The sequence below is a fragment of the Terribacillus jepli genome (assembly GCF_047228925.1).
Taxonomy (GTDB): Bacteria; Bacillota; Bacilli; order Bacillales; family Amphibacillaceae; genus Terribacillus.
The window spans coordinates 57,672-173,014 of sequence record NZ_JBFEGH010000003.1 but is presented as its reverse complement, the minus strand read 5'-3'; the positions used below and the strand labels follow the sequence as shown (position 1 = coordinate 173,014).

The 115,343-nt window shown below is 44.4% G+C and carries 109 protein-coding genes and 1 pseudogene (1 of these 110 only partly in view); 25 read left to right on the top strand and 85 right to left on the bottom strand.

The features are described 5' to 3' along the window. The 3 genes from hemH to AB1K91_RS04995 form a co-directional block, all read right to left on the bottom strand. Positions 1-583, bottom strand: partial view of a ferrochelatase gene (gene hemH / locus AB1K91_RS05005; RefSeq protein ID WP_413088665.1) — the 5' portion only. The gene continues 365 nt to the left of window position 1, outside the view; 583 of the gene's 948 nt are visible here — the first part of the coding sequence; it begins with the start codon at positions 581-583; its stop codon lies off the left edge, out of view. 15 nt (positions 584-598) lie between these two features. Next, on the bottom strand, positions 599-1,642 hold the full coding sequence (gene hemE, locus AB1K91_RS05000; RefSeq protein ID WP_413088663.1) for a uroporphyrinogen decarboxylase: 1,044 nt from the start codon (positions 1,640-1,642) through the stop codon (positions 599-601). Between the two features lie 124 nt (positions 1,643-1,766). Further along, positions 1,767-3,944: a transglycosylase domain-containing protein gene (locus AB1K91_RS04995; protein WP_413088662.1), complete on the bottom strand. Its 2,178-nt coding sequence runs from the start codon at positions 3,942-3,944 to the stop codon at positions 1,767-1,769. 167 nt (positions 3,945-4,111) lie between these two features. Between AB1K91_RS04995 and AB1K91_RS04990 the strand changes: the two genes are divergently transcribed. Then, positions 4,112-4,609: an antibiotic biosynthesis monooxygenase family protein gene (locus tag AB1K91_RS04990; RefSeq protein ID WP_413088660.1), complete on the top strand. Its 498-nt coding sequence runs from the start codon at positions 4,112-4,114 to the stop codon at positions 4,607-4,609. 38 nt (positions 4,610-4,647) lie between these two features. Here AB1K91_RS04990 and AB1K91_RS04985 read toward each other — a convergent pair whose 3' ends face one another. Further along, the gene (locus AB1K91_RS04985; protein ID WP_413088658.1) at positions 4,648-5,304 is read right to left on the bottom strand and encodes a phosphatase PAP2 family protein; all 657 of its coding nucleotides are present in this window, start codon (positions 5,302-5,304) and stop codon (positions 4,648-4,650) included. A 97-nt stretch (positions 5,305-5,401) separates the two neighbouring features. On the opposite strand from AB1K91_RS04985, the gene AB1K91_RS04980 reads away from it, so the two are divergent. Continuing rightward, entirely contained in the window at positions 5,402-5,863 is a 462-nt protein-coding gene (locus tag AB1K91_RS04980; RefSeq protein ID WP_093726874.1) for a ferritin-like domain-containing protein, read from the top strand. Between the two features lie 126 nt (positions 5,864-5,989). Beyond that, a complete protein-coding gene (locus AB1K91_RS04975; RefSeq protein ID WP_413088656.1) occupies positions 5,990-7,153 on the top strand; it encodes a M20 family metallopeptidase in 1,164 nt (387 codons plus the stop codon). Positions 7,154-7,191: 38 nt separating this feature from the next. On the opposite strand, the gene AB1K91_RS04970 is transcribed toward AB1K91_RS04975, so the two are convergent. The 3 genes from AB1K91_RS04970 to AB1K91_RS04960 are packed head-to-tail and all read right to left on the bottom strand — an operon-like array spanning position 7,192 to position 9,870. Beyond that, a complete protein-coding gene (locus AB1K91_RS04970; protein ID WP_413088654.1) occupies positions 7,192-7,905 on the bottom strand; it encodes an EcsC family protein in 714 nt (237 codons plus the stop codon). Between the two features lie 11 nt (positions 7,906-7,916). After that, positions 7,917-9,131, bottom strand: coding sequence for an ABC transporter permease (locus AB1K91_RS04965; protein ID WP_413088652.1), 1,215 nt, complete (start codon positions 9,129-9,131; stop codon positions 7,917-7,919). Next, positions 9,124-9,870, bottom strand: a complete 747-nt coding sequence (locus AB1K91_RS04960; protein ID WP_413088650.1) for an ABC transporter ATP-binding protein — start codon at positions 9,868-9,870, stop codon at positions 9,124-9,126. Before AB1K91_RS04960 ends, AB1K91_RS04965 begins: the two co-directional genes overlap by 8 nt. Positions 9,871-10,308: 438 nt before the next feature. Between AB1K91_RS04960 and AB1K91_RS04955 the strand changes: the two genes are divergently transcribed. Together AB1K91_RS04955 and AB1K91_RS04950 are read left to right on the top strand one after the other, a co-directional pair. Next, entirely contained in the window at positions 10,309-10,734 is a 426-nt protein-coding gene (locus tag AB1K91_RS04955; RefSeq protein WP_413088648.1) for an HIT family protein, read from the top strand. 65 nt (positions 10,735-10,799) lie between these two features. Beyond that, entirely contained in the window at positions 10,800-11,177 is a 378-nt protein-coding gene (locus tag AB1K91_RS04950) for a YtxH domain-containing protein (RefSeq protein WP_413088646.1), read from the top strand. Positions 11,178-11,266: 89 nt separating this feature from the next. Here AB1K91_RS04950 and AB1K91_RS04945 read toward each other — a convergent pair whose 3' ends face one another. The 3 genes from AB1K91_RS04945 to AB1K91_RS04935 are packed head-to-tail and all read right to left on the bottom strand — an operon-like array spanning position 11,267 to position 14,252. Further along, positions 11,267-12,154 (bottom strand): glycine betaine ABC transporter substrate-binding protein, encoded by an 888-nt coding sequence (locus tag AB1K91_RS04945; RefSeq protein ID WP_413088645.1) that lies wholly within the window; start codon positions 12,152-12,154, stop codon positions 11,267-11,269. A gap of 54 nt (positions 12,155-12,208) precedes the next feature. Further along, positions 12,209-13,063, bottom strand: coding sequence for an ABC transporter permease (locus AB1K91_RS04940; protein WP_413088643.1), 855 nt, complete (start codon positions 13,061-13,063; stop codon positions 12,209-12,211). After that, positions 13,056-14,252: a quaternary amine ABC transporter ATP-binding protein gene (locus AB1K91_RS04935; protein ID WP_093726865.1), complete on the bottom strand. Its 1,197-nt coding sequence runs from the start codon at positions 14,250-14,252 to the stop codon at positions 13,056-13,058. Before AB1K91_RS04935 ends, AB1K91_RS04940 begins: the two co-directional genes overlap by 8 nt. Positions 14,253-14,541: 289 nt before the next feature. Between AB1K91_RS04935 and AB1K91_RS04930 the strand changes: the two genes are divergently transcribed. Continuing rightward, the gene (locus tag AB1K91_RS04930) at positions 14,542-15,009 is read left to right on the top strand and encodes a GbsR/MarR family transcriptional regulator (protein ID WP_093726864.1); all 468 of its coding nucleotides are present in this window, start codon (positions 14,542-14,544) and stop codon (positions 15,007-15,009) included. Positions 15,010-15,120: 111 nt separating this feature from the next. Here AB1K91_RS04930 and AB1K91_RS04925 read toward each other — a convergent pair whose 3' ends face one another. From AB1K91_RS04925 to AB1K91_RS04910, 4 genes are all read right to left on the bottom strand, one after another. Beyond that, positions 15,121-16,008 carry a glycine betaine ABC transporter substrate-binding protein gene (locus tag AB1K91_RS04925; protein ID WP_093726863.1) on the bottom strand — a complete coding sequence of 296 codons (888 nt, stop codon included), beginning with the start codon at positions 16,006-16,008 and terminating at the stop codon, positions 15,121-15,123. A 56-nt stretch (positions 16,009-16,064) separates the two neighbouring features. Then, positions 16,065-16,919: an ABC transporter permease gene (locus AB1K91_RS04920; protein ID WP_413088639.1), complete on the bottom strand. Its 855-nt coding sequence runs from the start codon at positions 16,917-16,919 to the stop codon at positions 16,065-16,067. Further along, positions 16,912-18,108 carry a quaternary amine ABC transporter ATP-binding protein gene (locus AB1K91_RS04915; RefSeq protein ID WP_093726861.1) on the bottom strand — a complete coding sequence of 399 codons (1,197 nt, stop codon included), beginning with the start codon at positions 18,106-18,108 and terminating at the stop codon, positions 16,912-16,914. The genes AB1K91_RS04920 and AB1K91_RS04915 overlap by 8 nt, the downstream gene beginning before the upstream one ends. 648 nt (positions 18,109-18,756) lie before the next feature. Beyond that, entirely contained in the window at positions 18,757-19,104 is a 348-nt protein-coding gene (locus AB1K91_RS04910) for a DUF1878 family protein (RefSeq protein WP_093726860.1), read from the bottom strand. Between the two features lie 173 nt (positions 19,105-19,277). Here AB1K91_RS04910 and AB1K91_RS04905 point away from each other — a divergent pair, with 173 nt between their 5' ends. Further along, entirely contained in the window at positions 19,278-19,814 is a 537-nt protein-coding gene (locus tag AB1K91_RS04905) for a DUF3267 domain-containing protein (RefSeq protein WP_170829624.1), read from the top strand. 153 nt (positions 19,815-19,967) lie between these two features. Beyond that, complete coding sequence (locus AB1K91_RS04900) at positions 19,968-20,846, top strand: peptidylprolyl isomerase (protein ID WP_413088637.1); 879 nt, start codon at positions 19,968-19,970, stop codon at positions 20,844-20,846. A gap of 42 nt (positions 20,847-20,888) precedes the next feature. Here the strand turns inward: AB1K91_RS04900 and AB1K91_RS04895 are convergent, their stop codons facing one another. From AB1K91_RS04895 to AB1K91_RS04860, 8 genes are all read right to left on the bottom strand, one after another. Continuing rightward, positions 20,889-21,068 carry a sporulation YhaL family protein gene (locus tag AB1K91_RS04895; RefSeq protein WP_170829623.1) on the bottom strand — a complete coding sequence of 60 codons (180 nt, stop codon included), beginning with the start codon at positions 21,066-21,068 and terminating at the stop codon, positions 20,889-20,891. Positions 21,069-21,135: 67 nt separating this feature from the next. Continuing rightward, positions 21,136-22,401: an MDR family MFS transporter gene (locus AB1K91_RS04890; RefSeq protein ID WP_413088635.1), complete on the bottom strand. Its 1,266-nt coding sequence runs from the start codon at positions 22,399-22,401 to the stop codon at positions 21,136-21,138. Between the two features lie 40 nt (positions 22,402-22,441). Further along, a complete protein-coding gene (gene yhaM, locus AB1K91_RS04885; protein ID WP_413088633.1) occupies positions 22,442-23,389 on the bottom strand; it encodes a 3'-5' exoribonuclease YhaM in 948 nt (315 codons plus the stop codon). 67 nt (positions 23,390-23,456) lie between these two features. Then, positions 23,457-24,005, bottom strand: a complete 549-nt coding sequence (locus AB1K91_RS04880) for a GbsR/MarR family transcriptional regulator (protein WP_413088631.1) — start codon at positions 24,003-24,005, stop codon at positions 23,457-23,459. Positions 24,006-24,092: 87 nt separating this feature from the next. Continuing rightward, positions 24,093-26,900: an ATP-binding protein gene (locus AB1K91_RS04875; RefSeq protein ID WP_413088629.1), complete on the bottom strand. Its 2,808-nt coding sequence runs from the start codon at positions 26,898-26,900 to the stop codon at positions 24,093-24,095. Positions 26,901-26,902: 2 nt separating this feature from the next. Further along, on the bottom strand, positions 26,903-28,132 hold the full coding sequence (locus tag AB1K91_RS04870; protein WP_413088627.1) for a metallophosphoesterase family protein: 1,230 nt from the start codon (positions 28,130-28,132) through the stop codon (positions 26,903-26,905). 112 nt (positions 28,133-28,244) lie between these two features. Next, entirely contained in the window at positions 28,245-28,598 is a 354-nt protein-coding gene (locus AB1K91_RS04865; RefSeq protein ID WP_413088625.1) for a YlbF/YmcA family competence regulator, read from the bottom strand. A gap of 72 nt (positions 28,599-28,670) precedes the next feature. Next, a complete protein-coding gene (locus AB1K91_RS04860) occupies positions 28,671-29,798 on the bottom strand; it encodes a DUF445 domain-containing protein (RefSeq protein WP_413088624.1) in 1,128 nt (375 codons plus the stop codon). A 92-nt stretch (positions 29,799-29,890) separates the two neighbouring features. Here AB1K91_RS04860 and AB1K91_RS04855 point away from each other — a divergent pair, with 92 nt between their 5' ends. Next, complete coding sequence (locus tag AB1K91_RS04855) at positions 29,891-30,772, top strand: PucR family transcriptional regulator (RefSeq protein WP_413088622.1); 882 nt, start codon at positions 29,891-29,893, stop codon at positions 30,770-30,772. A gap of 48 nt (positions 30,773-30,820) precedes the next feature. On the opposite strand, the gene AB1K91_RS04850 is transcribed toward AB1K91_RS04855, so the two are convergent. From AB1K91_RS04850 to AB1K91_RS04825, 6 genes are all read right to left on the bottom strand, one after another. Then, positions 30,821-31,021: an alpha/beta-type small acid-soluble spore protein gene (locus AB1K91_RS04850; RefSeq protein ID WP_413088620.1), complete on the bottom strand. Its 201-nt coding sequence runs from the start codon at positions 31,019-31,021 to the stop codon at positions 30,821-30,823. Between the two features lie 87 nt (positions 31,022-31,108). Beyond that, positions 31,109-32,494 carry a class II fumarate hydratase gene (gene fumC, locus AB1K91_RS04845; RefSeq protein ID WP_413088618.1) on the bottom strand — a complete coding sequence of 462 codons (1,386 nt, stop codon included), beginning with the start codon at positions 32,492-32,494 and terminating at the stop codon, positions 31,109-31,111. Between the two features lie 314 nt (positions 32,495-32,808). Next, positions 32,809-33,648, bottom strand: a complete 840-nt coding sequence (locus tag AB1K91_RS04840; protein WP_413088616.1) for a M15 family metallopeptidase — start codon at positions 33,646-33,648, stop codon at positions 32,809-32,811. Positions 33,649-33,770: 122 nt separating this feature from the next. After that, positions 33,771-34,010, bottom strand: a complete 240-nt coding sequence (locus AB1K91_RS04835; protein ID WP_413088613.1) for an IDEAL domain-containing protein — start codon at positions 34,008-34,010, stop codon at positions 33,771-33,773. An 82-nt stretch (positions 34,011-34,092) separates the two neighbouring features. After that, positions 34,093-35,352 (bottom strand): MFS transporter, encoded by a 1,260-nt coding sequence (locus AB1K91_RS04830; protein WP_413088611.1) that lies wholly within the window; start codon positions 35,350-35,352, stop codon positions 34,093-34,095. 89 nt (positions 35,353-35,441) lie between these two features. Next, the gene (locus tag AB1K91_RS04825) at positions 35,442-35,666 is read right to left on the bottom strand and encodes a hypothetical protein (RefSeq protein WP_413088610.1); all 225 of its coding nucleotides are present in this window, start codon (positions 35,664-35,666) and stop codon (positions 35,442-35,444) included. A 118-nt stretch (positions 35,667-35,784) separates the two neighbouring features. Between AB1K91_RS04825 and AB1K91_RS04820 the strand changes: the two genes are divergently transcribed. Beyond that, positions 35,785-36,645, top strand: a complete 861-nt coding sequence (locus AB1K91_RS04820; protein WP_413088608.1) for a cation diffusion facilitator family transporter — start codon at positions 35,785-35,787, stop codon at positions 36,643-36,645. A gap of 38 nt (positions 36,646-36,683) precedes the next feature. Here the strand turns inward: AB1K91_RS04820 and map are convergent, their stop codons facing one another. Both map and psiE read right to left on the bottom strand, forming a co-directional pair. Then, entirely contained in the window at positions 36,684-37,439 is a 756-nt protein-coding gene (gene map, locus AB1K91_RS04815) for a type I methionyl aminopeptidase (RefSeq protein WP_413088606.1), read from the bottom strand. Between the two features lie 97 nt (positions 37,440-37,536). Further along, positions 37,537-37,959: a phosphate-starvation-inducible protein PsiE gene (psiE, locus tag AB1K91_RS04810; protein ID WP_093726841.1), complete on the bottom strand. Its 423-nt coding sequence runs from the start codon at positions 37,957-37,959 to the stop codon at positions 37,537-37,539. A gap of 145 nt (positions 37,960-38,104) precedes the next feature. Here psiE and AB1K91_RS04805 point away from each other — a divergent pair, with 145 nt between their 5' ends. Together AB1K91_RS04805 and AB1K91_RS04800 are read left to right on the top strand one after the other, a co-directional pair. Beyond that, complete coding sequence (locus AB1K91_RS04805) at positions 38,105-38,827, top strand: ABC transporter ATP-binding protein (protein WP_413088604.1); 723 nt, start codon at positions 38,105-38,107, stop codon at positions 38,825-38,827. Then, positions 38,820-40,454 (top strand): putative ABC transporter permease subunit, encoded by a 1,635-nt coding sequence (locus tag AB1K91_RS04800; RefSeq protein WP_413088602.1) that lies wholly within the window; start codon positions 38,820-38,822, stop codon positions 40,452-40,454. The genes AB1K91_RS04805 and AB1K91_RS04800 overlap by 8 nt, the downstream gene beginning before the upstream one ends. A gap of 45 nt (positions 40,455-40,499) precedes the next feature. Here the strand turns inward: AB1K91_RS04800 and AB1K91_RS04795 are convergent, their stop codons facing one another. The 4 genes from AB1K91_RS04795 to AB1K91_RS04780 all read right to left on the bottom strand — a co-directional run bounded on the left by AB1K91_RS04795 (position 40,500) and on the right by AB1K91_RS04780 (position 42,825). Next, a complete protein-coding gene (locus tag AB1K91_RS04795) occupies positions 40,500-40,634 on the bottom strand; it encodes a YjcZ family sporulation protein (protein WP_413088600.1) in 135 nt (44 codons plus the stop codon). 79 nt (positions 40,635-40,713) lie between these two features. Beyond that, on the bottom strand, positions 40,714-41,469 hold the full coding sequence (locus tag AB1K91_RS04790; protein ID WP_413088598.1) for a (S)-benzoin forming benzil reductase: 756 nt from the start codon (positions 41,467-41,469) through the stop codon (positions 40,714-40,716). Further along, positions 41,466-41,993 (bottom strand): mismatch-specific DNA-glycosylase, encoded by a 528-nt coding sequence (locus AB1K91_RS04785; RefSeq protein WP_413088597.1) that lies wholly within the window; start codon positions 41,991-41,993, stop codon positions 41,466-41,468. Before AB1K91_RS04785 ends, AB1K91_RS04790 begins: the two co-directional genes overlap by 4 nt. Before the next feature lie 79 nt (positions 41,994-42,072). Beyond that, positions 42,073-42,825 (bottom strand): C39 family peptidase, encoded by a 753-nt coding sequence (locus tag AB1K91_RS04780; RefSeq protein WP_413088596.1) that lies wholly within the window; start codon positions 42,823-42,825, stop codon positions 42,073-42,075. A 137-nt stretch (positions 42,826-42,962) separates the two neighbouring features. On the opposite strand from AB1K91_RS04780, the gene AB1K91_RS04775 reads away from it, so the two are divergent. Then, positions 42,963-43,097: a small, acid-soluble spore protein L gene (locus AB1K91_RS04775; RefSeq protein ID WP_413088594.1), complete on the top strand. Its 135-nt coding sequence runs from the start codon at positions 42,963-42,965 to the stop codon at positions 43,095-43,097. A 33-nt stretch (positions 43,098-43,130) separates the two neighbouring features. On the opposite strand, the gene AB1K91_RS04770 is transcribed toward AB1K91_RS04775, so the two are convergent. The 4 genes from AB1K91_RS04770 to AB1K91_RS04755 all read right to left on the bottom strand — a co-directional run bounded on the left by AB1K91_RS04770 (position 43,131) and on the right by AB1K91_RS04755 (position 45,588). Further along, positions 43,131-43,784: a class I SAM-dependent methyltransferase gene (locus tag AB1K91_RS04770; protein ID WP_413088832.1), complete on the bottom strand. Its 654-nt coding sequence runs from the start codon at positions 43,782-43,784 to the stop codon at positions 43,131-43,133. Positions 43,785-43,938: 154 nt separating this feature from the next. Further along, positions 43,939-44,469, bottom strand: coding sequence for a GNAT family N-acetyltransferase (locus AB1K91_RS04765; protein WP_413088592.1), 531 nt, complete (start codon positions 44,467-44,469; stop codon positions 43,939-43,941). Next, positions 44,466-45,035 (bottom strand): nucleotidyltransferase family protein, encoded by a 570-nt coding sequence (locus tag AB1K91_RS04760; protein WP_413088590.1) that lies wholly within the window; start codon positions 45,033-45,035, stop codon positions 44,466-44,468. The genes AB1K91_RS04765 and AB1K91_RS04760 overlap by 4 nt, the downstream gene beginning before the upstream one ends. Positions 45,036-45,282: 247 nt before the next feature. Beyond that, entirely contained in the window at positions 45,283-45,588 is a 306-nt protein-coding gene (locus AB1K91_RS04755; protein ID WP_413088588.1) for an MGMT family protein, read from the bottom strand. A 168-nt stretch (positions 45,589-45,756) separates the two neighbouring features. Here AB1K91_RS04755 and AB1K91_RS04750 point away from each other — a divergent pair, with 168 nt between their 5' ends. Further along, positions 45,757-46,122 carry a thiol-disulfide oxidoreductase DCC family protein gene (locus AB1K91_RS04750; protein ID WP_413088586.1) on the top strand — a complete coding sequence of 122 codons (366 nt, stop codon included), beginning with the start codon at positions 45,757-45,759 and terminating at the stop codon, positions 46,120-46,122. A gap of 23 nt (positions 46,123-46,145) precedes the next feature. On the opposite strand, the gene AB1K91_RS04745 is transcribed toward AB1K91_RS04750, so the two are convergent. From AB1K91_RS04745 to AB1K91_RS04715, 7 genes are all read right to left on the bottom strand, one after another. Next, a complete protein-coding gene (locus tag AB1K91_RS04745) occupies positions 46,146-47,555 on the bottom strand; it encodes a SpoVR family protein (protein WP_413088584.1) in 1,410 nt (469 codons plus the stop codon). A gap of 95 nt (positions 47,556-47,650) precedes the next feature. After that, the gene (locus AB1K91_RS04740; protein WP_413088583.1) at positions 47,651-48,583 is read right to left on the bottom strand and encodes a sensor histidine kinase; all 933 of its coding nucleotides are present in this window, start codon (positions 48,581-48,583) and stop codon (positions 47,651-47,653) included. 2 nt (positions 48,584-48,585) lie between these two features. Further along, a complete protein-coding gene (locus AB1K91_RS04735; protein WP_413088581.1) occupies positions 48,586-49,278 on the bottom strand; it encodes a response regulator transcription factor in 693 nt (230 codons plus the stop codon). A 170-nt stretch (positions 49,279-49,448) separates the two neighbouring features. Then, positions 49,449-50,153, bottom strand: coding sequence for a DUF2705 family protein (locus AB1K91_RS04730; RefSeq protein WP_413088580.1), 705 nt, complete (start codon positions 50,151-50,153; stop codon positions 49,449-49,451). A 44-nt stretch (positions 50,154-50,197) separates the two neighbouring features. After that, complete coding sequence (locus tag AB1K91_RS04725; RefSeq protein WP_413088578.1) at positions 50,198-51,124, bottom strand: ABC transporter ATP-binding protein; 927 nt, start codon at positions 51,122-51,124, stop codon at positions 50,198-50,200. A gap of 281 nt (positions 51,125-51,405) precedes the next feature. Then, positions 51,406-52,281: a DUF4097 family beta strand repeat-containing protein gene (locus tag AB1K91_RS04720; RefSeq protein ID WP_413088576.1), complete on the bottom strand. Its 876-nt coding sequence runs from the start codon at positions 52,279-52,281 to the stop codon at positions 51,406-51,408. A gap of 265 nt (positions 52,282-52,546) precedes the next feature. Then, positions 52,547-53,914, bottom strand: a complete 1,368-nt coding sequence (locus AB1K91_RS04715) for a dipeptidase (protein ID WP_093726824.1) — start codon at positions 53,912-53,914, stop codon at positions 52,547-52,549. Positions 53,915-54,030: 116 nt separating this feature from the next. Here AB1K91_RS04715 and AB1K91_RS04710 point away from each other — a divergent pair, with 116 nt between their 5' ends. Next, positions 54,031-54,801, top strand: coding sequence for a type 1 glutamine amidotransferase domain-containing protein (locus AB1K91_RS04710; protein ID WP_413088574.1), 771 nt, complete (start codon positions 54,031-54,033; stop codon positions 54,799-54,801). A gap of 17 nt (positions 54,802-54,818) precedes the next feature. On the opposite strand, the gene AB1K91_RS04705 is transcribed toward AB1K91_RS04710, so the two are convergent. From AB1K91_RS04705 to AB1K91_RS04690, 4 genes are read right to left on the bottom strand one after another with little or no spacing between them, the layout of a single operon-like run. Then, on the bottom strand, positions 54,819-55,955 hold the full coding sequence (locus AB1K91_RS04705; RefSeq protein WP_093726822.1) for a bifunctional cystathionine gamma-lyase/homocysteine desulfhydrase: 1,137 nt from the start codon (positions 55,953-55,955) through the stop codon (positions 54,819-54,821). Next, positions 55,952-56,878 (bottom strand): PLP-dependent cysteine synthase family protein, encoded by a 927-nt coding sequence (locus AB1K91_RS04700; protein ID WP_413088572.1) that lies wholly within the window; start codon positions 56,876-56,878, stop codon positions 55,952-55,954. The genes AB1K91_RS04705 and AB1K91_RS04700 overlap by 4 nt, the downstream gene beginning before the upstream one ends. Before the next feature lie 9 nt (positions 56,879-56,887). Further along, complete coding sequence (locus AB1K91_RS04695) at positions 56,888-57,352, bottom strand: S-ribosylhomocysteine lyase (RefSeq protein WP_093726820.1); 465 nt, start codon at positions 57,350-57,352, stop codon at positions 56,888-56,890. A 14-nt stretch (positions 57,353-57,366) separates the two neighbouring features. Further along, positions 57,367-58,005 (bottom strand): class I SAM-dependent DNA methyltransferase, encoded by a 639-nt coding sequence (locus AB1K91_RS04690; RefSeq protein ID WP_413088570.1) that lies wholly within the window; start codon positions 58,003-58,005, stop codon positions 57,367-57,369. A gap of 217 nt (positions 58,006-58,222) precedes the next feature. On the opposite strand from AB1K91_RS04690, the gene ltaE reads away from it, so the two are divergent. Further along, complete coding sequence (gene ltaE, locus AB1K91_RS04685) at positions 58,223-59,254, top strand: low-specificity L-threonine aldolase (RefSeq protein WP_413088568.1); 1,032 nt, start codon at positions 58,223-58,225, stop codon at positions 59,252-59,254. A 30-nt stretch (positions 59,255-59,284) separates the two neighbouring features. Here ltaE and AB1K91_RS04680 read toward each other — a convergent pair whose 3' ends face one another. Continuing rightward, positions 59,285-59,884: a YhcN/YlaJ family sporulation lipoprotein gene (locus AB1K91_RS04680; protein ID WP_413088566.1), complete on the bottom strand. Its 600-nt coding sequence runs from the start codon at positions 59,882-59,884 to the stop codon at positions 59,285-59,287. A 154-nt stretch (positions 59,885-60,038) separates the two neighbouring features. Between AB1K91_RS04680 and AB1K91_RS04675 the strand changes: the two genes are divergently transcribed. Next, the gene (locus AB1K91_RS04675; RefSeq protein ID WP_093726816.1) at positions 60,039-60,275 is read left to right on the top strand and encodes a YhdB family protein; all 237 of its coding nucleotides are present in this window, start codon (positions 60,039-60,041) and stop codon (positions 60,273-60,275) included. A 33-nt stretch (positions 60,276-60,308) separates the two neighbouring features. Here AB1K91_RS04675 and AB1K91_RS04670 read toward each other — a convergent pair whose 3' ends face one another. The 5 genes from AB1K91_RS04670 to AB1K91_RS04650 form a co-directional block, all read right to left on the bottom strand. Then, positions 60,309-61,871, bottom strand: coding sequence for a GNAT family N-acetyltransferase (locus AB1K91_RS04670; protein ID WP_413088564.1), 1,563 nt, complete (start codon positions 61,869-61,871; stop codon positions 60,309-60,311). Between the two features lie 95 nt (positions 61,872-61,966). After that, entirely contained in the window at positions 61,967-63,187 is a 1,221-nt protein-coding gene (locus tag AB1K91_RS04665; protein ID WP_413088562.1) for an anti-sigma factor domain-containing protein, read from the bottom strand. Then, complete coding sequence (sigI, locus tag AB1K91_RS04660; RefSeq protein WP_413088560.1) at positions 63,187-63,918, bottom strand: RNA polymerase sigma-I factor; 732 nt, start codon at positions 63,916-63,918, stop codon at positions 63,187-63,189. Before sigI ends, AB1K91_RS04665 begins: the two co-directional genes overlap by 1 nt. Positions 63,919-64,182: 264 nt before the next feature. Further along, positions 64,183-66,216: an ABC transporter ATP-binding protein gene (locus AB1K91_RS04655; protein ID WP_413088558.1), complete on the bottom strand. Its 2,034-nt coding sequence runs from the start codon at positions 66,214-66,216 to the stop codon at positions 64,183-64,185. Further along, positions 66,213-67,964: an ABC transporter ATP-binding protein gene (locus AB1K91_RS04650; protein WP_413088556.1), complete on the bottom strand. Its 1,752-nt coding sequence runs from the start codon at positions 67,962-67,964 to the stop codon at positions 66,213-66,215. Before AB1K91_RS04650 ends, AB1K91_RS04655 begins: the two co-directional genes overlap by 4 nt. Positions 67,965-68,470: 506 nt before the next feature. On the opposite strand from AB1K91_RS04650, the gene AB1K91_RS04645 reads away from it, so the two are divergent. Beyond that, entirely contained in the window at positions 68,471-69,037 is a 567-nt protein-coding gene (locus tag AB1K91_RS04645; protein WP_413088554.1) for a beta-class carbonic anhydrase, read from the top strand. Positions 69,038-69,044: 7 nt separating this feature from the next. Here the strand turns inward: AB1K91_RS04645 and murG are convergent, their stop codons facing one another. The 9 genes from murG to AB1K91_RS04600 form a co-directional block, all read right to left on the bottom strand. Next, positions 69,045-70,124: an undecaprenyldiphospho-muramoylpentapeptide beta-N-acetylglucosaminyltransferase gene (gene murG, locus AB1K91_RS04640; protein WP_413088552.1), complete on the bottom strand. Its 1,080-nt coding sequence runs from the start codon at positions 70,122-70,124 to the stop codon at positions 69,045-69,047. Positions 70,125-70,336: 212 nt separating this feature from the next. Continuing rightward, positions 70,337-71,500 (bottom strand): sporulation protein YhbH, encoded by a 1,164-nt coding sequence (gene yhbH / locus AB1K91_RS04635; protein ID WP_413088550.1) that lies wholly within the window; start codon positions 71,498-71,500, stop codon positions 70,337-70,339. An 82-nt stretch (positions 71,501-71,582) separates the two neighbouring features. Then, entirely contained in the window at positions 71,583-72,701 is a 1,119-nt protein-coding gene (locus AB1K91_RS04630; protein ID WP_413088549.1) for a Ger(x)C family spore germination protein, read from the bottom strand. After that, positions 72,698-73,807: a GerAB/ArcD/ProY family transporter gene (locus tag AB1K91_RS04625; protein ID WP_413088547.1), complete on the bottom strand. Its 1,110-nt coding sequence runs from the start codon at positions 73,805-73,807 to the stop codon at positions 72,698-72,700. Before AB1K91_RS04625 ends, AB1K91_RS04630 begins: the two co-directional genes overlap by 4 nt. Further along, positions 73,794-75,290, bottom strand: a complete 1,497-nt coding sequence (locus AB1K91_RS04620; protein WP_413088545.1) for a spore germination protein — start codon at positions 75,288-75,290, stop codon at positions 73,794-73,796. Before AB1K91_RS04620 ends, AB1K91_RS04625 begins: the two co-directional genes overlap by 14 nt. 113 nt (positions 75,291-75,403) lie before the next feature. Beyond that, complete coding sequence (gene odhB / locus AB1K91_RS04615) at positions 75,404-76,669, bottom strand: 2-oxoglutarate dehydrogenase complex dihydrolipoyllysine-residue succinyltransferase (RefSeq protein WP_413088543.1); 1,266 nt, start codon at positions 76,667-76,669, stop codon at positions 75,404-75,406. Then, positions 76,666-79,512 carry a 2-oxoglutarate dehydrogenase E1 component gene (locus AB1K91_RS04610; RefSeq protein WP_413088541.1) on the bottom strand — a complete coding sequence of 949 codons (2,847 nt, stop codon included), beginning with the start codon at positions 79,510-79,512 and terminating at the stop codon, positions 76,666-76,668. The genes odhB and AB1K91_RS04610 overlap by 4 nt, the downstream gene beginning before the upstream one ends. A 307-nt stretch (positions 79,513-79,819) precedes the next feature. Beyond that, positions 79,820-85,576, bottom strand: coding sequence for a lamin tail domain-containing protein (locus tag AB1K91_RS04605; protein ID WP_413088539.1), 5,757 nt, complete (start codon positions 85,574-85,576; stop codon positions 79,820-79,822). A 157-nt stretch (positions 85,577-85,733) separates the two neighbouring features. Beyond that, the gene (locus tag AB1K91_RS04600) at positions 85,734-86,630 is read right to left on the bottom strand and encodes a LysR family transcriptional regulator (RefSeq protein WP_413088537.1); all 897 of its coding nucleotides are present in this window, start codon (positions 86,628-86,630) and stop codon (positions 85,734-85,736) included. A 97-nt stretch (positions 86,631-86,727) separates the two neighbouring features. Here AB1K91_RS04600 and AB1K91_RS04595 point away from each other — a divergent pair, with 97 nt between their 5' ends. After that, positions 86,728-87,498, top strand: a complete 771-nt coding sequence (locus tag AB1K91_RS04595; RefSeq protein WP_413088535.1) for a sulfite exporter TauE/SafE family protein — start codon at positions 86,728-86,730, stop codon at positions 87,496-87,498. Positions 87,499-87,536: 38 nt separating this feature from the next. Here the strand turns inward: AB1K91_RS04595 and AB1K91_RS04590 are convergent, their stop codons facing one another. The 5 genes from AB1K91_RS04590 to AB1K91_RS04570 all read right to left on the bottom strand — a co-directional run bounded on the left by AB1K91_RS04590 (position 87,537) and on the right by AB1K91_RS04570 (position 92,503). Then, positions 87,537-89,432: a PrkA family serine protein kinase gene (locus AB1K91_RS04590; RefSeq protein WP_413088831.1), complete on the bottom strand. Its 1,896-nt coding sequence runs from the start codon at positions 89,430-89,432 to the stop codon at positions 87,537-87,539. Between the two features lie 94 nt (positions 89,433-89,526). Then, positions 89,527-90,549, bottom strand: coding sequence for an HD-GYP domain-containing protein (locus AB1K91_RS04585; RefSeq protein WP_413088533.1), 1,023 nt, complete (start codon positions 90,547-90,549; stop codon positions 89,527-89,529). A gap of 112 nt (positions 90,550-90,661) precedes the next feature. Beyond that, positions 90,662-90,967: a helix-turn-helix domain-containing protein gene (locus AB1K91_RS04580; protein WP_413088531.1), complete on the bottom strand. Its 306-nt coding sequence runs from the start codon at positions 90,965-90,967 to the stop codon at positions 90,662-90,664. 155 nt (positions 90,968-91,122) lie between these two features. Beyond that, positions 91,123-91,596: a tRNA (cytidine(34)-2'-O)-methyltransferase gene (locus AB1K91_RS04575; protein WP_413088529.1), complete on the bottom strand. Its 474-nt coding sequence runs from the start codon at positions 91,594-91,596 to the stop codon at positions 91,123-91,125. A gap of 55 nt (positions 91,597-91,651) precedes the next feature. Next, positions 91,652-92,503, bottom strand: coding sequence for an amidase domain-containing protein (locus AB1K91_RS04570; RefSeq protein ID WP_413088527.1), 852 nt, complete (start codon positions 92,501-92,503; stop codon positions 91,652-91,654). 245 nt (positions 92,504-92,748) lie between these two features. Between AB1K91_RS04570 and nfsA the strand changes: the two genes are divergently transcribed. After that, positions 92,749-93,498, top strand: a complete 750-nt coding sequence (gene nfsA / locus AB1K91_RS04565; protein ID WP_413088525.1) for an oxygen-insensitive NADPH nitroreductase — start codon at positions 92,749-92,751, stop codon at positions 93,496-93,498. Positions 93,499-93,569: 71 nt separating this feature from the next. On the opposite strand, the gene queG is transcribed toward nfsA, so the two are convergent. Further along, a complete protein-coding gene (queG, locus tag AB1K91_RS04560; RefSeq protein WP_413088523.1) occupies positions 93,570-94,718 on the bottom strand; it encodes a tRNA epoxyqueuosine(34) reductase QueG in 1,149 nt (382 codons plus the stop codon). Positions 94,719-94,993: 275 nt separating this feature from the next. On the opposite strand from queG, the gene dat reads away from it, so the two are divergent. Next, on the top strand, positions 94,994-95,857 hold the full coding sequence (gene dat, locus AB1K91_RS04555) for a D-amino-acid transaminase (protein ID WP_413088521.1): 864 nt from the start codon (positions 94,994-94,996) through the stop codon (positions 95,855-95,857). A 118-nt stretch (positions 95,858-95,975) separates the two neighbouring features. On the opposite strand, the gene AB1K91_RS04550 is transcribed toward dat, so the two are convergent. Next, entirely contained in the window at positions 95,976-96,617 is a 642-nt protein-coding gene (locus tag AB1K91_RS04550) for a TVP38/TMEM64 family protein (RefSeq protein ID WP_413088519.1), read from the bottom strand. A gap of 220 nt (positions 96,618-96,837) precedes the next feature. On the opposite strand from AB1K91_RS04550, the gene murA reads away from it, so the two are divergent. The 3 genes from murA (at position 96,838) to AB1K91_RS04535 (ending at position 99,557) form a co-directional block, all read left to right on the top strand. Beyond that, complete coding sequence (gene murA / locus AB1K91_RS04545; RefSeq protein WP_413088517.1) at positions 96,838-98,214, top strand: UDP-N-acetylglucosamine 1-carboxyvinyltransferase; 1,377 nt, start codon at positions 96,838-96,840, stop codon at positions 98,212-98,214. A 91-nt stretch (positions 98,215-98,305) separates the two neighbouring features. Next, positions 98,306-98,812, top strand: a complete 507-nt coding sequence (locus AB1K91_RS04540) for a metallophosphoesterase family protein (RefSeq protein WP_413088515.1) — start codon at positions 98,306-98,308, stop codon at positions 98,810-98,812. Positions 98,813-98,816: 4 nt separating this feature from the next. After that, entirely contained in the window at positions 98,817-99,557 is a 741-nt protein-coding gene (locus AB1K91_RS04535; RefSeq protein ID WP_413088513.1) for a glucose 1-dehydrogenase, read from the top strand. Between the two features lie 33 nt (positions 99,558-99,590). On the opposite strand, the gene gdh is transcribed toward AB1K91_RS04535, so the two are convergent. The 14 genes and pseudogenes from gdh to AB1K91_RS04465 form a co-directional block, all read right to left on the bottom strand. Beyond that, positions 99,591-100,376 (bottom strand): glucose 1-dehydrogenase, encoded by a 786-nt coding sequence (gene gdh, locus AB1K91_RS04530; protein WP_413088511.1) that lies wholly within the window; start codon positions 100,374-100,376, stop codon positions 99,591-99,593. Positions 100,377-100,392: 16 nt separating this feature from the next. Continuing rightward, entirely contained in the window at positions 100,393-101,253 is an 861-nt protein-coding gene (locus AB1K91_RS04525; RefSeq protein ID WP_413088510.1) for a GRP family sugar transporter, read from the bottom strand. A gap of 93 nt (positions 101,254-101,346) precedes the next feature. Then, positions 101,347-103,080: a thiol reductant ABC exporter subunit CydC gene (gene cydC / locus AB1K91_RS04520; protein WP_413088508.1), complete on the bottom strand. Its 1,734-nt coding sequence runs from the start codon at positions 103,078-103,080 to the stop codon at positions 101,347-101,349. Continuing rightward, positions 103,067-104,788 carry a thiol reductant ABC exporter subunit CydD gene (gene cydD / locus AB1K91_RS04515; RefSeq protein ID WP_413088506.1) on the bottom strand — a complete coding sequence of 574 codons (1,722 nt, stop codon included), beginning with the start codon at positions 104,786-104,788 and terminating at the stop codon, positions 103,067-103,069. The genes cydC and cydD overlap by 14 nt, the downstream gene beginning before the upstream one ends. Continuing rightward, positions 104,788-105,804 carry a cytochrome d ubiquinol oxidase subunit II gene (gene cydB / locus AB1K91_RS04510; RefSeq protein WP_413088504.1) on the bottom strand — a complete coding sequence of 339 codons (1,017 nt, stop codon included), beginning with the start codon at positions 105,802-105,804 and terminating at the stop codon, positions 104,788-104,790. Before cydB ends, cydD begins: the two co-directional genes overlap by 1 nt. Then, positions 105,791-107,191, bottom strand: a complete 1,401-nt coding sequence (locus tag AB1K91_RS04505; RefSeq protein ID WP_413088503.1) for a cytochrome ubiquinol oxidase subunit I — start codon at positions 107,189-107,191, stop codon at positions 105,791-105,793. Before AB1K91_RS04505 ends, cydB begins: the two co-directional genes overlap by 14 nt. Positions 107,192-107,406: 215 nt before the next feature. After that, positions 107,407-107,949: a nucleotidyltransferase family protein gene (locus AB1K91_RS04500; protein ID WP_413088501.1), complete on the bottom strand. Its 543-nt coding sequence runs from the start codon at positions 107,947-107,949 to the stop codon at positions 107,407-107,409. Positions 107,950-107,972: 23 nt separating this feature from the next. After that, positions 107,973-108,209: pseudogene (locus AB1K91_RS04495) on the bottom strand (GNAT family N-acetyltransferase); the annotation flags it as partial. A 57-nt stretch (positions 108,210-108,266) separates the two neighbouring features. Then, positions 108,267-108,596: a GNAT family N-acetyltransferase gene (locus AB1K91_RS04490; protein WP_413088830.1), complete on the bottom strand. Its 330-nt coding sequence runs from the start codon at positions 108,594-108,596 to the stop codon at positions 108,267-108,269. 265 nt (positions 108,597-108,861) lie between these two features. Next, a complete protein-coding gene (locus tag AB1K91_RS04485) occupies positions 108,862-109,635 on the bottom strand; it encodes a DeoR/GlpR family DNA-binding transcription regulator (protein ID WP_413088500.1) in 774 nt (257 codons plus the stop codon). A 60-nt stretch (positions 109,636-109,695) separates the two neighbouring features. Beyond that, the gene (locus tag AB1K91_RS04480) at positions 109,696-110,556 is read right to left on the bottom strand and encodes a ketose-bisphosphate aldolase (protein WP_413088498.1); all 861 of its coding nucleotides are present in this window, start codon (positions 110,554-110,556) and stop codon (positions 109,696-109,698) included. A 3-nt stretch (positions 110,557-110,559) separates the two neighbouring features. Further along, on the bottom strand, positions 110,560-111,975 hold the full coding sequence (locus AB1K91_RS04475; RefSeq protein ID WP_413088496.1) for a PTS fructose transporter subunit IIC: 1,416 nt from the start codon (positions 111,973-111,975) through the stop codon (positions 110,560-110,562). 4 nt (positions 111,976-111,979) lie between these two features. Further along, complete coding sequence (locus AB1K91_RS04470; protein ID WP_413088495.1) at positions 111,980-112,435, bottom strand: PTS sugar transporter subunit IIA; 456 nt, start codon at positions 112,433-112,435, stop codon at positions 111,980-111,982. 589 nt (positions 112,436-113,024) lie between these two features. Next, the gene (locus AB1K91_RS04465) at positions 113,025-114,023 is read right to left on the bottom strand and encodes an acrylyl-CoA reductase family protein (RefSeq protein ID WP_413088494.1); all 999 of its coding nucleotides are present in this window, start codon (positions 114,021-114,023) and stop codon (positions 113,025-113,027) included. 226 nt (positions 114,024-114,249) lie between these two features. Here AB1K91_RS04465 and AB1K91_RS04460 point away from each other — a divergent pair, with 226 nt between their 5' ends. Continuing rightward, on the top strand, positions 114,250-115,098 hold the full coding sequence (locus tag AB1K91_RS04460) for a YitT family protein (RefSeq protein WP_413088492.1): 849 nt from the start codon (positions 114,250-114,252) through the stop codon (positions 115,096-115,098). Positions 115,099-115,343: the final 245 nt, after the last annotated feature.

Genomic DNA, 115,343 nt, shown 5'->3' with positions numbered 1-115,343 from the left:
GATCGCCATGCTGAAGGATTTTCTCTGGAAGACTGTGAGCAGATACAATCAGTGCTGCCTTGGAACGCTCTTCTTCGTCCATGCCGCTGAAAATTTCAGAAATATTATCTGACCAGTATTTGATGAAGCCTGGTTCATCGTACCAGCTCTCCACAGAAGTGATTTGAAGGTTGCCAGCTTCTGCAGCAGCTTTATGTGCACGTTCGTTGTAGGATTTAACACTGAATGTGCTGTAATGAGGCGCCAATACGATAGATATTGCTTCCGTAATGCCATCTTTCGCCATTTCAGCAACCCCGTCTTCAATGGAAGGCTCGATATGCTTCAAGCCAAGATAAGCTTTGAATTCGATAGCATCCTGCGCTTTGTTCAAAGCCATTTCAAGTGCATCAGCTTGTTCCTGCGTGATACGGGCAAGCGGGGAAATACCGCCGATTGCTTTATAGCGGCTTGTCAGATCTTCCAGCATTTCCGGTGTCGGTTTATGTCCATGCCGGATGTCTGTATAGTAACGCTCGATATCCTCTTCTTTATAAGGCGTGCCATACGCCATTACGAGTAAACCAACTTTTTTCTTTGTCATGTCTTACACCTCGGGTTAAAGTATAGAATTTTGTTTTGCGGAATACGAATGGATGAAGGTAGTCAGCTTCTTCAGCACACTTGGCTGTATTTCCGGCGTCACGCCATGGCCAAGGTTGAATACATGCGGACCAGCCTCTCGGCCTTGATCCAGAATCGCTTTCGCCCGCTCCTCCAGCACCTTCCAATCGCTTGTCAGGAATGCTGGGTCGAGATTGCCTTGAAGTGTCTTCGTGATGCCCTTCTCTCTTGCTTCCCTGATGGACAGTCTCCAGTCAAGACCTATGACATCCACCGGCAGATCGTTCCATTCCAATATCAGATGGCTCGCTCCTACACCGAATAGGATAAGCGGGACATTGGTTTGGCGCAATTCACTGATAATGCGCTCCATTGTCGGTTTAATATACATACGGTAATCCGCAGCATTCAAAGCCCCTACCCAGGAATCGAAAATCTGGATGGCAGACGCACCTGCCTTCACTTGTGCTTTGGCATAAGTGATGGACACCTCCGCCAATTTATCCATCAAGGCGAACCATGCAGCAGGGTCACTATACATAAGCGTTTTCGTCTTATGATAGTTTTTTGACGGTCCTCCTTCGACCATGTAGCTCGCCAATGTAAACGGCGCACCGGAAAAACCGATCAACGGTACTTCCAGCTGTTCTTCTGTCAGGAGCTTGATCGTATCCAGTATGTAGGGGATGTCCCGTTCTGGATTCAAGGTGCCAAGTTTCTCCACATCTTGAATGCTGCGGATCGGATTGGCAATCACCGGACCGATGCCTGACTTGATATCGACATCCACGCCAATACCGGGCAGTGGTGTCATAATGTCCTTATATAAAATAGCCGCATCGACATCATACTGGTCGACTGGCAGCTTTGTAACATAAGCTGCCAGCTCGGGCTGATGCGTGATTTCAAACAAGGAATACTTCTCTTTAAGCTCGCGGTATTCTTTTTGCGATCTTCCTGCTTGACGCATGTACCATACTGGTGTGTAATCCGTTGCTTCCCCGCGGAATGCACGCAGTATTGTATCGTTTTTGATCATAATTGTTCTCCTTCGTCTACTCGTTATCCGTTTCCAACTATACGAAATTTCATGGGCGTTTGCATACCATTTGACTCATAAAAACGCTATTTTTTGATGATTTGTGTCAGAGTCGTGAAATTTGTCAGAATCCGAAACCAGAAAGGACCGTATGGTTGGATTCCGCCCCGCTTTCATCCGTCAGCGGATTGAATGGAACCACATAGTAGGAAGTGTCTTTCAGCAGATTGACTTTATCCACTGTAAAGGATCCCTTACCTTGTACTTCCCCGATTTTCTCTGCACCATCGTCTGTTTCTTTGTAAATATGATAGATGATCCGCTTGTCATCGCTTGCTGTCCACGTCAAGTCGGCATTGACGATTCTCAGACCCCCGAAACCATAAGAAATCGATGCATCCGTGATTGTCGGCAATTCGACCGGACCGCCGATATCCTCCGCATTTTCCGGTTTTTCAAAGCTTGTTGACATCGTCCGGTATTGGGAAACTTGGCGTAAAATCGCTTTTGTGAGTGCCGTCGGCATCGAACTGCCGCTCTCCAGATAGTTTTCTTTCGTTGTTTTGTCATAACCCATCCAGCTTACCGCGACATATTCAGGAGTGTAACCGGCAAACCAAGCATCCTTATCTGCACCATCCACTTTCGGGTGCTGCGTCGTACCTGTCTTCCCAGCCAGAGCACCATAATAAGTCCCTGCTGTTCCGGTACCGCCGGTGATGACTCCTTGCAGCATACGCGTCATATCCCAGGCCGTCTGTTCGGAAAATACATCCTCTGTTTGCGGTTCTGCTTTAAAGGCAGCTTCCCCGGTCCTGTCATAGATCGCATTGATGGACTGGGATTCGATCCACTGCCCTTCATGGGCGAATGTCCGGAATCCTTCCGCTATCTGCAGCGGTGTCAAGCCTTCCTCCAAGCCGCCAAGGGCAATTGACAGGCCTTTATCCGGCAGATCGATATGCATCTTTTCCAAGTAAGACTTGCTGGTTTTGATGCCGATCTGATCAAGCAGCCAAACAGCCGTCGTATTTTTGGATTCCTGCAGGGCTTCATACATCGTGATATCGCCTTCATATTGATCATCGTGGTTGGAGACCGTGTAATCATCGTCGTATGTCTTTTTCTCGTCGGGCAGCTCACTGTAAGCATTATAATCTCCTGTATCCAACGCTGGTCCATAGACTGCGAGAGGCTTCATGACCGATCCTGGCTGTCTCTGCACTGTCACACGGTTAATGTCGCCGTATTGGAACTCACGTGCTCCGACAGCTGCGACAATCTTACCGGAATTCTGATCGAGCATGACAAAGGCCCCTTCAATGCCATCAGTCGAGCCGTCAAAATACGTATCATCCTGCATTGTCTTATAGGCAGTACGCTGAATATCTTCATCCACATTCACGACAATCCGGTAACCACCAGTACGCAAGTCTTCCAAAGATAAATCATATTTTTCCTGCGCTTCATCGGCTACCAAATCAATATAGCTCTCGATCCAAGGCCGTTCTTTCTCTTCTTCAGGCTCCGTCACGCCAAGTTCCTCCGCTTGGGCAGCTTCTTTTTCTTCCTTTGAGATGTAACCCTGCTCCTCCATCTCATCCAGCACCAAATTGCGTCTTTCCTTCGCTAAATCAGGATTATTATTCGGCGAGTAGGTATTAGGCGCTTTGGACAAGGCTGCCAGCATCGCACTCTCCGAAAGAGTCAGGTCACTGGCGCTCTTATTGAAATAATAATTGGCAGCTGACTCGATCCCATAAAGACCGTGCGCAAAATAGATTTCATTCAGATAATACTCCAGAATCTGCTTCTTTGTGTAATGTCTCTCCAAGTAGATAGCCGCCATAGCTTCTTTTGCCTTACGAGTGAAGGTCTTATCATTTTTGAAGAAGAGGTTCTTCGCTGTCTGCTGTGTGATCGTACTTCCGCCTTCCACCTTGCTCATCGCTATGATATCGCGGTATAAGGCTCTGGCCGTCGCACGGAGATCGATACCATGATGCTTGTAGAACCTGGCATCTTCTATGGAAACAAAAGCATTTTTCACATGTTCGGAAATCTCATCGAATTTGACAGGCTCCCGGTTTTCTTCATAGAATTCCGCAATCACTTCCCCATCCTGATTCTCGACTGTCGAAGCAGCCTTCAACGTCAGATCGTCTTTATCAATAACGAGTCTTCCCCCGAAAAATAACAGGATATAGGCAGCAGTAATGCCCGCCAATATGATACCAGCTCCAAGAAGATATAAAGTCTTCCGTCGCATCCGTTTATGCTGCTTAAGTTCTGATCGTTTCATAACGTTCCTTTCACCTCTTACGTATCCCCATGATCAATCTATAACCTTTATTATACGACAAAAAATGCCATTTACCCATCTTTCCTATCGAATGGGGTCCCAGCTTGCATTACGCATTGTGAACTTGCTACACTGACTCTAACATACTGCCAGGAGGTTGAATACAAATGATTGTACACTTCACCAATGGTACGACTGAATTTCTTCGCCAGCTGAAGGAAAAAGAACAAGCCAAGATTTGGGTGTTCGAAGGCGCCGAGGGTGCTCTTGCCTATACCGAGGAACCAAACGCTGCAAAATTCACTACACCGCGTACATATGAGCTTGTAACAGGTACTGGAGACATCCCCGATGAAGGGTATATCGCGATCAACAACATCCCCGTCACAGACGAAGGGCGTCCGATATTTGAGGATGTATTCAAACGCAGAGCAGGCAAAATCGATCAAACACCTGGGTTTAAGGCACTCCGAGTACTCAGACCGAGATCAGGCAACACATATCTTGTACTCACAGCTTGGGAAGACAAACAGCACTTTGAAGATTGGAAGGAATCCGAATCGTTCCAGCATGCACATAAAAAAGATGCTGGACAGCCGAAAAGGCCGCCATTCAGTGCCGGCCCCGCTTATGTCACCACTTATTTTATCGACAATGGAGAATGACAAAAGCCTGTCCATTTAGTTGGACAGGCTTTTGCCATTCAATATGATCGAGCTTTTTCCCGTCTCCCAAGGTTATGCTGCAGCCATTTGTATAATAAAATCCAAATCAGCAGAAACACCATTCCATAAGCATACCCAGCGAGCACATCCGTCAAGTAATGCACACGGAGTACATACCGGCTGAAACCAACCAGCAAGACGATCAGTGCTGCCAGGAAAGCAGCGGTATACCGCTGGCTGTTTTTAAGAAAATGCCACAGGAAATAAAGGATGATGCCATATGTGATGAAAGACATCATCGAATGGCCTGATGGGAAACTGAAACCTTCACCATCAACTAATGCCAGAATAGCCGGGCGTTCCCTTTCCACAAGTCCTTTAATGAGAAAATTGAATTGATAGCCTAAAGCGGTAGCGGTAAATACAATACCTGCTCCGATTAAATCCCTCTTCTTCAAAGCTAAGAATAGACCGAATAACAAAGCAAGGATAGTTAAAACAGTACTGGAACCAAACTCTGTGATCCAGCGGGAGGCATCGAACCAAATTGTTCCCTGCAAGGATTGAGCAAACGGCGCTGTCCACTGATCCAGCAGCGGATCTGGATGAAACGCGACATCGATCGTAAATGCAGCAGCTATGATAATTGAAATCGTAAAGAGCAGTATATACCTTTTTTTGTGTGGAAGCTCCATCTCGTCACCTCTGATTGATTGTACTACGGTATTTGTTTAGAAAACAAATGCGTGGGGAATATATTCTACAGATAGCCAATCAGAAAGGATGATAAACATGGCAGACAATGTGAGAAAAATCAAGGAGAACTCCCAATTACAGGAACTTATCGATGGCTTGAACGTAGACTTGGCAAATGAATATGCCGCATCCATCATGTATACCACATACAGCTCAGCAGTTTCCGGTCTTTACCGTGCATTTTTGAAACCATTCTTCGAGGATGAAATCACAGATGAAATCGGCCACGCAAAATATTTGGCAGATAAGATCGTCACATTGGGTGGTACGCCTACTACTGTTCCGGCAGAAGTACCATATCACACAGATGTAACAAAAATGCTGACGGAAGCACGTGATTCGGAACAGGATACAATCGAGCGTTATGAGAAACGCAAACAGCAGGCTGAGGATCTTAACATGACAGAGCTTGTCACCAAGCTGGAAGATCTGATTGCCGACGAAACGAATCACCGTGACGAACTGAACCGGCTTTTGAAGGACTCTCATCTGTCCTGATATAACAACCCGTAACCAAATGGTTATGGGTTTTCTCATCCCTTTTTTCTGAATAAATCAATAATTTTTGATAATAAATGTGCTATACTGGTCTTATTTCATACAAACGAAGGAGGCTGGTGCAGCATGCTAGCGGATTTATTCAGCAAAATTGATGAGCTTTATGAGGATATGGTTGCCATAAGAAGATACCTTCATCAGCATCCGGAACTATCCTTTAAAGAAGAAAAGACAGCTGCCTATATTGCGAATACATACGAGGAGCTTGGCATCCCCTATGAAAAGAATGTGGGAGGAAATGGTGTAGTCGCCACCCTTAAAGGCGGTAAGCCTGGTAAAAAAATCGCTCTGCGGGCAGATTTCGATGCTTTGCCGATTCAGGAAGAAAACGATGTCCCTTATAAATCGACAGTACCAAATGTAATGCATGCGTGCGGTCACGATGGACATACAGCTACATTGCTGGGTATTGCCAAAGCAGCAAAATCCTTGCAGGATCAATTACCAGGTACACTGGTATTCGTTCACCAGCACGCAGAAGAATATGCACCAGGCGGAGCGAAACCAATCATTGAGACTGGTATCCTGGATGATGTAGATGCCGTCTTTGGAACACATCTATGGTCGGACACGCCGCTTGGCACAATCGAGACGGCGGATAAAGAATTCATGGCCGGAGCAGATCGCTTTGAAATCGAGATCATCGGCAAAGGCGGACATGGTGCCCAACCGCATCAGACCAAAGATGCCGTCTTGATTGGTTCTCAAGTGGTAACAGCTCTGCAGCAAATTATCAGCCGCCGCTTGGATCCACTACATACAGCTGTCATCACTGTCGGTACATTCGAAGCAGGAGCCGCCTTTAACGTCATTGCCGACTCCGCCAAGCTGACCGGTACCGTCCGCACTTTCGACACTGCTGTACAGGAACAGATCAAAATGGAAATAGAAAATGTGCTGAAGGGTATTACAACAGCTAACGGCGCAAGCTATACGTATGAATATATCAAAGGATACCCGCCTGTCATCAACCACCCTGCCGAAGCTCAGTTGGTTCTGGATGCTTCCAAAGAAGTGGCAGAGGTGCAAGAAGCCAATAAGGTGCTGCCAACCATGACTGGCGAGGATTTCTCTTATTATTTGCACGACAAGCCAGGTGCATTCTTCTTCACAGGAGCTAAGAAAGAAGATCATTATTACCCGCATCACCATCCGAAATTCGATTTCGACGAACGAGCGATGGTCATCGCTGCCAAAACCTTGCTTAGCACTTGTCTTGCATACCAATAAACAAAAAGGATCAGCGTGACATTCACGCTGATCCTTTCTTATGTTAACATGCGTATTCGAAAAGCATGCATGGCTGCTGTGCCTAATTGTTCAAGGAATTTGCCATTGATGACGGCGCCGACGAAAGCTCCGACTCCAGGCAAAAGCTGTATCATCTTGATTAAATCGATATGATCCCGATATTCCTGCTGCAGCACTCGCCAATTGACGTCCTCGATTGCACCGGACACTTCATTCCAATGACGGATAGCTTCCCAAAGCTTTACCCTTGTTTCACCACTTGAGAACGTGGCACTGAATATTTGCAGGAGAAATACTCTTTCACTGAATGCTGTCACATCGAAGCCATAAATCCTGCCAATATCGAATAGACATTTCATCTTGATGCTGAGCAGTAGCGGGAAATCAACCATTCCCAACAGGATGCCTCCAGCCCCGGTGCCGGCTCCTTCCAACCTTGCTGTCGTTTTATAACGATTGATCACTTTCCGGACTTCTTTTTCCCTTTGTTCGAAACTCCAGTTCTTTTCGACTTGAATTGGATAAATATAATTGGAAGACGTCAGGCTCAGCTCGATCATCTGGCGGATTGCTGTCGTGATTGCGCTGTGCACTGCTGCTGGAATCTTATCGGTGATCGTATCCTGGGCACCTTTGGAAAACCGCTGGAACCTGCCACCGCGCCTTTGCAGCGAATGATAATAGAACATGGCTTCCTTCAGTTTTCTTTCCTTATAATAATCTTCCACCATCTGACTCCTTCCTATTTCAACCGTTTTGGCACATACATGCGGACGAATCCAACTCCGAAGACCAGTCCGGCAACGAGTGCCAATCCAAAACCTAGTACATCGGCTCGGAGCAGGAACACCAGGCTCAGCAATACCGCCTGTATGATGGCCAATTGCTGCAGGAGAGCTAACAAAGCATGTTTCCGGCTGTCGTCTGGAACCGGATAAAGATCCATCCAAGCTATGGTTCGATGATGCTTCCATAAACCGATCAGTTGGAAACCGGTCAAATAAAGGAACAACAAAGCAAATGCCAGCTGGACCCAAAGATTGGGAATAAAGTAGATGATGACTCCAGCCAGGACCGTCAACCGTAAAAAGAGCCCGAAATAGTCCCCCCCTCTGACAAAGGTAACTCGGAACAGATAATCATATGTATGTTTCTGCTCGAAAGGAACACGTCGAGTAAACAGATTGACAACAGATTGCCGATTATGGACTTTCGTCTTCAAATGCGGTACATCGGCAAATTGGTTCGCAATCCGGTAAAACGCCTGCATTCGCGCCTGATCCTTTTCAATCAGTAAGTCCCATGCAAGTCCCCCTTGTTTTCTGCTGATGCTGAAGTCTGTAATAAGCAGCACAACAAATAAAACTGTCAAAACTGCCGCAGCCACCAGATCACCGCGTAAAAAGAACCAAAAACATCCGATATTCAAAACTACACGCAGAGTCTGCTCGCCTCTTCTTATATTGACATTCCGAATCTTCAGCATCCACCAATTCATGTGAAGATTCCACAGCTTAAATACAAGCAAGACGAAAAAGACAAGCAAGTAGGAAATAAAGTCCTCCCCAAGTCCCGCTGCGAAAAACAAAGGTGCAAGTGCCGCTGCAGCCAAGACCAGCAAGTAAAGCTGTGTAAAGAAGCTATAACCGATCGTCAACTTGAAATAACGATGCAGCTTTGGCTCAAGCGGAAGCAGGAACACGATATCCGCTTCTTTCAATAAAGTCCGGACTGGGCTGTAGCTTGCCAAAAGACCAAATACGACACCGATTAAAAACGGTGCAGGAAAACCCGGTGATAATGTCTCAAGCCACTGCTGATAATAATAGGCAAGCCCCGAAATCAAAAACAGCATGGCTATCATAAGATGCTGATTGAATATATAACGCAGATAGCGGTTCATTTCCTTCATATGCTCGGAAAGCCGCTGCTTGAAAAATGCTTCCGCATTAAACATGGCTGTCTTCTTCCTTCGTCAACTGAACATACAAATCATCCAGTGTAGCATCTCGCATGTCGAATTCATTGCGCAACTCTTCCATCGTACCAGCCGCCCGCAGCTTTCCGTCATGTAAGATGATGATGCGATCACAAAAACGTTCGGCAGTAGCGAGGATATGCGTGGACATCAGTACGCCAGCTCCATTCTCCTTGGCTTGATTCATCAGCTGCAAATAGGACTGAATACCAAGTGGATCTAGCCCTACGAATGGTTCATCCACGATATATAGGTCTGGTTCCACCAGGAATGAACACATAATCATCACTTTTTGGCGCATCCCCTTTGAAAAATGGACAGGGAACATCTTCAGTTTCTTTTCAAGTCGGAATTCCTTCAGCAAAGGTGGCAGCCGCTTATCAAATTCCTCCTTCGACAAATCATAAGCTTGAGCCGTTAACCGTAAATGATCGTATAACGTCAGTTCATCATATAGCACCGGCATTTCCGGTATGTACGAAAAATTGCTCCGATACGTCTCAGGTGAAGCAGCAAACGTGCTGCCATTAATCTGGATACTGCCGCCCTTGGGCTGCATGAGTCCGATGATATGCTTGATTGTCGTACTCTTACCAGCTCCGTTCAGGCCAATGAGCCCGACGATTTCCCCAGCACCGACTTGGAATGATACATCATGCAGGATATTTTTATGTGTATATCCACCTGTGAGTGAATCTATATGTAATAAAGGCTGCATTACCTTTTCCCCTTTCTAAGGCACTCTTGCTAAAAGTTTACCAAAGCACGGCGGATTTGCCAAAATAAAACGGTTATAACCTTATACAACCTGCACATACTAATTTCGAAGCAAAGAAGTTGCCAAGAGGTTTCCGAAAGCAGGACCCATTCATTTGAAAATGAGGTGTTGGTAGGAGATACAAACCGCTACGTCCGAAAGTAAGCTGATTTACAACTGTAAGCAAGCTGAAAGTGTACTGGCGCAAACTCCGTAAGCCGCTGTACAGTTCGAAATGGTTTTACTCTTGGCAACCTTGCTTCTGAGGCAGACACTCCCAAAACGCGAAGAATTCCAACATTCCGGCCGTTACGGGATGTCTGCCTATTTTATTCGACATACTTTACAAGCATGTCCATTCCTTTATACAATATGTATACATGTCAAAGGAGTGATCGTATGCACGAAAAGGATTGTATCTTCTGTAAAATCGCCGCTGGTGAACTGCCTTCAGCAAAAGTTTATGAAGATGACCAAGTACTAGCTTTTATGGATATCGGCCAGGTGACAAAGGGACATACCCTCATCATCCCGAAAACCCATACGAAGAATATATACGAAACACCGCCTGAAGTGGCACAGGAAGTATTTGCACGTGTGCCACAGATTGCGAATGCGATCAAAGAAGCTTTTCAGCCGGCTGGACTGAACGTCTTGAGCAACACAGAAGCTGCCGCAGGACAGACGGTTTTCCATCTGCATGTGCATCTGATACCTAGGTATGGAAAAGATGATGGCTTCCACGCCACTTTCGACCAGCATGATAATGTTGCCAGCGAACATCTTGGTGAATTGGCGGAAGCAATCAGCAGAAAAATCAAATAAGCTCACTACAAAGGTTTCACTGCTACATAAGAAGAGAAAATAGTATAATGAAGTAGGAAGGAGTGATGATGATGGCTAGTGGCAAATCAATCGCTTTAGGTATACTCGTAGGCAGTACAGTCAGTGCTGCAATCACTTTGCTGACAGCACCATCTTCCGGCAAAGAACTGCGCGCAGACGCAAAACAGCGCAGTGATGAATGGAAGGTAACGTTCAACAATTTGAAAAATGAAGGAACACAGCTGAAAGAACAAATCGCCAGAACTTCCAAAGAAGGCGCTGCTATGTTCAAAGAATTATCAGCTGATGTCAAAACTTCCATCGACAGCTGGAAACGCACGGTTGAACCACATCAGAAAAACATCCAAAAAAGCTTGGCTCAAATCGAGAAAAGCTTGAAAGACCTGGAAGAAAAAGCGAATCAGAAAAACAGTAACGAATGAAAAAATGCTCTCCTTTATGGAGAGCATTTTTTCATTGACTGCAAATCAAAAGAGCCTCTTTTTTAAGAAGAGGCTCTTTGTGACAACCATTATTTCGCTTCCAAATCCTCAATGGAATCAGCATCTACATAACTAGGTACAACCAGACCAGTTTTCGCACCTTCCAAGTTTGGTCCTAAGTCGACTAATTGATCTTTATATTCTTCATACAAATCACCGTGTGTCGTCGGCAGCCAAGCTGCTACCATGGCATCTGCTTCCCCATTGGCAACTGACTGCCACATAACTGCGTTATCAAGTGGTGTAATCTTTGTATTGTATCCCAAGTCATCGAGTACAACTTTCACAACATTCGTAGAAGCAACTTCGGAATCCCACTCGACATAAGTCAGGCTGACTTCCTGACCGTTACCTTCCTCGGCACCTTTCGTCCACTCAGCTACTTGATCCTCGTGGCTGTCCACCCAGTTGCGTGCAGCTTCGGCTGGGTCTGCACCTTCACTTACTTCCAACATGACTTCTCCCATATCGTCTGTAGTCCAGTTGAATTGATCAAGTACTTTATTAGCACCCGGTACATCGTCAGCAAACCCTTGGCGAGTCATGGTATTAATCGTTTCTTCTTCTCCAAATGAACCTTTTGGATCTTCCAGATACTTCAGATCATATTTACTGAACATCCAATGAGGTGTCCAGCCTGTGATGATGATTGGCTCTTCGTCTTTGATCGCTTCACCTAGAGTTGTCGCCATTGCACCGCTGGAAGACGGTTGCAATGTCCAGCCGTTCAGCTGATCATAATCTTCAATTGCCTTTTCGGCGGCGCTCATGACACCAGCACCAGCTTCGATACCAGTAATCTTGTAATCCACTTGCTCACTGAAGCTGTCAGAGCTGGAGCTGTCATTCCCGCACCCTGCTGCTACCAATGTCATTGCCAGGCCAGCTGCCACACCTAATGTTTTCCACTTTTTCATGTAATCGAACTCCCCTTCTATTTATTGAAAGCGCCTATTTCAGGCTGCATTCATTTACTTGGATTTATCTTTGTAAATATTTTGGGTAAAACGGTCAATGATGATTGCAAGTACTACAATGCTGAGACCAGCAACGAAACCAGGGCCGACCTGTGCTCGCTGCAAGGAAGACAATACTTCACGGCCAAGACCAGGCGCACCGATCATGGATGCAATGACGACCATGGAAAGCGCGAGCATGACTGTTTGGTTAATACCTGCCATTATAGTGTACTTCGCCATTGGCAACTCCACTTTGAATAGCTTTTGTGCTCCAGTAGAACCGAAGGCATCTGCCGCTTCCACCAGTTCCTCAGAAACTTGGCGGATACCCAGATTCGTAAAACGTACAGTAGGCGGTGTCGCAAAAATCAATGATGCGAAAATACCTGGCACCACGCCGATACTGAAGAAAGCAACTGCCGGAATCAAATAAACGAAGGCAGGCATCGTCTGCATAAAATCAAGAATGGGCGTGATGATGGATTGTGCAATTTTACTTTTGGACATCAGAATACCGATAGGGACACCGATGATAATACACAAAATACTGGAAGTCAGCACCAGTGTGAACGTATCAATCAGCTGGTCCCATAAACCTTGGTTCCAAATGAACAGTAAACCAATAATACTGAATACTGCCAAACCGAATTTCTTGCCTGTCATGAAGAAAGCTAATATAGCAACCAGCAAAATAAAAATGACAGGAGGAATAGCATCAAGACCTGATGTAATCAAGTCCATCAAATCACCTAAACCATCCTTGATCGGATCGAATAAGAACGCGAATGTATCTGTCAGCATATCGACGAAATTAGATGTCCAATCTGCGACTGGCAGTGCTTCTATGTTTTCCATGAAATTAAGCATGTTCGTTCACCTCACCCTCACCAGCAAGTGCACCAATAACCGCACCTCTGACGATAATCCCCAATAGTTTTCCGTTTTCTGTAACTGCCAACGGAACCGGCGAATCATGGATGACAGCGAACAAGTCATGGAGCGGTGTATCTTTTTCCACTGTCGGTACATCACGCTGTATGATTTCCGATAGATTCTTCACTTCATTTTTTCGAGCTTCATTCGCTTCATCTGCCGTTACGATACCTTGGAGTACACGTTTGCTGTCTACAACCAGGATACTGGACAGACCCGCTTCCCGCATACGTTCCAATGCCACACGAGGACCGTGCTTATCTATGTTGATTGTTTCCGGTCGTTTCATAATCTGCTGAGCAGTAAGTACTTTTGCTCGATCGACATCCTCAACGAATTTCTCGACATAACTATTGGCCGGATTCATGAGGATTTCCTCAGGCGTACCGATTTGAACGATATTCCCGTCTTTCATCAAAGCGATACGGTCACCGATTCGCAATGCTTCGTCCAAATCATGGGTGATGAACAAGATTGTTTTCTTCATCGTTTCCTGTAGGTCCAACAATTCATCCTGCATATCTTTCCGGATAAGCGGATCGAGTGCTGAAAAAGCTTCATCCATGAGCATGACTTCCGGATCGTTTGCAAGAGCCCTTGCCAAACCGACACGCTGCTGCATACCACCAGACAATTGCCCTGGATATTGATCTAAATAACTGCCCAAACCAACAAGTTCCAACGATTTCGTTGCTTTCTTCGTTCTTTCCTCTTTGCTGATTCCTTGTACTTCCAGTCCATATTCCGCGTTTTGCAGAATCGTCCTGTTCGGGAACAGCCCGAATCGCTGGAAAACCATACTCAGTTTTTCCCTGCGTACTCGGCGAAGCTCCTTCTTATCCATCTTTGCCAAGTTTTCTCCATCGATGTAAACATCGCCAGTCGTTGGTTCGATCAAGCGGTTGATCAGACGTACCAATGTGGATTTACCACTTCCTGAGAGACCCATGATAACGAATATCTCACCTGGTTCTACTTCAAACGATGCACGATTGACACCAACTGTGCTTCCTGTTTCTTTCAGAATCTCTTCCTTCGTTTTACCAGCTTCCGCTAATTCCAGCGCAGCTTTCGTATTCTTACCAAACACTTTGGAGAGATTTTCCACTTTTATAATTGGCACAGCATTCACCTCTTTTTCTGTAACATTATTGTCATCTTCAGGATAACTTCCCGTAACAATGGTTCGACTCAATTCATGTTAAACAAAAAGTTCATACAACACAAACCTCATAAAATGTTGTTTCTGTACATAAAGTTTGTACAGAATATACTGTACACGACATAACGCCTCTTTTCCTCCTATTTCCTTCTAAATGCTCTCGAATACTGTACTATACCGAAGTTCCTTTACCCCTTCGTTTCATGTAAGCTTGAAACAGAAGCATAGATAAGGGGAGGTCGAAAATATAGTGAATGAAAGGATGTCATCATACGAAGCGCTTATAGCGGAACTGACGAGGACAGGTGAGATGTTCCGTTTGTCCGCAACAGAAGCTCGGCTTCTCGCCGTGCTATATGTAGAAAAGCATTCACTCACCCTGGATCAAATGGCAAAATCGATTGGAAAAAGCAAAACTGCTGTCAATATAGCTATCCGTAATCTATCCCATCTGGAACTTGTTGATCGTGTATGGGTAAAAGGATCAAGAAAGGATTTCTATACGAATGTCAGCTCCGTATATAAAAAGCTGATGGCGCTCCAAGTTAAACAATGGCATTCGCAGACAATCCGGCAAATCGAGGCAATGGAGCAATTAAAACAAGCCATCTCGGAAGATGATCCAGAATGGCAGCCCATGGAGGAGAAATTATCCAGCAGTCTGCAGATTCACGAAGAAGCAGCTGCCATACTCAAAAAAATAACCGCTATCAGCTAGAGTTGATAGCGGTTTTGATTCGTTCCTTTTCCTCTCGGACAGCACTTTTCATTCATTCAGCAGAATTAATCCAAAAGAAAAAACCCCTTCCCCCAGGAAGAGGTTTTCCTATTAGCCTTTAGGCTCCAAATCTTCGATGGAATCTGCATCTACATAACTAGGTACGACCATACCTGTCCTAGCACCTTCCAGGCTTGCTCCCAAATCGACAACTTGATCCTTGTATCGCTCATATAGATCCCCGTGTGTCGTCGGCAGCCATGCTGATGCTGTTGCATCTGCTTCTCCTTGCGCGACAGCTTGCCACATGATGGCATTATCAAGCGGGGTGATTTCGGTTTTATAACCAAGATCATCTAGAACGACTTTCAAGACATTTGTAGACGCCACTTCCGAATCCCATTCCACGTAAACGAGACTGACTTCCTGTCCATTACCCTTTTGGGCACCATTTGTCCATTCAGCAACTTGATCTGCGTGCTCATCGACCCACGTGCGGGCTGCTTCAGCTGGTTCAGCGCCCTTATTAATTTCGAGCATGACTTTCTCCATGTCTTCTACTTGCCAGTTAAACTGATCAAGGACTTTATTCGCACCAGGAACATCATCTGCGAAACCTTCGCGAGTGAGCGTATGAAGGGATTCAGCTTCGCCATATGATTTTTTCGGATCATCCAGATATTTAAGATCATACTTGGCAAACATCCAATGCGGGGTCCAGCCTGTGATGACGATCGGCTCTTTGTCCTCGATGGCATCTTCCAAAGCAATCGCCATTACACCGCTTGAGGACGGCGTGATTGACCAGCCATCAAGCTGATAGTCTTGAAAAGCTTTTTCCGTCGCTTTCATGACACCGGCACCTGCTTCGATACCTGTTACCGTGTAATCCACTTGTTCACTTACACTGTCTGAGCTGGAACTGTCATTGCTGCAGCCTGCTGCAACAAGTGACAATACCAGACCCGCAGTCATACCCACTGTTTTCCATTTTTTCATGCAAACAAACTCTCCTTTTCCGCATGATACGGAAAGCCTGTTACAGGCTTTATCAATTACTTGGACTTATCTTTGTAAATGTTTTGTGTAAAACGGTCAATAATGATGGCCAGTACAAAGATACAGAGCCCGGCAACGAAACCTGGGCCAACTTGTGCACGCTGCAAGGAAGCCAATACTTCACGGCCAAGACCAGGCGCACCAATCATGGATGCAATGACGACCATTGACAGAGCCAGCATGACGGTTTGATTGACACCAGCCATGATTGTGTATTTCGCCATTGGCAATTCCACTTTGAAGAGCTTCTGCGGTCCTGTCGATCCAAATGCATCAGCTGCTTCCACCAACTCATCAGATACTTGACGAATACCAAGATTCGTAAAGCGGACTGTTGGCGGTGTAGCAAATATAAGGGATGCAAAGATACCTGGAACCACACCGATACTGAAGAAGGCAACCGCCGGAATCAAATAAACGAATGCAGGCATCGTTTGCATAAAGTCTAGAATTGGGGTAATGATCGTTTCAGCAACTTTGCTTTTCGCCATCAAGATACCAATCGGGATACCGATAATGATACAAATGATGCTCGCTATCAGCACGAGTGTGAATGTCTCGATCAAATGATCCCAAAGTCCTTGGTTCCAGATAAATAGTAACCCGATTATGCTGAATACCGCTAAACCGAATTTCTTCCCTGTCATGAAAAAGGCCAATATAGCGACTAGTAAAATGAAAATGACAGGAGGTATGGCAGCCAACCCTTGTGTAATGATGCTCATAAAGCTAGCAAGCCCATCCTTGATCGGATCGAACAAGAAAGCGAATGTATTCGTCAGCCAGTCGACAAAATCAGTCATCCAATCCCCAACTGGAATTTCTTTAACGTTTTTCATGAAATCAAGCATGTTCGTTCACCTCACCCTCACCAGCAAGTGCACCGATAACTGCACCTCTGACGATAATTCCCAAAAGCTTTCCGTTTTCTGTAACTGCCAACGGAACCGGCGAATCATGGATGACAGCAAACAAGTCATGGAGCGGTGTATCTTTTTCCACTGTCGGTACATCACGCTGTATGATTTCCGATAAGTTCTTCACTTCATTCTTTCTAGCTTCATTCGCTGCATCTGCCGTTATGATGCCTTGCAGAGTCCTTTTGCCATCCACGACCAGGATACTGGACAGACCAGCTTCCCGCATTCGTTCCAAGGCCACACGCGGTCCATGCTTTTCGATGTTTACCGTTTCCGGACGTTTCATGATTTGCTGTGCAGTAAGTACTTTTGCACGATCGACATCTTCCACGAACTTCTCGACAAACTTATTCGCCGGATTCACAAGGATATCCTCAGGTGTCCCGATCTGGACGATTTTTCCGTCTTTCATCAAGGCGATTCGGTCACCGATGCGAAGCGCTTCATCCAAGTCATGTGTGATGAAAAGAATAGTCTTCTTCATTGTTTCCTGCAGATCTAATAATTCGTCCTGCATATCTTTACGAATCAGTGGATCAAGAGCCGAGAAAGCTTCATCCATCAGTAGTACCTCTGGATCATTTGCAAGTGCACGCGCAAGACCCACACGTTGCTGCATACCACCAGACAATTGACCAGGATATTGATCGAGATAGCTTCCCAAACCAACAAGTTCCAAGGCTTCCTTCGCTTTTTGCGTTCTTTCCTGTTTGCTGATTCCTTGTACTTCCAGTCCGTATTCTGTATTCTGCAGAATCGTCCTATTCGGGAATAATCCAAATCGCTGGAATACCATGCTCAGCTTTTCCCGGCGTACCCGTCGAAGTTCTTTTTTATCCATTTTCGCTAGGTTTTCCCCGTCAATGTAAATATTACCCGTCGTCGGTTCGATCAGGCGATTGATCAGACGTACCAATGTGGATTTCCCACTGCCTGAAAGACCCATGATAACGAAGATCTCTCCTGCCTCCACTTCAAATGATGCTCGATTGACACCAACTGTGCTTCCTGATTCTTTTAGTATCTCCTCTTTTGTCTTACCTGCCTCTGCTAATTGCAGTGCAGCTTTCGTGTTTTTCCCAAACACCTTGGAGAGATTTTCTACTTTAATAATCGGCACAGTATTCACCTCTTTTTCACTAGTCTTCTGTAACCCGACTGTAATAATCAGGAATATTTTACTACCACGATGTTTCGACCCTATTAATACTAAACATAAACAGAAAACAAATCAAACGAAACGAATCGTTATATCTGAATGTATAGTACGTACAGAATATACTGTACAAACCATCCTTTACATTACTTCTATTTCCTCCTAATTACTCCGAAATGCTATTACATAGAGTATTTCCTTTGTAAACATCTTTCATGTAGGTTTGATACGAAGGTGAATGGAAAGAAATGAAGGACGTTAGATCAGTGGATGACAGGATCTTATTGTATAGATTGATATGCAGAACCCAAGGATTGTCTTGGCCATATTATATGTAGAAAATCGTCCACTCACTCTGAATCAGATAGTCAAGCTAATCAGGACAAAAAATCTCTTCACCCCCGCAAATCACCATTTCCAATCAGGGGAAATGGATTTTTTGATAAATCCAAACTGGGATATCCCGCAGCGCCGCCAGACGATTTAGACAGCTGAAGTCCACGATATCGGACAAGCACTCCATCAAGATGCTTGACATCATTCTTCTTATGAAGTTCGGAAGTCCATTGAAAGGATAGGACTACTCAAAAAAATAACCACTATCAGCTTCAGCTAATAGCGGTTTTTCATATCCAGCAATATCAATTCGTTCACCAGATCTTTATATGTATCATCCTGCTTTTCTTCACGAAGCGCCAGCAGGACATCCCAATAATAAAGCTTCGCTGGAAGCATACCGACGAATTCCAGCAGCAGGGACGTGTAATCCAGCAAACCTTCTTCCTTTTGTTCCTTGTATGATCGATTAAGTCGCTGAAGCATTTCCAGCACAGCAGCATATTCCTCCTCATTTATATCCCGTTCAATGAGGAGCTTACGGAAAGGATATTTATCCAACACTCCAGTCTCTGCAATCAATTGCAGATGAAAAGACAGCGTACTCTTTTTTTCTTCCTCCATAAAAACGCTTCCTTTGTCTCTCAAAATAGCCGTTTCATGAGAACGGAACTTGTTCTTATATTTTAAAGTAAAATTTCCAGGAAAGCTATTGATTTTCCCGATCAAACGTACTAATATCTCTTAAGTGAGAAAAGCTCACCCTAAATTCATGTTGACAGAAGGGAGCTATGGACATGAATTGCTGGAGAAGTGTCGATGCGAAGAAAGATCTCGGCACCAATCGTATTTGCCTGATCTCAGCAATGATCGGATTATTGACTTTCATCATTCTATATCCGATGCTGACGCTGATCCACCCTAAAATAAAAATCGAAGAAACAGGTCTATTACTATCATTGATTTCTGTATACTTGCTTCCATTCATCCATGGCATCACACATTTGATTCCTTTCTGGATGACAGGGAAGCGTTGTGCATACAAACTGCGTTGGGTTGGACAATTCATCCCGATCATGCAATTCAAGGTCAGGACCGAAACAAGCCGGATCGTTCCGTTCCTTTCCTTGCTCATGCCGACTATTTTGATTACATTGCCTTTGCTGATTTCAGCCATTTTCGTGGATGTAATGCCTATCTATTTTATCCTGCCGATCAGTGTCAATGCAGCCATGACCTTCTCTGATGGCTTCTATCTCAGCAATATACTGCAGGCGCCGCGCAAATGCGTCATTGCAGGGACAGATGAAAGCTATGATATACTGGTTAAATGACGCTCCCTTTTCGGAGCGTTTTTACATATGGAAAAACTGTGGAATTACAATTATTGATTGTCTTTTCCCCTTTATTATGTGATATATTGTCTTAAGGGAAACGGCGGACAAGCCGCCATTCAAATTACAAGTGGATTAGGAGTGTTTGTTTTTATGAAGAAATTGGCTATCGCTGCAGTATTCGCGACAAGCGTTGTCGCCCTATCAGCATGTGGTTCCGGTGAGACAGTGGTAGAATCAAAAGCTGGGGATATTTCCAAAGAAGATTATTATCAGGAACTTAGTGATAAATACGGTTCTCAAGTACTGCAAACAATGCTTCTGGAGAAAGCCCTTGACGATAAATACGATGTCAAAGACGAACAAATCGATGAACAAGTCGATAAATTAAAAGATCAATACGGTGATTCATTCGAATCCGTCCTGCAGCAGGCTGGCTATGCAGATGAAGATGCTTTCCGTGAATCCGTAAAAACAAGCCTTCTTCAGCAACAGGCAATTGCAGACGGTGTCGACGTTTCCGATGATGAAATCAAAACCCGTTATGATCACATGAAGACAGATCTTAATGCAAGTCATATCCTTGTTGCAGATGAAGATACAGCTAAAGAAGTGAAGAAAAAACTGGATGACGGCGAAAAATGGGATGATCTTGTAAAAGAATATTCCACAGATACCGGAACAGTGGAAAATAAAGGATCTCTTGATTGGTTCTCTGCAGGTTCAATGGATGCCGCTTTTGAAGATGCTGCTTACAAATTGAAAAAAGGCGAAATCAGTGATCCTGTAGAATCCAGCTTCGGCTGGCACATCATCCGCTTGGATGATACTCGTGATACAGAACAAGAAGTTGGTTCCCTTGATGAAGAACGCGACCAAATCAAGACTGAACTAGCCATCCAGAAAGTAGACTCCGCTGAACAGCAAGAAAAAATCAACAAAATCCTGAAAGATGCAGACTTTGATATCAAAATCGACCAATACAAAGACTTGGTCGATAATATGACTTCTACATCAACAACTTCCGGCTGATCATGGAAAAAGACCGAAACGTTAACGTTTCGGTCTTTTTCATTATTTTTTATCAGCGCGTCTTGCTTTTTCTTCCTCGATTCGCTCCATGTACACATTTCCTTCCCGCTCGATGAACTGCTGCTCTGTCTGATAGTCATGCCTCTGCGTCCGGAATGCCATGAAGCCGCTGCCGATCATGCAGAGGAACGCAAGCATGACCCACAATGGGATGTCCGGCATTGTAATAATACCCCCTTGTCCTTGTTGTGTAATATCTATGCCGGTGGACAAGGATTCATGACTTGGATCAGGAGGCTTGACGCTTCTCGTTGTGAAAACGTTTGAACATCACATTATAAACGAAGGCACTTACCAGAGCTAACAGCGCAAGGATAGTGAATGTGAACTGATAACTCATATAACTGACTAGAACAAGGCTTAGCGGTGCAAGCAGCTTCCCAAGCGTGAAGCGCAGACTTGCTGCTGAAAAGTATTGCCCTCTGCTTTCTTCTGATGCCAGCGATGCTACAAAACTTTCCTGTAAACCAACTACCATAAGCTCCCCGATTGTAAAAAGGATGATCGCAATCACAAAGACCCAGAAGCTTTCCGTCAATCCGTACAAAAAAATACCTGCAGCATAGGCGATGCTGGAGGCCACGAATACACGGGCGATGCGGAACTTCGTGACAAACTTGGTTGTGAATACGGTAAAAATGGCCACCAATAATCCATTCAACGCCAGAATAAGCGAAAATGCCTGTTTGCCATCCACTTCGATACGGAAATCACCCAGTGCAAATACAGTCTGATTCGAGATGACTTCACTTGTATATACAGCAATCAGGATATCCAGCTGCATGAATGTTTGTGCTACCAATACGCCAGCGACGATGAACAGCAGGAATGTCCGGTCTTTAGCAATGATACGATATGTCTGCAGCTCTTTCCAGACAGCTTTGTACCATGTGGCATGATCAGCTTTTTCTTGTCTTTTATCCGGCACTGTTTCCCGGATGAAGATTTGCATGAGAGCAAACAACAGTGCCGTAAGCAGGAATCCAGCCAGCAGCATTTGGAAACGGTACGAGTAAAATAAAACTGTCCCGATTAACGGACCAACCACAACGGCAATATTTAAACTAGTGTAAAATACCGCGAAAACGGAAGCCCGATGTTTCTCCTCAACTACATCGGCTACCATTGCATGTGATGCCGGCCAATACAGCGCACTCCAAATACCGAGGAAGCTGAACGCAAGGAATGTCAGGCCTGATGATGTCAGCCATGGTGAATTCGCAAATGCAAACACCAGGAAAGTGATGGATTGACCGGCTACAGCGATACTCATCATCTTTCTCCTGCCGAATCGGTCAGCACAATATCCCCCTACCAGGCTTGCCAGAACGGATAGGCCTTGTGATAGCATAAGGAGCCAGCCGGCTCTGTCCTTCCCAAAAGCGTCCTGAAAGAAAATTGTCATGAATGGGAAGTAAGCCCAGAACAGGAAGTTCATCATCGCTTCCCCAAGCAGACGGATTTTCAGGTTGCGATCCCAATCCTTCCATCTCATTAAATTCCCTCTATTCTATTGTTTTCTCTCTATTTAACATTCACTCCCGCTCGAATGCAGGTTTATAGAAACTGCGATTTTCCAAGGAAAAGACACGTTCAGAAAAATCTCCCGGCGCTACCTTATCCATGACACGCTGCAGTGTATTCATTTTTGCATCGATCAAATCGATCATATGCAAAAGCTCTGCTTCACGAACAAGTGGTGGCTTCGGACTGCCCCATTCCCCTTTGCCATGGTGACTTAGTATCATATGCTGCAGAATCATCACTTCCTCAGCTTCAATTTGCAGCTCCCTTGCAGCCTGGGCAATTTCATCTGACATGATGGATATATGACCGAGCAGTTTCCCTTCCACCGTATAGGTAGGATTGGTAGCCCCGGACAGTTCCCGTAATTTACCGATATCATGAAGGATGATACCTGCATATAGCAAATCCTTATTGATCTCCGGGTAAAGATTCTTCAGTTCCCGGGCTATCCTCAGCATCGAGACGACATGAAAAGCAAGACCGGAGACGAACTCATGATGATTGCGTACTGCCGCAGGGTAAGCTAGCAGCTGTTCTTGATGATTGGACAAAAAATACCGCGTTATCCGCTGCAGATTCGGATTCTCCATCTCAAATATGAATGATGTCAGTTCTTCCAACAGCTGCTCCTTGGACAGCGGTGCCCGCTTGACAAAATCATGCGCATGCACTCCATCAGTTGGTTCCGTCAGCCGGATAGCTTGAATTTTAAGCTGCAGACGACCACGGAATGCGTTTACCTCTCCTTGGACTTTGATCACTTGATCTGCTTGGTATCGCTGTTCATCCGCAGGTGATGCATCCCAAAACTTCGCTTCGATATCCCCGGTATCATCACCAAGAATCAAAGTCAAAAAAGCTTTTCCATTACTAGCAATCGCTTTATCTGCTTGCTTGATCAGCAGAAAGCCATCAAATTTATCCCCCACTTGGAAATATCCGATTCCTTTTTTCAATGCTTTTCTCCTCCCTCATAAATACAGCCCTTACTATGCTAGCAAGGGCATCATGCTCCAACGCCCATTATCTTTTTGGCGGCTTTGGAACGTATTTGAATATCTCTCCTGATTCGACCACATTGATGAACTGCAGCAGCCATGTATAATAATCACGCGCGTATAATAGGCGGTCAATATCTTTATCAATCTTCCCGACCAATGCGGGATCATCTACTGTATCCCTTAGTTGCTTCAGTTCTTCAATCGTCTCCTCCGCTTCTTCTAAATTCGATTGGGTGCTTTTCTCCCATTTATTCCCGAAGAGTGACGTAAAAGATTTGTACCAGTCTTCCTCCGATTTATATAGATCCTTCCGCATACCTTTTTTATATGCCGGCTCCACCATTTTCATTTCCGCTAACGCCCTGACACCTGTGGACATGCTCGTTTTACTCATTTCCAAAGCATCTCTCATATCATCCAGCGTCATTGGTCGATCCGCAAAATATAATGCACCATATAGTCGGCCGACGGATGAGGTGATCCCATATAAATTCATATTCTTGGCAATGACCTGTATGAACTTTTCGATCGTTTCCTCGTATTTAGCCCAATTTTCTTCATTACTCGGCACTGCCCGACCCTCCAGCTTACAATAATCCAATTTTTATCTTAATCAGTTTACCATTATTGTCACCTTTTTGCGAATGCTAAAGCGCTATCAGGAACTAGTTTTCTGCGTTTTACCGAGCTTGAGCATCTTGAAGTCCCGGGACCATTCAAGCGACGGTTCTTCCCACGTAAACAAAATGATTTGCTGATCATTTGCAGCGGCTTGAAGTATAGGCAAAAAACGCCCCCTTCTGATATGATCCGTATGACTGAATGCATCATCAATCAATAATGGGAAGCTCTCCCGGACACCAAGATGCCGTGACAGGGCAAGCCGAAGACAAAGATAAAGCTGTTCGATCGTTCCTCTGGAAAGTTGCCCGACCTCGATCTCCCTGCTATAACTGTCTTTTACGACCAGCTTTCCCTCATCAGACAATGAAAGAGCACTGTACGTATCTGCCACTTCACAGAAAAGTCTGCTCGCTTCATTCAATACTTTAGGGAAGTTCTCTTCCTGGAAAGTTCGCTTCGTTTGGAGCAGCATGTCATAAGCCAGCTTGCGGACAGCCCACTTTCGTCCAGTAGCTGTCAGCACTTGCTTTTGGCGCTGCATTTCATGGTAAGCCATCGAAGCCTCGGTATCCGATTCGCGGTCAGCCTGCTTGACCTGCAATGTTGCAGCTTGCTGCCGATACTTATCCAGCTCTTCTTCCACCGTCTCGTGCTCCATTTCAAAGTTAGCAATCCGCTGTTCCACGATTTCCTGCTCGAATTCGATTTCTTCTCCCGAAGATCGCCCATCAGGCATAATAGCTTTTATCTGCATTCGATAATGCTCCAAGTCTTCAACAAGCTGCTTCTTTTTCCGGTCCAGCTCAGCTAACTGCAGAAACTGATTGTCATTCTGGGCCCCTGCAAATGAAAGCAATTGTGCTTTCTGTTGCTGTAAAGGTTTTATCTGCTTGTCAAGTTCAGATAGGTGATGCTCGATATCTCGTTGTCGAACTGACAGCTGCTCCAATACATGTCTTAGCTTTTGCTGTGTCGCAAGTACGTATTCCGCCCGTCCAATCGTTTCCATTTGGGAGGAATCACGAGGCAGCTCTACGATTCCCTGGAGCTGATGAATGGCGCTTTCATCATGATGCTGCTGTTCTTCCAGCTCTTGTACCGTCCTTTCAAGCATACGTTCCATCTGCTCTCTTGTCTTCCATTCCTGAGTTGCTTTCAGCCAATCGGCGAGCGGAATATCTTGCAAGTAAGGAAATCGTTCCACCCACATATTTGCTATCCGCTGTAAATTCTCTCTTTGCTTCAGCTGCCTTGCCTGTTCCTGCTGCATTTCCACAAGTTGTACTTCCAATGGGTTTCGCTGCTCCTCTAATTGCCGCCAGCGTGCTCTTAAATCCTGCTGTTCTGTCAACTTCTCCACCGCGTAAGACGAGGGTCCCGAGGATTTAAAGTCGAGGATCCAAAACAATGCCGCTCCACCTAACAGAAAAACTCCGCTGCCAACCAAGATCCAATTTAGCATTACAATACCAATACCACCCAAAAACAATGCAATAACAAGCAAAAGGCTGATGGGAGATATAATTCCCATTCGAAAATCGTTAGCTGTATGCTTTTTATCTTGCAGGGTATGAAGTTCCCGGTACTCTTTTTCTGACAGCAAACTCTGCTGGATCCGCTCCTGAAGATGATCGATCTTTTCTATCTCCTGTGTTTTTGAAGCAATTGCTTGATGTGTCCGTTCGCTATCCGCTTGCAGTATCATCATTTCCTCCTGCATTGGACGCCATTCTTCAGCAGCTTCCGACATATATGCGTCGAAAAAGAAATCTTCTGGATAAGGATAGCTTAAACGAATGCCGGCTGTTTGATTCCGCAGTTTTACGGATTCCTCCTTCAATTGCTGAATTCGTTTCTTACTGCCTGCCCAGTCGGTTCTGACAGTTAGTTCATACAGCTCCTTGTACACATCTTCTTTCATCAGCTGCTTTTCTGTCGATTCCAGCTCTTCGTGGATTAAAGCAATTTCCTTTGTGTGAACATGATACTGCGCCTCCAATGGCTGCAACTGATGCTGGATTTCCTGCATCCGTTCAAGCCCCTCGCCAGGGAAGACTGCTGTAGATTCCATCTGCTGCAGTTGTTCCTGTGCAAAAGCTGCTTTCTTTTGCCAAGGAATGGCTTGCAGTATCTGTTTTTGGACGCTGATCTTGCTGCGGAGCTGCGCCTTCTTTGTTTGCAAGTCAGCTGTCTTTTCAAGTATCTCCCGTAATTTCTCTTTATCTGGAAGATAAGCTGCCTCTTTTTGCTGCAGCTCTTGTACAAGACGCTCTTGTTCACTCAGCTTATGCAGCATGCTGTTTATTTTCGGCTTTCTTCCCTGTGGACGAAACAGTTGCTGCAAATCCTGCTGCAGCTGCCTTTTTAACTTTTGGATAGATGCTGCACCTGTCTGCCCTGCATTCAGCAAAACTTGACCAAGTTGCTCTTTATCTGTCATTTGCAAGGATACAAGCATTTCCGTATCCAGCAAGAATACTTGACGAAATACCGAAAGATCCATGCCCCCCAGCCGCTCATCCAGCCATCGCTGATCCTTTTGGTCCATTCCCGCATAACATACAGCCTGTCCATTATGCCGATCCTGGATCCGCTCCACGATGACCTCTCCATCAGCAAACAAAAGTGTGAGCCTTCCACCCGGTGTACCGCCAGTCCTCGGTATAAAGGACTCCAATTCACGTGTGCGCATACCGAATAATATATAAATGATAAATGCTTTCAGAGTCGATTTACCAGCTTCATTTTCTCCTTGGATGAGAATAAGCGATTCGCTTCGGAAATCGAAGGTATAGTCATGCAGCTTACCAAAATCATATATATGTCCTTCCATGATATGCATGTTCATTCCACCTCCAATAAAGTTTGGAGCAGCAACTGTTTCGCTTCTTCCAACATCTCCTGCAATTCGCCATCCGAATAGGACTGTTTGATTTTACGGAACTGACGATTTCTCATGAGCTCATCCAAACTTTTTCTCATTTCATCCGGCTGATAGGCAGTAGTAAGCAAAGCAGCTGTAAAGTCGCTGCGCTCAAGGAGTTGTTCCTGATCCACTTCGAGGGATGCTTGGACAGAATAGCTTGCTAATACAAGCTGGCCGCCAAGGCTGTGCTGCTGTTCATTTACGATATCAAGCATCTCTTCCAACCTATCCTCCTGCTCCCACCCAATCAACTGATGCGCTAATCCTTGGAAAGTCACGTGCAGAACTGCCGCCCCGAACGCTTTTTCCCATTTTTGGCAAAGATCCATTAATGTCTTTTCCACTTCATATAGGGCTGACCCTTCTTCGATGGCAAATACCACTTCTTCAAATCGTAAATCCTGTAAAGATACAAAAGTCATGGTACAGGATTGCCCCTTTAATTCCACCAAGTAACAGCCCTTTTCCCCCGTCTCTTTACGATGTCTGCCTTGAATATTACCCGGGTAGACAATCGGCGGCTGCTCAGATAATATCTCCCGCTTGTGAATATGCCCCAATGCCCAATAATCAAAGCCAGTGCGCTTTAGCTCATCTACACTGAAAGGTGCGTAAATATCCGCTGCACCGCCTGTGGCCAAACTGCCATGGAGCATGCCAATCTCGTATATACCTGTCCCTATCGCTTGATATTCCAGCGCCTTTTTGGATTTGATATGCCTGGTCGTGTAACTGAACCCGTGAATGGCGGCTGCTGGCTCTCCATTCTTTTTATATAAGAATGTTTCCACTTTTTCAGATGTGAAAATATGAACATTTTCCGGATAGCTCATGATTGGCTGTTGTCCAATAAAGTCATGGTTTCCATATTGTATATACACTTCTATCCCATGCTTTTGCAGCTCCCTGCAAGCTTCACGCAAAGCAACGAGTGCTTTTAAGGATTGTCTGTTGGAATCGAAAATATCCCCTGCCAGCAGGATGAAATCAACGTTTTCATCGATTGCGCATTGTACAAGCTTTTTCAAAGATAGGAATGTGCTTTCCTGCAGACGACTTTTCATATTGGGATGTGCAACAGTCAACCCATCCATTTGACTATCCAAATGCAGGTCGGCAGCATGGATGAATGTTATTTTTGTCTGCATATATTTTCCTTTCGTATGCTTTTCTTTCTATAGTAGCACGCCGGACTTGCGAATGCACGTTCGGTTTGAAACGAAAAAAAACCTCTTTGCCAATTAGCAAAGAGGTTGGTGCTTACTGCATATCAGATTGTCCGTAAAGCTCTTCCAAAGGTTTTGTGATGATGCGGCTGATATCGTTGATCGCAATGTTCAAACGCTGTTCCTGCTCCATTAGTTTTGCAATCTGTTCATTCTGCTGCACAACTTGCACTACGCTTTGTGCTTTTTGTACTTCTTCTTCAGTAATTTCCTGTCCTTGCATTTGTTTTTGCTGCAATTCCAACTGGATATTACGGAAGTTTTCGAACATCTGCTTGGAAGATGAGTCGTTCATTACCGTATCGTAAGCGGCTTTCAAGCCCTTGAATTCTTCACTTTCGCGAATTGCTTTTTCTAAGTCATACGCATGATCGTACATATTAGCCATGGGTACGTACCTCCTCATTTTTACTCAAGTTCCACTATAACAAACCCACAGGGCGCTGTATAGTTCGAGCCATCAGATAAAGAGCGCAATGATTCCTTGGAAAACACCAATGATTCCGCCCAGCAGGAAACCGAGATACGTAATCAGCTTAAATTCCTTATTGGAAATAGCCAGTACCAGCTCTTCGACTCGTTCGAGCGGAAAACCGGCCACTTCTTTTTCGACCATCTTGGCCAGCTCCAATTGCTCCATAATGACAGGCACCTGATCAGCAAGACGCCGGAGGGTCCGCTGTACCAATAATGTCAGTTTTTCTTCTACTACTTTATCCTCTATATTTTCCATATACACGTGAATCGGCGTATCGAGCAGTTCATCAAATGGTATCGATTTCCTTACCACCTGTCGGATTGCGTCATCCACAATATCCTGACCGATTGTTCCGGTCACTTCGCCTACTTTCTTTCTCATCAGTTTATCCAATTCATCGGCGAGTAGCTGATGCAGCCAGCGATGAGTGCCTTCAGCACCGACAGATTCCATGATCACTGGCTGGATTTTGTCAACAGCGCTGTCAGGGTCCAAAAAGGAGGATAGCATGCTTCCGAGAAACCCCCTGCCTTGCAGGAAGCTGTGAACCAATTCCTGTATCTTCCGTCGGCCATCATAGCTGTCCACATAAGCAAGCAGCATTTGCTGAATATGAGTAGCTGCCCGTTCAGCCGCATCATCTGTCTTTTCCTTCAATTCAAGCGGCAATAAGCTCCCAAGTTCTTTATCAGCCTGTTTCTCCATCTGCCGGCTCAATAGGGCGGCTGCCTTTGTATGGAGAACATCTGCATCGATAGTTACATTCAAACCAGACAGCAGCTGCCGGAGTGTACGATCGGATCGGATGAATCGAAAAACTTCCCGCTTTGCCCAGGCATTCACCTTCATCCGGAAGCTTTCATCAATCAACCTCGCCTGCATCCCTTTGGGTGTAAGCAAATGATCCACTACTGTTTTCCCTAGCGAACGAGCCAAATCATTTCTGCGTTTGGGAATCAGTCCTGGCGTAAAGGGAAGCCGCCATTTTCCTATATAAATGGCGCGGTGAGGCTTGAACAGCATTTTTATCGCCAAGTAATTTGTGATTCCGCCTATTACTGCTCCCACAAGCGCCATGGATAAAATCAACCAGATATCTCCATTATTCATGTTTTATCGACCTTTCTGTTTACTTCGGTTTTAGTATAATACAAATAACACCAATCACAAAGAAACAGCGTTTTCGGATGGGAGAAATGTACATGCTTGAAGAACTGGAGAATTTATTTTCTAGTATCATTAAGACAAACAGTTTTGACGGCGTTGATACTGATGGGTACCACTGGTTCCGCATGGAGGATGGGGAAATTATTGGTTTGCCTGCGGATGAGCTGAACGAACGCGAGCTCGCTTTGCTCCGTCATATCGCCTCACCAGTAAGCCTACCGAATGGAAATAGCACCGATACAGCTTGGTATCAGCTGCTCCATGGAGAAGCCAAGATAGATGGATTGATTCAAAATCCGCTTTATGCGGACGGATGCCGCTTCATTTTCTTTGGCATAGAAGGGCAAGCGAAAGCCGAATCCTTTAGGGAAGCGATGAATAACCTGACCGAAAGTCCGCTTGCATATATCTGGCTCACAAAACATACAGGCCTGATTATCGAAAGCCGTCAGAAAGAACCTATTCATTATGAAGAAGTCGTCGATATGCTTATGTATGATTTATCAGCTTCCATTCGCCTATTCATCAGTCCTTGGCTGCCTTCGGTGGAAGATGCAGCAAAGCAATATGAATGGCTGCTTACAGCATACCAGCAGATTCCTCCCCATGCTGCCAGCCATGTACTTTATTTTAAGGATACTGTTCCTCAATTAATGCATTCGCTGCTGTCAAAAAATGATCGGCAGAATATCGCACAGCATATTTTACAAGGATTGGATGAGGATAACGAATTGTTGCGGACTGTCCGTATGTATTTCGCTTGCAACCAGAACCTGACCCTAACCGCTAAGAAATTGTACATACATCGCAATAGCTTGAATTACCGTTTGGATAAGCTGACAGAAAAAACAGGGCTGGACATTCGGAAATTCCAAGATGCCTTTGCCCTATACTTGGCGATCCATGGCCTTTCATAAAAGAAAGAGGCACCTCGATTGGGTGCCTCTTTAGCCATCGATATGAAATTAGAATTGACCGCCGTTAAGCTGAGACTGAGCAGAAGCTACAAGACGTTTTGTGATCTCTCCGCCAACAGAACCGTTAGCACGAGAAGTTTCGCTACCGCCTAGAGTTACACCGAACTCTTGTGCGATTTCGAATTTCATTTGGTCGATTGCTTGTTGTACGCCTGGTACCACCAATTGGTTAGAGTTGTTGTTCGCCATGTTTGTTCACCTCCTATGCCTTTAGTTTGGGCAGGAAGATGTTTTTTATCAGGCTTACTTATTGGAACTCCTGGTCAATCATGGCAGTCACTTCGGATAAGTCATTTCCTCCGGCTTGATATAGGAATCAAACTGATCTTCTGTCAGCAATCCGCTTCCAACTGCGGCTTCTTTCAAGGTTGTATTCTCCGCGAATGCTTTCTTGGCAATCTTCGCCGCATTTTCATACCCGATATGCGGATTCAAAGCGGTCACTAACATCAACGAATCCTGAAGGTTTTTTGCAATCTTTTCTCGATTCGGTTCGAGACCGACTGCACAGCGATCATTAAAGGAAATCATACTATCCGCCAGAAGCTGGGCAGATTGAATGAAGTTATAGGCAATAACCGGTTTGAACACATTCAGCTCAAAATTCCCTTGGCTGGCTGCAAATCCGATCGCAGCATCATTACCCATTACCTGCACAGCTACCATGGTAACTGCTTCGCTCTGAGTTGGATTCACTTTCCCAGGCATGATGGAGCTTCCAGGTTCGTTAGCAGGGATCTCGATTTCCCCAATGCCACAGCGTGGTCCACTCGCAAGCCAGCGCACATCATTGGCGATTTTCATCATATCGGCAGCCAGCCCTTTCAATGCTCCATGTGCAAACACGATTTCATCATGACTTGTCAGGGCGTGGAATTTATTTGCAGCTGAACGGAACTCTTTGCCCGTTGCAAGTGATAATTCCCGGCAAACTTTTTCAGAAAATTCAGGATGTGCATTCAGACCTGTTCCAACCGCTGTTCCGCCGATTGCCAATTCCTGTACATATGGAAGGCTTGTCTTGATCATTTGTTCTGATTTTTCCAGCATGCGGTGCCAGCCGCTGATTTCCTGTCCGAGTGTAAGCGGAGTTGCATCTTGTAAATGGGTACGGCCGATTTTTACGATATCTTGATAGGCGTCTGATTTATCTTTCAAAGTAATTTTAAGCTTATTCAAAGCAGGCAGAACTATATCTTCAAGCTGTGTCACAGCAGCTATATGTAGGGCTGTGGGGTAAGTGTCATTGGAGCTTTGTGATTTATTGACGTCATCATTCGGATGCAGGCGTGCTTCTTTTCCTTGTTCCTCCAGCCACTTGTTTCCGACAAAAGCAATGACTTCGTTCACATTCATATTGGATTGCGTACCGCTGCCTGTCTGCCAGACAACTAGCGGAAAATGTCCATCCAGCTCTCCGCTTGCAATCCGGTCGGCAGCATAGCCGATCGCGTCACTTTTATCTTTCTCAAGCAAACCCAAATCATGATTTGCCTTTGCAGCACTTTTTTTCAGCAAGGCGAAAGCGTATACAATTTCCTTCGGCATTCTTTCTGTACCTATCGGAAAATTCTCTTTGCTGCGCTGCGTTTGTGCTCCCCAAAACTTATTTGCAGGTACTTGGATTTCTCCGATTGTATCTTTTTCCACACGAAATTCCATTTTACTTCCCCTCTCCTCGTTCTTCATTTGATAAGGCACCTATATTGTAACAAATTATCAGCTTTTTTGCGGCTCTCATCTTCGGAAGGTTGGTTATGTTTTCATTTTTGAAAAAATTTGATATTTTCGGCTACCTTTCCTGTTTACAATATGTTAGAATCAAAGTGAGTAAATCATTAATCAATATTTTGTGCAGCAATTGTAAGCACATTTGGACAAGTAAGTCTTTGGCATACCGATTATGCCGCTAATTTTGTATGTGACCTCCCATCACATAAATTGGAGCCACCGCCCATTTGGACAGTGGCTCTTTTTCAGCTCTTAAGATCGGACTTCATTTGGAAATGCTCCTCCAATGTCGTTCCTTCTTCGTATATTTGTTTTGCTAGGTCCTTTCCGACATAGCGGATATGCCATGGTTCATAACTATAACCGGTAATGTCGGACTTTCCTTCCGGATAGCGGATAATGAATCCATATTCATGTGCATGCTCAGCAAGCCATTTTCCTTCATCCGTGTCGATGAATGTTTCCTCCAGGGCAAGTGCCATCTCCGCAGAAGTCAAATCGATGGCAAGTCCGGTCTGGTGCTCACTCCGCCCAGGTCTGGAAGATACTTTATCCGTTTCTTCCTGCCCTTGTGTTGCCACATTATTCTCATATATCTCTTTTTGCCTTGCTTCCGAACGGTAACCGCTCGCTGCTACCAGCTCCATGCCATCTTTCTGGGATGCTGCAAACAGCTCTTCCAGTGCCTCGGCTGCTTCTTTGCGCATTTTCCGTTTTTCCAGATGCTCATCAAAATAAAACGGTACATCCGGCTCTACCAAGTCCTTCGGTTCCCAGCCATCAGGGAACTTTCTTGTTTTATTCACGACAACTTCGATACTATCTGGATTATCGACAGTCACAGGGTTTTCAATGGTTCCTACTACATCATCCGCTTCTACCTGATGCTGGTCAGGCTTTGCGTCAGCAGACTGTTCCGCTTCAGCCCCGTCTTTTTCTTGATCCTGCTCTGCCTGTTGATTTTCCGTCTGCTTCTCGGCCGTCTTGTTTTCATTCGTATCTTGCTTCTGGCTAGTTTGCTCGCTTTGACATCCCGCTGCAACTAATACGGCGCTAAGCATAGCAAACAGCATCACACGCTTCATTTCTAAAATCTCCTCTTCGTACATCTAGTTTTTAAGCTATTATAGCATAGCTATCAAATTTTATCGCACGTAAAAAGACCTGCCTTGTCCGATGACAACGCAGATCATGTAATTTTATTATATCATTCCAGAACATAAGGGCGATAAGCTGCACTTAATTCCCTGAATCGTTCTTCATCTTTATTATCGATGCTCGCATTGATTTGGGCTTCCAGTCTTTTCTTGTTCCAGGTAAAGTAAAATTCATCCAGCATAAGTCTTGTGGCAAGCTTCACTTCAAACGAAATCTCCCGTTTTGCTGTAACATAAGGACGCTTCCTCTTCGTTCTTTGCAGACGATAGACAACTTTATGCTTTTTCATGGAACGATTCCCCCTGGTTCCTTTTTTCCATTATGCTGGATTAACATTAACTTTGCAACAATTTTCTGATTTGTTGGTTAAATTAATGTAAATGCGGAACCGGGTGATGTTTTTGCTCCTCTGGATCGGGCGGCTTGATGAATTTTAATGTCAGTAAAGCTGCAATAAGAGCTGCACCGGCAAATGTCACAATCAACCAGATAAGATCTACCTTAAGCAAAATAGCAACCACCGGCGGACCAGCTGCCACACCTACATAACGCATGGCACTAAGCAAGGAGGTAACCGTGCCCCGAACATCCTTTTCCATATTGCTCGTAACCAAAGAATCCAGACAAGGCAGTCCCGCTCCAATTCCCACACCCGCGACAAGGAATACCGCCATCATAAAAACGATTCCTTTCGAAAAATAGAGCGCAATCGTTACGACACCTGTACAGACCACACCTGTGAATGTGATCCATTTCATCAGTTTACCGTTGCTCTTGATCCATTTTCCGGTCAAATAGGAAGCCAAGCATAAAGCTGCCAATGGTATGGCCAAAACCGCCCCTTTCAGTATGCCTTGCATACCGTACTTCTCTTCCAGTACAGTGCTCAAATAAAAAAGGATGCCAAAGAGAAGGAACATAAGAATGGCACCGATGAGGAAAGTTGCTGTCAGCCACCCGCCATGTTCATGGAAGGTCGCCTTTGCATTCTTCATAAACATTTTGAAGTCATTGCCTTTCTTATCTTCTTTTGGCTTTTTGATAAGGAAGAGAATCAGCAAAAAGGAAATGGCACAAAAAACCGGGATTGCATAAAACGGTAAATACCATAGGAAACCGGCCAGCAGCGCCCCAAGCACCGGACTCAATACTTTCCCGAAAGTATTGGCCGTTTCGACAATACCGAGTGTAGCGCTGACATCCTCTTCTTTTTCGAACATATCCCCGACAAGCGGAAGGACCACTGGCGCTGCTCCAGCTACGCCTATCCCTTGAAGGATTCTCCCTATCAAAATCCAAAGGTACGGGCTTTCACTTCCGGTGGAGAAGATTCCTGCTATGAGTCCACCTGCTCCGGCAATGACCAGTGAGGGCAGAATAACTGCTTTTCGTCCGAAGCGATCAGACAAAAAGCCGGCAACAGGAATGAATAGGATGGCTACAATGGAATAGAATGTAATGATAAAACTTGACTGGAGTTTGGTTATGTCCAGTTCCTCCTCCATCAACGGGAGCACTGGCAGCAGCATTGAATTCCCCAGTGTCATGATCAACGGGATGGATGCCAGCGATACGATTGCCCAGCGCATATCCTTTGGTGATTTACCTGCTGATTTATTTGTCTCACCCATACGTCGTCTCCTGCCTTTCGCAAACTACTTTCATTTTCTGCAAGGCACGAGGTTTTTATCCAGATAAAAAATCCCAGCTAAATCTGGGATCAGTTTGCCTGCGGCAGCAGGTCTGAAACATCTGCATAAGTCCAATAACAATTCCGCCAGCCTTGTTCCCTGGCCAGCATCTCGAAATTCTCTGCTTCGCTTCCGTAGAATCGGATGATCGCTTGCTCCGGCGTCTCGGCCTCTGGGCTGATCACGAAATCCAGCTCCTTGTAAAAACGCATTCCCTCACAACTGCCTTCAATGATGATCTTTTCCTGGCTCATTTTTTTCAACCCCTTCGTATATTGATCAAGCAGAAGAATATAATGTACTATCTTGTACCCATTCTGGACATGCAGTAACCGTTCCTGCTTCAGAATGAGATCGGAGGAAATTTTACATATGAGCCAGTATGATAATTTGCGAGCTGGTGAGAAAGGGGCTTTGCTCAGTATCACAGCTTATTTGCTGTTATCCTTTATCAAACTGCTTGTCGCCTACATCGGGGATTCTGATGCACTGCTTGCGGACGGGCTTAATAATACAACCGATGTCGTAGCTTCTGTCGCGGTACTGGTGGGACTGCGTATATCGCGCAAACCGCCCGACCTGGAACATAAATACGGACATTTCCGGGCGGAGACCGTCGCATCACTTGTTGCTGCTTTCATCATGATTTCCGTCGGACTTCATGTTTTACTCGATACATTTGAGCGGTTGATGGAGCCAGATTACGTTCAGCCTGATATGCTGACAGGCTGGACTGCCTTGGGGGCCTTTTTAGTCATGATGGCGGTATACCGTTACAATATAGGCCTCGCCAATCGCATTAAAAGTCCCGCACTAATGGCCGCTGCTCAGGATAATCGTTCTGACGGAATGGTCAGTTTAGGCGCTTTCGTCGGCATTTCCGGTGCCCAGTTCGGCTATTATTGGCTGGATCCGCTGGCAGGATTCATTGTGGGGATATTGATATGTAAAACAGCTTGGGATATTTTCTATGACGCCACTTATTCCCTGACAGATGGGTATGATGCAGATAGACTATTGAAAATTCGTCATAGTATCTTACAGGACAAGGACGTCCTCGAAGTCGTCGAAATCAAAGCCAGACTCCATGGCAATCAATCCCTGGTCGATGTCATCATCCGGGTCGATGCATCCCTCAATGTGAAAGAAAGCCATGCCATCACAGAAAGATTGGAAAAGCTGCTGATCAAAAAACACGATATCTTCCATACTTTCATCCATATCGAGCCATAAAAAAATGCCTATACCGATGAAATGGTATAGGCTTCTCTTCATTCTTCATCTTGGTTTGTCAGGATGACAGGGCCATCTTTCGTAATCACGAGAGTATGTTCATATTGAGCCGACAAAGAACCATCGACCGTGCGGGCAGTCCAGTTATTATCATCCATCTGACTGCCCCATTCCCCGATATTGATCATCGGTTCGATTGTGATGACCATGCCCTCTTTCAAACGGGGGCCTTTATTCGGCAATCCGAAGTGAGGAATATGCGGATCCTCATGGATGGTTGGACCGATTCCGTGCCCAGTGAAATCACGTACAACAGAATAACCTTCTGCTTCTGCAAATTGTTGGATTGCATGGCCGATATCACCGATACGGGCGCCCGGCTGTGCTTTTTCTATCCCTTTGTACAAAGATTCTTTCGTTACATCAAGCAAACGCTGTGCTGCTTCACTGATTTCACCCACTCCATAGGTCCAGGCAGAATCAGCTAATCCGCCATTCAGATTCACAACCATATCGATTGTGACGATGTCTCCGTTTTTCAAGGGTTCGTTTCTTGGGAATCCGTGGCAGATCTCATCATTGATAGAAGCACATGTTGCATAAGCATAACCATTGTAACCCTTCTGCTCAGCTGTTGCACCATGCTTGGCTAAGTACTCCTCCACAAACTGGTCGATTTCCATTGTTGTGATGCCCGGCTTGATCATACCGCGGATTTCTTTATGGATATTGGCGAGCAGCTCACCAGCAGCCCGCATCATTTCTATTTCACGCGCACTTTTGCGATTGATCATTCATTTCTCTTCCTTTCTAACGGCAAAGCTGTCTTTTCCATTATAGAGTGTATCATATTATGCCAATCCGGTTAAATTGTTACGCTGATTATTTCATTCAATCCAATTGATCGTCGTCTTTCATATTGGAATGGTTCGCTATCAAGAGCGCAAACACTAGCAAAACAATTGCCAATGCATACAGAAGAATGGTATGCGGATGTTCGTGATCGATTATGATAAGTCGAATAATAGCCGTTATACCGATATAGATAAAGTAACGAAGCGGAAAATGATAGTTATGGGTAAAGTACTTGATGATCAAACTGATAAATTCAAAATAGAGGAAATAAACGATGATTCCTTCAGCTAAATAAAAATAGCCGACTTCTTCATTCTGTATTAACAGTACATCAAAGATGAATACTGTTTTTTTCAATAGGAATACGACAAGTATCATCGCGAGGATGGTCAAGGTAAAATTAAGTACCGTTTGGAGAAATACAGCTATGAACGCTGTTTTTCTCTGTAAATCACGCATATTCATCCCTCCCAGGCTTGTCTTAAATATATTGGAAGTTCCCGTGTTATATGCGGGAGGGATATTGGCTTTTTTTATACACAATCCACTTGAATATTTGGCAAATAACGACCAGAATGGAAGTAACATACAAGGAGGTATTGCATTGATACAGATCGACCATGTACATAAACAATATGGAAATAAAATTGCTGTGAACGATGTCAGCCTGACAGTCCCAAGCGGAAAGATCTTTGCATTCCTGGGACCAAATGGCGCCGGTAAATCAACCACGATCAAAATGGTAACCGGTATCCTGCCGGTTGATGCCGGCTCCATCACCATAAATGGTAAGGATATTGCGTCAGACACCATTGCAGCAAAACAAGAGTTCGGCTATGTCCCGGATAGTCCTGATCTATTCCTGCGTCTCAATGGCCTTGATTATCTCCACTTTATTGGTGATATCTATGGCATCGATCGAGATGTACGGACAGAAAGAATCGAACAATACGCAAAAATGTTCAGTATCTATGAAGCATTGGGGGATCAAATCAAAACATACTCGCACGGCATGCGGCAGAAGCTGTTCATAACCGGCATGCTCGTCCAGCAGCCCTCTGTCTGGATTCTGGATGAACCGATGACAGGATTGGATCCAAAATCCTCCTATCAGTTGAAAGAGCTGATGCGTCAACATGCGGCGAACGGCAATACCGTCTTTTTCTCGTCTCATGTACTGGAGGTTGTGGAACAGCTTTGTGATGAGGTGGCCATCATCCGTAAAGGCGAGCTGCTATTCCAAGGAACATTGCCAGAGATGCGGGAAAGATTCCAGTCCGATGAAAGCTTGGAGCATATTTTCCTGGAGTTGACACAAGATGCATAAACCGATAATTGCCCTCATGCGTATTCAGCTGAAAATGCAATATGCCAACGTATTCAAAAAACCAAGCGTGGTAATTGGCCTGATAGCCGGGTTATTTGGGTTATTTTTTCTCGGTCTGATGTTTGGCGAATTCATGCTGCAGGTCATCGAAGCGATGTATACGTTGCTTGAACCATCAGGGAATACCGATATCATATTGGGAACTTTATTCCTCATGCATTTTTTTGTTGTGCTTATCTTTTCATTTGCGCTGATCATGAACACATTTTATTTCACGGAAGATATCACTTCATTCCTTCATTTTCCGCTGCAATCCTATCAGCTGCTGGCAGCCAAATCATTGAACCCACTGCTTTATGTATATTTGATTTCTGCTGCCTCCTATTTGCCGGTCAGCATTTACTATGGCTTGCTTTCAGGTGCAGGTGCCATGTACTTTCTTTATGCCCTGCTGCTTTTTTTGCTGATACCGCTCATTCCTTATTCGCTGGCAGCTGTAATCGTCACGTTTGCGATGCAGTTCATCAACAAAGGTAAGAATAAGGATAGAAGTAAAGTAATCGGCGGCATTATCGGCTTTTTGCTGCTTATCTTACTGAATGTTGTCTTGCGTATGCAGCAAGATCCAGAGAAAATAGCCCAGCTTATCGCATCGAGTTCAGAAAAAGGCGGATTGCTGCAAGCAGCGACATTATATTATCCACCTGCTGCGCTAATGACGAACTTACTGACCTTGTCAGACTCTTGGCAAGGCCTGCTTAACTTTGTCGCCGTATTATTGTCAGCATTTTTAGCAATTCTGCTTTTTTATGCAGCTGCGCAAAAATTCTACTTGAAAGGTGCATTAGGACTGAACACTGGCTCCGGTAAAGTATTCAGTGGCAAAGGATTATCACGAAAACAGCGTTCCATCATCCATGCGTATCGCACGAAAGAAATCCAGACCATATTCCGGACGCCGACGTTCTTCTTGCAATGTGTTGCCGGGGCACTTGTGATGCCCGCGCTATTGGTTGTCATTTTCTTCATGGGGGATTTCAGCACTGCAGCAGATTTGGTAAAGGATATAGACGGCAGTATGCTATTTGTCGTCATTCTAGCAACAAACATTTTTTCCATCGGCCTGAATCCGATCAGTATCGTCAGCTTCTCAAAAGATGGTCAAAGCTGGGAAGCACATCTGTTCCTGCCCTTGAGCATGCGGCAAATCGTTTTGGCCAAATTGCAGGCTGCATTCTTGATTAATCTGCTGCCTATCATCGTGTTATTCCTGATAGCGATTCCTGTGCTGCAGTTGAATGTCGGAGAGGCATTGCTTTGGTTATTCCTTGCGTTACTAGTCAATGCAGCTGTGACTATTGTCGGTATGCTGAGCGATCTATTATATCCGAAGCTTGGTTGGACCGAAGAAACAGAGCTATTCCAAAACAGATTGGCCAGCCTTATCGCCTTTGTCATATCCGCTGGCTCCATGAGCTTTTTGATTGCATTTTTATTCGCTCTTAAAATGCAGATACTAGCTTCACTAATCGTCACGGTTTTGTACATGGGCGGTCTTATCGCTCTGCTACTGTACATCATCAGCAGATTACTGAGGTCAGCTGACCGCACAACACTGACAAGATAAAAAGAAGCTTTGCACAGGAATGTGCAAAGCTTCTTCATTTATGAATTAATAGTGGTAGCCATGCCCATAGCCGTAGCCATAATCGCAGCCACCTACATAGGATGAACCGACAATGATCAAAAGGATGAACAATACAACCAAAAATGCGAAGCCGAAGCCTCCTTCATTTTCTTTAGACATCTTACTTCCCCCTTTTCCTACAGGATAATGCATTGTATGTACAGAACCCAGAAAGGAAAGGGCAAATACCTATTCAGGCTTAAACATAATCTTTCACGGCATACCTTTTACCATTTTCGATCTTTTCTCCAGTAAGGATGTCAGCCAGTACGCCTGCCACAAACATAGGATTCCTTAGTGATTTATTCGTCACATAATCCCTGAACTTCTGAACATCCTGGAATTGCTCCGGTTCAGTGGAACGTATATCCGCTTGCATATCCGTATCCATGATACCGGGATTGTAAGCAATGGCAATATTGCCGGAACCAGCTTCTGTTTCTTCGAGTGCTACCGTTTCCGTATAACGATTGATTCCCGCTTTCGATGTACTGTAAGCACTCCAGCCATGCACAGAACGTTCCGCAGCACCTGAAGTCACATTCACAATAACGAGTGGTACGTCATATTTTTTGGCATATTTGAGGAAAATCGAACAAGCGAGGATTGGTGACATCAAGTTGATAGCCATATGCGCTTCCAATTCCTCCAAACTATAAGCAGCTGCTGTCGCAATCGGACCGACCACTCCGGCGTTATTGATCAAGTAGACAGTATCATTGGCTTTTGGGAAAATACTTGCTGCCAGTTCCTCAAAAACCTTCGCACAGGCAGAGGTATCTTGCAAGTCACCGTATTGGTAAGAATAACTCGCATCTCCTATCCCTTCATAGGAAGGGAGATCATCACTATTTCTCCTTGCCACTCCGATCACTTGCATGCCTTTATCCATCAATTGTTTCGCGATTGCCTCCCCCAGACCTCGAGAAGCTCCTGTCACTACTGCTGTTTTCATCTTTTCTCCTCCAATTCCTTTAAGATGGCTGGTATTTTCGCATAGATTTCGACGATTTCCTTCATGGGCATGCGTACAAGCCCACTTGATGATGGCGCCACAAACTCTATTACATCTTGCGTTACGGAAGATGCCTGCACACCCCAGCCTGTTTGTTTCACCTTGCTGTATTGCTGATAGACACCTTTGCCGACAAAGCAAGCCACTTCAGGGCGGAAATATTGCAGTTTATCACGGAGCAGCTGTGCCCCTTCTATGTATTCTTCCTTCGTGATATCGGCCGCCGCCTTGGTAGGTCTGGCTACGATATTAGTGAAACCTATGCCCATTTGCAACAAATCCCGATCTTCAAATGGCTCAAATTTTCGTTCTGTAATACCTGCCTGATACAATATATTCCAAAAACGATTATTCCGATTTGCGTAGTGATGACCGGTTTCGGCTGAACGAACACTCGGATTGAAGCCAATGAACAAAAGCCGCAGTCCTTTTTCCAAATGATCCGGTATCGGTTCAAGATCCATTTCTGCACCTCCACTCTGCTTCCATTGTAGCCTGCACATTGCCAAGACGCAAAAAAAGCACAGTCTAACTGTGCTTTTCTCAGTCATTTATATAAATCGCCTGGCTGCCAAGCTGTTCCCAAGCTTTTTCGAAATTTTCCCGGTCTACTTCCTGGTTCTTCTGTCCATATGGATTATTGAGGAATACAGTATCATCTGTATAGCCGGTAACAGCGACACTATGGACACTATACGTCACATCCACTTGTCCATTAGGCGTCTCCCATGTTTCCATATCATCAACAGGAGCGAAACTGGAGGTGGTGATGATCCACACCGGCTTGCCATTCTCCAATGGTTTGTAGATTGCCTCTTCGACTGATTCCCCAGTCACATCAACCGCTTTATCCCCTGCGATTTCCTTGGCAACCTCCATGATAGGTCCGTGATAAACGCCAAGACCTGGTCCATTCGGCATGTCTCCGACAAAGCCCTCATTTGGGTCTCCATGCTGTCCATTGTTATAATTCAGCGGGACATAAGCAATCTGATCGGCCAAATCATTCTTCGTCACATCGTATCCTGCATACTGCAAGATCATCGCCAAGCTGGTAACTTCACAGCCATTATAAAGCTTGGGTGCGTCCATCTGATTCAGGAGCGGTACATCCAAAGGGCCATCCTCAACTAGAGAGGTCTCAGGCACGCCTTCTTTTTGGGAAATTTCTTCTTTTCTCGTTGAAATGTCTGATTCCGCACGCAAATCATTGGAACGATTTTGATACGTCATAATTGCCAAAACAAGAGACAAAGCAGCTAAAATTGCTGCGATGACGACATATCTATTTTTCATTTATTTTCTCTCCTGTTGGATAACTAGTTGAATTTATGATACTAATTATAAAGTAGCCCAGCTCATCATGACAATATACATCAATTTTTTTAATAAAAATAAGGACTATCGCCATACTAATCAGGAGGTGATTGGTAATGAGCAGAAAAAAAAGCCGTAATGAAAAAGCGGCTGTAAGCGTAAACAAACAAGGATTGACAGAGGATGCTGCCAACCAGGAGCCAAAAAGCCAGCTGGAACAGCGCGCCAAGAAAAAGAATACCAAGATATAAAAAAAGCGCAGCCTCGCGTGAGAGGCTGTGCTTTTATCTTTTCCTTGCCACGACGAACCATAGCTGTGCATCCTGTTCTGCACCTGCTTTGAAATCCACCCGCTGTTTATGAAGTGTCATTTCGACAACTTGGTACTTCTCTTCAAGCAGCGCATATAGTTCTTCTTCCTGGAAGAAATGCGCAATCCGGTCATGAACGAGGAATGTATCTTTTTCCATTTCAATTCCTTCACCATACAGTTTTTCATCCCTTGCTGAAAGACAAGAGAAAATCAGCAATCCATCTTTGCGCAGTAATGATGTGAAATGGCTAAGTAAATGTTCTCTTTCTTCTTCCGTATACATATGAAGTATATTTGATAGATAAATGCCGTCGAATCTCTCTGTCGATGAAAAAGGCAGATTCAAATAATCCCCGACAAAGTGATTCACATTGGCCAAACCAACAGCCTTTGCATGGCTGCTAGCCCGCTCGATTGCTACTTCTGAAATATCACAAGCTGTCACTTCAAAGGAATATTCTCCGAAGAAGTTACTGTTTCTCCCATATCCGCAGCCTGGAACGAACAGCTGCTTTGCCTGATACGCCGCAAAATAAGGATAAGCCATCACAGCTGATGGTGTTGCTTCCGTTCCCCAAATGTCCCCTGCTTCAAAACGACTATTCCAATAAGTTTGTAACGTCATACTCACAGCGCCAATTCCCCCAGGATAGAGTGTTCTACATAGTTTCGGTAAATTTATTTACAAAGAATTTACTAAGCATAGTGTAACATGTTTGGACAAGGATGAAAGGGGTATTTACAAAAAAGATTGTAAAGAAATAATTACTACAAATTGTTCATTCCTTCACTTGCTGCCACTCTTCGCGAAGCAGTCCCATCCGGATGGAATCATAATACTCCCCATTATAATATCTGCATTTCCTCATCCGTGCCTCCATTGTCATCCCGAGCTTCTCCCCGAGCCGAATCATCCGTTTGTTCCCGGACCAAGTTGTATAGCCTACCCGCACTAACGGCATGCTGTCGAACAGATGCGCCATCCATTGCTTGAGTGCTTCCGTTCCATAGCCACCGTTCCAATAGGCTGCATCAAATATTGCAATGCCCATTTCCAGCCACCTGGAAGGCTTGTGTTCCCAATAATACCCTACAGTTCCAATGACCCTTCCATCTGTTTCGATTACCCATTGATCGGGTGAATCATCCCCGAAACGAAAGCTCGCCAAGAATTCCTCTTTCGGCAGGTGCACCAAAGGAAAATAAGGAGCATCCCACTGCTTCCATTCCGGTTCCTGCTCCCCATATTTCAGCTTCCAGAGAATAGGACCATCTTCTAGTCTTGGCGGTCTGATTTTCACATCGTTCATAAAGCATCCACCTCCATGTGGACTAGCGGCCATTGCCGCTGCCAATTCTTCTGCTTAATTCTTTTCACAAAGATAGAATGATAATCTGTACCCTTCACATATAGGGGAGTCGGCGCAAGGCGGCAAGCGAGCAAATCAGCTACCCCATGTGGTGACAGCAAGTACAGTTTGTCTGCTTTCAGCTTCACGCCAATGCTTGTCGCTGTTTCTGGATAACAAGCAATTGCATGCTCTGTATCCCGGAAAGCTGGCATTCTATTGACTTTATGCATTCTTGCCTGGTTTTTGACTGACCATGGCACGGAGGGCATCATTTTACGCAGTGTGTTTTCATGCATTTTTTCTGTCGCTTCATCTGTATCTGAAGCATCAAAATATACGACATCCACATCTGCAAGAGGCATCCGATTTTTATAACGATGCTGGATATCCCACACCTTCGACCTTACAAATCCGGCACTTATGCAGGAATCAGGAAGCCCCAGTATGGCTTGCGTGCACAGCACTTTCATCATCCATTTGTCTTGCTTGATCGCTTCTAATACGTCTGCTTCTGTTTTAAGCATATATTCTCTTCCCCATTTATAAAATGCAATGAAACAGCATCAGCTGCCTGCCGGCTTTTTTGCTGCTTCCTTTACGTTTTTCCCGTGCTGCGGCTATGTAATGAATCAAGATCAATCAGCAGCAATCTAAGCCGCTGAGCCAGCGTCCTTACAGGAGAGGCCTTGTCATCACTGATTGCTCCGGTTCAAGCTGCCGACTGTATGCCTAACCCAGTAGGTAAAATTATGACGGCTTCCGAATTTCCTATTACCTCGGCTCATACCGGTATACCTCCAAATCGACACGGCCATCGAAAATTTCCAATCCTTCTTCATAGAGTCTTTCCAGCTGTTCATTCAACGTCTCTTCATCTTTTATCTTCAGCCGTCCATCAGCACTGATGACACGATGCCATGGCAGGTCATGTTTTTTGCTCATGCTATGCAGTATCCTCGATACTTGCCTGGCACCGCGTGCTTTTCCTGCGGCTTTCCCGATTTGGCCATAGGTCATGACTTTTCCTTCTGGTATCGATTTGATGATGCGTATCACTTCCTGTGTAAAGGGCTCCATCACTTCCCCTCCTTTTTTCAGAAGTATCTGTCAACCAGTATAGCAAACTTCCTGTCACTAGGATAATCGCCTGAAAATATGATAGACTTTAGCTAAATAGTCTAGTAGTGCTTCTTTGTTTAACATCGTGATGGACGGGCTATGTAGTAAACGAGAGGAGAATGTGTGATGAAGCATATTGTATTTTTCGACGCAAGCTGCCCCCTTTGTTCCACTGCAAAGCAAGTGATCCAAAAGTTAGATTGGCTGGACAATGTGAAATGGATTCCGGTACAGAATATCGAGAATTATGAGCGGTTCCGTTTCCTTGCCAAAGGGGATGTATATGACCGTATCCATATGATGTCTTTCAAGGGGGATATCTACAAAGGGCATGAAACGGTCAAAAAGATATTGACCCTGCTTCCGATCACGGCTGTATTGGGTTGGATCTTGCACCTGCCATTTCTTGATCCGTATTTGGAATCCTTGTACAAATGGATATCGGATAATCGCCATGACTGGTTCGGGACAACAGAATTGAAGGCATTATAAAAACGGGCGAGTGCCCGTTTTTTTTATAGATATTTTTTTAGTACACGTTTTCCTTCGTAGCTGAATAGGACATTCTTGCCCTCGATAAACGTTTCCAAGTGGATGAATCTTCCCCAAAGCTGATAAAAGTAAGGCAGTGTCCGCTCCAGATATGTCAAATCCAGCTCTACACCTTCATAATGATGCTTCAAATATAACTCGCCATTGGACATATAGTCGCCGTCTGTGACGGTCAAATAAGGGAACCCGCCATTCACTCGCATCGTAATCAGCTGATCACGGACTGCTTCCCAGTCCTTGTCGGTGATCTTATACTCATTGCCTTGTTTCTGGAACAAATACATATCTTCCCGGTGCACGAGATCCTTTGTCAGGTAATTGCGCAAGAACGAAATATCGGACTCGATTTCCCGTACCTCGAACATTTTTTCCCGGCCGGAACCTGGCTTCACACCATACCGTTTCATTTCTTCCGTCGGATTGTCGAACCTCTCTTCGATATCTTCAAAGATCTTGATGCCTAGATAATATGGATTGATCTGTGTCGGAGAAGGCTGGACGACGCCGGCGTTAAGCTTGGCAAATTCGATTGCCTCATCACTTGTCAGATCCAGCTCCCGAAGAATACGAGCATGCCAGTAAGAAGCCCAGCCTTCATTCATGATCTTTGTCTCAAGCTGTGGCCAAAAGTACAGCATTTCCTCACGCATCATTGTCAGGATGTCACGCTGCCAGTCTTCCAAAGTCCTGCTGTACTCTTCAATGAACAACAGGATATCTTTTTCTGGTCGCGGCGGGAAGGCTTTCTTTTTGCTTTCCTTCTTTGCTTTTGACTCATCCCGATCCACAAACCATAAATCATCGTATTCGAATCGCTTATCAACACTATCTTCTATCTCTTCATCATCAACTTCCCACCCAAGCTTTGGCCGCAGCAATGACGGGTCGATATGCTCCTGAATTGCCAGGACAGCATCCAGGAAATCCTCCACTTCCTTCTTGCCGAATTCTTTTTCATATGCTGCAATTCGCTCGGCAGTAGCCGCCATACTATCGACCATATTCCGATTGGTATTTTGGAAGCGAACGTTGTTTTTAAAGAAATCACAGTGAGCAAGCACGTGGGCGACAATCAATTTGTTCTGAACAAGGCTGTTCGAATTCAGCAAGAAGGCATAACAAGGATTGGAATTGATCACAAGCTCGTAGATCTTACTCAATCCAAGATCATATTGCAGCTTCATCTTATGAAATTGCTTCCCAAAACTCCAATGTGTGAACCTTGTCGGCATACCATAAGCGCCGAATGTATAAATAATGTCAGCTGGACAGATTTCGTAGCGCATCGGGTAGAAATCGAGACCGAAGCCTTTCGCAATTTCCGTAATTTCCCCAATAGCCCTTTCCAATTCGATATGTTCGGATTGCAGCACGGGCTTTCTCCCCTTTGTACGTAATAGTACTCATACATATGCTGGGAAGGCCAAAAAAAGACTCCATCCCTGTCTTTTTTAAATGCGGAAAGCCGTTAATTTATGCATTTCAAGCCGATTTTGAAGCTTGTCTTTACATACGGAGTGCTTTGCAATGAAATGGAGCCATTCATCTGTTCAACCAGTCTTTTGGTGATGGTCAAGCCTAATCCGCTCCCTTGATAATGTTTATTCCTGGAGTCCTCCATCGTATACATTCGTTCAAATACTCGATCCTGCTGCGATTCACTTATGCCTCTGCCCTTATCGTACACTTCCATAAAAACGGTATTATCTTTTCTGCTTAGCTTTAGCCCGATGAATTTCCCATCGGAACCATAGGTAATTGCGTTTGAGACAAGGTTATTCAGTATCCTATTGATTGCTTGTTCATTTCCCATTACATGGATCGGATACTCCGGTATATCAATTGCAACATCGAACTCTTGCTTTTGCAAAATACTCGAAAAATCCAAGATGACTTTTCGGCATAATTCACAAATATCCACCTTACCAAGTTCTATATCCTTATCACCTGACTCCAGCTTCGCCAGTTCAAAAAAACGCTCGATCAAATCCAGGACTTCTGCGGATTTAAGCTTCACTGTCTCGAGCATGCTCGATAGGTTTTCTTTTCTCGGATCCTTTTCATTTTCCGCCATCTCGATATACCCTAAAATAACCGTAAGGGGTGTTTTCAGATCATGCGATATATTGGATAGCATCTTCCGCATGGAACGCTCTATATTGGTATGATCAGCAGCTACTTGATGCTTACTGTCGAGCAAATGATTCAATTTGATCAACAGACTTTGTACTTGTTTCGTATTGGTATGCAGCAATATCCGTTCCTGACCACCTGTATCCGTGATATGGTGCAGCTTGTCTTCTATATAAGTCAGATCTGTCAGCACTTTCCTGTTATTTTTAAAAAGGAGTATATTCCATACCAACGATAGCAGAAATAACAATAGAAAAAGAATTGCCATCTTCAAAACTCCCCTAATTTGTATCCGATTCCCCACAACGTTTTGATATACTTCGGATTGGATGGATCGTCTTCAATCTTCTCCCTAAGACGCCTGATATGCACATTGATGACATTCTCATCTCCATGATACTCTTCCTGCCAAATGGAATGATAAAGCTGTGATTTCGTATAAACATTGGATGGATTCAATATGAATAATTTCAGAATGCTGAATTCCTTTGCTGTAAGGCTGATATCTTTATCAAATTTCCTGATTGCATAGTTATCGACATCGATTGTCAGATCACCAATCTGCACCAGCTTTTTACTCTCCGCCGCGGCTAAATAATGCTTTTCCCTTCGTATGATTGCTTTGATCCTGGCTGTCAGCTCCAGGATGGAGAATGGCTTGGCGATATAATCATCGGCCCCTACTCCCAAACCGATCACTTTATCCGTTTCCTCGCCTTTAGCCGACATAATCAAAACAGGCACCATACTTTTCTCACGTATCTTTTTTAAACATTCGATGCCATCTATCTTCGGCAGCATCAAATCAAGCAAAATAACATCATATCCATTCATGCTGAAGCTGATCAAAGCTTCCTCTCCATCGTATGCTGCTGTAACTTCATAGCCTTCTTTTGTCAAACTCTCTGTTACCATTTTACTGATGTAAATATCATCTTCCACAATGAGTACTTTCTGATTCAAAACATACACCCCTAAACTCATAAATAAGAAAAATAAGGAAATCTATATTTTTTATACCATATGATTGTCGGTTGCAACTATTGTCAGAAGCAATAGTGAATATAGAAATTATTTATGGCAAGAAAAGATGCCATCCCAAAATAGGACAGCATTTTCTGGATCTGATTAAATCAGGCGATATCTCGTTTATCGATTTGATGATAAGAAAAGTAAGCAATTGCCAAACCGAATATACATAGAGCAATAGGTACCCATATGAATTGGAATAAGCTCGTCGTACTGTCCCCATTCGATACTGTCCCGTTGATCAAGACACCTATGAGGACAGCCCATGTAATTGTGGCAGCAGTCGATTTCTTTCTCATGCCGAAAAACAGCGGAATCAAGCTGACCCCTGCGGTCATCAACGCGTTTACGAGCGTCATTGGAAAAGCAGACATCATGTCATTCCATGTAACAGGCGCTTCGAAAAGATATACATGCGGACTTATCAGATAGACCAATATATTTGTAACAACTGTGGCAAATACAATGCTTGAGAAGCAGAAAGCAAACACGATAATCAACTTTGCTTTCATCAGTTTTTTGCGTTGTATCGGATAAGTGAATAACAATTGAATCGTGCCCGTTCTATATTCTTCAATTACAATACGCGATAAGATTACTCCTGCAAAAATCAAGAAAACGGTTCTGATGAAAATATCGGCTAACGACATGAATGCTTGGTAATCCGGAAACATGGTCTCAACTTCATTCCTTGAGCCCCATCCCATAAGTCCGACTACGGCAAATATCAATACGATACAAATCATGACAGCTGGAAGATAACCAGCTAATTTATGTTTTTTAGACTCTAGTTTCATTAATTTAAACAAGGTCCGTCTCCTCCGTTCATAGTTTAAATGGCTTGGAATGTCACTTATGAAATATGGATTTCCTTTTCATTCATCGTGTTCAGGAAATACTCTTCAAGCGAACTATGTTTTTTATTGATACTTTCTATTCCTATGTCATGCATCACAAAAGCTTTCGACAGTTCTGCCTGCGTCAAATCAACATCGTAAATCCTGATTGTCCGCTCATCAAATACCTTATAGTTACGCACCTTCAGCTTTTCTTCGAGTACATAAACTGCCTTTTTAACATCTTGTATCATGACTTCGATGTACTCGGTTTGTTCGCCATTGATACTTTTCATCGTCACTTCTTTTACCAATTTCCCATGTTGGATGATACCTATTGTATCCGCCATCTGTTCCATTTCAGCCAGGATGTGGCTTGATACAATCAATGTGACGCCATACTCCCGGCAGAGCAATTTGAATAATTCCCTTAAATCTTTTATACCTACAGGGTCGAGACCATTGATCGGCTCATCCAATACGAGCAGCTCAGGTTTTGTAGAAATTGCTCTCGCAATTCCCAATCTTTGTTTCATTCCCAACGAAAATTCTTTTACTTTCTTATTGTCTATATTGTGTAATTTGACGAGCTCCAAGGCTTGTTCGATTGCCTTATCATCGTAGTATCCCATGTATTCACAATGCAGCGATAGATTTTCCCTGGCAGTCAGCCGCTCATAGAAAATAGGGTACTCGATGATAGTGCCCATCCTTTTCAATACTTCTACCGAACTGTCAGTCAGCTTGCTTCCGAAGATTTCGATGTCTCCGCTTGTAGGTTTTATAAGATTCGTTATCATTTTCATGATGGTGGTCTTTCCTGCACCATTCGGTCCTAGAAAGCCATAGATTTCCCCTTGTTTCACATGCATATCCACGCCGGAGGCGACTTCTTTGCCATTGTAAGACTTGGTAAGCTGACTTGTTTGCAAAATGTAGGTCATTTCAATCTCTCCTCTTTGTTTCTATATTCATTATACAAATCAGTCTTTTCTTTTCCCTTACTAAATCCTTAATTCTTCCTTAAGTTGTAAATACTGCTTGGACAAACGGCAGCGACATACATAAAAACAAGCGGATTCATCAATAGGATGACCGCTTGTTGAATTGAATGCAGCAGCAAGGGGCTAAAGCGCGATTTATCTTTGGTGCAGAAACTGAAAGTGCTGTAATCCTCTCGATATTGAGATTGTTTCTCATGTTCTCCAGAGCTATTTCTCAAGAATTAATCAGTTACCTTTATCACCCCATCGTCACTTGATAGACTTAACTTATTAGTCCCCTGACCTATCTTGCCCGTCTTAAGATTTTCAGTGTCTTCCTTTTTCTTAAGTCCATTAAGATTCAGAGCTATATCGGAAGATTCACTCTTAGCAGTAACAGATAGGGAAGTTGGAGCCTTTTTATAAGAAACTTCGATATCGCCCGCTGCCGTATTCACATCTAAGGATTTCCCTTCCTTTGTATCCTTGATAGAAATCACTCCATCTACAGAGGTAACCTTTGCCTCAGAACTAATTACATCTTCCATATAGTTGTCACCGCTTGTAGAAGTTATATGTAATTTTTCGATCGAACTATTTTCAACACTTAACATTCCATCCTCCGATGCAAACCTCCCTGAACTAGCAGAAACATCTTTAATTTTTCCATCACCCGCATTGTTTTCAACAGCAATATTATCAGCTGAGATGTCACTCATTGCTATATTTCCATCTTTACTAGTCAATTGAATATTATTTACGCCTGATTCGGGTACATTAATATGAATAGTGCCTTTCTTACCAAAAGTAAATCCTCCAAAAAAATCACTTTGTTCTTGTTCGTTTTGTTTGATCACTAATTCCTCCCCATCTCTTTTGAATGTAACAGGCTCATCATTTATTTGTTTTCCCTCAGCGAAAATGGTCAATTCATTTGAATCACTCTTGTTAAATCTTACTTCCCACGAATCACTATCTACTTTTAAGGTTTCAATATCATTTATGTCATAAGACTTATTCTTCTCAAAACGCTTTCCCTCTGCATTAAAATTATAGGCACCAAAAGCAAGCCCTCCAATTACAACAAGTGCAACGCCTGTCGATACAACCTTTTTCATTTCTCTTCCTCCTAATTTGTAGATTTCGATTTATATTTTCATTCTATAAAATAAAAATTTCTTTCCTCTTACTAATTTCTTAATACTTCCTTACGTTACGTTTTATCTTGATTGAGTGAGAGAGATAGCGGGAATTTGAGGGCATAAAAAAACAAGCAGCCCCCTGCAAGGAAGACTGCTCGTTTCTAATAACTTTCAAATCAGCGGCAAAAGAAGCCAAACAAAGTATGCTCCTTTTGCACCTGCCGCTGGAATGCGTTAACTTTTATTCACTTACTTTCTGATAATAATAGACAAGTGTTTCCATCCCTTTATCGAAGCTTTCCAATGGGAAGCTTTCATTCGGGGAATGGAGTCGGTCTTCCGGAGTTCCGAACCCCAGCAGAACCACTGGCATCTGGTAAACCGTATCAATCCATTCCACAACAGGAATCGAGCCGCCCATACGGACGAAGACCGTCTCCTTGCCGAAGGCTTGTGTCAGGCTTGCCGCTGCTTTTTGAATCAGCGGGTGATTCGGATCTACTTTGTATGCTTTGGCTTTGAAAGGCTCTGGTCTTACCTCGACACGCACGCCAGCAGGTGCATGCTTCTTGATATGAGCCGTGATTTTTTCCACGATATCAACCGGATCCTGACCAGGTACAAGGCGGCTGGTGATTTTCGCTGTCGCCTCGGCCGGGATGATTGTTTTCGTACCTTCTCCTTGGTAACCGCCGTACATACCGTTGATCTCCAAAGTCGGACGAGCCATTGTATGCTCCTTGGCAGTATATCCCTTTTCAGATACTGCTTCTGGTACACCGACTGTCTGGACAAAGTCTTCTCCCGGTGCTTGGGCCATCAGTTTGCGTTCTTCTTCAGGCAATTCCTCCACACCATCATAGAAGCCTTCTACTTGGACAACTTCTTCCTCATCCTTCAAAGAACTTAGGATATGAGCCAATGCCTGGAGCGGATTACGGACAGCACCGCCATACATACCGGAATGCAAATCGCGATCTGGTCCGTACACAGAGAACTCAAGTGCAGCTGCACCTTTCAAACCATAAAGCATGGTTGGCTGCCCTGCTTCGACCATCCCGGAATCGCTGATGATGGCAAAATCTGCTTGGAATTGCTCGGTTTGCTCATGCAGTACCGCATGCAAATTCGTACTTCCGATTTCTTCCTCACCCTCGATGCATACTTTTACATTGATCGGCAAAGCTCCTTCTGTTTTCATGAAGGCTTCGAATACTGCCAGATGCATGAATACCTGACCTTTGTCATCACTCACACCGCGAGCATAAATACGACCGTTTCTTTCCGTCGGTTCGAATGGTTCACTATCCCAAAGCGGAAGCGGATCTGCAGGCTGTACATCATAATGACCATAAAAAAGTGCAGTCGGTTTGTCAGGACCTGCACCGAGCCATTCACCGGTTACGATCGGATGGCGTTCCGTCTCCTGGATTGTCACCTTATCGAATCCAATCTCTTTTAAATAGTCAGCTGTATAAGCGGCTGTCTTTGCAACGTCTTCTTTATATGTACTGTCTGTGCTGATACTTGGAATTCGAAGATATGTGTATAGCCTCTCCAGCAATTTCTCCCGATTCTCCTGTAAGTAAGCGACAACTTGATTCGTCATATGCATCACTCTTTCCTTTTCTTACTAGTGTAGCATAAATCGGCTGATTCTTGTTTAGGTTGTACCTGCAGGTGGAAACTAAACAAGAAATACATCGTGATATCAGGAGGAGAACTATGGGTAAAGTATTGATTGTTGCAACGAACCACGACAGCCTGAAACAGACGCCCCATACAACAGGACTCTGGTTCAGCGAGCTTACGAATTTTTACGACAAGTTAAAAACACGCCATGTCATGACAGTCATCAGTCCAAAGGGTGGCAATATACCGATAGATCACCGCAGTCTCACTGGGTTATTCAAAAGCCATAAGCTGCGGAAATACTATCGGGCACCCGGGTTCAGGAGATTGCTTGCGAACAGCCTATCGCCCCAGGAGGTAAATGCAGCCGATTATGATGCCATTTATTTCACCGGAGGTCACGGCACGATGTGGGATTTCCCTGAAAATAAGGAGCTGCAAAGGCTTACGCGGGATATATATGAGAATGGGGGAATCGTTGCCGCAGTATGCCACGGTCCGAGTGCATTGCTGCATGTAAAACTGTCTGACGGGGCTTACTTATTACAAGATAAGACAGTGACTGGTTATTCCGATCGTGAAGAAGCATTCAGCCTTAACAAACATGAAATCCCTTATAGCTTGGAAGAGAAGCTTAAGATACGTGCTCTAACGTACCGTAAAGCAAAAATGCCCTTCAAAGGACATGTCGAAGCGGATGACAGATTGATCACTGGCCAGAATCCAGCAAGTGTCAAAGGAGTTGCAAAAGCAGTCATCAATCGAATCGAACAAAAAGAATTTGCTGAGCATCCACGCTCCTTCCGTGCTGTACTGCGAATTCCCGAAGAAGAACAGATCTTAAGAAGAAAGCCAGCTCCGTAAAACGGAGCTGGCTTTTATCATTCTTCCATCGCTTGTTTCAAATCTTCGATCAAATCATCACCATCTTCAATACCGACACTGATTCGGATCAAACCATCCGTAATTCCCAATTCCGCTCTCCGCTCCTGCGGAATGGATGCATGTGTCATCTTCGCAGGTAGGGAAATAAGACTTTCCACTGCTCCTAGGCTTTCTGCCAAAATGAAATATTTCGTTTTGCGCAGTACTTGATCCGCTTTTTCGGCACTGCCGACATCGAAGGAGATCATACCGCCAAAGCCCTCTGCTTGACTTGCTGCAATATCATGTCCCTTATGATCGGAAAGACCCGGATAATAGATCGTGCTCACTCCTGGATGAGCTTGCAGGAATTCTACCAGCTTGGCACTATTCTTCTCGATTGCTTCCATGCGGATACCAAGTGTCTTGATTCCGCGGAGAAGCAGCCAGCTGTCCTGCGGTCCAAGTACGGCACCAGCTGAATTTTGGATGAAGTGCAGCTCTTCAGCGAGTTTTTCATCTTTCACGACAACCAGCCCTGATACGACGTCACTATGGCCGCCGATATATTTGGTCGCACTGTGCAGAACGATATCCGCACCTAGATCGATTGGATTTTGCCAATAAGGTGTTGCAAAAGTATTATCGACAATCAGCAGCAAATCATACTTTTTGGCAATCTCCGCCATCTTTCTGATATCGGTGATTTTCAATAACGGATTGGTCGGTGTTTCAACATAAATGGCTTTCGTCGCTGGGGTAATGGCTTGTTCAACGGCTTCTGGTGAACTCGTATCAACAAATGTATGCCCCAGTTGATAACGAGTCAACACTTTAGTCGCAAGACGGTAGCTGCCGCCGTATACATCATCCGTCATGACAACATGGCTGCCTGCTTCAAACAGCATCATGACAGAAGTGATGGCTGCCATGCCGGAACTGAATGCAAAGCCTCTTTTCCCGTTTTCCAATGCGGCAATTGTTTCTTCCAATGCATGACGCGTCGGATTGCCAGTACGGGAATATTCATAACCGGTATGTTCACCAGGTCCTGGTTGTTTATACGTACTTACTTGGTAAATTGGTACACTGACCGCGCCCGTATTTTCGTCCGATGTAATTCCACCGTGAATCATTTTTGTTTTCCGTCTCATCTTAATCCTCCTTGGTAGATCTGTTGACTAAGGTAGCGTTCGCTGCTGTCCGGGAAGATGGTCACAATCGTCGTCCCCGGCTTCGCTTTTTCTGCTTCCTTGAGCGCTGCACAAAAAGCAGATCCTGAAGAACTGCCGACAAGCAGCCCTTCTTTGACAGCCAGTTCTTTCACGTAATGAAATGCATCATCATCCGTGATGGTATGAATCGCATCAAAATAAGCAGTGTCCATATATCCAGGCAAAAACTCCATACCTATACCTTCTGTCCGATGCGATCCCGGAGCACCCCCATTAAGGATGGAACCCTCCGGTTCAACGATAACCGTCTTCACATCAGTCTTTTGATCCTTCAGATAACGTGCGGTTCCCATGAACGTGCCACCTGTCCCGCCTCCGGCAACAAATATATCCACATTACCCTCCAAGTCGCGCCAGATCTCCGGACCGAGTGTTTTATAATAAGTTTCAGGATTGGCTGGATTGGCAAATTGCTGCGGGCAATAGCTGCCAGGAATTTCATCCAGCAGCTCTTTGGCCTTTTTGATGGCGCCCGTCATCCCTTCGGATGTTGGTGTATTGATCACCTTCGCTCCCAATGCCCGCATCAGCTCTTGTTTTTCCTGACTGAATTTCTCTGGCACACAGAAGATGACGGAAACTTTTCTCTTTAAGGCTGCCAGTGCAATCCCAATACCGGTATTGCCTGCGGTCGGCTCGATGATCGTCCCATTTTCCTTCAGCTCGCCTGAGAGGAATGCCTCATCGATCAAATTGACTCCCAGCCGATCCTTCACACTGCCGCCAGGGTTATAAAACTCCAGCTTCGCAAATAAACGAACTCCCTCCGGCAGAGAAAAGTTCGTTATTTGCACAATTGGTGTGTTTCCTATCAGTTCATGTACTGACTTATAAACAGCCATTTTCTCCCTCTATTCAGCGAAAACTTGACGCCATTCATCTTTTTTGGAAAGCATTTCTTTCGCAATCTCCTGTGCACCCTCAAGGCTGTGGTTGGCAGCCCAGCCGCATTGCACTTCATTGCATGCCGGCACTTCCGTGGCATCCAGCACGTCCTGCAATGTCTTTTCCAAAGCTTCGAGGATTTCATCATAGCTGTCATTATTCAAGATGGATACGTAGAATCCTGTTTGACATCCCATCGGACCGATATCAAGGATATTATCGATATGGTTGCGAATATTTTCAGCCATCAAATGCTCCAAGGAGTGTAGTCCCGGCATTTCCATAAATTCTTTATTCGGCTGCTTGAAGCGGATATCGTATTTGTATACTTTATCGTGCGTCCCTTCTGTAATGCCGACTAAGCGAACGTATGGTGCCGCTACTTTCGTGTGGTCAAGGTTGAAGCTTTCCACGTTCATTTTCTTTGTCATCGTAGTTCCTCCCCTTACGCTTTTTCTGCTGTGATCAAGTAGACGAAGCGATTCATTTGCTTAAATGTAACATGAAATCCGTGTGTTTGGAAAATGTTACGAAGGACTTCCATCGTTGTATAATATTCCGTCGTCAAATCCTGGACAAGCCTGTCATGCCCCTTATCCTGCTCTTCCTGAATCAGCTTGCTGCGTCCCTCTGCACTGGAGAATACCGTATCGGCAAAGATGATTTTTCCACCTTTGGACAAAAGCTTCGCATAGCCGGAAATCGCTTGCTCCTTCTCCTCATCAGTCAGATGGTGGAAAGCCCACGTACTGACGATGGCAGAAACCTCGTGCCCAGGGTCTGGGAATGAAAGAAAATCGCCATCCACCAGTTGAAGCTGCGGGAATTTCCGGGAAGCATGCTCACGCATCTCCTTAGACGGCTCGATACCCGTCACATCCAATCCTTTGGCTAACAGCTTCTCGGAAAGATTTCCTGTTCCGACTCCGAATTCCAATGTATATCCTTCTGCAGCATCAGCGACTGTCTGCAGGATTTCGTTGTATTTATCAAACACTTCCTTATATTGTGGATCTTGGCCAGTAACCGTATCATCATACGTCTCTGCCCATTCATCGAACATATCGATAAATTCGCGGCCCATTTCATCACCTCAAGTGTAATATCTTGTATATCCAAGTAAACTAATAAGGATTATTATGTTTATGACAGAATACCATAGTACCTCACTTTATTCAATGAAAAGATACGATGTCAGTCATAAATTCCACTTTTCAGTAATACAAGATCAACAGCTATAAAAATAGTGGAAAAGTTACAAATTCATACTATATAATAAGGTGGAGAGGGGAGTGTTCGCCATGATCGATCTGCGTAGCGATACGGTCACCAAGCCATCAGAAGCGATGCGTAAGGCTGCTTATGAAGCAGAAGTCGGAGATGATGTCTATGGAGAGGACCCAGCTGTAAATGAGTTAGAGGAAACGGTTGCCGATTTACTTGGAAAGGAAGCCGCCTTATTCGTGCCGAGCGGCACTCAGGGGAATCAAATCGCAGTACTTTCTCATTGCAACCCTGGTAATGAAATTATCCTGGAGGAAGAATCGCATATCTTCCTTTATGAAGGTGCCGCCACGTCCATTTTTGCAGGCGTGCAGACTCGCACATTGAAAGGGGAACGCGGTGCACTTTGTCCGGAGGATTTGGCAGGGGCTATACGTAAAGATGATATCCATTTTCCCGAAACGGGCTTAATCTGTGTGGAAAATACCCATAACAAAGCTGGGGGAGCAGTTATCCCAATCGAGAACATGATGGTGATAGCCCAAATAGCACGCGAACATCGGATTCCGATTCATATGGATGGTGCGCGGCTCTTCAACGCCTCCGTGGCTGCCGGCATCAGTGCAGCGAAATACGCCCAGTTGACGGATACCGTCCAGATTTGTCTTTCCAAAGGATTGGGTGCCCCTGTAGGCTCTGTCATAGCAGGATCCGAATTATTCATCGACAAGGCACGCAAATGGAGAAAACGCCTTGGAGGCGGCATGCGTCAAGCCGGCATTTTAGCAGCACCTGGTCTTGTTGCCTTGCGTGAGAACGTAGAACGCCTCGCAGACGACCATGACAACGCCAAACTATTGGCTGAAGGTCTTGCTGAGATCGACGGCATCGAGATTCTTAATAAAGTGGAAACGAATATCGTATTGGCTGATGTCAAAGGTACCGGTATGACAGCAGATGCTTATGTGCAGCTGCTTAAGGAACAGCAAGTACTGGCTAACGCTTTTGGCCCAACCAGTGTCCGTTTTGTCACACATTATGATGTAGGAAAAGGTGCAATCAAAAAAGCTTTAGCTGTTGCTTCATCTCTTGCAAAACAGCCAAATTAAAATAGAGGCTCCCGGAGGGAGCCTCTATCATTATCTTTCGTTATTCGGGAACACGCGATTCAGCATATTGCCGAATTCCAGGAAGAAGCCTTTCACCGGCTGTCCTTCGTCAATCTTATCATTGTAGTCCTGTGCCATATCCAGAAAATCAGGATCAGCTGACACGTATACGTTATCGATGTCTTCATCGACTGATTTCACCGCTTTTTCCACATCGCGTTTCATCTGATCTGTTACATCATTATTGTTGTTGTCGCCAGTCGTTGTGTTCCCCATACCATTGTTGCCCGTATTGTCATCGTCATTTTTCATATCCACCGCAACGAAAGCATTATTATCCGTTGTAAATACATAGGCGTCATCCACACCTTTTACTTCTTCCACTTTTTTCGCTGCATCATCTGCAACTTGATAACGTGGCTGCTGGTCATCGCCATTGTGCTGACGATCATCGACATCCGTCGTATTATCGCTATTGCGGTCTACCAGATTGTTATCTGTATTATTGTACCGTGTCGGTTCCACATTGCCATTCCTGCCCATGCCGGTGTCATTGTTATCGTCGTTTTGACAAGCTGTAAGTGTGATGGCAGCAAGGGCAGCCATACTGATCATTTTCCATTTTTTCATTAGTGTATCCTCCTTTGATTTGCCATTCTGCGCTTAGTATGTACGGATTTTTACACCCTATTCAAAGTTGATGGAGAAGTGTTTATATCTGCCAGCAATGTTCTTACAGAATAGAGAGATACTAAACGTACCCTGACAGGAAGGGGATACCGTAATGAAAGTCCAGGATTATGAAAAAGCATTGTTGTTTACAATCTGGGGCCAATGGGATGATTTGCTAGTCCTTATGGTACGCACAAATGATGATCTGCTTTCCAAGCGAATCGAGATTTTCTTGCACGCATTCCACTATCCCTCCGAACAGCATGCAGTCGTGAAATCACATGAAGAGCTGCTGCAATATATCGATCACGCCTTGGGTCATACAACTTTATATGCCTTGGATGTATAATAGGAGACTCGAGCACAATGGCTCGAGTCTCCTTCATTGATCCTCCGGCGTTTCACTTTCTAAATTCTTGAATCGTAGTTCGAATAAATCCTTACGGCGATCGTGTAGGTGGCGAACCGTACCCGTTTTTCTCTGGCGCTGTAAAATCTCTAAATCGACATCACCGACGACGACCGTCTCGATATTCGGCGGACACTCACCGACAATGCCATCTCGCGCGAATTCAAAATCAGAAGGTGTGAATATGCCCGACTGTGCATATTGTATATCCATGTTTTCCACCTGCGTCAGGTTACCGACTGTTCCTGCTATGACTGTATAAACTTGGTTCTCCACAGCACGGGCTTGCGCACAATATCGAACACGCAAATATCCTTGGCGGTCATCTGTACAGAATGGAACGAAAATGATATTCGCCCCTTGATCCACAGCATGACGTGCCAGCTCCGGGAATTCGATGTCATAACAAATTTGGATCGCAATTCGCCCGCAATCCGTATCGAATACTTTCACTGTATCACCAGGCTGAATTCCCCACCACTTTTTCTCATTTGGTGTGACGTGGATTTTATATTGCTTTTCGATCGTGCCGTCACGGCGGAATAGGTAAGCGATATTATAAATATGATCGTCCTCTTCCACAAAATGTGAGCCGCCGACAATGTTGACATTGTAGCGAACTGCCAAATCTGTGAATAGTTCAATATACTGCTCTGTGAATTCAGATAATTTCCGAACCGCTTTGGAGGGTACTTTTTCTTCGAGGAAACTCATGAGCTGTGTCGTGAAAATCTCCGGGAATACAGCGAAATCCGATCCGAAATCATAGGCAACGTCCACATAATACTCCACCTGCCTCGCAAATTCCTCAAACGATTCGATTTGCTTCATCATATATTGGATGACCGTAATTCGGACAGGATAAGCAGTTTTGAAATGCCGTTTCGACTTCGCATGGTATTCGATGTTATTCCATTCCATCAATGTAGCGAAGGTTGCTGATTGTTTATCATCAGGCAAATAATCGCGGTTGATCCGCATGACACGGAAACCATTCATCATTTGGAAGGTCAGTACGGGATCATAGATGTTCTGCGCTTCGACTTCCTCGACATACTGACGCGGTGTCAGTTCGTGGCTGTATTTGTGATAATTCGGGATCCTTCCGCCGATGATGATGCTTTTCAGATTCATCTCTGCGGCCAGTTCCTTACGCGCTTCATAAAGGCGCTTCCCGATTTTCATCCCTTGATATTCCGGATGCACCATGACCTCGATGCCATACAAATTGAAACCCTCCGGATTGTGGTTTGTAATATATCCTTCATCCGTGATGTCATCCCAAGTATGACGGTCATCGTACTCGTCAAAATTGACAATCAAGCTGGAACAGCTGCCAATTATCTTGCCATCCAATTCCACGCAGAACTGTCCTTCGGGAAATATATCAATATGGCTTTTAAGATGACTCTTCTTCCATGGTTCCATGCCAGGGAAACATAATTTCTGCATATCCAGGATTTGATCGATATCCGACTCCGCGATATTCCGTAAAACCACTTTTTTCTCAAACTGCGACAAATCAAGTTCTGACATAGTAGCTACCCTCTCTATCGGAAAAGTTCTTTATTATCCTTACCCTTCCCATTATGCAAGTAGTCTTATTATTAACAAAAGCCTATCCAGTCATATCAGTTTTTTTCGGAAGCAGCTTTTTTATCTTTATCATCTTCATTTCTTCTGTCTTCATGTCCAGGAGGCGTGGGTTTCTTTTTATTATCCTGCTTGTCATGGCCGTATGCTTTCTCTTTTTCCCTGCCACGGGGTTTATTTTCATCCGGATTGTTGTGACTCTTCATGTCACCCATATTGTGTTTATCAACTTCTCGTTCTTTTTCGGCAGCATCTGATTTTCCATTGGCTTTCTCCTGCTTCCTTTCCGCTTTTCTAGCCTGCTTTTCCGTTTCTTTCGCCTGTTTCTTTTCTTCTTTCATTTGTTTTTTTGCTTCTTTGGATTGATTGGCCTCCTCGGGTCCGCTAGGTTTATCAGCCAAATCGATATCCGTCTCTTCTCTCTCTTTCACGGATTGTTTCACGACAACAGAGGCGGGCTTTGCATCAATGCCATCCTTCGTCCTTTGGGAAGTCTCATCTTGCTCTGCTCCTTGTTCTTTCACATCTTCTTTATAGAAATCTTTTATAATGGCTGAATCCGATTGCGAAAGAGCTGAATCAGACTTGGATGAATTCCCCTCAAGAATGGTCTGTGCCATGATTTCATTCATTGATTTATGCTCATCCTGAGCTGTTTGGCGTACCTTATCGGGCACCTGGAACGACGCGATATGTAATGTATTGTTGAATGTGTTGACCGAACCTTCCAATATACTGGTCAACTGCTTATCTTCCTGTTTGGTATCTATATAATTGACACCTATGATAATACTTTCCGAGTCAGTTAAAAGACCTAAGTCACTTGATTTACGCAAAATACCGGCTGCAACCTGTTCGACAGGCTCACCCTGCCAATCATCCAGAGCAGCGAGTACCTTTTCCGCATCTTCATTCAAAGCAGCCACAGAGACAACATCCATGCGGTTATTGACCTTCAATTCAATGCTCGGATTAAAATCGAGGCTGACATATGCGTATGCTTTGTTGCCATTGTACCAGGAATAAACCGGGAATAATGCCAGCACAAATACAAGTACCAACACGGCTACGCGCATGAAATTCTTCATAGATGGCGTCCAATGTCTGATTCTTGTTCTTCTGACTAATTCTTGTGCACTGAATTCGACTTCTTGTCCAATCTCTGCCTGTTCTTGCATACTGATTTCCAGAAATGTTCCTTCACTGGTAAGCACGATTGTGCTCCGGCGGCTTTGCTTGACGACGACTCCTCTTTTCACTAACTCACCCCCTTCATATAATCCTTCAGGTAGATATAATCCTCGCTGAGAATGATGAAAATGGCGAGAATATACTTCCTGTTCCTTTCTAAGGTCTTCTTGCTTACTGATACCTTTTCGACTAGTTGTTTAATGGGGATTTTCTTCTTTCTATTCACATAATCCCGCATCTCGTGATCTGCATGAAGAATCTTTGCTGCTTCAATTGCCGACTCCCTGGCATCACGGTGCTTTGGTGCGACATGGATCAGCTCTTGAAACGAAAGTTTAAACTCTTTCAATTTCCTATCATATTCCTCTATCTCAGCACGGCGATACCATGTTTCTGTTTCCTGCATATAAGCTGTTTGTGCCGCTTCCGCTTCCCGTGGATTCTCACTGTCGTCTTCATACAACTCATCCAAAGATGCGGCGGGAAGACGGATCTGCTCCCGTCTGATATAGTCGATCGTCTTTCGTTTGATCACGAGCTTGGCAAATGAAAGGAAGGAGCTCCCTTTGTCATCGGCATAAGCAAGCATCGCTTCATTGAAAGCAGAAAGGCCAATGCTGAATTCTTCATCCTTGGATGGATCGATAAATCTGCGGCAAACCTCGGAAACAGATTTCGCTATAAATGGCTGATAGCTCTCGATCAGCTCATTCTGCATCTCGGTATTCCCGGCCTGCACTTGTTTGATCTGTTCTTCTAATTTTCCGCGGTTAGGATCATTAGACTGGCGTAGATACAAGACCTATCACCTCCAGCCTTCTATATTTTTCGTAACATAATTGTAATTTTCGGGTGTAACGAGTTAATTTCATTTGTAAATTTCGTATCAGTTCATTCGTAATTTTTATATATGACATATGACTTACTCCAATACTTCACCAATATGCCTATCATACAACACCCGGATAGAAAGTCGCTTCTCAAAATAATTACAAAAAAATTAAATCTCTGCAACAATAAAGCGCATGAAAAAGCCATCCTGTATAATCAGGACGGCTTTTCGTCAACCAGCTGAACGCTTTATACCGCTCTGCTGCATCAAATGCATCTGATAATATTGTCCCTGTTTCTCCAATAGGGACATATGATTGCCATGTTCCAATATCTTCCCTTGATCCAGGACAAAAATCTGGTCAGCGTGCATGATAGTCGAAAGTCGATGTGCGATGACCAATGTTGTCCTGCCTTGTTTCAGTACATCCAACGCACGCTGGATGACGGCTTCTGTTTCCGTATCGATATTGGCTGTCGCTTCATCCAGTATCAAAATGGACGGATTAAAGGCCAATGCTCTCGCAAAGGATACAAGCTGCCGTTCTCCCATGGAAAGCGTGGCTCCGCCTTCTTTGACAGGTTCATCGTATTGTTTCGGCAGTTTGGAAATAAATTGTTCCGCCCCCACTGCTTTTAATGCTTCGATAGCCATTTCCCGAGAAATATCCGGGTTATTCATCGTCACATTCGTCAAAATCGTCCCGGTGAAAAGGAATGGATCCTGTAACACGATGCCCATACTGCTGCGGACTTGCTGTCGCGACATTTCTTTTGTATCGACACCATCAATCGTTATCTTGCCTTTTTGATGATCATAAAACCGGAATAGTAAATTCATGATGGAGCTTTTTCCAGAACCAGTATGACCAACGAATGCAGCCGTCTGTCCGCTTTTCACCTGAAAACTTAAATCTTTCAGCACATAATCTTTATCATTATAAGCGAAGCTGACGTCCTCAAAAGCTATTTCTCCTCGGTTCTTCTTTCGCTTGGCTTGAGAATCCACATCTTCCCCAGATTCATCGAGCAGCTGGAATACCCGCGAAGCAGCAACACGTGCCTGTTCCAGAAGCGGTAGCTGGTTCACTGCATCCGTAATCGGATTGAACAAACGGTTCAAGTAATCGACAAATGCGTAAAGTACTCCGACGGTAACGATGGAACCACCAGTAACGGCAGCACCTCCGAAATACCAAATGAATGCGACAAAAGCCAGATTACGCAGCACTGTCACCAAGTTATGGGAAGTCAGGGCACTTAATTTCATCAGCTTGCGCTGATAGATGAAGTTTCGGGTATTGAGCACTTCGAATTCTTCTTTTGTCTTTTGCTCCCGATTGAACGCCTGGATGATCGGCATACCCTGGATCGATTCGTTGATACTGCCGTTAATCTCACTGACCGTTTTCCGGACGACCTTATTGTATTTCGTACCAAAATACTTATATACTTTCATCCAAGCCCAAAAAATCGGAATCACGAGTAAGCAAATAGCAGCGAGTTTGGCATTCAGGACGAACATTGCGACAAAGATACCACCCATATAAACGAAACTTGTCACAAATGTGGCCAGTACCCGTTCATATAAATCACGGATTGCTTCTGTATCATTGGTGATCCTGGCAACGATCGTTCCCGCTGGCCGATCCACATAATAATTGATCGGAACGCGCTGCGTATGGGCAAAAATTTCATTGCGCATTGTTCGTACGATTTTATTGGATGCTTGCTGTAGCAGGAATGTCTTCCAAAACTGAAATATTGCCGCTATGAACAAAAGTGCTGCATACACGATCAGTAAGATGATGATCGGCTGGAATTGCGGCCGGAAAAACTCATATAATTCTCCAGCTGAAAGCCTCGTTCCTGCTGTTTCTTCTATCCCTTGAGGACCATCTACTGTTATCATGCCATCTCCATAGGATTTAGAACCTTCCAAAGGTAAGGCACCATCTGCGAAATAAAAATGCCTGCCGATCTGCATGATGGTTGCTTCTGAGATGACATCTGTTTTCGAGTCGAGCTCATCGGAACGGATATAAACCTTTCCCGCATAATCAACTGTATGATCGGTCTTATTTTCCACCTCATACCAAGTGGACTCGATTCCAAGGATGTGGTGGTCGATTATTCGAGCAGCGATCAACGGACCTGCCAGCTCAAGCGCCACTGCAATGAGCAGGCAGATGAGTCCGATATTGATGGTCTTCTTATTATTTAATGCATATTTGAATAATCTTCGTTCCGTCGTGTCTTTCTTCATGAGGAGATAACCTCCTTATCCTCCAGCTGCTGCAAATAATACTGGCTTGCATACCAGCCATTTGCTGCAAGCAGCTCTTCGTGTGTACCGCTCTCTGTGATTCTTCCATCCTCAAGTACGATGATTTGTTCTGCATGCTTGACAGCCGAAAGACGATGGGCTGCGATGATTGTCGTTTTATCCTGACGCTCTTCCTTCAAATGTTCGATGATATTGGCTTCGGTTTTTCCATCGACTGCACTCATGGAATCATCCAAAATCAATATTTCCGGATTCTTGATAAAGGCACGCGCCAGAGCTACACGCTGTTTTTGTCCTCCAGAAAGCGTTACGCCGCTTTCGCCTACTTTTGTATCCAGACCTTCAGGGAGGCTCTGGATGTCCGTAAGAAAATGGGCAAGCTCCATGACACGGAAAATTTCTTCATCGGATGCATCTTGTTTGCCATATCGTATGTTCTCCCGAATCGTTTTCGAAAAGAGAATTTGTTCCTGTGGTACATAACCGATCCAGCTGCGCGTCTTCTCCAAAGCGAATTGGTCAATCGGAGTACCTCCAAGTTGCAGTCGCCCTTTCCCAGGCGGATATTGACGGAGCAGCTGTTTGAATAATGTCGATTTGCCGGCGCCAGTTTTTCCGACAACACCAAGCGTTGTCCCTTGCTTGATTTCAAGGGTGATGTCCTGAAGACGCTCGGTGCCATTTCCTGGGTAGCCGAAACTTACTGATTTGAAAACAATATCTCCTGGCTTCTGCTGATCCACAGGCTGTTTGGGATCTGTTACATCAGCTGGATAATCGAGGGTTGTATTCACGCGATCCAAAGATGCATTCCCCCGCTGCAGGACATTGATCAATTCCCCTACAGCAAACATCGGCCAAATAAGCATCCCGAGGTACATATTGAACGATACTAAATTCCCTAATGTAATTTCATTTTGGAAAACGAGCAAGGCACCATAGCCGATTCCAATCGTGTAAGAAAGCCCGACAAGCACTTTCATCGTCGGTTCGAATAACGCATCGATCTTCGCTACCTTGATATTCTTCTGATAAACATCTTCCGTCATATCCTGAAATCGCTGTTCATCCTGCTTTTCTTGAACGAATGCCCGTGTCACCCGGATTCCACGAATCGATTCCAGCACTTCATTATTCAAGTTCCCGAAAGCTTCCTGGGCTTCTGTAAACCGTTCATTGATCGCTCCTCCATATTTATGCATCACAATGGCCATGATGGGCATCGGGATGAGGGCGACCAAAGTCAGCTCCCAGCTGATCGAAAATCCCATGATTGCAATGATCATGAGCATAAAAATACTTGAATCCACCAACGTCAGTACCCCGAACCCGCTTGTCAAGTAGATGGCTCGCAAATCATTTGTACCTTGCGCCATCAAGTCCCCTACTTTTTTCTTATCGAAGAATGTAGGTGTCATGCGGAAAAAATGTCCCATCAGCTTGGAGCGTATCAATCTCTCCAGGATCGCGGATCCGCTGAACAGTGTGTAATCCCACACATAGGAAATGACATAGTGCAAGACAATCAGCAACAGGAACAATCCGATAACCTGCCAGATCCTTTCCGAAGTCAGCGTGTCATAATTGATCTGATCAATGGTCAGACCGATCAGTTTTGGCGGGATCAGACCGATCAAGCTGGCCAGTATAAGGGCGATAATCGCGATTGTATATCGCTTCCAATATTTCAGGAAAAACCAATCCAACTTCTTCAAAACATCAAACATACTTTCCCCAACCTTCTCTCACGTTTTTGTCCAAACGATTCAGCTAACCATCATCATTCCAATCATCTTCCCATTTTCTTGTCTGTACGTTCAGCATAGCCCTTCCTCCTTTTTTCTTGTCATGATAAAAATCCGGAATTCCGGCTTTTATCAACAAACCTTTCATTTTGTGCATAAAAAAAACGCGCACGCCCGCAGACGTACACGTTCTTGGAAGTATGCAGCAAGCGATATGCGGCAGACTCCGTCCAGATAAAATCAGAATTCTAAAAGTACCGAACAAAGGAGGAGCTGCCCAATATGAAATTGGCTGATAAAGATATTTTCCGGCTATTCATCTTGGGTTCCTCCTTTCAATTGTTATTTTATGCATAATAAGTATATACATACCGGTTTAAAAAGGTCAATGATATTTTCAAATAATTCGAGCAATAAGCGATATGTAAACATTCGTCTCGATATGGTAAACTAAAGAAGATAACTTTAAAAAGGAGTGTCACCAATCAATGTTATTAGATGACATCTTAGCGCATAATCAAAACTTCGTAGAAAACAAAGCATATGTACAGTATGAAACAGACAAGTTTCCTTCCAAAAAAGCTGTCATTCTAACTTGTATGGATGCCCGCTTGCTTGAACTGCTTCCAAAAGCGCTCAACCTCAAAAATGGTGATGCAAAAATGATCCAGAATGCAGGTGCAATGCTCGTTGATACTTCTGATAGTGCCATGAAGAGTATTTTAGTAGCCATTCATGCCTTGAAAGGTGAAGAAGTATTTGTTATCGGACACAAAGATTGCGGCATGCACCATCTTCATGGTTCAGATATGCTCGAACAAATCGGCAGACAAGGCGGAGATGTCGAGACATACTTGCGTCAATCCTCCAGTGAAGATAATGCCAATACATGGTTCGATGGCTTCAACAGTGTGGAGGAATCGGTAGCAAGCAGCGCTTCTTTGATAGCGAACCATCCTTTGCTTCCAAAACATGTACCTGTGCATGCTCTGGTAATCGATCCTGCAACAGGTGAACTGACTGTGATCCAAAATGGATATGAAAAAACCAACTGACAATTTGTCAGTTGGTTTTTTTAGCATGTTCTTTTATTATTTCGATTACACGTTGTTTGGCCTCTTGGCTTTCATAATGACTCATTGCCCGCAAAATCTCACTTTTATGCTCTTTGAGGTCCTGCAAATGCTGAATCAAGGAAGCACTTGTCAAATCTTCTTCTTCCAAAACATCTGCATAGCCTTGTTTCTTGAAGGAGCTCGCATTAAGCAGCTGATCTCCCCGGCTGGCTTTTTTGGATAATGGAACCAGCAGCATCGGCTTACGCAGCGCCAAGAATTCGAAAATAGCATTGGAACCGGCACGCGACAAAACAAAATCAGAAGCTGCGAACAAATCATTCAAACCTTCGTTCACATATTCGAATTGCACATAGCCATCTTTTTTGATTGTTTCATCCAGCTGATTCCTACCGCAAATGTGGATGATCTGAAATTCTTGGAGTAATGTGTCCAAACTGGATCGGACTGCTTCGTTGATCACTTGGGATCCGCCGCTTCCTCCCATGATCAGCAAAACAGCTTTATCCGGTGAAAAGCCCAGATTCTCCAAACCAACTCGTCGATTCCCTTGAATCAGCTCATCACGGACGACCGCTCCGACCCATTCTGCTTTCTTGGCAGAGACATGGGATACCGTTTCTGCGAATGTCGTCACGATTTTCTTGGCGAATGGCATCGCCAGTTTATTCGCCAGCCCCGGAGTAATATCCGATTCATGGATGACAGCAGGAATATGGCGCAGCCAAGACGCAAACAGCACTGGCACTGAAACGAATCCGCCCTTGGAGAAGATGACATCCGGCTTTACTTTCCCCATGATTCGATAAGCCTGCATGGTACCTTTCATTACTTTGAAAGGATCCTTGAAGTTCTCCTTGGACATATAACGTCTTAATTTACCGGTAGAAATGCTGTGATATGTCACACCTTCCATCGGCTCAATCAGGTCTCGCTCTATTCCTTTCTTTGAACCAATGTAATCGATCTTCCACCCTTCCTGTCTGAATACAGGAATCAAGGCCACGTTCACGATTACATGGCCAGCAGTGCCGCCCCCCGTAAATAGAATCCGTTTTTCCTTCATGTTGTAAATCCTTCCCTTTCCCATTAAAAGCACTTCTCTATTTAATATATCTGTAATTTATTTGTAATATAAACGAAACATTTTATCGCCTACTCTATCCTAAAGGATATCTTAGAAAAAAGAAAGGGCTTTTTGGCATATGACCAATATATGCTTTTTTGTTTACATTATTTCCAGAAACAAAAAAGAACAGCAGTGGAACCACTGCTGTTTCAGACGGAAACTTCGGTTTCCTCGTTCGAGAAAAAACGCTGCATGGCATAAAATACATCCGTTTTTTTACGCAGGACATAATATCTGAATTTGGGATGATCCATCTTGCGGAATATTTGCATCAGTGTGGAATGGCGATTATATTGGTTCACTTCCCCATATCCGAACATACTTGATTTCTCAAGCAGCTGATTGATAAGACCGACACAGCGGCCATTATCAGAAGTGAGGTTATCACCATCCGAAAAATGGAAAGGGTAAATGTTGAAAGCCGATGGCGGGTATTTTTCATCAATCAGCTGTAATGCTTTTTTGTAGGCTGAGGAGCAGATGGTACCCCCACTTTCCCCTTTTGAGAAAAAGGACTCTTCGTCAACGACATTTGCCTCGGTATGGTGTGCTATGAACTCAATATCTACTGTCTCATATTTTGTCCGGAGGAAGCGTGTCATCCAAAAGAAGAAACTTCTTGCGACGTATTTTTCCCAATTTCCCATACTGCCGCTAGTATCGAGCATAGCGAGAACGACGGCTTTCGAATCAGGTTTTTCAATTGTGTCCCAAGTCTTATAGCGTACATCTTCGGGATATATCGGAGCAAATGCAGCAGTACCACCGAGGGCATTTCGCTTGAATGCCTCAAGCATCGTCCTTTTTTTGTCGATATTCCCGACAAGTCCTGTCTTGCGGATGTCGTGGAACGCAATATCCGTCACGATCATCTGCTTTTCGTCTTTTTGTTCCAGATTCGGTAGCTCCAACTGACTGTAAAAATTTTCTTCCAGTTCTTCAAAAGATACTTCTGCTTCGTAATAATCCTGACCAGGCTGATCCCCAGCTTCACCTTGACCTTTGCCGGGCGCTTTCTGTTGACCACCGGCACGACCGAGGACATCACCGACTTTACTGTCGCCCTTTCCTTGGCCAGCATGCTTATTCTTGTCCTGGCTGTAACGGATTTTGTATTCATCCAATGATCTGATCGGTATCTTGATCAGATCCTTCCCATTTGACATGATAATATTTTCTTCCGTGATCAAATCGGGCAGCTTATTCTTCAATACTTCCTGGACCTTCTCCTGATGCCGCTTTTGATCATCATATCCTTTTCGATGGAGGGACCAGTCTTCTTCCGACACTGCAAAATGATTGGAATCGCTCATCTGCCAGCCTCCCTTAAGATAATTAGTCTATCTTATGCGGGAGTGCTGGCATTGATTAAACAAACTATAGAAAACCGATAAATTATCTGAAAATTCCGCGAGAACGGATGTTTACACTAATATGCGGTACAATTTTTATATTTTTGAAATCCTGCTCCCAATCAAGTTTCTTCCAATAGTCAGGGTAGTGGCCATAGATACTGCGACCAATTCCGAATACATCGCTATTTGCCCCTTGAATAATGCTGATAATTTCCTTAGCCTGGTCAGTCAATGCCTGTTCCAGGTTCTTCTTGACTTCAGGCAATTTACTTAAACTGAGATGATCCTGTGGGTATTCTTGAATCATTACCGTTACATCCATTTTAATATCCGCCCTGACTTTGTTCTGTTTATCTGGTTTTGACTTAATTTTACTCGAAAAGTCCTCGATATTCACGGTTGTATTATTATCCGGCTCAGGTTTCTCCCCATCAAATATTTTAACTGTAATCCGTGCTACTTTCCCCTTCACGCTCTTCATCAGCAAGAAGAGCGTCGTATGATCGAACGGGATATCCTTACCGGTATAGCTCGATCCATGGAATAGCGCCAATCCTTCGTAAGATACTGTCTTGCCTCCGTCCCCGACTTGCAAGAGCGGTAAGGCAAAGTCTTCCCCTTCCTCATACAGCTCCGAACCTATCGCCTGCAAACTGGTCTCGAGCGTGTTCGTTGTCTCCACTTCCGATTCAATTATCCCTTCTATATATTCACTCGGACGTATCTCAGATTTAGGAACTACTTTCAGCGCTTGTTCTGCATTCCCCTTGACTACCACGGGTACTACATCGAGATGCATTCTAGGATCGCGGTAATATGCATCCACATACGGATAAATATCCTGACGGGCAAGCTTATCTCCCAAAAGTAAAACATCAAGCTGAGCCGGACTGTACGTAGAGGATAATCTCCTGTCGATATTCGTACGTGCTTCAGAGGCAGTACTCCCGGTTGCCGTCAGGAACTGGGTTGATTCCTGCCCTGGTCCTTGGGCACTGTTCTGTACATTCGGTATGAGTATCGTGTTCGTATAGACACCATCATCCGTCAGGTCATAGGCAGCTGTAATGCCGAGTTTCACTTCCTTAAACTCTCTCATATCCCAGCAGCCTGATAATATAAGCGTACAGCTTATCAGTATAATCGTCAGCTTTTTCATTGGGCAGCCTCCTTTTGCTTATCCTTGCGACGCAGGAAAGATAGAAGGAATAATAAAATCGGAATATATATTGTGAAATATTCCGTGATCACACCTTGGAAGTCAATGATAGTTCCGATATTCTCCTCATTAAGTCCTCCCCAATAAGATACGGCAAGGACGATGATGGAAGCCGTATATACATTCAGCATCTTCTTCTTAGACTTCGGAATGTTAGAAAAAGCCCTTTCTGCACCATACAGATAAGCTGCAAAAGCTGTCATGGCAAAAACGGTCCACAAGGAAAGGACAAAGATATCAATCCTTGTGATGATGACGGAATCAGCTGTTCGAAGCATATAAAGTACAGGCTGTGACACATGATCAATCTGGTCTGAACCGAAATGTGCAAAGGAAACGATGACTGTATATAAGTAGAAAAAGATAACGATCATGTTAGCACCGATCAGTGTTTTAGTTTTCTGTCTAGTGCTGCCCTGTGTATACGGAAGGAAGAGCAACAACAACACATAACTGCTCAAAGAATAGATGGTAACACGGATTCCTTCTATGTAACCTGATAAGGAAGCCTGACCGATCGGCAGCAAGTAAATGAACTTTGCTTCCACGAAACCGAATAGAAATAACACGGAAATAAGGAACAAAATCACCGCAAAGAAAGTGAATACCTTGGCAATAACGGTAAGACCACCTGAAATGGTATAGACCGCACTAATGAGCAAGAGCAGGTAAAGTACAACGATTGGTGTTTCCGGAAGGAGCCACTGGTTGATCAACTCACCGTAAGACGTTAGAAGATATATTGCCACCACAAGAAAATAAACATAATACCCAAAGCCTGCTACACTGCCCAGCGTTTTCCCAAAACTGCTTCTTAGAACATCGAACAGCCCTTCACCTGGGTAGCATTTGTTTATATGCACCATCATCAGGATAAAGACAATGGAGATAGCTCCGCCAATCAATAGGGTGATCCATCCATCCGCTCCCACCTTTTTATGCAGGACAGTAGAAAGGTTCAGGATATCGACACCAACCTGACTTTGAATAAATATATAAGAAAGCTGAGATAAGGTGATTTTCGGATTCGTATCACTTTTTGCCATCGTCATCACTCAGTTCATTGGACTTGTATGGACGCGGTGATTGTAATTGTTCTGGCCGACGCTTCATTAAAAATTGCGGAACTCGTATTACAGTATCTTTTAAATCGCGGAACTGGATTGGTGTAAAATAGCTTAGTCCCAATGATTCCATCCGGCACAGATGAATGAGCACCATCAGTAAACCGAAAGCAATACCGATGAAACCAAGAATGGAGCTCAGGATGATCAATGGGAAAGTCAATAGCCTCAATGAATCACTCATTTCGTTCGATGGCACAACAAATGATGCCAAAGATGTGAGGGCAATGACGATTACCATCAGATTGGACACTAATCCCGCTGTCACAATCGCATCACCGATAACAAGACCTCCCACTATACCAATCGTGGATCCAATCGGGGATGGCAGCCGAATACCAGATTCCCGTATTAATTCGATGAGGACCACCATCATTACTGCCTCGATGATTGGTGGATAAGCAATATCCCGTATAGCCCCCAACACCGGAGAAATAAGATCTTCCGGGATCACTTCGAAATGAAAGCCTACGACAGCAATATAAAACGACGGCAATGTTATCGCCAGGATGAAACTGAACAAACGAATCAAACGAATATAAGTTGCTACGAGCCAGCGCGTATTATAATCATCCGGTGATTGATAAAAAGCAAAAAAGGTAACCGGAGCAATAAGACATGTAGGATTATTGGCAAATAAGATTGCTATTCTGCCTTCCATCAATTGTGCGACAGTTTTATCCGGCCTTTCTGTACTCAGGAACTGAGGAAAGATGCTATAAGTGCGATCCTCTATATATTCACTGAACGCCCCTGCGCTCAATAAAGCATCATTGCTGATATTTTTCACTCTTGTTTCAAGTTCCTTCACCACATCAGGGTTGACGACGCCCTCCACATAAATCAAGGCAATTTCAGACTCTGTATAATCCCCAACTGTCTGCTTCTTTATCGTCAAGCTCCGATGCTGGATCCGTCGCCGTATGAGGTTGATATTCTGCTTGATATCCTCATTGAATCCATCATGTGAGCCTTTGATGACCTTTTCATTCATCGGCTCCGTGATAGCCCGGGTCACATTTTGCTGGACATTGAAGAAATAGCAGGTGGATTGACCTTCTATCAAATAAAGAGCCTTGCCTTCCAGAAGGGAAGATACGGCCTCGTTTAGATCCTTGCTTTCTTCTCGATCTCTAATTTTGGTTATATCCCCTTCCGTCTTCAGCAAGGGTTCGAAAATATATCGCTGGATTTTATCCGGGTCCGTTATATCATCCAAATAGACCAATGCTTGTTTATTACCAGGAAGCAGACGTATTTTAAGATCAGTCGAATTCCGTAATTCCTGTTGTAAATATTGAATATTCTTTTCCAGGGATGCTGTGGATCGATGCGGCGGCATCTTGTCTTCCCGTATAACTTTTTCCTGTACCGGCTGGTGTTTCTTTTGCTTGAAAAAACCCATGGCGACGCACCCCTCCAGTAATACGATTTACATTAGTTTGTACAGCAGCAATAAAGATATGTGGAAAAAGAACATAAAAAACCACCCTCCATCAAGAGGGTGGTCCAATGAATTTAACCTTCCAATAGAAGATCATATGGATCTTCAAGCAATTGCTTGATGCGTACAAGGAACTGTACTGCATCTTTTCCATCGACGATTCGGTGATCGTAAGATAATGCAAGATACATCATCGGGCGGATCTGAATCGTATCATCCGGCATCGCTATCGGGCGCTTTTGGATAGCATGCATTCCAAGGATACCAACTTGCGGTGTGTTCAGGATCGGTGTGGAAACTAGCGATCCAAAGATACCGCCGTTTGTGATGGTGAAGGAACCTCCGTTCAATTCATCCAAGCTAAGCTCTTTGTTACGAGCTTTCTTGCCCAATCGGGAAATCTCGCTTTCAATACCAGCAAAGTCGAGTCGGTCAGCATCCCGAACGACCGGGACAACCAGTCCATCGTCAGTAGATACGGCAATACCCACATCATAGAATTTCTTGAGGACGATTTCATTATCCTGGATTTCTGCATTGATGTATGGGAATTCTTTCAGCGCGCCAACGACTGCTTTTGTAAAGAAGGACATAAATCCGAGCTTCACATCATGCTTTTCAAGAAACTTATCTTTGCGTTCACTGCGCAGCTGCATGACAGCTGTCATATCCACCTCATTGAATGTGGTCAGCATTGCAGACGTATGCTGTGCTTCCACCAGTCTGTTAGCGATTGTCTGGCGGCGTCGGGTCATCTTTACACGCTCGACAGGCTTATCGAATTCCGTTTTTTCCGACGGCTTCGGTTTATCAGCTTTTGTCTGTTTGGCAGGCTTTTCTTTCGGCTTTGCTGCCTCCTCGACATCTTCAGGACGAATCCTGCCAAATGGATCCCTTGCTGAAATCTCTTCCAAACTGATACCCAATTCACGGGCACGTTTACGAGCTGCAGGAGTGGCGAGTGTATTTTTGTTGGAAGCAGCAGGCTCAGCAGTTTCGACTTTTGTTTCTTCTTTTTTCTCTTCAGCCGGAGCTTCTGCTACAGCTGCTGTTTCTGCTTTTGTCTCTTCGGCTGCAGAAGCATCCGCTTCACCGCCAGCTTCGCCGTTCTCATCTACCGTTGCAATGATATCGCCTACTTCGACATCATCACCAGCGTCCTTCAGCAATTCCTTGACCACACCGCTATACTCTGCATTCACTTCCACATTTACCTTATCTGTTTCCAACTCCAGGACAGGGTCCCCTTTTTCAACATGGTCACCCGGATTGACCAACCACTCAGAAATTGTTCCTTCTGTAATTGATTCTGCCAGCTCTGGTACTTTTAGTTCCTTCATACGCTAACTCCTCCCTTGGACAGCTTTAAGGCTTGGTTGATGATCTGCTTTTGTTCTGTTTTATGGACAGCAGGCTTTCCTACTGCTGGTGATGCCCGATCAGGACGTCCGATATATTCAAGCGTCTGATCCTCTGACAGAATTGCTTCGATTCTATCGCGAACAAACGTCCACGCCCCCATATTACGCGGTTCTTCCTGCACCCATCTCACTTCGCTGATGGACGGATAGTCTTTTAAGATTTGTTTGATCTTTTGGGCTGGGAATGGATAAAGCTGTTCCAGACGGACGACGTGGAGTTCTTCGAATGAACCCGTTTCTTTTTCCATTGCTTCTTCCAAGTCCACCATCACTTTTCCGCTGCCCAATATGAGGGTCCTAGCCGTTTCGGATGTTGCCTCATTGTTAGGCTGAACGCGTAAGGAAGAAAAGCTTCCTTCCGTGAATTCTTCCAGCTTACTTGCCAAACGAGCACTTCGCATCAAGCTTTTCGGTGTCATGAGTACGAGCGGTCTTGCCTCTTCCCTTCCGCCAAGTTTCGCTTGTCTGCGCAGAAGGTGGAAGAGCTGGGCAGCACTTGTCACATTCGCGATGATCAAGTTGTTCTCAGCTGCAAGCTGCAAGAATCTTTCCACCCGTCCGCTTGAATGCTCTGGTCCTTGTCCTTCATAACCATGCGGCAGCAAAATTGCCATATTGGATTTCTCGCCCCATTTTGCACGTCCAGCAGCAATGAATTGGTCGAAGAGCACCTGTCCAGTATTGGCAAAGTCACCGAATTGAGCCTCCCAAAGGACGAATGCATCCGGATTGTGCACGCTGTAGCCGTATTCAAAGCCAATGACCCCAGCTTCTGATAATGGACTATTATGCAGCGCAAATGATTTCGCATCGTCCAATCCATGCAGCGGGGAATAGGTTGCATCCGTTTCGACATCATGCAGTACCGCGTGCCGGTGGGCGAATGTACCGCGTTCTGAATCCTGACCTGTCAATCGGATTGGAGTGCCTTCTTGCAAAATGCTGGCATAAGCAAGTATTTCGCCGACAGCCCAATCCGCTTTCCCTTCCTCTTCAAATGCCTGATGCCGTTTGGATAGGATTTTGATCAGCTTTTTAAAGACTTGGAATTCTTCCGGCCGTTTCTGAAGCTGTCTATTAAGGGAGAACAATGTATCCGCCGGGACACTGGTCTTTATCTCAGGCAGGTCACATTTCAATGCTTCCGGTTCCGGTTTCGGCATTTTTTCCTTTGCCTCTTCTTCCTTCATATTCTGGAAGATATCCTTCAAATGTTCACCGACTTGTTCGCTCAGTGTTTCGTAACCTTCCTGCCCATTGATTACTTTCTCTTTCTCAAGCTTCGCAGAAAAGATTTTGGCTACGGTATCATGTGCATCGATATCTTGATAGAGGATCGGCTGTGTCGAACGCGGTTCATCCATCTCGTTATGGCCATAACGGCGGTATCCAACAAGATCAATCAAGAAGTCCTTATGGAAGCGCTGGCGGTATTGAAAAGCAAGTGATGCAGCTGCAACACAAGCCAGCGGATCATCAGCATTCACATGCACGACGGGAATTTCGAACCCTTTCGCCAAATCACTTGCGTATCGGGTGGAACGTCCATCCCGGCGATTCGTCGTGAAGCCAACCTGATTGTTAGCGATGATATGAACCGATCCAGCTGTGCTATATCCTGGAAGAACCCCGAGATTAAGCGTTTCAGCTACAATCCCTTCCCCGATAAAAGCAGCATCACCGTGAATGAGGATACTAAGTGCTTTGGAAGGATCTTGTTCCGGATATCCTGGTTTGGAAGTATCATCCTGAGCCGCTCGCGTAAAACCTTCGACAACCGGATTTACGAATTCCAGGTGGGAAGGGTTATTTGCCAATGTGATTGTCGTGTGCTTCTCTTGTCCTTCATGATGTTCTGCAACAGCACCAAAATGATACTTTACATCACCTGTCCATCCGCCGTGCAGCCCTGTTGATCCTTCGGACGGAAGCAATTCTTTCTCACCCGTATGATTGAATTCAGAGAAGATGAGATCGAAAGGCTTGCCTAAAACATGTGCAAGAACAGAGAGTCTCCCCCTGTGCGCCATGCCCAGCATCACATCATCCGTATCGGCAAGGCACGCTTCCTTGATGATAACATCAAGCATCGGCACCATCGATTCAAGGCCCTCGATGGAGAAACGTTTCTGACCAACGAATGTACGGGATAGGAAGGATTCAAAGCCCTCCACATCTGTAAGCCGTTTCAAAATTTCCTTCTTGTCAGCTTCGCTCCACTTTGGAATATAAGAGGCAGTCTCAATTTGTTCCTGAAGCCATTTACGTTCTTCGTTATTAGCCACATGATCATACTCGAAGGAAGTAGTTCCTGCATATCTTTCCTTCAATTGCTGTACGGCATCCCATGCCGTATGTACATCTTTTGGAGCATCTTCCCAAACAAAGCTTACCGGAATATCCCGCAAATCCGATTCACTAAGCTGGAAATCCTCCATTTTCGTGAGCACTGCTGCTTCTTCGTGTTCCCCGCCTACTGGATAGATATCCGCTTCCAGATGCCCATAGCGGCGAATAGCCTCCACAAGCTGAATTGCTGACGTAATTTTTTTAATTGATGTTTCGGAAAGTCCTGCGGATGGAACGTCTTCCCCTTGACGCTGCGACAACCGCGGCTCTCCGTGTGTATCGAACAACTCTTTCAATGATGCTTCCACTGATTCCGGATCTTGCCTGTATTTGTCGTATTGCTCTTCCACATAACCCATATTCGGTCCATGGAAGTTCTCCCAGAATCTTTCGCTAGATTCCTTTTGTCCCACGACTGTTCCCCCCAATAGAAGTAACTTTTTTAAATTAAGAAAGACTAGGAAATTGGAAATTTAATTAAGTGACTTGATGCGTTTTTACATTCTCAATATACCGTAACGAGACAAAAGTTACAACTAAAACAAGAAATTTTTTAAAACGCTTTCTTTATTGATATATAAGGGTTTATGTGACCACTTTTCATAAATATCATTATTTTGAAAGCGTTTTTACATTTTAGTTTCAGGAAGAAAAATTCTTTGCTTTTTTAAATTAAAAAAGAGGATAATCGGAAAGTTTTTTTCCAATTATCCTCCAACTTTATTTGTTGCTTGTTCTTCTTTTATTGAACCAATACAATGCTCCCCCTAGAGCCAAAAGTACTGCACCAGCCAAAAGGTAGTTATATAGATGACTGGCTGTATCAGGCAGGATTCCGCCGAATGGTGTCGTTTTTTTGGAATCCCCAGGTACATTAGAAGCATTTCCGGCAATCGGTGTAATCGTATTACCCCCCTGCCCATTGCTGCCGTTATTTGTTGGTGGATTATTACCGTTATTGGCAGGTGGATTTTCCTCATTGTCGCCAGGAGGGCTCTCTCCATCGTCGATGATCGGATCCTCTTGCCCGTTATCATCCCCGCCTGGCGGGTTTTCCGCCGGTGGTTCATTGCCATTGTCTCCAGGATCAGGAGCTCCCCCTTCCGTAGTGAAGGTCCAAAGGTCGGATTTTGTTTTTCCGCCATGTGCATCCTCTGCTACGGCATACCATGCATATTCATGATCGGAAGTCAGTCCATCCCAAGTTACAGAAGCACTTTCACCACTTTTCACATCTTCAGCTTTCCCGATTTCTTTCGTACCGAAGACATTCACTTCGACATAGTTGGTTGCTACACGTTTTTTCTGCGCATCCAATTCCAAACCGATTGAGAATTCGTCTACACCAGGGAATTCTTCCTCATCATAATAGTTGTAATCATCCATATATGGAGAATATGTTTTTACTTTGATTTGATCAGTCTCTGCATCGAAAAGCAGGATTCGCATGTAACCTTGCCCGCCTTCAGGACCTGCCTGATAATCGGCCAGCATTTGATATACTTTGCGATCTGTCACACCATCGCCATCATCATCGATTTCATCAACGAGCATGTCGGCAGCATGATAGTGACCGCATAGAACCGCAAATACATTTTCATTATCCAGGACAAGCTCCTGATAGAGTTGTTCACCTATCGGATGACGGTTGCCTGATGACAACAGATACTCGTGGAAGTTAAGGATAGCTTTTCGATCTGGATGTGCTTTCAGTACTGCATCGGCCCATGCTATGCCCTCTTCTTCGATCCCCCAACCAAGATAGACCATGATATAGTCATTGCCATTCGAGGAAATCAAATCATAATGTCCCCTGTTATTTTTGTAGGAACCACCATACCAAGGCTTATCTTCGAAGCGGTCCGCTCCGAAATATTTGTAGTACTCCGTATAGTCGTTACTTTTCTGTTCCACATCATGGTTACCAGCAAGAACGCCGTAAGGAATGCCTGCATCATCCAATACCTGCATTGCTTTATCCGCAACTTCCCACTGGTACGGCTGGTCTGAGAAGTTCACCAAATCACCTGTATGGATGACATAGTCGATATTGTACTTATCCTTATTTTCCGCAATCCAGTTCACTTGATCGTTGTAAATGTGCGGATAGCTTTCAGAATAATACTGCGTATCGGACATCCAGACGAAGGAATAATCATAATCCTCGTCTTCGATCGCAATTTCATCCTGAATCAGGACATTGATCTTGTAATCCTTCACAAAGGCATCAACATTTACGGAACCTTGTAAATCAAAGTCCTCGTCCCCTGCCACTTTGTAATCGATTAGCTGCCAATCTTCTTCTTGGTGGTTCCATGCATACATGGAAACCTTGCGCCCTGGCAGGGAATTACCGCTCCAATTGACTTCAACGACATTTTTGTCGTCAACATCCTTGGAAACAGGAACCTCGAATCGATGATAAGGGAACTGCGTTTCGCTGTCATTGATGAGATATTTGTCATCTACATCCGCAACCTTATCAATATCCTCGCTGCTGAATGCTTCTTCCCCTTCCGGCGCATAGTCGGATGGCGGTTCATAATCTGCAGCATTCTTGTAGGCTTTGATTTCACTATCCTGGCTTACTTTATATTTATGTCCTTGGTAGAAAGTAACGTCCATATCATCTCCGGTTGGATCAGTTACTTTCACTTCAAGCTCTGGATTCTTCCCGACATTGCCTGCTTCATCTTCCGGTTGGATCAATTCGGGTGCAACAGGATGCTCGTCCGGAGTGGAGAAATTAATTGTGTGCACTTCCTCATTCCCAGCTTTATCAACAGCCCGTAGCACGAGCTTATGGTCACCCGCTGATAAGATCGCAGAAGAAGTCTCATATGGAAGCTGGATTTCTTCCCCATCCAATTCGGCCGTAAGGCTATCCAGTCCGCTCAATGCATCTTCTGCACTTGCCTCGATCGTGAATGGCCCTTTATAAGATTTCCCGTCTTCCATTGCCGTCTCAATAACAGGAGCAGTGTTATCAACCGTCACGGATACTTTGTCGGATGCTTCTCCATCTCTTGCCTCAACCGTATGTGTACCGTCTTCGATTTTCGTTGTATCCCAATCGTAGGCTTTCGCTTTGAATTTCTCCGGATCGATAGTAAATGTGAAATCTTGAACCGGACGATAATTTCCGTTATCACCAATGTCAATCACTTGGTTAGGATCTGCAAATGCCGGATCGTACAAGACAGTGCCATCCCCCAGAACAAGACGAACATTTTTCGCATCGAAGTCATCCCTGTTCTCTGGGGATTCCAACTGGAATGGGGAAGCTTTATTTCCGGCATGGATACTGATTGTATTTTCCCCGGCCTCCAGGGTATCCGGATCCACAGGAACTGTAATGGTTGTATACGTATCGATCCAATCATCAAATATGTGCAGAACTTCTCCGTCCTGTACAACTGCATTTTGAAAATACGTATTGATGCCATTCACATCAAAAGCAAAATACGCCTTTGTTTCCAGTGCTTTGGCGGTCTGCGCAACTTCTTTTCCGTCGATCAGCAGTGTGGTTTCCTGTTCGGTATCCGAGGTCGCTTTCAGCTTGTACGTCCCGGAAAGCAACTGCCCCTCCTCCACATTCAATCGCGGACTCGTTTCCTTTTGATCACGTTCGATATTGACTCGTTTTGTCTTGGTCCTTGTTTCATTGAATCCATCCGTTGCCGTTACATAATATTCCACATAATCCTTTGCGATCAGCTCCGGCGTGTAAACAGTGTGGTGGTAATAGCCTGTCTGCTCATTCTTCGTGAGATCGACTTGCTTGAACTCGCCGTTTTCGTCAGTTCGATAATATACTGTTACACGTTTCACACCTTTATCATCAGAAGCTTCGACCGTAATAGGCAAATCTTCTGTTTGGTTGATGGTGTCTATTTCCGTCAGATCCTTCACTTCCGGTGCTGCAGTGTCCTCTTCCACTTGAATAGGCTCACCTGGTACTTGGTCAGAAGTGACACTTCCGGGGGTACCAACAACGGTACCAGCGTTCAGCTTCAGCATATTTGTCGAACCATCAAGTGGATACTTGTAGTTGATTCCCATATTGGCAACAGTATCCTTGACACCGGTCACCTCGTTATATGTTGCCATCGCAATCGTATTGCCTGTCTTTGTAGCAACACCAACCCCACGCTGGCTGCCATTGGCCATACCACCGGTTTGAACTTTGAACAAGTTTTCACCAAGTGTCAGATTCGTACCATAATTTGCGTTGAAATCATCAGCTGTCAAATCATTATTGGAACCGTTGATAATCCAGAATACAGCTGTTTCACCAGGCTGGATGACTGGACTTTCATCAGGTCTCCAAGCAGTCACTCTCGTATCCGGATACACATACGCCAAATCATAATCCTGCATATCGACCGGTGCTGTCGTATTGTTATAGACTTCGATGAATTCATAACCATCTGCACCGTTCACATTGGTGGAATCAGGAACCAACTCTGTGACCAGCAGGGAAGGAAGAGTAGTATAATCCGTATCGGGTTGCTTCACCTCCACCTCGAACGTATCTGTTTTGGAACTGTTGAACCCATCAGAAGTTTCGATGTAATATTGCAGTGTCCCTGCTTCCAGTTCAGCAGTCGGAATCTCCACTTGATAGGATTCCCCGGTTTTCTGCATACTGAATTGCTCAAATTCACTTGCGCCTTCTTTCTTGACGTAAAGTGTGACATGCTGAATGAAATTCTCTTCTTTTATTTGCGCTTCAATTTGAAGCGGTGCAGGAATGGATACTGTTTTCACTGGCTCGTGTGTGATTTCCGGCGCAGTTTCATCCTTTTCCACCTTCACCGTTTCCGATGGAACTTGTCCAGCAATCAAACTGCCTGGAGAAGCCTTCAGCTGAAGCCCTACCTTTGTCATCTGTGCGGCACCCGAAGCTTTGTAAGTAATGCCCTGATTCGGATATGTGTCATCGATTCCTTCTGCGTCATTGTAGCTGGCTGCAGCAAGCTGCGCTCCGCTGTCCGTTTGGAACGCGATCGTTCGGGCTGACCCATTTGCCATCCCGTCATTATGAATTTCAATAACTTGATTTTCTGTGAGATCAGTCTGATAATGGCTGTTGAAATCAGTTAATCCAAGTGATTGATTGGCACCATTCTTGATCCAGATTACGACTTTACCTTTAGGCTCCAGTGTGACAGAGCGATCGATATCCCAATCTGTCTGCCTGCCATCAGGATATTGATAGGATAACTTGTAATCTTGGAGATCCATCGGCTGATCGGAGTTGTTATACACTTCGATAAACTCATATGCATCCGAACCGCTGATGTTATCACTATCAGGAACTATTTCCGTGATAAGGACCGGTGGCTGCGTCTGCGAATCAGCTTCAACGGTCGCTATATCCGTTTGCTGCAAACCACTTTCAGGAAAACGTAACGGGGAATCTCCGCTAACCGCCTCAATGCTGTATTGGAATGAAGGGCTCCAAAGCACTTCTTTAGGAACGACAGCTTCCCAAGTTCCATCACCTTTGTCTGTCATATCCACTTTCTGTTCAGCCATGCCTGGGGCAGTAATATAAGTAAGCACAGCGGAATCTGCGTTCCCATTCTCTATGGAAGCACGAATTGTAAGATCACTGCTTCCATCAGCACTGGTGATCGCTTCATGGATTAGGGAAGGTTGTCCCTCTTGTGCCGTTTCTTTATTTGATTCGGTTTCTTCTGTTGTTTGCTTTTCACCTTGCCCTTCTTTTTCAGCAGCCGGCTGTCCTTCATCCGAAGCCTCCGCTTGCTCTTGCTGTTCTTGGTCTTTTGTCTTTGAATCTGCCGCCTGCTCATTCTCATCCGAAGGATCTTCCTTCACGTCCTGATCTGGCGCATCCGGCTGTGGACTTTCCGTTGTATCTTCTTTTTGGTCTGGTTCTATCTTTTCGGAACCTGGTGATGGCGCTGCCAGGATGGTTGGTGTTTTCTGATCATTTGCGAAATGGATGCTTTCTGCCTGCTCGACATCCTGAAAGTGGAATACAGACACGGAAGTTTGATCGGTTGTAGTGTCGGTGATGACTAGCTGCTGCTCTCCATCTTGGAATATGTATGGTTCTGTTACATTAGTGAATGCTGCCTCGGCCAGCTCAGTTCCAAAATGACTATTGAAAGTTTCGACTGTAGCCTCATTGTCCAAAGCAAGTACGGCATAGCCTCCTGCTGGGATTTGCTCATCCGGCTCTTGGAATTCGAGCTTCTTATCCTGGTCTGTTGTGTAGGTAAGCGCAAGCTCCTTCCACGACTTCGCTTCCTCTGTTCCATTATGTACTTCAATAAAAGAGAAACCTTCCACATCTTGCCCTTCGCTTCCATACACTTCTGTGATCGAAACCTTGTTATCACGGAGTTTCTCTTCTGCTTTTGCAACTGGAATGGATGCGGGCACGACTGTCTGCATGAGCAGCAAACATGCACTGAGACCAGCTGCCACTCGATATGAACGCTTCATATAGCTCCCCCTATCTTTTATTGGAATCGTCCTCCCGCATTCATTCTAGAACTTATGTATTAAGGTTTTATTAATAAGCTGTAAATTGTTGTCACAATACTTCGACAAAATACACCAAATAGTTAACCATAAAAAAATAAAGCGACATTACATCGCTTTATTTCCAGAATTGTGTCGAGTAGGTGACAAGCTGCTCAATAAAATGTTCACTAGCCGGTGAACATACACTGCCTTCCCGCCAGGCAACGCCGATTTTTCTTTCCGTTGGTTCCATCAGTGGAATGCTTCTGACATGATGCATATGAAGCGTTTCCATGGATGGAAGCAGGGCAATTCCTTGTCCGGCAGCGACGAAGCCTAATATAGTCATCATATCTTCACTTTCGAGTGCTATTTTTGGTTCCAAACCGTACTTTTCCACTATCTGTTCAAACATCACTCTGGCGCTGTAACCTGGCCGAATGAGCAGGAAAGGCTCTTTTTCTATTTGCTTTAATGCTAGCTGCTCTTCTTGTGCAAGCGGATGTGTATCAGAGACATATACATAAAGCTGGTCCGTCCATAGCTTCCGCCAGGACAGCCCTTCCACTCCCTGATCCATATTACAGATGCACAAATCAAGCTTCCCTTCTCTTAACTGGTTAATGAGTTCTTCTGTCGAGCCTTGATTCAGGGAAAATTCCACTGATGGATAAAGTTCTTTAAACTGCTTCAGCAGCCGTGGTATGTGCTGAAGACCCTGCGATCTCATAAAACCGAGGGTAATCTCCCCATAGTGCGGATCTTTCATTTTACGTATGTGCTTTTCCGCCTTCTCCATCTCCCCCAGTATGTTGACTGCGTGTGTATAAAAAGCTTCCCCATAGCGGCTTTTAACAATACCCCTTCCTCTTTTCTCAAAAAGCGGGACACCGAGTTGTTCCTCCAGCTTCTGGATCGATCGGCTCAAGGCTGGCTGGGATATGGCCAAAGCTTTTGCTGCCTTTAGATAATGCTCCCGCTCCGCGACTTCCTTAAAATAAACCAGTTGCTGCCATTCCATCGAATCACCCATAACCTTTCTGCATTGGTCGTATGTTTTTTATGCATTATACAACAGCATTTTACTATGGTTAAATAAAATTACAACTAGAAATGAGGGAAGTATTATTATGGCTATTGAAATTATATTAATTATGATTGCTGCCGGTCTTATCATCGGCTTTGTCGGAGCTGGCGGATCTGGATTCATCATCAGCATTTTGACAGTGCTGTTCGGTTTTCCGATCCATGTTGCGTTGGGAACGGCGCTTGCGTCCATGCTGTTCTCTTCTTTCTCAGGTGCTGTCAGTCACTACCGCGAGGGAAATGTGACATTGCGGGCCGGCCTTATCATCGGTGTCTTCGGCGCAGCTGGCGCCTTCATCAGTTCCCACTTTTCCGGCATCATCCCGGAAGATATCTTGAACTACCTTACAGCCGGCATGCTCGTCCTGTCTGGTGTGGTGCTTTGCATCCGACTTCTGCTAATGAGTAAACCTGCCGACAAGGAAAATATGCTAAGTGCATTCATTTACAAAAACAACGTTGTCTACTTCATTGCTGCTGCACTGCTTGGCATTTTAACTGGGGCACTGTCTGGATTATTTGGAATTGGTTCCGCCCCCTTCATCCAAATCGGTCTTTTGATTTTACTAGGCCTGTCCGCGCAGCAATCTGCCGGTACAACGATGATGATCATCATTCCGATTGCTTTGGCAGGAGGCGTCGGTTATGCGCAACTCGGTTTCTTGGACATCAAGCTTTTGCTGGAAGTCGTCGCAGGAACAATGATCGGCTCATATATCGGAGCCAAATTCACAAAGCGTGTACGTCCAGTCTATTTAAAAACGGCCATGGTACTGCTGCCTATATTCGCCGGATTTTTGCTTTTATCCGCCTAACCATACAAATAAACCGCCGGAATTTCCGGCGGTTTATTTTATCTGTTCAGCAAGCTTCCTACATAACGGAGAAGGTCGTTTGCCGATGTGGAGTTATAGCCATATTCATCTATCAATGTCGCGACTACTTCATTCATCTTCTTCAGCTGCTGCTCATCCGGAGTTTTGGTCGATGTCGTAATTTTAACTACATCCTTCAAATCTGCAAACAGCTTTTTCTGGATAGCTTCCCGCAGCCGTTCATGGGATTGATAGTCGAACTTTTTCCCTTTGCGGGCATAAGCCGAAATTCGAATAAGGATTTCTTCCCGGAAAGCCTTTTTGGCATTTTCAGAAATGCCGATTTGCTCCTCGATCGACCGCATCAATTTTTCATCAGAAGGAATTTCATCCCCAGTAAGCGGATCATGGAGCTTTGTTTTATTGCAATAAGCTTCAACATTATCCAGATAATTATCCATCAATGTCTTGGCAGATTCTTCATAGGAATAGACAAATGCTTTCTGCACTTCCTTCTTCGCCATCTCATCATATTCTTTGCGCGCTACTGCAATGTAGTTCAAATAACGTTCTCGATCTTCTTTTGAGATGGAAGCATGACTGCTGAGGCCATCTTTCAAAGAACGAAGTACATCCAATGCATTGATGGAACGCATTTCTTTTTTAATGATAGTACTGGAAATACGGTTGATCACATATCTTGGATCGATACCGCTCATACCTTCATCACTGTGTTCTTTTTTGAGTTCCTGGATATCTGCGTCGCTGAAGCCTTCCAAGAGCTTCCCATTGTACAAATGCATCTTCTTCAATAAGCTGATGCCGCCTTGGTTCGATTCTTTCAATCTAGTAAGAATCGTGAACATTGCTGCAATCTTCAACGTATGCGGTGCGATGTGAACATCCTTGATATCACTTTCAGCAATCATCTTTTGATAAATCTTCTCTTCTTCATCAACTTTAAGATTATAAGGAACAGGCATGACGATCATCCGGGAGTGTAATGCTTCATTCTTTTTATTCGAGATAAAAGAACGATATTCAGATTCGTTGGTATGCGCAACGATGAGTTCATCCGCACTGATCAAAGCGAATCGACCAGCCTTGAAGTTGCCTTCCTGCGTCAGCGAAAGCAGATGCCAAAGAAACTTCTCATCACATTTGAGCATCTCCTGGAATTCCATCAACCCGCGGTTGGCTTTATTGAGCTCCCCATCAAAACGATAAGCCCTCGGATCCGATTCCGACCCATATTCCGCGATGGTGGAAAAGTCAATGGAACCAGTCAAATCCGCGATATCCTGCGACTTCGGATCAGAAGGGCTGAATGTACCGATACCCGATCGTTTATCTTCGGAAAAGAAGATTCGCTCAACGATGACATCTTCAATCCTGCCATCATATTCTTCTTCCAGCCGCATCAAGTTCAGAGGTGATAGATTGCCTTCTATTCGAATACCATACTCATCTTCGAAATCCTTGCGCAGATGAACCGGAATCAAATGAAGCGGATCTTCATGCATCGGACAGCCCTTGATAGCATAAACGGCCCCTTCATCCGTCAGTGTATATTCCTCAAGTCCTCGTTTGAGCAGGCTGACAAGCGTGGATTTACCTCCGCTTACAGGACCCATGAGCAACAGGATCCGTTTGCGTACATCCAGTCGCCGAGCTGCCGGATGGAAGTATTCTTCAACCAGCTTCTCCAGCGGCTCCTCCAAACCGAACAATGAGTCCTTGAAGAAGCTGTAGCTTTTTACACCATCTTCCTCTTCAATGCCTTTATGCTTGATCATATTATATACACGGGAATGTGCAGATTGAGCAAGATAAGGACGGTCCTTCAATAAACGCAGATAATCGGCGAGTGTTCCTTCCCAGTGAAGTTTCTCTTGTTCCTGGCGATACTGCTGTACCTTATCCAATATATTCATCATTCATTAACCTCCCAGGCATTGTTAGACAAAAGGCGATTACCTTAATGTATGCCCGGGAATCAGCTATCATGCCAGCAATTCACAAACGTGCTTACGGCTTCTGCTTCCATCCTAATTCCATATGCGCTTCATTCGTGTATTCATCCATCATGACATCATCCAGCTGAACCGTTCTCATATCACTAGGAAATATATGCATGAGCTGCGCCAGTTTTTTAACAATTTTTTTCGGGTATGCTTCCGACATCTCCAACATCAGCTGGATGGCTTCCGTTGCCGGCAATACTTCCCGATAGGTACGGGATAGCGTGAGAGCTGAAAAGGTATCGACAACTGCCAATATTTGCAGGTCTACTCCCAATTCCGGCAAATATGCGCCATCCGGATATCCTTTTCGATTCAGCCGTTCATGATGGCTTCTGGCATAGCGTCCTAGCAACGGTTCGCCCGCTTGATTCAAAAGCGCCTCTCCTTTGACCGTATGTGTCTGAACGATTTCGTATTCCTCTTTCGTCAATGTGGATGTTTTATCCAGGATTTCCCGGGGTATTTCCAGTTTTCCGATATCGTGAAATAAATATCCCGTTGCACACAGGTCCAATTGGACGACATTCATATGATAAGCAAGCATTGTACCGATGACGAAAACATCCAAGGAATGGATGAAAGCATATGGATCCCGCTGCTCGAGAAGATGCCAAAGACTGCTGCGTCCCATCGTCTTCAAGCTTTTTACGTAAAGATCCTTCAAGAAACGGATATTCTCTTCTTCATAGAGCAATTTACCGTAGCGATACTCGAATGCAATATAAGACAGGTTCGTGTAGAAATGTTTTTCCATACTCCGCTTATAAGTGGCTTGGTGATCGGTTTCTTTCTCTTGCAGCGCCTGAATCATCTGCTGAAGACGATCTGACTTGCTGAATAGATCAGCAGCAGCTTCCTCTTCGGTCTCGACAATGACAGACGGCACTCTGTTTTGTTTCAGCTGATCGAGTAAAGCTGCCGTAATGACTGTCCCTTTCTCCACTCTAGTCTTATCTGCCAGAACGATATCACTGCCCATGATATCACCAAGCAGTATATCTTGGATGCGTTTTCGTTTTAAAATCAATTCCATTCTCCTTTTACAAAAAAACTGCCATATCTTACAGCCTGTGATTCCATTTTGCAACTGGCTGCCATAGAATCCCTATCCCTACGCCCCTGTTTTGCACAAGTGCCTTTCAACAGTTGCCGTATATGTATGTAATCGATTCCTGGCTGTGTCTTGCTTCCAAATCGAGCAGCTTAGTATATTCCTCTTTTGTTGGTAATAATTCAGCCATCTCCACATTCAGCGCTATGGCCAATTTACTGATGCCTACAAAAGATATATTCCGCTTTCCGTTTTCGATATCGGAATAGTACGATCGATTAAAACCCGCCATGCCAGCCAACTCTTCCTGTGTCAGCATCTGTTTTTTCCTCAGATAACGCAGTTTATCCCCAAATGCGCGAAGCAATAACGTGTAATCTTTCACATTATTCATGCACTCCATTATACCGCCTCATATCAGTAAATCCACCGGATATAAGTGACATTAGTATATTGCTACCAAATAAAACCGGTAAAAGTACTACATTATCCCTAATTTGACTATGTCTAAACAACTAGTAAAAAAATAAACTGCACGCTAGGTGCAGTTTATGATAGCCTATCAAAGCCTTGCTGACGAAGAGCTTCGTATATGATGATTGCAGCAGTATTGGAAAGATTCAAAGAACGGACCTTATCTGTCATATGAATCCGGAGACATTGCTCCTCTTTTCCTATCAGCAAATCTTTTGGAATACCGGTCGACTCGCGTCCGAAGACAAATAGAAGGTCTTGGTCGGTATCACTGAAATCATAATCCGTATAATGCTTGGTACCGAAGTTCTCTATATAATAAAAGACACCTTCCGGAAATCGTTCATATAACGCTTCTATGCTATCGTAATAATGAATATCAACGTCATGCCAATAATCCAATCCCGATCTTCTCAGCATTTTGTCATCCGTCGAGAAACCGAGCGGACGGATCAGATGCAAAGTCGTATCTGTTGCAAGGCAGGTACGAGCGATATTTCCTGTATTAGCCGGAATCTCTGGCTGGAATAGTACGATATGTCTTGGCATATACTTTCACCTCTGCTTTTAACTTTCAACCTTATTAGTATAGCATAAGCAGAGATCATACCCCAATCTGGAAAAATTTATAAACAACATTCTCCGTATAGGCAGGAGAGTCACGATAAGCCCAATGTCGCATCCTGCTGTTGGCTGTATGGGCATTGACCAGCGGCTCACCTTGTGCATTGCGGGCTACCACAATGGTATTATGATTGAAATTGCCATCCCCTTCAAAATCATAGCAAATCACATCCCCAGGCCGGAGCAGCCTTGCATCGGCTACTTCCTGTCCGCGCAAACCTTGCGTCGAACCGCTCAAGTACCAGCGCAAAGCATTTGCCACCGTAAAACTATAGCTCCAGCTTTCTCCGTTAAACCACCATCCCGAATTCCGATCCGGTTCCCCCCTCATCGGTGCCCCGCCTGCCCGCAAACACTGGGAAACATAATTCGTACAGTCGACTTCAAATTTCTTATAAGCAGGATTATAGTCATTCCACCAACGTTCGGCATACTGTACAGCAGCCCGTCTGTCATAGTTGAACTGGCGGTCAAAATCCTCATCATTGCTTTCATAAACGACAAGCCCTGGAACATGCGGCTGCACGGCATCCTCGATTCGTTCATCTTGAATGATCTGCCCCTCACGCAAACGGGCTACATGTGTATGCACTTCCTCTTCATGATACGTCGCATGCTGCTTATGAATGAGGAAGGTTGCACATAGCCGATAAGTGATGATGTCTTCTTCCCCATCATGTTCCTCACCCAAAATTGTGCCTTCCCCGCGAATCTGTGCAACTTTTGCCCCGTCTTTCTCATGGGAGGCAATCCGGTTTACGAGCCAATTCCCAGCTTTCTTCCCGTCGACTTCCTGCATCCAATATTCCGCCAGCTGTTCACTCTTCCCCATCTCTATCCCTCCTGTTCTTCCTTCGATATGACATAGCATATCCGCGCAGAAGGAGCAAGCCTCCCACGACAAATACAGATAATATAGTCATGAATGTCTCCATGCTCCCACCTCACTTGTATGTATGTAGAATCATGGCAGTATATGCTTCAGGAGCTTGGCTGATTCCGTTTATGAAAGCGCAAACATTTTTAGTTACAATTGTGACAAATTTGTGTATCCTTATAAAAAAGGGGGAGAATACGATGTCTGACGTCTTGCAAACCATCTTGAGTCACAAATCAGTAAGATCTTTTACGTCCGAACAACTTTCAGGGGAGCAAATCAGGGAACTCGTCTCCGCTGCACAAGCAGCATCCACGTCGAGCTTCCTCCAAGCATACTCGATTATCGGGGTAAGCGATCCTTTAGTAAAAAAGGAACTCAGCACTTATGCTGGCAGTCAGGAATATGTCGTTAAAAACGGCCACTTTTTCGTTTTTTGCGCTGATTTCTATCGCCATAAGGAAATGGCCAGCAATCTGCGGGCAGATATTTCTGAAACAATCCAAGGAACCGAGGCCTTGCTGATCGGAACGATCGATGCCTCATTAGCCGCTCAAAATCTTGCTATTGCAGCGGAATCGATGGGATTGGGTATCTGCTACATCGGCGGCCTCCGAAATAATCTGGCCGGTGTTTCTGCTAGTTTGGGAGTACCAGCGCATGTACTGCCTCTGTTCGGGATCGCTGTCGGATATCCAGAAAAGGTGAGCGAGAAAAAACCACGGCTGCCTTTTGAAAGTGTCTATCATGAAAATAGATACAATGTGGATAAAGGCATGCTCAATGCCCAGCTGGAAGAATATGATCGTACGATCCAAGCTTATTACGTGGAACGCTCCGAAAACAGCCGGAAAACAACTTGGACGGAACAGGCTACTGATAAATTGAGGATACCGAAGCGGGTATATATGAGGGATTTCATCACACAGAAAGGCTGGGCACAACATTAAAGGCCGCTGCTCGGGAAAATCTTCTCGCTGATCGCAATCGATAAAAAAAGGAGCAAATTTCGCTCCTTTTTTTAATGTGCTTCTTCGTATTGTCGCTCAAACTGCAACCCTTTTTCCATTTCTTCACGTACTTGTTCATCTTGTTCTTTATCCATCGCTTTTCTGATGGCCTCATAACCTTCGGGTAATCCGATTTTACCGATTGCCCAAGCAGCCGTTCCGCGAATCACAGGACGCGGATCTTGTTCCATAAGGTCTATCAAATCAGGTACAGCTGATGAGCTCTTGTAATGCGCGATAGCCAGGATTGCATTTCGCTGTATCGGTTTCTTGCCACGCCACGAGCCGGAAATCAGCCCGAATTTAGCTTTGAATTCTTTATTGGACATTTTAAGCAGCGGTTTCAACAGCGGTTTCACCACTTCTGGGTCAGGCTCCATTTCTTCATGTAAATGGAAATCCATTCCTTTGTTCTTCGGACAAACAAGCTGACAAGTATCACAGCCATAAATACGGTTTCCTATCTTGGAACGGAATTCATCCGGCAGGAAGTCTTTTGTCTGCGTCAGATAAGCGATACAGCGCTGAGCGTTCAGCTGCCCGCCTTGGACAAGAGCCCCTGTCGGACAGGAATCAATGCATTTGGTACATGTACCGCAGCTATCTTCAACAGGCTCATCCGGGAGGAATGGTATATTGGTGATCATTTCACCAAGGTACACATATGAACCGAATTCCGGCGTGATGACAAAGCTGTTTTTGGCACTGAAACCGATGCCTGCCCGCTCAGCAACAGCTCGGTCGGATAACTCTCCCGTATCAACCATCGAGCGGCAGGTGAAGCCGTCCACCCTTTCTGCGAGAAAAGCAGCCAGTTTATTCAGACGGTCCCGCAGCACTTCATGATAATCCATTCCCCAGGAGGCACGGCAGAACAGCCCACGCGGTTCTTCCTTCGTACTTTTCGGTGCATTCGGCAGTCTGGAAGGATACGCGAGTGCGATTGCAATAATGGACTGTGCAGAAGGCATGAGCTTTTTCGGTTCGGTCCGTTCTTCAATCGTCCCTTTTTCAAAGCCCGACTGATAATTGTTTTCCTGCTGCTGCTTCAGTCTTTCCTTTAACTCCTGAAAGACATCTGCAGTTGTGAACCTGATTTTGTCCACCCCGATAGTTTTGCTGTATGCAATCAGCTCCTGCTTCAGCTTTTCTGCATCCATTATACGGCCTCCTTCCTAATATCATTATTTCCACATCATACATAGTAAAAACGCAATGCCTCGTTACGTTTAAAACGAGACACTGCGTTGGCTCAGGGGTAATGAACAAGTGCATGAAGAGCTAAATGAATACCCCGGTTTATAAATAGTATGTTAGGTAGTATAACAAGGTTTTTACATGCGTGCAACACTCTATTCAAAATTCGACAAATTTCTTTCCCGCCATTGGCTTTCAGCTCTGCTATACTGGATGTAAATTAAGGGAGGTATGAATTATGAGCTTATACGATTATGTGTTGACACAAGATGGAATAATCACGAAAGAATCACTTTTATATCCCTTCGAAGAAAGAGGCTTGCAATTCGGTGACGGCGTATATGAGGTCATCCGGATCTATCAAGGAAAGTACGACCTGCTGGAAGAACATATCGGCCGGTTATTCCGTTCGGCTGAAGCTATCCGGCTGGAGGTACCATTTACGAAAGATGAATTGATAACTTTGCTCCTAAAGTTGACAGACCGAAACGACGTACAAACGGATGCTAAACTATATCTGCAAGTCACCCGCGGATCAGCTCCTCGTGAACATAGTTTCCCTGATGTTCCTAGTAATTTCTATGCTTATATCGAACAAAGTGACAGACCTGTCTCCCTGCTTCAGCAAGGCGTGCGAGCTGTGCTGGCAGATGATATCAGATGGGATTTGTGTTACATCAAAAGCCTGAACCTTCTGCCAAATATATTGGCAAAGCAAACAGCTAAGGAAAAAAAGGCCTTCGAAGCCATCCTTCATAAACAAGGCCTTGTTACCGAAGGCTCGTCATCGAATGTATTCATCATCAAGGGACAAATTCTCTACACGCATCCAGCAGCCGATAATATCCTGCATGGCTGTGTCCGGAAAAGGGTATTGGCACTCGCATCAAGAGCCGGGCTGCAAGTGGAGGAAACAGCTTTCACAATCGAGCAACTGCTTCATGCCGATGAAATATTCATCACCAGCACAACCAGCGAAATCATGCCGGTCATTGAAATTGAAGGGAAACATATCAGCAACGGTGTGCCAGGTGATAAAACCCGGGTCTTGCAGCGCGCCTACGAGAAAGAAAGCGGAATACACGCGACAGCATTCGCATGAACAAAAGACCAAAAGGCAGAGATAGTCCTTTGCCTTTTGGTCTTTTTCACCTCGAAAGCTTGTATTCTTTTTAAAAATGACATATCTGTTTGAAGCAAAAAAGACAGCCCGCGCTGCCTTAAGTCAGTATTTCCTTGATCTTGTCTCGTTTCCAGAAACCGATCAAAGCACAAATCAATATAATCAAAAGAATAATAGCGAGATACATATAATTAAAGGATACGATACTTGATCCAACCAATGCATAAGTCATCGTCCCCGGGAGCACGCCCACTATACTGGCGGCTATATATTGCTTGAATTTAACATTTGTCAGACCGGCAACATAACTGACCAGATCATAATTGAAAACCGGCAGTACACGCATGACCAATACATAGAAGAATCCTTCATCATGCAGTTTCTGCTTGATTTTCTCCACACGTTCACCGAAATCCTTATCCCCGAACCGTTCGGCAAAGAAGTGCGCAAGAAAATATGCGACGATTGCAGCACCAGCGGAACCAATCAAAATGAAGATTGTTCCTTTGATAAAGCCAAAAGCCAAACCGCCGGCAATCGATAATACGGAGGATGGGAAAAAGATGACGGGTTTAATTGTATATATTCCCATATAGATTAACGGGGAAATGATCCCGAATGAAACTATCCACCCTTGAATTTCCTCAGGTGAGAGGTTGATATGTTCCCGGACAAACCAAAACAGAAAAAGTACAAGCAGCCCGATAGCCGTGCCCTTGACAACTTTTTTTCCTTTCATGATGAGCCTGCCTTTCCCTCGGTATAGTCCAGTCCCTTTCATTGTAGCATAAAAGTCCGATACAGCTAGTATATGAAGCTCTTATCTGTATGGTTCGATGATAAAGGTAAAAACTGCATATAGGAATACTTATTCCCTATCTACTTCTTGGCTGATTAATGGTAAAATGAATTTTATGTGCATATGAGAGCAGATAAAAAGCGCTGAAGAGTGATCAGAAATGTTGGATTACGAAGAAGCCAGGAATGTTTTCCTGATCTTCTGGTCTTTTGCTTCTGACTTTCAGAGCTGGAAATTAGACAAGGAGCGTAATAGAGTGGACAATGCATGGTTTGAAGTCAGAAAAAGCGGCCCGCTGACTGGGGAAGTCACAATACCTGGTGCCAAGAACAGTGCACTTGCACTGGTTGCAGCAGGCTGTTTGACAGATGAGATAATTACATTACATGATATTCCCGCCATCCGGGATATTTTATTGATAAAAGACATTGCCGAGGATATCGGTTTGAATATGAAGGAAATAGAAAAAAACACATATGAGCTGACCGGCAGGCATATTACATCCGGAAAACTCGATTTGGCAAAAACCTCAGATTTCCGAGCTTCATATTATTTTGTCGGAGCTTTGCTGCATAAAGTCAAAACTGTCCAAATCGGTTATCCGGGAGGAGATGACTTTGGTTCGCGCCCGATCGATCAACATGTGAAGGCACTTTCCGCACTTGGTGCGGCATTCGATTTCAAGCAGCAGTATTATGAAGTTACTTGTGAGAAACTCACAGGTGCAGAGATCACGTTCGATGTCATTACATCCGGCGCAACGATCAACGCTATGCTGGCTGCGGTCAAAGCTGAAGGACGGACAACTTTGCATAATGCTGCCAAAGATCCGGAAGTCGTAGACTTAGCCAATCTCCTGAATTTGATGGGAGCAAAAATCAAAGGCGCCGGCACGGAGAAGATTACCATCGACGGTGTGGAATCCCTCCATGGCGGAATCGAGCATACGGTGATTCCGGACCGTTTGATTGCTGGTGCATTTTTGATGGCTGCAGGTGTGACAAACGGGCGTATCACGGTAAAAAACGTTATTCCTGAACACTTGGCGAGCTGCACAAACAAATTGATTGAGCTTGGTATGACAATCACAGAAGACGATGACTCGATGACAGCTTCCGGCACTGCACTTCAAGGTACACGCATCCAGACTGGAATGTACCCTGAACTTGCAACCGATCTTCAGCAGCCGCTGACTACTTTGCTGACTTTGGCTGCGGGGCCTAGTACGATTCTTGATAAAGTGTATCCGAACCGTAATGGACACGTTGGAGAACTGAAAAAACTTGGCGCAGACATTGACGTAGTCGAACATCAGATTGTCATCAATGGCGGGGCCAAACTTAAAGGCGCAACGGTAAAGGCACATGACGTGCGCGCAGGCACTTCCTTGATACTCGCAGGTCTTGCTGCCGATGGGATGACCAAGATCACAGATGTCAAACACATACAACGCGGGTACGAAGATATCGTCGGGCTGTTCACACAGCTTGGTGCCGATATCACCCTGCATCAGCCCGAGCATCAGGTACAGCATTGATCTAGACCGCTCTCCCATTCTGGGTGAGCGGTTTTTTATGATTGCTGAAACGTGCTTTTGGGTATTATGACAGTGTTAGGAGGAGAATTCGATGCGGATCACCATCTTGGCAGATACCCATATGCCGCGCATGGCAAAGGCATGGCCATCAGCATTACTTCCTTATCTGGAGCAGGCTGACCACATCATCCATGCAGGAGATTTCCAGGACATCTGTGTTTTGGATTCACTTTCCTCTTTCGCCCCAGTTACAGCTGTTTCTGGAAACATAGACAGCCCTGAATTGATTGATAAATTGCCTAAAAAGCAGCTGCTGAATTTTCATGGACTCAAAATCGGTCTGACTCATGGACACGGAAAAGGAAAAACGACTGAACAGCGAGCGAGAGCGGAATTTCACAAGGTAGCAATCGATCTGCTGATTTATGGCCATTCCCATATCCCCATTCATAAGAAAGAATCGGATCTTGTCCTCTTCAATCCCGGTTCTCCTACGGATAAGCGGCGACAGGAGCAATTCTCTTTCGGGGAACTGATTGTGGAAGAGGATGGTACGTGGTCCCTTGGGCATATTTTTTATAAGGATAAGAAAGGATGAAAAAATGGATTTCACAGACAAGGTCGTAGTCGTAACCGGAGCAGGAAATGGAATCGGAAAGGCTGTTGCCCAAGCATATTCCTATGCAGGTGCGAAAGTGGCTGCAATTGACTTGGATCAAGCTGCTGCCGAACAGACTGTTCAGGAAATGGCAGGTGAAGGACTTGCACTCCAAGCAGACATGCGGCTGCATAAGGAAGTGACGAACTTCATGCAGCAAGCCTTCGACCATTTCGGTCAAATTGATATCCTGATCAATAACGCTGGTATCAGTGCTTTTAAGAATATGTTTGAGCTATCAATCGAGGAATGGGACTCCATCATCAATACCAATTTGCGCGGAACCTTCCTGGCAAGCAGGGAAGCAGCGGCATATATGAAAAATAGCGGAAAAGGCGGCTCGATCGTTAATATCGCCTCGACTCGTGCAACGATGTCAGAGCCGGACACCGAGGCTTATGCTGCAACCAAAGGCGGCATCACAGCCCTCACGCATGCACTGGCAATGTCCTTGCAGAATGACTACATCACAGTGAACAGCATCAGCCCCGGCTGGATTGAAACGAAGGAATATGACAGCCTCCGTCCTGTCGATCATGATCAGCATCCATCCAAGCGGGTCGGGACACCATCCGATATTGCAAGAGCATGTCTATTCCTTACATCAGCGGAGAATAATTTCATAAACGGCGAAAATCTTGTAGTGGATGGCGGCATGACCAGGAAAATGATGTATGAACATTAAAAAGACAATGCCTGCGGGCATTGTCTTCTTTTTTCAGCCTCTTCCTGCCTGGAAGCTCGGGTATTTGGTCATACCGCCATCTGCAAATAATGTAATTCCGGTTACATAGCTGGATTCGTCAGATGCAAGCCAGACAGCCACTGCTGCAATTTCCTCAGGCTTGCCGATGTATCCCATCGGAATCATGCTTTCCACGTCGGCTTTCTGCTTTGGATCGGCGAACTTTTCTGCATTGATCGGCGTATTGATGGCACCTGGTCCGATATTGTTCACTCGGATTTGCTTTGGGGCATATTCAAGCGCCAATGTTTCCGTCAGAAGCTTCACGCCGCCTTTACTTGCTGCATAATGTGCGAACAATGGCCAAGGAATCATTTCATGGACGCTGGACATGTTGATGATATTCCCTTTGACATTGTTTTCGACAAAATACTTCAATGCCTCCCGTGATCCCAAGAAAGCTCCTGTCAAGTTCGTTCCGATGACACGTTCCCAGTCCTTCAATGGCAGTTCATGGGACGGAACTGGATTTTCAACACCAGCATTGTTAATCATGATATCAAGCTTACCGAATGAATCGATGGCTGTCTGGACGAGTTTCTTAACATCCTCTTCTTCCATTACATTGCCTTGAATGGCTACTGCGTCACTGCCGCTGTCTTTGATTTCACGGACAACCTCATCAGCTTTTTCACTATTATTGTAATAATTCACGACAACTTTAGCGCCTTCCTGGCCAAAACGCTGCGCCATTGCTCTCCCCAGACCAGTGGACGCACCTGTGATGACTACTACTTTCCCTTGCAAACTTGGATACATAAGAAACACTCCTTTTTCATGATTTCGTATAACCTAAGAGGAACCCGGCAACAACGATCAGGACAATCCCGATACTGATACTGATTAGCTGTCCCCTTGTTTTCTTCTCACCTAAGATGAAGATACCGCCCAATGTGGAAATGACGATGCCCATCTGGGATAATGAGAAACTTGTTGCAACCCCGACACGAGGCTGCGAAATAAACAGGAACATATTCCCGGTAGCCCATATCAGACCAGGGATTATATTCTTCACTGTGTACAAATCATACGGCTTGTATTTCACCGTCAAAATGATTCCGCCTGCCACCATGCCCACAGCTTGCGGGAATAAAGCAGTCCAGCCATCCACTCCAAACAGCCTGGCTATGACAACATACACAAGATAGCCAACCGTCGAGATGGTAATGAATATCAGCCCTTTACGGAAAGCTCCCCGACTCCCCTCGTCTTCTTGCTCTCCCTTGGCGCGTTTGGAAGTAAGCATTGCCCCAACGATGATCAGCACCAGCGCCAGGATTCCGAGAATGACAGAACGGGTTGTATTCCATTCTCCGAATACAATCACGCCAAACAAGGATGTGGAGACAAGCTGAGCGCCTGTCGAGATCGGCATTGTCCTGGAAACGCCGATTGCATGGATGCTTTTCAGCTGGAAGGTTTGGCCAAGAGACCAGAACAATCCGGATATGAATCCAATTAAAAAGATGAATCCCGACAATTCCGGACGCACGAAGAAGTACAACACGATGGAAAGCAGCAAGGCTCCGATCGTTGTACCGAGAATCTGATGATAAGGGCTTCCGCCAAGCTTGACATTGAATAATACGATACTGCCCCAAAACAATGCAGGCAGAACGGCAAGAAGGATATCCATCACGTCACTCCATTTCAATTATGCTTAACCGTAGTATGACGGAGTGAATGGTATCTTATGCATAAAAAAAATCCAAAGCGTTTACGCTTTGGATCAAACATGCTGAGGTACCACAGGACGGTCCAGCTCATATAATCTTCGATAATGCGAGGAATCCTGCAGCAATTGTGCATGCGTTCCGCGCATTTTTATGTTGCCGTCTTCCAGGAAGATAATCTCATCCATGTGCTCCATTCCAACGAGATGATGCGTTACCCAGAGCAATGATTTACCGGTCAGACTATCAAAAATCGTATTCAGCAGGTCGCGTTCAGTAATTGGATCAAGTCCTACAGTTGGTTCATCCAGCATGACAATTGGTGTATCCTGCAGCAGAACACGTGCCAAAGCAATACGCTGACGCTCACCGCCAGAAAAACGCTGGCCTGTTTCCTGCATCGATGTCTGATATCCTTCTGGCTGACTGGCAACCAAATCATGCAGTTTTACTTGTTTCATCACAGCCTTCACTTCTGCTTCCGATGCTGATTCATTCGCCAACAGCAAATTATTTGCCACAGTCGTATAGAAAAGATACGGATTCTGATTCAATACCGATACAAGCTTTGTCATATCCGGACGGATTGCAGATGCTTCATATCCATTGATTTGAACAGATCCTGTATCGGGAACAAGCATCCCTTGCAGCAGCTTAAGCAATGTGGATTTACCGGCACCGCTCTTACCGATGATGGCAATTTTTTTACCTTGTGTCAGTTCAAGTGATAAGTTCTTAATAACACTTGCCTGCTCCTCATAACCGAAGCTCACATCATTCATAGTCAGCTCTACATTTTCCAATGAGCCTTCATAGGACTCAGGCTCAGCAATTGTTTCCTGATCCGCTTCCAGCGTCGTGACGCGGTTCAATGATTCTTCATATCGAGGATACTTCTCCACCGCATTCGAAACCGGCAAAATCGCTTCTGACAGCGGAATGATGACAAGGACAAAAGCAGCGATGAATACCCCAGCAATCCTTCCATCCGCAAAAAGGCCGGCACCAAAAGCAAGCATCGTGACAAGCATGGCAGCCACGATGACTTGCCCGATGAATTCACGGTAATATGACCAGTTTTTTGACCGTTTGTCAAGCTTATCTTGTGTACTCTGACGCTTGTAAAACCGGCTGAAAAAATGTTTCTTCTGACCGCTCAGCAGCCAATCATGAATACCTAGGAAACCATCTGTTACATATCGATAAAGCTCATCCTTATCCTTTTTGTAAGCCTGATTGACTGCGCGCATATGCAAAAGCGAGAAAATCGGCATGACGACAACAAGCACAAAAAAGTAAATCGCCATATAGACAGCAAAGCCAATATCAAAAAATCCTAATGCACAAATACTGATGACGTACAGGAGAACAGCGGATGCAGTCGGAAGAACCGTACGTAAATACAGATCCTGCAGACTTTCGATATCTTCGGCTAAAATCCCCAGTACTTCTCCTGTTTTCAACGACTTGCTCGTCGCCGCTTTCGGCTCAACCAGATGATACAAACGCGTTCGCATCTTAGCCAGCACACGTAGGATGAAATCATGGCTGACCAGCCGTTCGGAATAGCGAAATACCGAGCGCCCCAGCCCGAATGCACGGACAAGGACTATCGGCACATAAACGAGCAGGATATTCTCCGGCCAAAGCGATGATTTTGAAATCAGATAGCCAGATGTGAACATCAGCGCCGCAGCTGATCCGACTGTCAGCATACTGAGCAGCAGTATGGTCAGCATGCGATATTTATAACGTTTGACATATGACATGATCCAGTCACGATGCTTCATGGTTATCCCCCATTTGTGCTTCCAGCAAACGGACATATAAGCCATCGTTTGCCATTAATTGTTCGTGCGTGCCGCTCTCTGCTATCCTGCCGTTATCCATGACGACAATCAGATCCATTTCCTGCATCCAATGAAGTCGATGTGATGCGAAGAACAACAATTTATCTGCAGCAAGCTCCTCGATTACTTCCTTCAATTCATATTCCGTCTCAATATCAAGTTGCGCTGTCGGCTCATCCAAGAGAACGATAGGACGATCACTTAAGAATGCTCTTGCCAACACAACACGCTGTGCCTGACCTCCGCTCAAGGAACGGGCACCTTCCCCGATCAAAGTATCGAATCCCTCAGGCAGCTTATCGACTACATCGCGCAACCCGGCATGATCAATCGCTTTTTCCACTTGTTCGTCCGAAGCTTCCGGCGCATAGAAGCGAACATTATCCTTGATGCTGCCTTGGAAGATGAATGGATGCTGGGGAATGTAGGCCGTTTGTTTCTGCCAAGTATCGGCTGTGAAATCCACGGGCTTCCCGTCAAGCTCCATTTGACCGGATACAGGGTCGATAAAACCACTGAGCAAATCAATGAAAGTCGATTTCCCTGCACCGCTGGCCCCGATCAATCCTATTTTCTGGTTCCCTTTGACCCTTAGCTTTATGTCTGACAAAGCAGGATGATCGTTGTCGTACGTTACCATTACATCGTTTAAGACAAGTTCACTATTCTCTTCCCAAGTACCCGCTTCATTTCCCTTGTGCTTTTCATCAGCCTGCTTGATGACAGAAAGCATTTGGTCACCAGCATCTTTCCCATCGAGCGTTGCATGATAATCATTCCCCACTTCACGAATCGGCAGGAAATACTCTGGTGCCAGCAGTAAAATCATCAAAGCAGGTTCCAGCAAAAGTGTTCCATCGATCAACCGAAGGCCTAATGTCACAGCGACAAAGGCGATCGCAAGCTGTGTAAATAAATCAAGCGCAAATGTGGAAAGGAAAGCAATACGCAACGTTCCTAATGTGGATTTGCGATACTGGCCGCTCACTTTTTCGATCGTCTCCCCATGTTCCTTGCTCCGACCGAGGAATTTCAACGTTTCCAATCCTCTTAACGAATCAACAAAGTGATTGGATAACATACGATATGCCTTCCACTGACTGTCCATTTTCTTCTGGGCAGCCAAGCCGAGCAGGATCATGAAAGCGATCAAAATCGGAATGGTAACCAACAGGATGATCGCCGAAATGTCATCGTGCATCCAAATATAAATCAGAACAAGCCAAGGTGTAATCATATTGGAAACAAGCTTCGGAAGGAACAGCTCCAGATAATCCCGAAGCTTTCCTGCCCCTTCCAACAAGAAAGTGACCAGATTTCCGGTACCTTCCTGTCTTGTATAACGCGGTCCAAGTTTGAATACACTTTCCAAAAATGCTTTCCGCATATCCTCGACAGTTGCTTCTGCAAATCGGAAACATACCTTCTTGATGATCAGCTGCAATAGCTGTCTAGCAAGAAAGGCTGCTATGAAGCAGCCTATAAGCGGAATTTGAGATATAAAACTTTCTCCATGAAATAGGTGCGTGATGGCCTCCGCCAGCCATTTCGCCTGAAAGATAATGGCTACAGCTTGCATAAGCGTCAATGCGGAGAGCCCTAGCAGCACCGTTTTTATTCCTTTGTATGCCATTAAATTTCTGCCCATTAGTATTCCATATGCTCCTTATGATCCACTCGTTTACGGAAAACGTAGTAGCTCCAGATTTGATAGCCTAATACGAATGGCAGCAACGCCAAACTGATATAGGTCATGACTTTCAAAGAATAATCGCCTGATGATGCTGTCTGTACGGTCAAGCTATACGCTTCACTGATGGAACTGATCATTACCCGCGGGAACAGTCCGATAAACACGGATGCAATCAGCAGGATCATGATCAAGCCAGACATCAAGAATGCCCAGCCATCACGTTTACGTGTGATGAAATAGCCGGATGCGATATAAACCAGGATACCGACCATAAATAGATATTCTAAGATATTGCCGTGTACACTGAACATATCTGTTTTAAAGAATGTCATACCTAGGAATGCCACAAGCAGAATCGCGTTGACTGGAAGCAAATTCTTTGCAGCACGGCGGCAGCGCTCGCGCAATGTGTCCATGAGACGTAGTGTTCCGAAGATAAGACCATGCCATACGCACAGCATCGTTAGTGTAACCCCACCAAGAACTGTATAGATGTTGATGACGTCACTGATACCAGCATGCATATGCATATTTTCATCAATCGGCACACCTTGGATCAAGGCAGTGAACATGATACCGAAAACAAGCGGCGGGATGATGCTGCCAAACAGAATCACCCAGTCCCATGTTTTACGCCAAGTCGGGTGCTCCGCTTTGCCGCGGAACTCAAACGCGACCCCGCGTCCGATCAATCCGAACAGGATGAATGCGAAACATAGATAAAAACCGCTCAGCATGGATGCATACCAGTTCGGAAAAGCAGCGAACATTGCACCGATCGCTGTAATCAGCCATACTTCATTCGCATCCCAGTATGGACCGATCGAATTGATGAAAGCGCGTCTTTCCAAATCATCTTTAGCTACGAACTTACTTGCAATCCCGACGCCGAAGTCGAAGCCTTCCAAGAAGAAAAAGCCAACGAATAAGACAGCGACGAGAATGAACCAGAATTCATTAAGAGAAAGCATGTTGACCCTCCTTCGTAAACGGATCTGCAATCGGATCTGACTTCTCGATATCGTGTTCAGGACCTTTTTTGATTTCACGGACGAACAACGTGATCATAACCGCGAACAAGATCAGATACAAAGCAGAGAAAGTGATGAGGGAGAATAATACTTCGCCTGCAGTCACCCCTGCGCTGACTGCATCTTCTGTTTTCATATAACCGAACACAACCCATGGCTGGCGACCGATTTCAGTCATGATCCAACCAGCGGAGTTGCCGATGAACGGGAAGCTGATTGCAATGATCATCAAGCGCAAATACAATTTGCTGTTAACAAGTTTCTTACGGGCATAAAGATACGCACCCCAGATGGATAAAGCAAGAACTGCTCCGCCTAATACCGTCATGACACGGAAACTCCAGAATGTCGTTTTAACCGGCGGAATGTAATTGCCAGGACCATACAGTTCTGTATAACGTTCCTGCAATGTATTCATGCCTTCGACCGAACCACTGAACTTACCATAAGATAAGAAACTTAACGCATAAGGGATTTGAAGTTCACCAGTATTCTCCTTCGCTTCCGTATCGATATTGGCAAATACTGTCCAAGGTGCCGGATCGGCACTGTCTTCCCATAGTCCTTCACTGGCAGCCATCTTCATCGGCTGTGTTTCAACTAAGTAAAGTGCCTGTTCGTGCCCGGATAATGCAATACCAATACCACTGATCAAAGCAACAATAATAGCGACCTTAAAGGAACCTTTATAAAATTCCACATGTTTCTTGCGCAAAAAGGCAATGGCACTAATACCTATGATGAATAATGCACCAGTCGCGAACGAGCCAAACACAGTATGCGGGAATTCCACCCACAGCTGGCCATTCGTCAAGATTGCCAAGAAATCATTCATTTCAAGTCTGCCATTTTGCAGTACTTCCCCAACTGGATGCTGCATGAATGAGTTAGCAGACAGAATGAAGAATGCGGAGAAGATCGTACCTAAGGAAACGAGCCAAATACATAGTGCATGCAGCCATTTCGGCAGACGATCCCAGCCGAAAATCCACAAACCAAGGAAAGTGGATTCCATGAAAAATGCTAATAATGCTTCTATTGCAAGCGGTGCACCGAAGACATCCCCTACAAAACGGGAGTATTCCGACCAGTTCATTCCGAATTGGAATTCCTGCAGGATACCGGTCACGACACCGACTGCGAAGTTGATCAGGAATAAATGTCCCCAGAACTTCGCCATTTTTTTGTACTTATCATCTTTTTTGACAACATACAGAGTTTCCATGATTGCAATGATGAATGCCAATCCTATGCTCAATGGAACGAATAGGAAGTGGAACAATGTCGTTGATGCAAACTGGATACGCGAAAGCTCTACAACATCCATTTTGCCGCCTTCTTTCTTTATCATAATTTTATCGGAAACTATGTGAAATTAGTCACATGGTCCTGTTACATTTAGTATACTCCTGCTTTCCTATTTGCGATTGTGAAACATTGAACAATTTGTGGCATAATCGTCACAGCTTTGTTAACAAATAAAAAAAACCCTTCAAAAAGGGATTTTCAAGTAATTTATATGAAATTATTTTGACATTAGTTTTATCGTGTATGTGCTAATAAACGGCTGATCGCTCCGCTTGCAGGTTCCGGCAAATCAAGCATAAGCGCCTGCTTTAAGTACGAGGTATCTGTTAAACCATTGCTGTGAAAATAGTCTTCCATCAAAGCTCGCTTCTTTTCCTTGCCTGGCAGCAGCCAATACATAACATACCAAGCTTCCATACTGCCAAGCGGCAGCAAGCCTTCCTTTGTTTGTTCCGTGACAGCAATGAATGGCATCCGAATAACATTTGTTTCATATAGAACAGCAAAGTCAGTCATCAAATCCACATCCACGCCATCTGACATCTCGAAGGTTGTGCAAGCCCTCGTCAAAAAGCGACCTTGGGCAGGCTTGTCTTCGTATTTTACTGCGCTTTCTTGAAGCACTTGCTTCGCTTCGGCAAACAGCTCTCTTTCTACTACTATATCGACATCATTCGGAACTACTGGAAGTTCTTTTAGGTACAAAAGCAGCGAACCGCCGATGGAATAGGAAATATCACGAGCTTCCAGCAGTTCTAATACCGGTCTAAAATGCAATGGATCGCCTTCTTTCCATTGGATTACAGATCTTTGATATACCACACATCACATGCATAATGCTCCGTTTGGCTTAATGGTTTGTCCATCTGCTGGAATCCCTTTTTTAAATAAAAACGGTTTGCAGCAGTCATATTGCTTAATGTTTCCAGATAGCAGCGGCTATAGTGCTGGCTGGCAAAAGTAAGGGCTATCTGTAATAAATCATGAGCTATTCCTGTTCCTCGAGTTTCTTTTGCTGCATACATTTTTTGCAGCTCACAAACGTATTTGTTTCCTCCTTTCCTTTCTTACGAATATGCGGTTCAAAAGGTTTCCTACAGCTTCTTTACCAGATAGTATTGGGTACAGCCAACAGGATGATCTTCCACTTTCCCGAACACTTTGTAACCATACTTTTGATAGAAAGCGGGTGCCTGGAAGCTGAAGCTATCCAATTTGATAAGTCTGGCACCTTTTTGTTTGGCAAAATTCTCAGCTTCGGACAACAACTTTGCGCCAATACCTTCTTTCCGCATAGACTTCTCCACCCAAAGAAAATCGATATGCAGATGCTGCCAATAATACGTACAGGTGATACCTCCGATGATATCCCCTGTATCATCACGCACTGTAAATGTAGCAGTTTCTTTATTATGTCGCTGAATAACGAAGGAATACTTCTAAATAAATAAACCGAACTTCAGAGCAAAATCTAATTTGATTTGCCCTGAAGTTCGGTTTTTCAATAAGCTAAATTACTTCTTGTCCCGTCCTCTTTCCAAACGTTTTCGCTGCTAGAACTCATTAGAATTCGGATCTTTGTTATAATTTTGGTTAACTTTACCTTTGTTAATTATCGCGAAATATTAAAATTCTTTAATTAGTGGTGTTGTGCCTGCACTATTACATACTTTTAAATATAGCTTTATTTTAGTACATAACTTTAACCTTGTAAGTATTTAGACTATCTAATTCTTCTACAGATAAGGGTTGATCAAGAATGATATAGTCTATGTCTGAACAACTTAAACTTTGGTTTAAGTATTTCTGATTTAACTTATCATGCGTGACCATTAACACTAATTCTTTTGATCGTTTTCGAAATGACTGCTTTATAAGTGCCTCTCCTTCTGTTGTTTCGCTAGTTCCTAAAGAAAAATCAAACCCTCTGCATGAAACAAATGCAAGATCAACATGATAGGTTAATGCATCATTAAACGCCCTAGAGCCATTAACTGTGAATCGTTTGGGAGCAATTGAGCCACCAAGGATATTAACATCCGCCGAAGTATATTCAGTTAATAAACTTGCGGTTATGACACCATTTGTTATAACCTTTAAACCTTTGAATTTATGTAAATGATTAACCAAATGAAGGACTGTAGTGCTGGAATCTATGAACAGACTCATATCATCTTGTATTAATTCCAAAGCAAGCTTGGCTATCTTTTCCTTTTCTTTTTCTTCATTAAATTTATCGACCTTCATAAGATATGGTATATCGATCTTATGACGATCGATAATTACGGCACCGCCGCGTGTTCTACGAATCAATCCTTTGTTTTGTAACTCTATTAAGTCTCTTTTAATTGTAGCTTCACTATAATTAAGTAGATCCATTAAATCACTTGTCTTTATAAAGTTTTCTGATTTTAAGTAATTGATTATTTTATCTTGTCTCTCTTTTTGAATAGAAGTTGGCATTTAAATTCCTCCATTGTAGAAGAGGCATGGATGAATTATACCCATACCTCCTGGACCAATTTAATACAAATCAGCCTTGCCCAATGTATTTAATACATGTAACTTCTGCCGCACTACACTTTTAACCTTCTCATTTGGCTGCATATACACTTGGTTCGGTTCATAGATATCAGAATCTTCAGTCAATACTCTGCGTATTTCTTTAAAAAATACACTCTTTAAATCGGAGGATAAGTTTACCTTAGATACTCCATAATCAACAGATGCTCTTACTTCTGAGTCAGGATTACCAGATCCGCCGTGTAAAACGAAAGGAATGTCAATTCGTTCATACAATTCTTTTAGTAGCGGAAGATTCAGTTTAGGTATCACATCTTTGGGATATAATCCGTGTGACGTTCCTATTGCAACTGCTAAAGTGTCAATGTTAGTTCTCTCCACAAAATCTACGGCTTGATCCGGATCTGTATAAATAAAAGATTCAGCTCCCCCTTCATACGAACCATTGTTTCCAATCGTACCCAGTTCCGCTTCAACAGATACACCGACCGCGTGAGCTAAATCTACTACTTTCTTAGTAATTTTTATGTTGTCCTCATAATCAGAACTCGATGCATCAATCATAACGGATGTGTATCCATTTTTTATAGCCCTCATTACATCATAAACACTGCCTCCATGATCGAGATGAATAACGACAGGAATTTTACTATGCAACGCATATTCTTTCACAGCTGCAATAAAGAAATCACCTAAATATTCAATTTCATTAGGGTGTATTTCAATTATTACAGGTGAGCGCTGTGCTTCGACTTCCTCCATAATAGCTTTTAACATATCAAAACTACAAATATTAAAAGCGGGTACAGCAAACTTATTCTCCTTAGCCACTTTTAACAGATCTTTCATTGTATATAACATTATTTATGCGATACCTTCTTTCTCTGATTGAGTTTTATTTGTTTTTTCTTCTTTTGCTATCACTGGTTTCTTTAGCAGTCCAACCGTAATTGCTGTGACGAATGATCCTGCTATTAAGGAAAGAATATACATTGGTAAATTATTTATAACATTAGGTATAAACATGACCCATATTCCTCCATGCGGAGCCATGGATGTCACTCCTGCTGACATCGATATAGCAGCAGCAACAGCTGAACCTGCCATCAAACTAGGAATTACTCTCAGTGGATCAGCTACCGCGAACGGTATGGCACCCTCTGTAATATAAGAGGCACCTAATACCCAACAAGATTTACCAGACGTCTTCTCCTCTTTGTTGAATTTATGTTTAAATAAAACAGTCGCTAATGCCAGACCTAATGGCGGTGTCATTCCCGCTATCATACATGCGGCTACTGGCGCATTAACTCCTGCTGACATTAAACCGACAGAAAATGTCGAGATGGATTTGTTAATAGGTCCCCCCATATCAGCTGCCATCATCAAACCAATCAGCAACCCAAACATCAGACCAGATGTTGTACCGAGCCCATTCAAAAATGCTGTCAACGTACTTAAAAGCCACGAAATTGGAGTATCAATTAAAAATACCATAGACATACCAACTATTGTGATTGCCACTAAAGGAACCGCTATGAGTTGGTATATCGCTTGAACGGATTTTTTCATATTTATTTTATTTGCCAGGATATCAGTAACGTATCCTGCTAAAATACCACCTATCATACCGCCTAAAAACCCAGATCCTCCAGCTATAGCCAAAGTACCCGCAGTCAATCCAGGAGCAAATCCTGCTCTTCCAGCAATAGAAGATGCTATTCCAGCAGCTAAAGCAGGAATCATTAATGCAAATGCAGTATCTCCACCTATTTTTGATAAAGCTCCAGCTATTACATTATAACTATCACTATCAGGATCCGATGCCTCAATTCCAAAGGCAAAGCTCAGTGCAATTAAGATACCTCCTGCGATAACAAAAGGTAGCATGTAATTCACGCCGCTCATGAAATGATTATATAGGCTCTTCTTATTTACTTGCTTATTTTCGTTTTTACTACTCTCATTATAAATAAAGGTACCTATGCCATTTATTGCCTCATCTATAACTTTATCGGATTCTTTTATAGCTCTTGAGGTAGAGACTTTCTTAATCTTTTTACCAGCGAATTTATCCATGTCAACATCCTTGTCAATTGCTAAAATGATAACATCCGCTTCTTCTATCTCTTGTGAGGATAAAACATTTTCAGTCTTGGCTCCCTGGGTTTCAAATTTTGCTTCATGCCCTTTCTTTTCTGCAGTTATTTGAAGTTTTTCAGCAGCCATATAGGTATGAGCAATTCCTGTAGGACAAGAAGTCACCCCAACAATTTTCATTTTATTACCCTCCCAGATTCGTTAATATAAGTTGTAATTCTTCTCCATTTTTCGCTTTTTTAAGTTCAGACCTTATCTGCTCATTCATTAATTTCCTAGCTAGAAAGCTAAGTGTATCTAAGTGCAAATCATTCGCTTTTTCTGGAACTGCAATCATGAATACACATTCCACCAATGATCCATCTAGTGCATGATAGTCATTTAACCCACTAGTATGAGCGAAAGCAATCACTGGTTGTTTGACCACTTTACTTTTTGCATGGGGAATGCCAATCCCATCTTCAATACCAGTTGATGATTCCTTCTCCCTTTTTTCCAGATCCTTAATAAATCTTTTCTTATTTGTTAGATATCCATTTCTTTCAAGGGTTTCAGCCAGACAAGTAAATAATTCCTTTTTAGTTTGAATGCCACAGTTAAAAACAAAATTACGCTTATCCAACATAGACGTGAAGTCCATCTCACTCCTCCTCACTAATTTGAAAGCGCTTTCTTTATTGGATTTGATATTACCACTGTGAACTATTTAATTCAATACAATGAACGATAGTTGACATTATGGCTTTTTTGGATTGATTAAGTTCATCAATTTGCATGAAATCGATCAATTATTGAAGCGATAGATTGACCTATTAAACATAAAAAAACGTTCTTCAATACGAAAAACGGCATTTGATGTTAAATATATCCAATGCATATCTTTAATGTATAAAAGATTTACTTTGTTCATGTAAGACTTCTAGACTAATTAAAAAAGCGCACTGCTCAAGCAGTGCGTTAATAGTACTTAATTGGCTTTCTTGTATGTTTTTGTCTCGGTTTTTGTTTCTGTTACATTTGCAAATTGGTTTCCGTCCCGTTTGACCATTTTCATCCAAGATGAAAAACATCCAATAACACAAACTACCGCGAACACAATCAACAGATAAATCATTTGTGCACCTCACATAGTCATTTGACTATGATTATGTCATGGATCTGCACAGCGGGAAAGTGTTTGTGACTTTATTCACAAATCTTTCAAATTTACCGGACACATTCTTGTCACATCAGCCGCTGATTTTAACCAAGTACCTGCCTCGGGCATTTCCTTCCAATAATTTCGGCAATGCTTCCGGCAATTGGTCCAGCGTCAATTCTTCGATTACGAAGCGCTCTAAATCACCTGGTTTGAAAGCAGTAGCCAGCTGCATCCAAATCTTTTCACGCGTTGGTTTCGGACAATAAACCGAATCGATTCCAAGTAAGTTGATACCGCGCAGGATGAATGGATAGACAGTCGTTGGCACGTTGCCTCCAGCTGTCAAACCGCTTACAGCAGCAGATCCGTTATACTTAAGCTGGCTGAGGACTGATGCTAGCGGCTCTCCGCCTACTGGATCGACTGCCGCTGCCCATCTCTGGCTGGCAAGCTGCTTGAGGTTTCCATCATACACTTCATCCCGGGAAATGATTCGGTCAGCTCCGAGTTCTTTCAGATAATCCTCTTCCTCCTGTTTGCCGGTACTAGCTTCGACCTCGAAACCAAGCTTGGAAAGAATCGCTACTGCAAAACTCCCGACTCCACCTGTTGCGCCGGTAACGAGCACCGGGCCGTTCTCTTTATCAAGACCATTTTCCAATAAGCGTTGAACTGAAAGTGCAGCCGTAAAACCTGCAGTACCCATGATCATTGCTTCCCTTGTGGTCATTCCTGCCGGCAGCGGTACAATAAAATCTGCAGGCACCTTGGCGTACTCGCTATAACCCCCGTGACGGGAAACTCCGATTTCATAGCTCGTTGCAATGACATGATCACCTTGCTTGAAGCGCTCATCTTCAGAAGACACAACTTCTCCAGCCAAATCGATTCCCGGAACGATCGGGTAAGACTTGACTACATTTCCATTTGGTATCGTCGCCAGACTATCCTTATAGTTGACACCAGAATAATGTACCTTGATCAATACTTCTCCAGCCGGCAATTGATCGACTGTCAGGTCTTTCATTTGTACAGAAAAATCTTCTCCTTGCTTTTCTGCAACTAATGCTCTGAATGATCCTTTCATTTGCAAAACCCCTCCTACTATATATCCTATACTAATCTTTTTCATATTCAGACACAATTTATGCGCATTTGATCCAGAATCATTTTCTTATACCCTTTCTATATCTCAAACAAAACGGTAGATATTCTTTTGAATTCTTGTCAAGTAATATGGAAAGACATAGTGCAGTATGATATAATCTCGTGGTCTATCAGTGAAGAAACTAATACTTGAAGGGGGTTATCAGATGAAACAGATTAAGAAGCACTTCCTCAGAGACCTGGTATTCCTCATAGCCGGTTCCTTTCTGTTCGCTCTGGCAGTGAACATTTTTGCCATCCCGAGTGAGCTAGGCGAAGGCGGTGTGACAGGTATCACTATCATCTTGTTCTATGCACTGGGCTGGGCGCCGAGTATCATGAACCTGATCCTGAATGGGCTTTTGCTCATTATAGGATATCGATTTCTCGATAAACAAACCGTTTTCTATACACTTATTGTAATCCTATTGAACTCTTCCTTCCTTCATTTAACCGAGAGCTGGGAGATTGCTTCAGACCAAGTACTTGTGAACGCAGTCTTCGGCGGCGTATTTGCCGGTGTCGGGATCGGGCTTATACTAAAAGTCGGCGGAACGACAGCAGGAACTGCGATCCTTGCCAAGCTGGCGAATAAGTATCTGGACTGGAATACAAGCTTTGCCTTACTGTTCTTCGATTTGATCGTCGTGGCAGCCTCATGGTTCATCATCGGCACAGAGAAACTTCTCATTACCGTGATCATGCTTTACATTGCCACTAAAGTGATGGAATTCGTCATTGAAGGATTGAATCCGAAGAAAGCAGTCTTCATCATTTCCAATCAAAAAGATACAATTGCCAAAACGATATCGACGCAACTTGACAGAGGTGTCACACTGCTGGAAGGACGTGGGTATTATACGCAGAACCAGAAAGAGATATTGTATGTTGTCATCAATAAACAGGAATTGCTTCCATTGAAGAAAATTGTCCGCTCTATCGATACAAAAGCATTCATCACGTTGTACGACGTACGCGATGTATTTGGTGAAGGATTCATGGATATTACAAAATGAATAGAAGCGTACCCAAGATTAGAGTGTACCCTATAGAGTAGATACTAATAAAGTCTACCTATAGGGTACTTTTGTGTATAATGGGGACAAATTCATTATGTACGGAGATGAGAAATAAAGAGCAAACAACTATTCGGCGAGAAAGATATACAGAAACTGCATGCTAATCCACATGTCAAGTCCGTCACATCCAAAGCCATCACTTATACCGATGCATTCAAACGACTATTCATCACAGAAAATGT

Coding starts and splice junctions, on each gene's coding strand:
- AB1K91_RS04575 (WP_413088529.1), bottom strand. CDS start 91,596: ATGCCAAGACATATCGTACTATTCCAGCCAGAGATTCCGGCTAATACA.
- AB1K91_RS04590 (WP_413088831.1), bottom strand. CDS start 89,432: ATGAATATATTGGATAAGGTACAGCAGTATCGCCAGGAACAAGAGAAA.
- AB1K91_RS04895 (WP_170829623.1), bottom strand. CDS start 21,068: ATGCCGGACATCCCATTGTGGGTCATGCTTGCGTTCCTCTGCATGATC.
- AB1K91_RS04650 (WP_413088556.1), bottom strand. CDS start 67,964: ATGTTTGATGTTTTGAAGAAGTTGGATTGGTTTTTCCTGAAATATTGG.
- AB1K91_RS04970 (WP_413088654.1), bottom strand. CDS start 7,905: ATGGTGGAAGATTATTATAAGGAAAGAAAACTGAAGGAAGCCATGTTC.
- ltaE (WP_413088568.1), top strand. CDS start 58,223: ATGATCGATCTGCGTAGCGATACGGTCACCAAGCCATCAGAAGCGATG.
- yhbH (WP_413088550.1), bottom strand. CDS start 71,500: ATGAGCGATTCCAATCATTTTGCAGTGTCGGAAGAAGACTGGTCCCTC.
- AB1K91_RS04625 (WP_413088547.1), bottom strand. CDS start 73,807: ATGGCAAAAAGTGATACGAATCCGAAAATCACCTTATCTCAGCTTTCT.
- fumC (WP_413088618.1), bottom strand. CDS start 32,494: ATGGAATTTCGTGTGGAAAAAGATACAATCGGAGAAATCCAAGTACCT.
- AB1K91_RS04740 (WP_413088583.1), bottom strand. CDS start 48,583: ATGGCAATTCTTTTTCTATTGTTATTTCTGCTATCGTTGGTATGGAAT.
- cydD (WP_413088506.1), bottom strand. CDS start 104,788: ATGGGCAGAAATTTAATGGCATACAAAGGAATAAAAACGGTGCTGCTA.
- AB1K91_RS04470 (WP_413088495.1), bottom strand. CDS start 112,435: ATGGACTTCACGTCTATGTTGGATAAGCGTAATTTTGTTTTTAACTGT.
- AB1K91_RS04680 (WP_413088566.1), bottom strand. CDS start 59,884: ATGAAAAAATGGAAAATGATCAGTATGGCTGCCCTTGCTGCCATCACA.
- AB1K91_RS04630 (WP_413088549.1), bottom strand. CDS start 72,701: ATGAAAAAGCTGACGATTATACTGATAAGCTGTACGCTTATATTATCA.
- AB1K91_RS04900 (WP_413088637.1), top strand. CDS start 19,968: ATGAAGAAATTGGCTATCGCTGCAGTATTCGCGACAAGCGTTGTCGCC.
- AB1K91_RS04720 (WP_413088576.1), bottom strand. CDS start 52,281: ATGAAAAAGGTTGTATCGACAGGCGTTGCACTTGTTGTAATTGGAGGG.
- nfsA (WP_413088525.1), top strand. CDS start 92,749: ATGTCTGACGTCTTGCAAACCATCTTGAGTCACAAATCAGTAAGATCT.
- AB1K91_RS04990 (WP_413088660.1), top strand. CDS start 4,112: ATGATTGTACACTTCACCAATGGTACGACTGAATTTCTTCGCCAGCTG.
- AB1K91_RS04775 (WP_413088594.1), top strand. CDS start 42,963: ATGAGCAGAAAAAAAAGCCGTAATGAAAAAGCGGCTGTAAGCGTAAAC.
- odhB (WP_413088543.1), bottom strand. CDS start 76,669: ATGAAGGAACTAAAAGTACCAGAGCTGGCAGAATCAATTACAGAAGGA.
- AB1K91_RS04975 (WP_413088656.1), top strand. CDS start 5,990: ATGCTAGCGGATTTATTCAGCAAAATTGATGAGCTTTATGAGGATATG.
- AB1K91_RS04480 (WP_413088498.1), bottom strand. CDS start 110,556: ATGTTATATACAATGAAAGATCTGTTAAAAGTGGCTAAGGAGAATAAG.
- AB1K91_RS04655 (WP_413088558.1), bottom strand. CDS start 66,216: ATGAAGAAAGACACGACGGAACGAAGATTATTCAAATATGCATTAAAT.
- AB1K91_RS04675 (WP_093726816.1), top strand. CDS start 60,039: ATGAAAGTCCAGGATTATGAAAAAGCATTGTTGTTTACAATCTGGGGC.
- map (WP_413088606.1), bottom strand. CDS start 37,439: ATGATCAATCGCAAAAGTGCGCGTGAAATAGAAATGATGCGGGCTGCT.
- AB1K91_RS04485 (WP_413088500.1), bottom strand. CDS start 109,635: ATGCCAACTTCTATTCAAAAAGAGAGACAAGATAAAATAATCAATTAC.
- AB1K91_RS04605 (WP_413088539.1), bottom strand. CDS start 85,576: ATGAAGCGTTCATATCGAGTGGCAGCTGGTCTCAGTGCATGTTTGCTG.
- murA (WP_413088517.1), top strand. CDS start 96,838: ATGTTGGATTACGAAGAAGCCAGGAATGTTTTCCTGATCTTCTGGTCT.
- AB1K91_RS04600 (WP_413088537.1), bottom strand. CDS start 86,630: ATGGGTGATTCGATGGAATGGCAGCAACTGGTTTATTTTAAGGAAGTC.
- AB1K91_RS04595 (WP_413088535.1), top strand. CDS start 86,728: ATGGCTATTGAAATTATATTAATTATGATTGCTGCCGGTCTTATCATC.
- AB1K91_RS04865 (WP_413088625.1), bottom strand. CDS start 28,598: ATGGCTAATATGTACGATCATGCGTATGACTTAGAAAAAGCAATTCGC.
- AB1K91_RS04925 (WP_093726863.1), bottom strand. CDS start 16,008: ATGAAAAAATGGAAAACAGTGGGTATGACTGCGGGTCTGGTATTGTCA.
- AB1K91_RS04950 (WP_413088646.1), top strand. CDS start 10,800: ATGATGATGGCTAGTGGCAAATCAATCGCTTTAGGTATACTCGTAGGC.
- AB1K91_RS04980 (WP_093726874.1), top strand. CDS start 5,402: ATGGCAGACAATGTGAGAAAAATCAAGGAGAACTCCCAATTACAGGAA.
- AB1K91_RS04820 (WP_413088608.1), top strand. CDS start 35,785: ATGAGCCAGTATGATAATTTGCGAGCTGGTGAGAAAGGGGCTTTGCTC.
- AB1K91_RS04620 (WP_413088545.1), bottom strand. CDS start 75,290: ATGGGTTTTTTCAAGCAAAAGAAACACCAGCCGGTACAGGAAAAAGTT.
- AB1K91_RS04920 (WP_413088639.1), bottom strand. CDS start 16,919: ATGCTTGATTTCATGAAAAACGTTAAAGAAATTCCAGTTGGGGATTGG.
- AB1K91_RS04750 (WP_413088586.1), top strand. CDS start 45,757: ATGAAGCATATTGTATTTTTCGACGCAAGCTGCCCCCTTTGTTCCACT.
- AB1K91_RS04875 (WP_413088629.1), bottom strand. CDS start 26,900: ATGCATATCATGGAAGGACATATATATGATTTTGGTAAGCTGCATGAC.
- cydB (WP_413088504.1), bottom strand. CDS start 105,804: ATGCTTTCTCTTAATGAATTCTGGTTCATTCTCGTCGCTGTCTTATTC.
- AB1K91_RS04840 (WP_413088616.1), bottom strand. CDS start 33,648: ATGAAGCGTGTGATGCTGTTTGCTATGCTTAGCGCCGTATTAGTTGCA.
- cydC (WP_413088508.1), bottom strand. CDS start 103,080: ATGAAGCATCGTGACTGGATCATGTCATATGTCAAACGTTATAAATAT.
- AB1K91_RS04535 (WP_413088513.1), top strand. CDS start 98,817: ATGGATTTCACAGACAAGGTCGTAGTCGTAACCGGAGCAGGAAATGGA.
- murG (WP_413088552.1), bottom strand. CDS start 70,124: ATGAAGGAAAAACGGATTCTATTTACGGGGGGCGGCACTGCTGGCCAT.
- AB1K91_RS04710 (WP_413088574.1), top strand. CDS start 54,031: ATGGGTAAAGTATTGATTGTTGCAACGAACCACGACAGCCTGAAACAG.
- AB1K91_RS04855 (WP_413088622.1), top strand. CDS start 29,891: ATGCTTGAAGAACTGGAGAATTTATTTTCTAGTATCATTAAGACAAAC.
- AB1K91_RS04995 (WP_413088662.1), bottom strand. CDS start 3,944: ATGAAACGATCAGAACTTAAGCAGCATAAACGGATGCGACGGAAGACT.
- AB1K91_RS04785 (WP_413088597.1), bottom strand. CDS start 41,993: ATGGATCTTGAACCGATACCGGATCATTTGGAAAAAGGACTGCGGCTT.
- AB1K91_RS04945 (WP_413088645.1), bottom strand. CDS start 12,154: ATGAAAAAGTGGAAAACATTAGGTGTGGCAGCTGGCCTGGCAATGACA.
- psiE (WP_093726841.1), bottom strand. CDS start 37,959: ATGCGTGATTTACAGAGAAAAACAGCGTTCATAGCTGTATTTCTCCAA.
- AB1K91_RS04890 (WP_413088635.1), bottom strand. CDS start 22,401: ATGAGATGGAAGGATTGGGATCGCAACCTGAAAATCCGTCTGCTTGGG.
- AB1K91_RS04525 (WP_413088510.1), bottom strand. CDS start 101,253: ATGGATATCCTTCTTGCCGTTCTGCCTGCATTGTTTTGGGGCAGTATC.
- AB1K91_RS04940 (WP_413088643.1), bottom strand. CDS start 13,063: ATGCTTAATTTCATGGAAAACATAGAAGCACTGCCAGTCGCAGATTGG.
- AB1K91_RS04790 (WP_413088598.1), bottom strand. CDS start 41,469: ATGAAAACAGCAGTAGTGACAGGAGCTTCTCGAGGTCTGGGGGAGGCA.
- AB1K91_RS04830 (WP_413088611.1), bottom strand. CDS start 35,352: ATGGGTGAGACAAATAAATCAGCAGGTAAATCACCAAAGGATATGCGC.
- AB1K91_RS04570 (WP_413088527.1), bottom strand. CDS start 92,503: ATGGGGAAGAGTGAACAGCTGGCGGAATATTGGATGCAGGAAGTCGAC.
- AB1K91_RS04725 (WP_413088578.1), bottom strand. CDS start 51,124: ATGACCTACATTTTGCAAACAAGTCAGCTTACCAAGTCTTACAATGGC.
- AB1K91_RS04700 (WP_413088572.1), bottom strand. CDS start 56,878: ATGGCTGTTTATAAGTCAGTACATGAACTGATAGGAAACACACCAATT.
- AB1K91_RS04780 (WP_413088596.1), bottom strand. CDS start 42,825: ATGAAAAATAGATATGTCGTCATCGCAGCAATTTTAGCTGCTTTGTCT.
- queG (WP_413088523.1), bottom strand. CDS start 94,718: ATGGATGCAGAAAAGCTGAAGCAGGAGCTGATTGCATACAGCAAAACT.
- AB1K91_RS04670 (WP_413088564.1), bottom strand. CDS start 61,871: ATGTCAGAACTTGATTTGTCGCAGTTTGAGAAAAAAGTGGTTTTACGG.
- AB1K91_RS04905 (WP_170829624.1), top strand. CDS start 19,278: ATGAATTGCTGGAGAAGTGTCGATGCGAAGAAAGATCTCGGCACCAAT.
- AB1K91_RS04870 (WP_413088627.1), bottom strand. CDS start 28,132: ATGCAGACAAAAATAACATTCATCCATGCTGCCGACCTGCATTTGGAT.
- AB1K91_RS04460 (WP_413088492.1), top strand. CDS start 114,250: ATGAAACAGATTAAGAAGCACTTCCTCAGAGACCTGGTATTCCTCATA.
- AB1K91_RS04860 (WP_413088624.1), bottom strand. CDS start 29,798: ATGAATAATGGAGATATCTGGTTGATTTTATCCATGGCGCTTGTGGGA.
- AB1K91_RS04835 (WP_413088613.1), bottom strand. CDS start 34,010: ATGAAAAAGCATAAAGTTGTCTATCGTCTGCAAAGAACGAAGAGGAAG.
- AB1K91_RS04955 (WP_413088648.1), top strand. CDS start 10,309: ATGCACGAAAAGGATTGTATCTTCTGTAAAATCGCCGCTGGTGAACTG.
- AB1K91_RS04580 (WP_413088531.1), bottom strand. CDS start 90,967: ATGAATAATGTGAAAGATTACACGTTATTGCTTCGCGCATTTGGGGAT.
- AB1K91_RS04475 (WP_413088496.1), bottom strand. CDS start 111,975: ATGAAAATTGTTGGGGTGACTTCTTGTCCTACAGGAATTGCTCATACC.
- AB1K91_RS04800 (WP_413088602.1), top strand. CDS start 38,820: ATGCATAAACCGATAATTGCCCTCATGCGTATTCAGCTGAAAATGCAA.
- AB1K91_RS04505 (WP_413088503.1), bottom strand. CDS start 107,191: ATGGATGTTGTAGAGCTTTCGCGTATCCAGTTTGCATCAACGACATTG.
- AB1K91_RS04645 (WP_413088554.1), top strand. CDS start 68,471: ATGTTATTAGATGACATCTTAGCGCATAATCAAAACTTCGTAGAAAAC.
- AB1K91_RS04695 (WP_093726820.1), bottom strand. CDS start 57,352: ATGACAAAGAAAATGAACGTGGAAAGCTTCAACCTTGACCACACGAAA.
- AB1K91_RS04755 (WP_413088588.1), bottom strand. CDS start 45,588: ATGGAGCCCTTTACACAGGAAGTGATACGCATCATCAAATCGATACCA.
- AB1K91_RS04760 (WP_413088590.1), bottom strand. CDS start 45,035: ATGCTTAAAACAGAAGCAGACGTATTAGAAGCGATCAAGCAAGACAAA.
- dat (WP_413088521.1), top strand. CDS start 94,994: ATGAGCTTATACGATTATGTGTTGACACAAGATGGAATAATCACGAAA.
- AB1K91_RS04960 (WP_413088650.1), bottom strand. CDS start 9,870: ATGCAGCCTTTATTACATATAGATTCACTCACAGGTGGATATACACAT.
- AB1K91_RS04910 (WP_093726860.1), bottom strand. CDS start 19,104: ATGGAGGAAGAAAAAAAGAGTACGCTGTCTTTTCATCTGCAATTGATT.
- AB1K91_RS04965 (WP_413088652.1), bottom strand. CDS start 9,131: ATGTTTAATGCGGAAGCATTTTTCAAGCAGCGGCTTTCCGAGCATATG.
- AB1K91_RS04850 (WP_413088620.1), bottom strand. CDS start 31,021: ATGGCGAACAACAACTCTAACCAATTGGTGGTACCAGGCGTACAACAA.
- AB1K91_RS04540 (WP_413088515.1), top strand. CDS start 98,306: ATGCGGATCACCATCTTGGCAGATACCCATATGCCGCGCATGGCAAAG.
- AB1K91_RS04770 (WP_413088832.1), bottom strand. CDS start 43,784: ATGACGTTACAAACTTATTGGAATAGTCGTTTTGAAGCAGGGGACATT.
- AB1K91_RS04715 (WP_093726824.1), bottom strand. CDS start 53,914: ATGACGAATCAAGTTGTCGCTTACTTACAGGAGAATCGGGAGAAATTG.
- AB1K91_RS04550 (WP_413088519.1), bottom strand. CDS start 96,617: ATGAAAGGAAAAAAAGTTGTCAAGGGCACGGCTATCGGGCTGCTTGTA.
- AB1K91_RS04690 (WP_413088570.1), bottom strand. CDS start 58,005: ATGGGCCGCGAATTTATCGATATGTTCGATGAATGGGCAGAGACGTAT.
- hemE (WP_413088663.1), bottom strand. CDS start 1,642: ATGATCAAAAACGATACAATACTGCGTGCATTCCGCGGGGAAGCAACG.
- AB1K91_RS04985 (WP_413088658.1), bottom strand. CDS start 5,304: ATGGAGCTTCCACACAAAAAAAGGTATATACTGCTCTTTACGATTTCA.
- AB1K91_RS04795 (WP_413088600.1), bottom strand. CDS start 40,634: ATGTCTAAAGAAAATGAAGGAGGCTTCGGCTTCGCATTTTTGGTTGTA.
- gdh (WP_413088511.1), bottom strand. CDS start 100,376: ATGTATCCAAGTTTGCAAGGGAAAGTAGTAGTCATCACAGGTGCGTCC.
- AB1K91_RS04705 (WP_093726822.1), bottom strand. CDS start 55,955: ATGAGACGGAAAACAAAAATGATTCACGGTGGAATTACATCGGACGAA.
- AB1K91_RS04825 (WP_413088610.1), bottom strand. CDS start 35,666: ATGAGCCAGGAAAAGATCATCATTGAAGGCAGTTGTGAGGGAATGCGT.
- AB1K91_RS04765 (WP_413088592.1), bottom strand. CDS start 44,469: ATGAACGATGTGAAAATCAGACCGCCAAGACTAGAAGATGGTCCTATT.
- AB1K91_RS04465 (WP_413088494.1), bottom strand. CDS start 114,023: ATGAAAGGATCATTCAGAGCATTAGTTGCAGAAAAGCAAGGAGAAGAT.